This is a genomic window from Shouchella oshimensis, from assembly GCF_002019765.1.
In the GTDB taxonomy this organism is placed as follows: domain Bacteria; phylum Bacillota; class Bacilli; order Bacillales; family Bacillaceae_D; genus Shouchella; species Shouchella oshimensis.
The window spans coordinates 79,849-195,191 of record NZ_KV917380.1 but is presented as its reverse complement, the minus strand read 5'-3'; the positions used below and the strand labels follow the sequence as shown (position 1 = coordinate 195,191).

Annotated in this window: 95 protein-coding genes, 6 tRNA genes, 3 rRNA genes, 1 other RNA gene and 1 pseudogene (1 of these 106 running past the window's edge); 44 read left to right on the top strand and 62 right to left on the bottom strand. The window is 39.7% G+C overall.

Annotation, left to right across the window (positions count from 1 at the left end):
* Both BK583_RS00930 and BK583_RS20570 read right to left on the bottom strand, forming a co-directional pair.
* Positions 1-641, bottom strand: partial view of an SPL family radical SAM protein gene (locus BK583_RS00930; protein WP_371836646.1) — the 5' portion only. Its footprint begins 190 nt before the window's first position; the window shows 641 of its 831 coding nt (coding positions 1-641); it begins with the start codon at positions 639-641; the stop codon falls past the left edge of the window.
* A 43-nt stretch (positions 642-684) separates the two neighbouring features.
* Positions 685-846, bottom strand: a complete 162-nt coding sequence (locus tag BK583_RS20570; RefSeq protein WP_158318562.1) for a hypothetical protein — start codon at positions 844-846, stop codon at positions 685-687.
* 120 nt (positions 847-966) lie between these two features.
* Here BK583_RS20570 and BK583_RS00925 point away from each other — a divergent pair, with 120 nt between their 5' ends.
* Together BK583_RS00925 and BK583_RS00920 are read left to right on the top strand one after the other, a co-directional pair.
* Positions 967-1,302, top strand: coding sequence for an ArsR/SmtB family transcription factor (locus BK583_RS00925; protein WP_371836648.1), 336 nt, complete (start codon positions 967-969; stop codon positions 1,300-1,302).
* 38 nt (positions 1,303-1,340) lie between these two features.
* Positions 1,341-2,225: a cation diffusion facilitator family transporter gene (locus tag BK583_RS00920; protein ID WP_038484579.1), complete on the top strand. Its 885-nt coding sequence runs from the start codon at positions 1,341-1,343 to the stop codon at positions 2,223-2,225.
* Positions 2,226-2,236: 11 nt separating this feature from the next.
* Here BK583_RS00920 and BK583_RS00915 read toward each other — a convergent pair whose 3' ends face one another.
* The 11 genes from BK583_RS00915 to ku all read right to left on the bottom strand — a co-directional run bounded on the left by BK583_RS00915 (position 2,237) and on the right by ku (position 12,063).
* Positions 2,237-2,842, bottom strand: a complete 606-nt coding sequence (locus tag BK583_RS00915) for a hypothetical protein (protein WP_055736110.1) — start codon at positions 2,840-2,842, stop codon at positions 2,237-2,239.
* Positions 2,843-2,972: 130 nt separating this feature from the next.
* On the bottom strand, positions 2,973-3,923 hold the full coding sequence (locus tag BK583_RS00910) for an ABC transporter substrate-binding protein (RefSeq protein WP_055736109.1): 951 nt from the start codon (positions 3,921-3,923) through the stop codon (positions 2,973-2,975).
* 568 nt (positions 3,924-4,491) lie between these two features.
* Positions 4,492-4,980 carry a tetratricopeptide repeat protein gene (locus BK583_RS00905; protein WP_055736108.1) on the bottom strand — a complete coding sequence of 163 codons (489 nt, stop codon included), beginning with the start codon at positions 4,978-4,980 and terminating at the stop codon, positions 4,492-4,494.
* A gap of 193 nt (positions 4,981-5,173) precedes the next feature.
* Positions 5,174-7,810: a glycosyl hydrolase gene (locus BK583_RS00900; RefSeq protein WP_055736107.1), complete on the bottom strand. Its 2,637-nt coding sequence runs from the start codon at positions 7,808-7,810 to the stop codon at positions 5,174-5,176.
* A gap of 377 nt (positions 7,811-8,187) precedes the next feature.
* Complete coding sequence (locus BK583_RS00895; protein ID WP_055736106.1) at positions 8,188-8,532, bottom strand: c-type cytochrome; 345 nt, start codon at positions 8,530-8,532, stop codon at positions 8,188-8,190.
* A 125-nt stretch (positions 8,533-8,657) separates the two neighbouring features.
* Entirely contained in the window at positions 8,658-8,855 is a 198-nt protein-coding gene (locus BK583_RS00890; RefSeq protein WP_078439982.1) for a Fur-regulated basic protein FbpA, read from the bottom strand.
* A gap of 220 nt (positions 8,856-9,075) precedes the next feature.
* Positions 9,076-9,645: a hypothetical protein gene (locus BK583_RS00885; protein WP_055736104.1), complete on the bottom strand. Its 570-nt coding sequence runs from the start codon at positions 9,643-9,645 to the stop codon at positions 9,076-9,078.
* A gap of 30 nt (positions 9,646-9,675) precedes the next feature.
* Positions 9,676-10,191: a hypothetical protein gene (locus BK583_RS00880; RefSeq protein WP_055736103.1), complete on the bottom strand. Its 516-nt coding sequence runs from the start codon at positions 10,189-10,191 to the stop codon at positions 9,676-9,678.
* A 246-nt stretch (positions 10,192-10,437) separates the two neighbouring features.
* On the bottom strand, positions 10,438-10,596 hold the full coding sequence (locus BK583_RS20565) for a hypothetical protein (RefSeq protein ID WP_160319283.1): 159 nt from the start codon (positions 10,594-10,596) through the stop codon (positions 10,438-10,440).
* Between the two features lie 169 nt (positions 10,597-10,765).
* On the bottom strand, positions 10,766-11,059 hold the full coding sequence (locus BK583_RS00875; protein WP_055736102.1) for a hypothetical protein: 294 nt from the start codon (positions 11,057-11,059) through the stop codon (positions 10,766-10,768).
* A gap of 176 nt (positions 11,060-11,235) precedes the next feature.
* Entirely contained in the window at positions 11,236-12,063 is an 828-nt protein-coding gene (gene ku / locus BK583_RS00870; protein WP_055736101.1) for a non-homologous end joining protein Ku, read from the bottom strand.
* Positions 12,064-12,150: 87 nt separating this feature from the next.
* Here ku and BK583_RS00865 point away from each other — a divergent pair, with 87 nt between their 5' ends.
* The gene (locus BK583_RS00865; protein WP_055736100.1) at positions 12,151-13,956 is read left to right on the top strand and encodes a DNA ligase D; all 1,806 of its coding nucleotides are present in this window, start codon (positions 12,151-12,153) and stop codon (positions 13,954-13,956) included.
* A gap of 308 nt (positions 13,957-14,264) precedes the next feature.
* Here the strand turns inward: BK583_RS00865 and rpsN are convergent, their stop codons facing one another.
* Together rpsN and BK583_RS00855 are read right to left on the bottom strand one after the other, a co-directional pair.
* Positions 14,265-14,534, bottom strand: coding sequence for a 30S ribosomal protein S14 (gene rpsN, locus BK583_RS00860; RefSeq protein ID WP_035393467.1), 270 nt, complete (start codon positions 14,532-14,534; stop codon positions 14,265-14,267).
* Between the two features lie 107 nt (positions 14,535-14,641).
* Complete coding sequence (locus tag BK583_RS00855; RefSeq protein ID WP_307188674.1) at positions 14,642-15,223, bottom strand: TetR/AcrR family transcriptional regulator; 582 nt, start codon at positions 15,221-15,223, stop codon at positions 14,642-14,644.
* Positions 15,224-15,412: 189 nt separating this feature from the next.
* Between BK583_RS00855 and BK583_RS00850 the strand changes: the two genes are divergently transcribed.
* Both BK583_RS00850 and BK583_RS00845 read left to right on the top strand, forming a co-directional pair.
* Positions 15,413-17,437, top strand: a complete 2,025-nt coding sequence (locus BK583_RS00850) for an efflux RND transporter permease subunit (protein ID WP_055736371.1) — start codon at positions 15,413-15,415, stop codon at positions 17,435-17,437.
* Positions 17,434-19,233 (top strand): hypothetical protein, encoded by a 1,800-nt coding sequence (locus BK583_RS00845; protein ID WP_055736098.1) that lies wholly within the window; start codon positions 17,434-17,436, stop codon positions 19,231-19,233. The genes BK583_RS00850 and BK583_RS00845 overlap by 4 nt, the downstream gene beginning before the upstream one ends.
* Before the next feature lie 300 nt (positions 19,234-19,533).
* Here the strand turns inward: BK583_RS00845 and mqo are convergent, their stop codons facing one another.
* Positions 19,534-21,051: a malate dehydrogenase (quinone) gene (gene mqo / locus BK583_RS00835; RefSeq protein WP_055736096.1), complete on the bottom strand. Its 1,518-nt coding sequence runs from the start codon at positions 21,049-21,051 to the stop codon at positions 19,534-19,536.
* Between the two features lie 656 nt (positions 21,052-21,707).
* Here mqo and BK583_RS00830 point away from each other — a divergent pair.
* Together BK583_RS00830 and BK583_RS00825 are read left to right on the top strand one after the other, a co-directional pair.
* Positions 21,708-22,262, top strand: a complete 555-nt coding sequence (locus BK583_RS00830; RefSeq protein ID WP_243839556.1) for a methyltransferase family protein — start codon at positions 21,708-21,710, stop codon at positions 22,260-22,262.
* Between the two features lie 20 nt (positions 22,263-22,282).
* The gene (locus BK583_RS00825; RefSeq protein ID WP_055736094.1) at positions 22,283-23,794 is read left to right on the top strand and encodes a phytoene desaturase family protein; all 1,512 of its coding nucleotides are present in this window, start codon (positions 22,283-22,285) and stop codon (positions 23,792-23,794) included.
* 66 nt (positions 23,795-23,860) lie between these two features.
* On the opposite strand, the gene BK583_RS00820 is transcribed toward BK583_RS00825, so the two are convergent.
* The 4 genes from BK583_RS00820 to BK583_RS00805 all read right to left on the bottom strand — a co-directional run bounded on the left by BK583_RS00820 (position 23,861) and on the right by BK583_RS00805 (position 34,501).
* Positions 23,861-24,904, bottom strand: coding sequence for a YdcF family protein (locus BK583_RS00820; RefSeq protein ID WP_038484620.1), 1,044 nt, complete (start codon positions 24,902-24,904; stop codon positions 23,861-23,863).
* Between the two features lie 39 nt (positions 24,905-24,943).
* Positions 24,944-25,882, bottom strand: a complete 939-nt coding sequence (gene mmuM, locus BK583_RS00815) for a homocysteine S-methyltransferase (RefSeq protein WP_055736093.1) — start codon at positions 25,880-25,882, stop codon at positions 24,944-24,946.
* Positions 25,883-26,087: 205 nt separating this feature from the next.
* Positions 26,088-26,672: a class D sortase gene (locus tag BK583_RS00810; protein WP_055736092.1), complete on the bottom strand. Its 585-nt coding sequence runs from the start codon at positions 26,670-26,672 to the stop codon at positions 26,088-26,090.
* Between the two features lie 62 nt (positions 26,673-26,734).
* The gene (locus BK583_RS00805) at positions 26,735-34,501 is read right to left on the bottom strand and encodes a CLIPPER-2 domain-containing protein (RefSeq protein WP_055736091.1); all 7,767 of its coding nucleotides are present in this window, start codon (positions 34,499-34,501) and stop codon (positions 26,735-26,737) included.
* 509 nt (positions 34,502-35,010) lie between these two features.
* Here BK583_RS00805 and BK583_RS00800 point away from each other — a divergent pair.
* On the top strand, positions 35,011-37,122 hold the full coding sequence (locus BK583_RS00800; RefSeq protein ID WP_055736090.1) for an alpha-amylase family glycosyl hydrolase: 2,112 nt from the start codon (positions 35,011-35,013) through the stop codon (positions 37,120-37,122).
* A gap of 623 nt (positions 37,123-37,745) precedes the next feature.
* On the opposite strand, the gene BK583_RS00795 is transcribed toward BK583_RS00800, so the two are convergent.
* Complete coding sequence (locus BK583_RS00795; protein ID WP_055736089.1) at positions 37,746-38,615, bottom strand: LysR family transcriptional regulator; 870 nt, start codon at positions 38,613-38,615, stop codon at positions 37,746-37,748.
* Positions 38,616-38,717: 102 nt separating this feature from the next.
* On the opposite strand from BK583_RS00795, the pseudogene BK583_RS00790 reads away from it, so the two are divergent.
* Positions 38,718-39,873, top strand: a pseudogene (locus BK583_RS00790) (MFS transporter).
* 159 nt (positions 39,874-40,032) lie between these two features.
* A complete protein-coding gene (locus BK583_RS00785; protein WP_055736088.1) occupies positions 40,033-40,332 on the top strand; it encodes a hypothetical protein in 300 nt (99 codons plus the stop codon).
* A gap of 75 nt (positions 40,333-40,407) precedes the next feature.
* Here BK583_RS00785 and rlmH read toward each other — a convergent pair whose 3' ends face one another.
* From rlmH to BK583_RS00665, 24 genes are all read right to left on the bottom strand, one after another.
* Complete coding sequence (gene rlmH / locus BK583_RS00780) at positions 40,408-40,887, bottom strand: 23S rRNA (pseudouridine(1915)-N(3))-methyltransferase RlmH (protein WP_038484662.1); 480 nt, start codon at positions 40,885-40,887, stop codon at positions 40,408-40,410.
* 120 nt (positions 40,888-41,007) lie between these two features.
* Positions 41,008-41,154, bottom strand: a complete 147-nt coding sequence (locus tag BK583_RS00775) for a CxxH/CxxC protein (RefSeq protein WP_078440283.1) — start codon at positions 41,152-41,154, stop codon at positions 41,008-41,010.
* Between the two features lie 115 nt (positions 41,155-41,269).
* Positions 41,270-42,490: a S1C family serine protease gene (locus BK583_RS00770; protein ID WP_038484666.1), complete on the bottom strand. Its 1,221-nt coding sequence runs from the start codon at positions 42,488-42,490 to the stop codon at positions 41,270-41,272.
* A 199-nt stretch (positions 42,491-42,689) separates the two neighbouring features.
* Entirely contained in the window at positions 42,690-43,484 is a 795-nt protein-coding gene (locus BK583_RS00765) for an MBL fold metallo-hydrolase (RefSeq protein WP_038484669.1), read from the bottom strand.
* 41 nt (positions 43,485-43,525) lie between these two features.
* Positions 43,526-44,389 carry a two-component system regulatory protein YycI gene (locus tag BK583_RS00760; protein WP_055736087.1) on the bottom strand — a complete coding sequence of 288 codons (864 nt, stop codon included), beginning with the start codon at positions 44,387-44,389 and terminating at the stop codon, positions 43,526-43,528.
* On the bottom strand, positions 44,386-45,729 hold the full coding sequence (locus BK583_RS00755) for a YycH family regulatory protein (RefSeq protein WP_038484674.1): 1,344 nt from the start codon (positions 45,727-45,729) through the stop codon (positions 44,386-44,388). Before BK583_RS00755 ends, BK583_RS00760 begins: the two co-directional genes overlap by 4 nt.
* Complete coding sequence (gene walK / locus BK583_RS00750) at positions 45,726-47,600, bottom strand: cell wall metabolism sensor histidine kinase WalK (RefSeq protein ID WP_038484677.1); 1,875 nt, start codon at positions 47,598-47,600, stop codon at positions 45,726-45,728. Before walK ends, BK583_RS00755 begins: the two co-directional genes overlap by 4 nt.
* 5 nt (positions 47,601-47,605) lie before the next feature.
* The gene (gene yycF, locus BK583_RS00745) at positions 47,606-48,313 is read right to left on the bottom strand and encodes a response regulator YycF (RefSeq protein ID WP_038484680.1); all 708 of its coding nucleotides are present in this window, start codon (positions 48,311-48,313) and stop codon (positions 47,606-47,608) included.
* A gap of 194 nt (positions 48,314-48,507) precedes the next feature.
* Positions 48,508-48,580, bottom strand: a tRNA-Thr gene (locus BK583_RS00740).
* A 3-nt stretch (positions 48,581-48,583) separates the two neighbouring features.
* Positions 48,584-48,659, bottom strand: a tRNA-Phe gene (locus tag BK583_RS00735).
* A gap of 46 nt (positions 48,660-48,705) precedes the next feature.
* Positions 48,706-48,782, bottom strand: a tRNA-Asp gene (locus tag BK583_RS00730).
* A gap of 25 nt (positions 48,783-48,807) precedes the next feature.
* A tRNA-Glu gene (locus BK583_RS00725) sits at positions 48,808-48,879 on the bottom strand.
* Between the two features lie 10 nt (positions 48,880-48,889).
* Positions 48,890-48,965 (bottom strand) — tRNA-Lys (locus BK583_RS00720).
* A gap of 211 nt (positions 48,966-49,176) precedes the next feature.
* Positions 49,177-50,463, bottom strand: a complete 1,287-nt coding sequence (locus BK583_RS00715; protein ID WP_038484683.1) for an adenylosuccinate synthase — start codon at positions 50,461-50,463, stop codon at positions 49,177-49,179.
* Positions 50,464-50,580: 117 nt separating this feature from the next.
* Complete coding sequence (gene dnaB / locus BK583_RS00710; RefSeq protein WP_038484685.1) at positions 50,581-51,942, bottom strand: replicative DNA helicase; 1,362 nt, start codon at positions 51,940-51,942, stop codon at positions 50,581-50,583.
* A 73-nt stretch (positions 51,943-52,015) separates the two neighbouring features.
* Positions 52,016-52,459 carry a 50S ribosomal protein L9 gene (rplI, locus tag BK583_RS00705; protein WP_038484688.1) on the bottom strand — a complete coding sequence of 148 codons (444 nt, stop codon included), beginning with the start codon at positions 52,457-52,459 and terminating at the stop codon, positions 52,016-52,018.
* On the bottom strand, positions 52,456-54,426 hold the full coding sequence (locus BK583_RS00700) for a DHH family phosphoesterase (RefSeq protein ID WP_038484692.1): 1,971 nt from the start codon (positions 54,424-54,426) through the stop codon (positions 52,456-52,458). Before BK583_RS00700 ends, rplI begins: the two co-directional genes overlap by 4 nt.
* 31 nt (positions 54,427-54,457) lie before the next feature.
* The gene (locus BK583_RS00695) at positions 54,458-55,393 is read right to left on the bottom strand and encodes a DUF2232 domain-containing protein (RefSeq protein ID WP_055736086.1); all 936 of its coding nucleotides are present in this window, start codon (positions 55,391-55,393) and stop codon (positions 54,458-54,460) included.
* A gap of 164 nt (positions 55,394-55,557) precedes the next feature.
* Positions 55,558-55,791 (bottom strand): 30S ribosomal protein S18, encoded by a 234-nt coding sequence (gene rpsR, locus BK583_RS00690; protein ID WP_035396877.1) that lies wholly within the window; start codon positions 55,789-55,791, stop codon positions 55,558-55,560.
* 25 nt (positions 55,792-55,816) lie between these two features.
* Complete coding sequence (ssb, locus tag BK583_RS00685; RefSeq protein ID WP_038484698.1) at positions 55,817-56,302, bottom strand: single-stranded DNA-binding protein; 486 nt, start codon at positions 56,300-56,302, stop codon at positions 55,817-55,819.
* 38 nt (positions 56,303-56,340) lie between these two features.
* Positions 56,341-56,628, bottom strand: coding sequence for a 30S ribosomal protein S6 (gene rpsF, locus BK583_RS00680; protein WP_038484700.1), 288 nt, complete (start codon positions 56,626-56,628; stop codon positions 56,341-56,343).
* 586 nt (positions 56,629-57,214) lie between these two features.
* Entirely contained in the window at positions 57,215-58,315 is a 1,101-nt protein-coding gene (gene ychF / locus BK583_RS00675; protein WP_038484703.1) for a redox-regulated ATPase YchF, read from the bottom strand.
* Positions 58,316-58,363: 48 nt separating this feature from the next.
* Positions 58,364-58,561 (bottom strand): DUF951 domain-containing protein, encoded by a 198-nt coding sequence (locus BK583_RS00670; protein WP_038484706.1) that lies wholly within the window; start codon positions 58,559-58,561, stop codon positions 58,364-58,366.
* Between the two features lie 64 nt (positions 58,562-58,625).
* A complete protein-coding gene (locus BK583_RS00665) occupies positions 58,626-59,654 on the bottom strand; it encodes a YkvI family membrane protein (protein ID WP_055736085.1) in 1,029 nt (342 codons plus the stop codon).
* A gap of 84 nt (positions 59,655-59,738) precedes the next feature.
* On the opposite strand from BK583_RS00665, the gene yyaC reads away from it, so the two are divergent.
* Positions 59,739-60,365: a spore protease YyaC gene (gene yyaC, locus BK583_RS00660; protein ID WP_055736084.1), complete on the top strand. Its 627-nt coding sequence runs from the start codon at positions 59,739-59,741 to the stop codon at positions 60,363-60,365.
* Here yyaC and BK583_RS00655 read toward each other — a convergent pair.
* The 11 genes from BK583_RS00655 to rpmH all read right to left on the bottom strand — a co-directional run bounded on the left by BK583_RS00655 (position 60,362) and on the right by rpmH (position 70,670).
* Positions 60,362-61,507 (bottom strand): aminotransferase class V-fold PLP-dependent enzyme, encoded by a 1,146-nt coding sequence (locus BK583_RS00655; RefSeq protein ID WP_055736083.1) that lies wholly within the window; start codon positions 61,505-61,507, stop codon positions 60,362-60,364. The two genes, yyaC and BK583_RS00655, sit on opposite strands and share 4 nt — an antisense overlap.
* Before the next feature lie 53 nt (positions 61,508-61,560).
* Positions 61,561-62,427 (bottom strand): ParB/RepB/Spo0J family partition protein, encoded by an 867-nt coding sequence (locus BK583_RS00650; protein WP_038484718.1) that lies wholly within the window; start codon positions 62,425-62,427, stop codon positions 61,561-61,563.
* Positions 62,420-63,181 (bottom strand): ParA family protein, encoded by a 762-nt coding sequence (locus tag BK583_RS00645; RefSeq protein WP_038486371.1) that lies wholly within the window; start codon positions 63,179-63,181, stop codon positions 62,420-62,422. Before BK583_RS00645 ends, BK583_RS00650 begins: the two co-directional genes overlap by 8 nt.
* Positions 63,182-63,376: 195 nt before the next feature.
* Positions 63,377-64,234, bottom strand: coding sequence for a nucleoid occlusion protein (gene noc / locus BK583_RS00640; protein ID WP_055736082.1), 858 nt, complete (start codon positions 64,232-64,234; stop codon positions 63,377-63,379).
* Between the two features lie 110 nt (positions 64,235-64,344).
* Positions 64,345-65,058 carry a 16S rRNA (guanine(527)-N(7))-methyltransferase RsmG gene (gene rsmG / locus BK583_RS00635; RefSeq protein WP_055736081.1) on the bottom strand — a complete coding sequence of 238 codons (714 nt, stop codon included), beginning with the start codon at positions 65,056-65,058 and terminating at the stop codon, positions 64,345-64,347.
* Between the two features lie 10 nt (positions 65,059-65,068).
* On the bottom strand, positions 65,069-66,958 hold the full coding sequence (gene mnmG / locus BK583_RS00630; RefSeq protein WP_055736080.1) for a tRNA uridine-5-carboxymethylaminomethyl(34) synthesis enzyme MnmG: 1,890 nt from the start codon (positions 66,956-66,958) through the stop codon (positions 65,069-65,071).
* A gap of 134 nt (positions 66,959-67,092) precedes the next feature.
* Positions 67,093-68,463, bottom strand: coding sequence for a tRNA uridine-5-carboxymethylaminomethyl(34) synthesis GTPase MnmE (gene mnmE, locus BK583_RS00625; RefSeq protein WP_038484730.1), 1,371 nt, complete (start codon positions 68,461-68,463; stop codon positions 67,093-67,095).
* Between the two features lie 128 nt (positions 68,464-68,591).
* Complete coding sequence (jag, locus tag BK583_RS00620; protein WP_055736079.1) at positions 68,592-69,224, bottom strand: RNA-binding cell elongation regulator Jag/EloR; 633 nt, start codon at positions 69,222-69,224, stop codon at positions 68,592-68,594.
* A 14-nt stretch (positions 69,225-69,238) separates the two neighbouring features.
* Complete coding sequence (gene yidC / locus BK583_RS00615; protein ID WP_051667779.1) at positions 69,239-70,054, bottom strand: membrane protein insertase YidC; 816 nt, start codon at positions 70,052-70,054, stop codon at positions 69,239-69,241.
* Positions 70,055-70,067: 13 nt separating this feature from the next.
* On the bottom strand, positions 70,068-70,466 hold the full coding sequence (gene rnpA / locus BK583_RS00610) for a ribonuclease P protein component (protein ID WP_038484736.1): 399 nt from the start codon (positions 70,464-70,466) through the stop codon (positions 70,068-70,070).
* Between the two features lie 66 nt (positions 70,467-70,532).
* Positions 70,533-70,670: a 50S ribosomal protein L34 gene (rpmH, locus tag BK583_RS00605; protein ID WP_035396906.1), complete on the bottom strand. Its 138-nt coding sequence runs from the start codon at positions 70,668-70,670 to the stop codon at positions 70,533-70,535.
* A 537-nt stretch (positions 70,671-71,207) separates the two neighbouring features.
* Between rpmH and dnaA the strand changes: the two genes are divergently transcribed.
* The 7 genes from dnaA (at position 71,208) to gyrA (ending at position 80,173) form a co-directional block, all read left to right on the top strand.
* Positions 71,208-72,557 (top strand): chromosomal replication initiator protein DnaA, encoded by a 1,350-nt coding sequence (gene dnaA, locus BK583_RS00600; protein ID WP_038484739.1) that lies wholly within the window; start codon positions 71,208-71,210, stop codon positions 72,555-72,557.
* A gap of 178 nt (positions 72,558-72,735) precedes the next feature.
* A complete protein-coding gene (gene dnaN / locus BK583_RS00595) occupies positions 72,736-73,878 on the top strand; it encodes a DNA polymerase III subunit beta (RefSeq protein ID WP_055736078.1) in 1,143 nt (380 codons plus the stop codon).
* A 162-nt stretch (positions 73,879-74,040) separates the two neighbouring features.
* Positions 74,041-74,259, top strand: a complete 219-nt coding sequence (yaaA, locus tag BK583_RS00590; RefSeq protein ID WP_038484745.1) for a S4 domain-containing protein YaaA — start codon at positions 74,041-74,043, stop codon at positions 74,257-74,259.
* 2 nt (positions 74,260-74,261) lie between these two features.
* Positions 74,262-75,380: a DNA replication/repair protein RecF gene (gene recF / locus BK583_RS00585; RefSeq protein ID WP_038484748.1), complete on the top strand. Its 1,119-nt coding sequence runs from the start codon at positions 74,262-74,264 to the stop codon at positions 75,378-75,380.
* Positions 75,381-75,383: 3 nt separating this feature from the next.
* Positions 75,384-75,662, top strand: a complete 279-nt coding sequence (remB, locus tag BK583_RS00580; RefSeq protein ID WP_051667704.1) for an extracellular matrix regulator RemB — start codon at positions 75,384-75,386, stop codon at positions 75,660-75,662.
* A gap of 26 nt (positions 75,663-75,688) precedes the next feature.
* The gene (gene gyrB, locus BK583_RS00575; protein ID WP_169789536.1) at positions 75,689-77,611 is read left to right on the top strand and encodes a DNA topoisomerase (ATP-hydrolyzing) subunit B; all 1,923 of its coding nucleotides are present in this window, start codon (positions 75,689-75,691) and stop codon (positions 77,609-77,611) included.
* 45 nt (positions 77,612-77,656) lie between these two features.
* Positions 77,657-80,173: a DNA gyrase subunit A gene (gene gyrA / locus BK583_RS00570; protein WP_038484754.1), complete on the top strand. Its 2,517-nt coding sequence runs from the start codon at positions 77,657-77,659 to the stop codon at positions 80,171-80,173.
* Between the two features lie 33 nt (positions 80,174-80,206).
* Here the strand turns inward: gyrA and BK583_RS20560 are convergent, their stop codons facing one another.
* A complete protein-coding gene (locus BK583_RS20560; protein ID WP_166740383.1) occupies positions 80,207-80,371 on the bottom strand; it encodes a hypothetical protein in 165 nt (54 codons plus the stop codon).
* A gap of 125 nt (positions 80,372-80,496) precedes the next feature.
* Here BK583_RS20560 and BK583_RS00565 point away from each other — a divergent pair, with 125 nt between their 5' ends.
* The 4 genes from BK583_RS00565 (at position 80,497) to rrf (ending at position 87,176) form a co-directional block, all read left to right on the top strand.
* On the top strand, positions 80,497-81,468 hold the full coding sequence (locus BK583_RS00565) for an SDR family oxidoreductase (RefSeq protein ID WP_055736076.1): 972 nt from the start codon (positions 80,497-80,499) through the stop codon (positions 81,466-81,468).
* A gap of 446 nt (positions 81,469-81,914) precedes the next feature.
* Positions 81,915-83,463 (top strand): 16S ribosomal RNA (locus BK583_RS00560).
* Positions 83,464-83,924: 461 nt separating this feature from the next.
* A 23S ribosomal RNA gene (locus BK583_RS00555) occupies positions 83,925-86,861 on the top strand.
* Between the two features lie 199 nt (positions 86,862-87,060).
* Positions 87,061-87,176 (top strand): 5S ribosomal RNA (rrf, locus tag BK583_RS00550).
* The 16S, 23S and 5S rRNA genes sit together here, the layout of an rRNA operon.
* 697 nt (positions 87,177-87,873) lie before the next feature.
* Here rrf and BK583_RS00545 read toward each other — a convergent pair.
* The gene (locus BK583_RS00545) at positions 87,874-88,815 is read right to left on the bottom strand and encodes a YaaC family protein (protein WP_055737765.1); all 942 of its coding nucleotides are present in this window, start codon (positions 88,813-88,815) and stop codon (positions 87,874-87,876) included.
* A 126-nt stretch (positions 88,816-88,941) separates the two neighbouring features.
* Here BK583_RS00545 and guaB point away from each other — a divergent pair, with 126 nt between their 5' ends.
* The 13 genes from guaB (at position 88,942) to yqeK (ending at position 104,207) form a co-directional block, all read left to right on the top strand.
* Complete coding sequence (gene guaB, locus BK583_RS00540) at positions 88,942-90,399, top strand: IMP dehydrogenase (protein ID WP_055737764.1); 1,458 nt, start codon at positions 88,942-88,944, stop codon at positions 90,397-90,399.
* A gap of 103 nt (positions 90,400-90,502) precedes the next feature.
* Positions 90,503-91,840, top strand: coding sequence for a D-alanyl-D-alanine carboxypeptidase family protein (locus BK583_RS00535; protein WP_236702491.1), 1,338 nt, complete (start codon positions 90,503-90,505; stop codon positions 91,838-91,840).
* 82 nt (positions 91,841-91,922) lie between these two features.
* Positions 91,923-92,702, top strand: coding sequence for a carbon-nitrogen family hydrolase (locus tag BK583_RS00530; protein WP_038484765.1), 780 nt, complete (start codon positions 91,923-91,925; stop codon positions 92,700-92,702).
* A gap of 33 nt (positions 92,703-92,735) precedes the next feature.
* Positions 92,736-94,418 carry a PucR family transcriptional regulator gene (locus BK583_RS00525; protein WP_055737763.1) on the top strand — a complete coding sequence of 561 codons (1,683 nt, stop codon included), beginning with the start codon at positions 92,736-92,738 and terminating at the stop codon, positions 94,416-94,418.
* Positions 94,419-94,600: 182 nt separating this feature from the next.
* Positions 94,601-95,791, top strand: a complete 1,191-nt coding sequence (locus BK583_RS00520; RefSeq protein WP_038484771.1) for a M24 family metallopeptidase — start codon at positions 94,601-94,603, stop codon at positions 95,789-95,791.
* A gap of 23 nt (positions 95,792-95,814) precedes the next feature.
* Positions 95,815-97,014, top strand: a complete 1,200-nt coding sequence (locus BK583_RS00515; RefSeq protein WP_236702490.1) for a cystathionine gamma-synthase family protein — start codon at positions 95,815-95,817, stop codon at positions 97,012-97,014.
* A 1-nt stretch (position 97,015) separates the two neighbouring features.
* Positions 97,016-98,215: a M20 metallopeptidase family protein gene (locus BK583_RS00510; protein WP_236702489.1), complete on the top strand. Its 1,200-nt coding sequence runs from the start codon at positions 97,016-97,018 to the stop codon at positions 98,213-98,215.
* A complete protein-coding gene (locus BK583_RS00505; protein ID WP_055737761.1) occupies positions 98,205-99,275 on the top strand; it encodes a homoserine dehydrogenase in 1,071 nt (356 codons plus the stop codon). The genes BK583_RS00510 and BK583_RS00505 overlap by 11 nt, the downstream gene beginning before the upstream one ends.
* A gap of 12 nt (positions 99,276-99,287) precedes the next feature.
* A complete protein-coding gene (locus tag BK583_RS00500; protein ID WP_055737760.1) occupies positions 99,288-100,724 on the top strand; it encodes an aldehyde dehydrogenase family protein in 1,437 nt (478 codons plus the stop codon).
* A 214-nt stretch (positions 100,725-100,938) separates the two neighbouring features.
* Positions 100,939-101,745, top strand: coding sequence for a transporter substrate-binding domain-containing protein (locus BK583_RS00495; protein ID WP_051667707.1), 807 nt, complete (start codon positions 100,939-100,941; stop codon positions 101,743-101,745).
* Positions 101,746-101,807: 62 nt separating this feature from the next.
* A complete protein-coding gene (locus tag BK583_RS00490) occupies positions 101,808-102,449 on the top strand; it encodes an amino acid ABC transporter permease (protein ID WP_038484786.1) in 642 nt (213 codons plus the stop codon).
* Entirely contained in the window at positions 102,449-103,171 is a 723-nt protein-coding gene (locus tag BK583_RS00485; RefSeq protein WP_055737759.1) for an amino acid ABC transporter ATP-binding protein, read from the top strand. Before BK583_RS00490 ends, BK583_RS00485 begins: the two co-directional genes overlap by 1 nt.
* A gap of 394 nt (positions 103,172-103,565) precedes the next feature.
* The gene (gene yqeK, locus BK583_RS00480) at positions 103,566-104,207 is read left to right on the top strand and encodes a bis(5'-nucleosyl)-tetraphosphatase (symmetrical) YqeK (protein ID WP_055737767.1); all 642 of its coding nucleotides are present in this window, start codon (positions 103,566-103,568) and stop codon (positions 104,205-104,207) included.
* Between the two features lie 195 nt (positions 104,208-104,402).
* Here yqeK and BK583_RS00475 read toward each other — a convergent pair whose 3' ends face one another.
* From BK583_RS00475 to BK583_RS00460, 4 genes are read right to left on the bottom strand one after another with little or no spacing between them, the layout of a single operon-like run.
* Positions 104,403-105,422 (bottom strand): ABC transporter ATP-binding protein, encoded by a 1,020-nt coding sequence (locus BK583_RS00475; RefSeq protein WP_038484792.1) that lies wholly within the window; start codon positions 105,420-105,422, stop codon positions 104,403-104,405.
* On the bottom strand, positions 105,388-106,422 hold the full coding sequence (locus BK583_RS00470) for an ABC transporter ATP-binding protein (protein WP_038484795.1): 1,035 nt from the start codon (positions 106,420-106,422) through the stop codon (positions 105,388-105,390). The genes BK583_RS00475 and BK583_RS00470 overlap by 35 nt, the downstream gene beginning before the upstream one ends.
* A gap of 21 nt (positions 106,423-106,443) precedes the next feature.
* Positions 106,444-107,394, bottom strand: a complete 951-nt coding sequence (locus BK583_RS00465) for an ABC transporter permease (protein WP_038484798.1) — start codon at positions 107,392-107,394, stop codon at positions 106,444-106,446.
* 21 nt (positions 107,395-107,415) lie between these two features.
* Complete coding sequence (locus BK583_RS00460) at positions 107,416-108,312, bottom strand: ABC transporter permease (RefSeq protein ID WP_055737758.1); 897 nt, start codon at positions 108,310-108,312, stop codon at positions 107,416-107,418.
* A 440-nt stretch (positions 108,313-108,752) separates the two neighbouring features.
* On the opposite strand from BK583_RS00460, the gene BK583_RS00455 reads away from it, so the two are divergent.
* The 9 genes from BK583_RS00455 (at position 108,753) to BK583_RS00415 (ending at position 114,822) form a co-directional block, all read left to right on the top strand.
* Complete coding sequence (locus BK583_RS00455; RefSeq protein WP_055737757.1) at positions 108,753-110,372, top strand: glutathione ABC transporter substrate-binding protein; 1,620 nt, start codon at positions 108,753-108,755, stop codon at positions 110,370-110,372.
* A gap of 90 nt (positions 110,373-110,462) precedes the next feature.
* Positions 110,463-110,555 (top strand) — tRNA-Ser (locus BK583_RS00450).
* Between the two features lie 75 nt (positions 110,556-110,630).
* Positions 110,631-111,116 (top strand): tRNA adenosine(34) deaminase TadA, encoded by a 486-nt coding sequence (gene tadA, locus BK583_RS00445; RefSeq protein WP_201785156.1) that lies wholly within the window; start codon positions 110,631-110,633, stop codon positions 111,114-111,116.
* Between the two features lie 80 nt (positions 111,117-111,196).
* An RNA gene (gene ffs, locus BK583_RS00440) (signal recognition particle sRNA large type) lies at positions 111,197-111,463 on the top strand.
* A gap of 144 nt (positions 111,464-111,607) precedes the next feature.
* Positions 111,608-113,275 (top strand): DNA polymerase III subunit gamma/tau, encoded by a 1,668-nt coding sequence (gene dnaX, locus BK583_RS00435; protein WP_055737756.1) that lies wholly within the window; start codon positions 111,608-111,610, stop codon positions 113,273-113,275.
* Positions 113,276-113,287: 12 nt separating this feature from the next.
* Positions 113,288-113,599, top strand: coding sequence for a YbaB/EbfC family nucleoid-associated protein (locus BK583_RS00430; protein ID WP_035397842.1), 312 nt, complete (start codon positions 113,288-113,290; stop codon positions 113,597-113,599).
* A 12-nt stretch (positions 113,600-113,611) separates the two neighbouring features.
* Positions 113,612-114,211, top strand: a complete 600-nt coding sequence (gene recR / locus BK583_RS00425; RefSeq protein WP_035397839.1) for a recombination mediator RecR — start codon at positions 113,612-113,614, stop codon at positions 114,209-114,211.
* Between the two features lie 11 nt (positions 114,212-114,222).
* On the top strand, positions 114,223-114,444 hold the full coding sequence (locus BK583_RS00420) for a YaaL family protein (protein ID WP_038484810.1): 222 nt from the start codon (positions 114,223-114,225) through the stop codon (positions 114,442-114,444).
* A gap of 117 nt (positions 114,445-114,561) precedes the next feature.
* The gene (locus BK583_RS00415; protein WP_038484813.1) at positions 114,562-114,822 is read left to right on the top strand and encodes a pro-sigmaK processing inhibitor BofA family protein; all 261 of its coding nucleotides are present in this window, start codon (positions 114,562-114,564) and stop codon (positions 114,820-114,822) included.
* Positions 114,823-115,343: the final 521 nt, after the last annotated feature.

Below are 115,343 nucleotides of genomic sequence, written 5' to 3'. Positions count from 1 at the left end.
ATACAGACACGGTCAACCACATCTGCCAACTGTTCAGGAAACGCTTTTGAACTCGGCAACAGTGGCGCTATTGTTGCTTGGGTTGGAATCCCACCCTCTTTGAGACGTTGTAAAGCTTTTATTCTTCCTTTAATAGGTGGAGCCTGAGGTGCAAACTGCTTTCGAATGTCATCTGAATCAGTTTCAATCGTCATGCTGACACGTACGCGATTCCCTAAACGTTTCAATAAATCCATATCCCTTGTCACAAGGGCACCTCTCGTTTGAATAAATAAGAAGTCTGGTTGTTCCCTTACCATCGCTTCAAGCAATGATCGAGTGACTTGCTCTCGATGTTCAATTGGTTGGTAAGGATCAGTGCTTGAAGACATAAAGATTGTCACCGGCCCATGTTTCTTCGCACGACGTATTTCTTTCTCTAGAAGCTGAGCAATATCCCTTTTTATCGTAACCCAATCGCCCCACTCTTCCTCTTGAAACAGTTGAACTGGCATTTGCCTGACATAGCAATACGAACAAGCAAAGGAGCATCCCACATAAGGGTTTAAAGTGTGAGAATAGCCAGTCAAAAAACCACTCGCTTTTGTTAAAAGTTGCTTTGGATGCGATTCCCTTACAGAAAGGCTCTTCATTGTACTCATCCTCGCTTCCTAGAGAAAACGATTACACATTCGTCTTTCTCTATCACATACGCTTACGATTCCAATCAACCAATAACCCTAGCAAAAGCCCTAAACCAATGTACAGAACGAAAGAATTTGTAAATAAGCCAAACGAAAACCCTACGATCAGACCGATTATAGTTGCGCTACCTAGCCTTAACGGCCTGCGTCTTCTGCCATTCATTCTTTCTTCCCCTTACGTTTTTGTTACATGTAGTCTACCATGGGACGCGTAAACAGAAAAGTAATCCTACTCTTGATTACAGTAGTTGAAAAGCCATTTTCATTATGCTAATATGAGCATATAATCATATATAGAAATGAGGAAAAAGCTATGTCAACATCTTATTATGATCTTGATCAAGAGACACTGTTCATTGTTTCTCAAAGCTTTAAAGCCTTAAGCGATCCAACCCGAATTCGAATTCTTCATTTATTAGCAAACAAAGAATGCTCAGTAGGGGAAATCGTTGAACAACTAGAACTAGGACAGTCTACTGTTTCTCATCAACTTCGATTTCTGAAAAATTTAAGACTTGTTAAATCAAGACGTGCTGGAACCACCATTTATTACTCACCTCAAGATGAACACGTACTCGACATTTTAGAAAAGACCATTGAACACGCCACACACGATTGAACAAAGTGAATCCTATTAAATAATAAGGGGGGTATACAATGGGTCATCACCATGGACATAGTCACCACCATTCAACTGGTCAAGCAAATAAACGAAATCTACTCTTTGCTATGCTCATTATTGGTAGCTGGATGTTTATCCAGTTTATTGGTGGGTTGTGGACAGGAAGCTTAGCCCTTTTAGCTGACGCAGTCCACATGTTTAACGATTTTGCTAACCTGTTTATTAGTTTTCTTGCCATTACACTTGCAGCAAAAGCGGCAACAAAGACACGAACCTTTGGAAACCACCGCTACGAAGTATTATCCTCATTATTAAACAGCGTCATGTTGCTAGTCATTGCCTTTTTTATTGTTCGTGAAGCCATTGGTCGATTCATTGAACCTGAAGCAGTTATGGGTGGTGGCATGATCATACTAGCGTTTATCGGATTGCTTGCTAACCTTGGAGCCATGTATGTACTCATGCGGGGCGATGTAAAAAATAACTTGAATATGCGCGGCGCTTACTTACACGTTTTGAGTGATACATTAGGATCTGTCGCCGCTGTGATTGCAGGGATCATTATTTTAACAACTGGTTGGTATCTAGCCGATCCCATTTTAAGTATCCTGATTGCTTTTATGATTGCTCTATCAGCAATACGCCTTCTTAAAGACACGATTCACGTACTAATGGAAGGTACGCCATCGCATATTGATATTGACGAAGTGAACGCTGAACTACGTTCCATTGATGGCGTTAAACGTGTTCATGATCTCCACATTTGGACCATTACTTCTGGGATGGATCGCTTAAGTGCTCATGTTATCATTGATGCCGACAGAAAAATCGACTCTCAAGACGTACTTATGCATGCAAATGACTATTTCCGAAAAAAGCTTCATATCGAAAACACGACAATTCAAATTGAGCGTGAATAAGAAAGGAACAGCTAAACGCTGTTCCTTTCTTGCTGTACCTTTACATTGAGCAATGGACTTGGTTCGTACCTTGTCGCAAGCGAGTGGATGAAGAATTGAACTTCATTAAACAGCTTCTCTTCAATTTGATTTCGTTTTTTCTTCGCTTCTTCATCAGGCAAGAAGTGATGCGTGTTTGATGCTTTACACCATAATGGCAGTAGCCGAAACAACGTAGCAGCTTCATGATAAAAGTCAGCTTCGTAATGGGTAAATGGGATATCCAAGTGTAATCCGTCTGTACGTTTGACCATCCACTGTCCATTTACAAAAAGCAACTCTTCATTCTCTAGCTCAAAGACGATTTGAATGGCTTTTTGTCCTAAATGCAAGGTCGTTTTCGCCCCCATTAAATTATAAGTCTTTTTTATGTCATCGACTGCTTCGCCTGCTTGCCTTAATTCTTTTTCTACCGCTTTACACATCGCGATTAGTAAATCTTTATATTCATCATTCTCTGTTAGCTTTTTTTCTAATTGTTTAATCTTTCTCATCTTCATCAGTCGGGGATGTATAAATGCATTGTAAACAAGTAAGAGTAGCAACACAATTCCACTAATCCATATAAGCTCCGTCATGTTTAAACAGCTCCTGAACAGCAAAGTCTATTTTCCTATTATAAGGTATTTGACGAAGCCATGAAAAGGGATAGGAGAAAGGGAATGGTTTACATATAAAAGAGTAGGTAATCCACCTACTCTCCCTTCTTTATTCTCCTTCAATAATGGCCTCATAAACAGAATCAATCGTTTGCATGTTTGCTTGAAACCCATTGTATAACCAGCTACTAGTTCCAGAGCGGTTGTAGATATTCCCTTGGGCTACTGCTGGAATATTCATCCACACAGCTTCTGACTCTAACTTCTCAATTGTTTCCGGATCGCTATCAATTAAGAATAAGTAGTCCGCATCAAGCTCAGCTACCGCTTCCAAGGAAACAGGATTCCAGTGAGCTCCCGCATCTTCTGGTAATTCTGCAATTATGTTTGCAGGCGTGAGCTCTAAATCTTCAAAAAGTACAGCTCCACTCGCAACATCAGGTGCTACAACATAATAGTTACCACCAATTACCCATAAAGCTGCAACTTTGCTATCCCCGATTTCTGCTTGTAACTGTGCCTTTACATCCTCTACACGGGCATCATATTCATCCACTGCAGCCTTTGCTTCACTCTCTTTTTGTAATACATTTCCTAAAAGAGTCAAAGTCGCTCGCCAATCATCTTTTGTTTCATTATCAATAACGTAGGTCGGTGCTATCTTATTATATTGATCATAGCTCCCTCCTGCTGCTGAGTCTTCTCCCCAAGCAAAAATTAAATCAGGATCTGCCTCCATAACAGCTTCTAACGGTAGCGTCGAATCAATCGGTTCAACGCCTTCTAAATGCTCTTCTAAATAAACTTGCGTACTGGCTCTACTGGCAACTGACCATTGACGCACTGGTGTTACGCCGAGTGTGACAAGAGGATCTTCTACATACGAACCTATTATTCTTTCCGGATTAGCTGGGATGGTCACGTCATTTCCAACTTTATCGGTGACCGTTCTAGGTTGCTGTTGTTCTTGTGACTCTCCGTCGGTTGAATTATCGGAACCATCCGAACAAGCCACTAAAAAGGCCATTCCTAATGCAGTAAAAAGCAATGATCGATTCATTCGTTTAACTCCTTCATAGATCTACTACTGTTATAGTATTGATAATGATTTTCATTGTCAATACTATTTTTAGTAAAGCATAAAAAAAGCCCTCAAATAAGAGAACATCACCATTTGCTAAAAACGTAATGATTCATGCGCATAACTTATATAAACATAAAAGCGATCAGAAAGGTAACTTTACTAGCTACTAGTCTACTCCTTAGTACTACTTAGAAATAGGGTCTAGTTTAACCCTATTACTTTAGAAAAACAAACTGAGCTTGTTTGGTAAACAGCGTGTTTTTCTATTTTCTTCATTCCTATTGTCCCTTATACTTATCTGTATGACGCCTCTGTAGCTCTAGAAGGGAAGAGCGCCGGAAAACAAATTGTATAAACCGGGTCGCAAGGCAAGGGTTTCAGAAGCACCGAAAAGCAAATTAGCTGAGACAGGTGGAATTCCTGTCGGTGAAATTCCGTAGGGAAGCGTGTTCTCCCCTAGCCTACGCTTACGAAAGGAGTGCGGGTTCGAATCCCGTCAGAGGCTTTCCTATCCACATTTGATGAAATCAAAAAACCATATTTTTTATACCCAAATTCGATTTAACTGTTTTGAATAAAAAGCTAGGGCATTGCGATACTGAAGAATGTTTTGATCATGTGTTGTTTCAATTAAACACGTTAGTAACACTTCCATCGCTTTTTCATGTTCTCGAACGTTATAAAGCGTTAATGAATAGAAGACTTTCAAGGCGTTATTTTCTGGAAATCTAGCTAATCCCAATTCAAATGTTGCTTTAGATTCTTTGTACATTCCCAACGTACGATACGTACTGCCAAGTCCTAAAAAAGCACCTTTTACCTTTTCTTCATCTAAACCAAGTTCAATCGCTTTTTCATAATGAGGATACGCTTTTTTCTCTTCCCCTTTTGAATCATAGGTTGATGCGAGATAGTAGTGAACGTCACCATCATGAGGATTGTCTTTGAGCCAATGATGTAGTTGTTTAAGAGCATCAATATCGTTCCTTTGACGTAAAAACGAGTCAATGGTTTCTATCTGCTGTTGGTTCATAAGAATCTCCTTCACAAATCAATTTTACTCTTGTCTCTACTATAACAGATAAAGCTGATTAATTATCTAAATAAATTGAATTACCACACTTTATGTTGCACGTGAAACACTGGATAAATAAAAAAATAACCCCTTTCCGTAAATCGACTTAATGATTTACGGAAAGGGGTTTACAATCATTCATGTTCTACGATCACGGATACGTAAACCATTCGGATTCGTATTGAGGCCCGTCTTTTTCATACGTGAAACGGAAAGAGAGGGATTTGTTCTCCACATCAGGTATCATTAAAAACCACCTACCATTATCTTGCTGCATGCGCACATTTTCCTGATTCCCATTATTGATTCGATAATGAAGGTCCACATATCGGGCAGGGGTATTCGGCGTAAACGTAATCACTCGGTCTGATTGACTTTGTTCAATCGAAACCGTGAAATCTCCTCGTTCGATGACATTCCCGTCATCTCCTGGCTCTTCCGGCTCCTCTGGTGGATTTGTTGGTGGTGACCCACTCCCTTCTTGACTGACATAATAACTATTTCCATCTACAGTCGCTTCATGTCCGTCCGAGAACAAGACTGTGCGTGCTTCATCGTCATAATTATAGGCAACATAGACACTTTCACCATCTTTATTAAAGACAGCGTAGGTCGGAATGTTTGCTGTGATTTCTGGATTTACTTGTCCGAGAGAAGCTAAGCTTGTAATCCACTGATAGGTCTGTGCTTTTGTACTTCCTCTTTCAATAATCGTTTCATCCCCTGGATCAAACTCTGTGTAGTCATCAATCCTTTGCTCCATTTGTCTCTGGGCATCATTTGGATCGGTTAACGCACGGTAGCTCCAAACCATATTTGACCACCAATTCCAATCCTCTGACCCATTTGTTTGCTTTAACGCTTGATAAGCTCGCTCTACGTATTCAGGGTGATGGCCAAGGTAGAGAGCCCCTCCATGAATGGGTAGCCAGTTAATCGCATACTTTTCTACCGCTCCTGAATTCCACCATGTTGCGTGATCCATTTTTCCGCCCCAATTAATAGTGACAATTTCTGGTCCGTATTCAGGAGGGTGAATTTCATCATACACATCAAAGAAATATTCGTTAATGGCGCTCATTTCAGTTGTATACAAATAAATGGCTCGATCTAACAATTCTTGATCGTTTGTTGCTTCTGCCCATAAAATAAGATTGGTCCAAGCATGCATAGCTTCAGAGGAAGATTCTTGGTTATTACCAGAATCAAACGTCGCTAATCCATCTGCCCACGAATGTCCTGAATAAGGGTCAAACATACGTAAATACGGATACATCGGATCTTCACGATCAGCTGCAAAATCTCTTATGAGTTCGTTAACCATTCCTCCCCATTCGTCATCATGTGCCCAATCTGGGTTTGCCCTAGCTACTTCAGCTGCTGCTTTCACAAAATAACCGTAGTGAAAATGATGATCATTGATTCTTACCGCTGAACCATGCGCTGCATGATAACCTAATAGGGTTCCCCAGTTTTCGTTATAGTAAAAAAGGTTTTCTCCTTTTATCGCATTGTTCTCATCTGTTGATCGTAGCCAATCTTCTAGATGTCCCTGTAATTCTTCTCTAAATTCCTCACCTAACTCCTGCTCACCAAGCTGATCGGCAAGAGGCGCTAAATTTGAAAGCTTTCCTAAATATTTTCCTAGTTCATACGTATCTTGACCAGTCGGATAATCATTTTTTGCTTCATGCAAGTAGCCACTTAACCTGTCTGTATCAATACCTGCATTCGGTAAACTTGGCAACACCCCCGTATACGTAAGGCTTGTTTCAAATTCACTTCCTTCAATTAGCTTCATATCCCCTCGAATGGTAAACAAATTCATTCCGTCTACAAGATCTCCTGAAGATAAATGTCGGTATTGATGTGGATACAAGGCAAACAGCGTTCCGTTCTCTCCTCCTGCTACTGCTTCTGTGTTCGCAGAGTACGTTGTTTTCACTTCATTCGTCTCATGGTTTACAGCATAATCAGCTCGGGTCTCACGAACAACAGAATAGGCATGCTCGGCAAAAAGCGCCAACGTCTCTGCATCTGTATTTGGCAGTTTGGCTACACTAATAAATTCAGACGGATTCTCCCACTGTTGTCCGTTCGTTTCCCAGTTCGATCCCTCTGGTGCAAAGGCCGCATAATGTTTATTATCATGGGTTGAAAAGCCAATAATATGTCCTTGCTGCGCCCAAACTTGGGGATTTTGTGGAAAATCAATGACAGCATGTCCGCCTGTATATTCAGCGTAGATATATGGTATGCCTACACCGTATGTAAAGGCTAGTGATGCATTATCTTTTTCTGCTAATGATCGAACGTGCCAATCACCATAGTCATCTACTTTCGCATCATTAAAGTTACTTTCATTTGAGTGGCCAATCGTAAAATCAGTGGAAATGGCTCCAACGATATGCCATGTTCCTGCACCACTGTTCTCATGAACAACGACATTATGTGGAGCATCGTAAAAGACGTTCAGTCCCTTTTCGTTTTGTCTGACACTAAATGGATGGGGGTAATGATTATTTGCATACGTATCAACCGCAAGTGAACTCCACCATCGGTTAGTCGGCATTGGTCCTTCTACACGATCCGTTCGATAGATTGTTTCGGGAGGCTCCTTTTGTTGATCCGCGTAACCTGGATCACCGATGTTATCAAAATCAATTGGTGGATACTGTAAAGAAAAGCTTCCTTTCCCTACTTCTTTAACCGCTTGATTGGCGAAACTTGATTGAAACGGAAAGAGTACAATAAGTGCTAAAACGAACCAGAACCATCTTTTTTTCATCTAATTACCTCCAATTTGTTTTTTGTTTCATATCTACCTTCACATCTGCATAAAATGAGCATGTCCCCTTAATCACTTCCCCTACTCTACGCAGAAACCATTTCTGAATCCATCGAAAAACGTCGACCTTCTATTGGGAAATAAAAAAAGAATATGTATCAGAAATAGTGACAATAGTGCTTACGATCAAGCAGGATGTGCTACGCTCTCTTACGCTACGACAACAAGCTACAAGAAATGGTTACAAAACACTTATTCTTTCACCAAAGAAGATTGGGAAACAAAAGCTTACTCATTTTATATGTTTTAGAAATTTGTCAAATGTGCTTTAAATACAAAAAAACTACTCATTCGTTGAGTAGTTTCTTTAATAAAAATTATTGATCAGCTAACCACATGGACAAATTATCCACTTCATCTTCCTCTAATTGGGATTGAGCCGGCATGCTTCCTCGCCCATTTACAATGATCTCTCTAATCTCGTTAGAAGATAAGTTGTTGTTAGCAAGAGCAGGACCCGTTCCACCTTCACTTAAACCAGCGTGGCATTGAATACAGCTTTGTTGATACGTCTGTTCAGCTAATGCCTCGTCGTACTCTCCAACTTCACTCGTTTCATCATCAGTTCCATTGTCCGTTTCTGGTGCCTCCGCTTCATCACCATTTCCACCACACGCCGTTAAAAATAACGTTAATCCAGCTAATACCATCCATTTTTTCATACACATTCTCCTTTTATGGTTACGGTTTCACATTTTTAAAAACCTGCTTAAAAAATATAAGCTAGTACCATTATTGTTAACCGATTTTTGAAGAAACTAACCTTCTTTTTTAGGGTCTAATGGAATTATTTTTCTTTTTCCACCATAAACCGAAGATACGCATCCTCAACTTCTGCATACGTTAATTCGTACAAATGGGTATCTTTATATTTATAAATACCTGCCTTGAGCAGTTTATCAATCATTTTTTCTTGTCTTTTCTTAATAAGATCTTCTTCAACCATACAAACATCACCTGTTCTAAACAATTCTATCTCCATCATACCATATCTCCGTTTAAATTAAATTAATTTTACCCGATTAGTAGGATTAATAGATAAATAAAGTGATGTCATCTCCTTCACTTATCCTCAATCTATGTAGATATAAATATAAAATAACAGTATAAATTTATCAATAATTTAATCTACTTTTAAAAAAACACCTCACCTCCTATTAATTGAAGGAATGAGGTGCAGTATACTTATTTAGCAAAGTAAAGAATTAATCCTCATTAGTCTCTTCATCTACAACTGTAGAGTTTGATTCCTCAGGATCAAAGTTATTAAAGCCATTTATATCAATAAATTGCGCAATAATATCTTTATCTTTATCCGCAACAAGTAGATTAAATTCGGAAATATTAACAAAAATAGCATCTATTTCTTCTTTTGATAGTTTCTTCTCTACAACAAATTGAGTTTGGAATTTTGTATTATAATTTTTGGGAGTTTCTGCAGGAACAAATTCACTCTTTGAACCATTCAATAGCTCATGCAAGTCATTAGGGTATTCTAAAGAAAAGTACAGTTCTTGGTAACCATTAGTCAATAGATCGTATAGATCTGTATCTATTTCGTAGCCCATATTAAAAAATAGTTCCACTTCTTCATCAACATAGTCTACGTTAAATGAAGTAATGTTAAATTTTGGAGGCACTATTTTATTTTCTAAAGAAATAGTTTTTATAGTCTCAGAATCTGTATCGTGATCTCCTTCGACTACACCTTCATTATTTTGACAACTGATTAACAGAAATACAGTAACAAGTAATGGAATTGTCTTTAAAAGCATGTGCACACCCTCAATTCATTCAAGTTAAATTTACTGTTTAACTTTATCACTCCAGGTAGCATAAGTGTAATTAGCAGTTACAGTTTTTGAATCAGCGATATTGCAAGGCGGTACCGTTCTATAACGGGTACCTGTAGCTTTAACCCAACTACTACCTGCAGTAAGCTTCCAAGTGCCCTTAGGTACAGACCACGTAGTTGACAATGTCTTTGAACTATTATAACCATACCCTACATTTGCATTAATTTTCGCTCCATTTTGGAGAACTTTAAAAGATACTTCACCACCAACATTAACTGTTGCAGAATGTGAAATTTGAACACTTCTTGTTACAGAATCAGTTGAATTGCTATTATTCGAAGAAATGTGTGTGAATTCAGTCTTTTTAGACGTTGTTTTTGATTTATAACTTGTTGTATAAGTATTTACTTCTGGACATGCTAATGGGGATATTTCGGTCGGATCATTCTCTGAAGCCATTGAAGTTGGTAAAGTCAATGCAGTAACTAATGGTAAAATGACCAAAAAAGATAACCTAATTTTCAATATATAAAACCCCATTTTCATTAGATTTCATTGTACTATATAGTAAAATATTACAAATGTATACTTAAAGTTTTTTACTCACAATGAAATTACTTAATCCAATAAAAAATTTATAAATTCGAAACTCATATACAAAAAAACTTAAACGCTTTCCGCTATGTCGACCTAATATTAGCCTCAAAAATTCATACTCTAATCCAAGCACCGGTCTCAACGAGCAGACTTTGAGATCACCTGTCTGCGAAATCATTGCAGTAACAATTTGAATTTTTTAGGGTCTAATGTATTATTTTCCTTCTCCACCACAATGCGAGGATAGGCACCCTCAACTTCTGCGTAAGCTAATTCGTACAAATGGGTATCTTTATATTTATAAATAACTGCACTCAGCAGTTTATCAATCATTTTTTCTTGTCTTTTCTTAATCAGCTCTTCATATAAACATCACCTGTTTTTTACCGGCTCAGTAGGAATTGTGTATAGACTAGTTTCATCTCTAAATAAACGTAAAGAATCTAACGTTTTTTACCCTCGTAGATTAATCCCCTTACGTGTCATCAACTTGTATAAATCATCAATCTCTATAGAGAGGGACAACCTTTGTATACGTTTGAAAGTTGGCTTTTTCATCTTCGTCTTTAAAAAAAGTAAGAATCTCTAAATACGTTACCCTCGACATTTTCTCTTCTAGAAGAATTGTCATTGCTTTATCATTTACCGCTGAAAGTAACATCATATTTCCATAAAACCATTCAAATGCTTTTGAACGGAATCCCTTCTTTTCATTCCATTCGATATACTGGCAAGCACTTTCACTAAACCTGTATTTTTGCTCTATTAATTGCTGGATGACTTCTGATTGTTCCACGAAAAACGTACCCCTTTGTTCTTGCTAGTATCCTTAGTATAAAGGAGCAGACACTTCTAAGGAAATGGGGATTATAGGGAATCGAGGGTACGGTTTTACTTTCCATTCAATGAAGAAAACAATAAGAAACTCGCTTTGACTTTAAGCGAATTTCTATCGTTACAGTACAGCTAAGCCTATGCATTCTTTTTTGTTTTTGCTGTTTTTTTCTTTGCAGGGGCTTTCTTCTTTTTTGTTTTATCAATGGATGCTTGAAGAGCAGACATAATATCCGTTACATTTGAAGCTTCCTTCGCTTTTTCTGTTGAGGTGACAACTTCCTCACCAGCCTTTTTCTTTTCAATTAAATTCATAAGCGCGTGCCGATACTCATCTTGATAGTTATCAGGATCAAACGATACCGTAAGTTGATCAATGAGCATTAAGGCTGCATCCAATTCTTTTTTTACGATCTTTTGCTCTTGAGGTACATTTGGAACATCTTCCATTTTCCTTACTTCGTCAGGAAAATGAATCGTTTCCATCATTAACCCATTTTCATATACGCGAACAATAGCGAGCTGTTCTTTAGAACGAATGATTATTTTGGCAACTCCAATCTTTCCCGACTGAACAAGCCCTTCACGTAATAACCCATAAGCTTTATTTCCACCAGAATCAGGTGCTAAGAAATAGCTTTTTTCAAAATAAATCGGATCAATCTCTTCTAATTTAACGAAATCAATAATTTCTACCGCTTTATCCTCTTGTTCTTTCTTGAGCTGTTCTAAATCCTCTGCATCGAGCACAACGAATTTATTTTTTGCATACTCGTATGCCTTCACAATATCTTCGTTCTTCACTTCTTCATCGCAATCGGGACAAACTTTTTTATAGTTTATCGGGGTATGACATTTTTTATGAAGTTGTCTTAATTTAATGTCTTTGTTTTCCGTCGCGGTATGGAGCTTAATAGGAATCGTAACGAGGCCAAAACTAATGCTCCCTTTCCAAACTGTATGCATATAGTCACATCCTTTTTACCCTTAATATGGTGGAAAGACTGATAATTTATGTGCCGTTGGAAAAACTAATCTTATGAGGTGAGTTGAATGAAGCCAATGTTAGCTACAGCTGCAGCTACTGTTCCAAAAGGAGACCAATGGTCATATGAGGTAAAATACGATGGATTTCGCTGCTTGCTCCACTGGGACAAGGACGGACCAGCACTATTCAGTCGAAATGAAAAAGAATTATCAAAGGCATTTCCTGAAATAATTCAAGCCTGTCTACAGATCGAAGAGAAAATAAAAAAGCATCTCCCACTTATTATAGATGCAGAGCTTGTATCATTAGCGAACCCTTACCAAAGTACTTTCTCTATTGTGCACCGTCGCGCAAAACTTCGCAGCAACACACAAATTACGAACTATTCCCAACGCTTGCCTGTTTCTCTTATGGTTTTTGATCTATTAATGGAAAAAGGCATTTCTCTAACAGACCTTCCGTTAAAGGAACGTAGACGAAAGTTGAATTTACTTGAAAATCAAACACCAACGTTAGCCATTATTCAAACCTATAAAAACCTTAAAGAGATAGAGACCATTGTGAAGAAATACAACGGAGAAGGCATTGTAGCGAAAAAAAATTCAAGCACCTATACTTCTAAACGATCCTCCCAGTGGGTTAAGATAAAGAATTATCGCTATGTTCATGTCATTTTAACCAAGTACGATAAACAAAATAGTTATTTTCAGGGCGCGGTGTATCAACAAGATACATTAGTTCCTATTGTTCAGTTTTCACATGGATTACATGCTGATAATCGAAAAGCATTAGCCTCTCTTTTTGAGAAGAACGGGGAACGTGTCGGTCAAGAACGGTGGTCTTTACCTCCTTCTATTTGCGTGGAAGTTGGCTGCATTAGTTTTGATGGCGATCAACTTAGAGAGCCGTTTTTTCACTCGTTTTTATTAGAAGAAAGGGTAGAGGATTGCACGTGGCAAAACCTTCTTTCTCAGCTACAGCCCTTGCCTGCTAACGTGGTAGTTACAAGTGATGATAAACCTATTTGGCCAGCTATACAGTATACGAAAATGGATTATTTGCAGTACTTACATGAGGTTGCATCAACTATGCTCCCTTTTTTAACAAATCGGCTGCTAACAACCATTCGTTATCCTCACGGTGCCGAAAGCGAAGCCTTTTATCAAAAAAATTGCCCAGATTATGCACCCGAATTTATCCATACACATAAGCGTGACGGCATAAACTATATTGTTTGTCATTCACTTGAATCGCTACTATGGTTAGGAAATCAGCTCGCACTAGAGTATCATCTTCCTTTTCAGAAAAAAGATCAATCATGCCCCTCAGAAATTGTGTTCGACTTAGATCCGCCTAGTGTGGAACAATTTTCTCTTGCTGTAAGAGCAGCTCTTGCTCTAAAGGAAGTGATTACTTCCTTTGGCTTAATGGTTTACATCAAAACGTCGGGAAATAAAGGCTTACAGCTATACCTGCCTTTACCAGAAGAAACCTTTACTTATCAAGAGACAAGGGTTTTCTGTCAGTTTATTAGTAGGTATGTGGTAGAACAGCATCCAGAACATTTTACACTTGAACGATTGAAGAAAAATCGCGCAAATCGATTATACGTTGATTATTTGCAGCATGACGAGGGGAAAACTCTTATTGCGCCTTATTCACCCCGTGGACATAGTGGTGGTCTAGTTGCCACTCCTCTTTATTGGGAAGAGGTGACCAATCAATTAAGCCCCTCCCTTTTTACACTGACTCATGTTGTAAACCGATTAAAACTGGAGGGAGACCCTTTTCGACCATTTCGAGAAAATGTGCAGGAACAAGGAAAGCGATTTTCAGATGTTCTTTTACATTTACAATCATTACTTTCTTAATCAGAAGACCGAATATAAAAGGAAGCCAACTCTACGTCGGCTTCCCTCCTTTTACTTATTCTTTTGTTGATCCTTTTTTGTTACCTTTTGCGTATTTACCTTGTCTACCGTATTCTTTATTCTCTTCTTTTGAACGTTCATCTCCTCGCTTACCCATAACGATCGCCTCCTTAGTGATTTACATACTGAGTACCCGTCATCAATTGAGCTAAACATCTTATTTGAACGTTTTTTCACAAAGTATAATTGGGCTAGCGAGTGTTTCGATTTATAGTTAGGAATGATTACGATTTACATTACAAAAAAATTTACCAACTTGCTTTTTTCACACCAGGAATTTGACCTTTATGCGCTAGTTCTCGGAAAGCAATTCGTGATAATTCAAAATCCCGGAGTACACCTCTTGGTCTTCCAGTCACGCGACAACGTCTCGTTAACCGTGCGGGAGAAGAATCTCTTGGTAATTTTGCTAGCGCAATATAGTCTCCTTTTTCCTTTAATTCTTTCCGTTTCTGAGCATATTGTTCAACAAGTGCTTGACGTTTCATTTCCTTTGCAACTTTTGATTTCTTAGCCATTTCTTTTACACCTCTCCTTTATAAATCGTAATGATTACGAATTATAGCAGTGTTTTTCTTTTTTGACAACCCTAAAGAGCCAGATACAATGACCTGGCTTATCGTACTTATTTTTTTCGAAACCCTGACAAACCAAAGTTAATAAATTGATGAATTAGCCGCGCCATCTCTTGAGGCGATTCTTTCTTCCCATTCACAAGCCAACTTTCAATTGTATCGACTCCTCCGCTTACAACCAAAAGCGGTATGTATTCGGATAGATCATCACCTAATTGATGTTCTTCCATCCATTTTTTCATAATAAACTCTTGAATAATTCCTATCACTCGTTTTTTAAAGGAGGTATCGCCATTATCACTTAAAAGAATTTGGCATTGCTCACTCCGTTCTGCAACATATTCTAATATTTTGGTCGACATTTGCAAGACTTCATCCTGTTTTTTAAAGTTATATTGATTGAGCGTGGCATACATATCATCAAAAAGCTCTTTTCCAATTTTATCGAGTAGATCATGGGCGTCAATATAGTGGCTATAAAATGTTGAACGGTTAATATTAGCCATTTCACATAATTCTTTTACGGTTACAGATGATATAGGCTTTTCCTTAAGCAGCTTCATTAAAGCCTCTTTTAATACCATTCTCGTAAACTGTTTTCTACGATCAATTTTTTCTGACAACGTGTTCACAACCTTTTCACCAATTTATCCGACATTATGTGTTTATCTGTTGCTCTCCTAACACATTTTATCCAACTGTTTGTTGTATAGACAACACCGTGTAGATATAATGTTAAAAGAATTTACGATATTGTCAATATAGGGTGGGGAAATGGATTGCTTGTTGAAAGAATTATAAAACATAAGAAATCTGTTGTGATGGTTTTTGCTGCGTTAACATTGTTAGCAGTCATTGGGCAATTTTTTGTTTCGACTAACTACAACATGGTTGATTATTTACCTGATGATGCTCCCTCTACAAATGCGCTAGAGGTAATGGAAAATGAATTTACAGCATCAATTCCTAACACAAATGTACTAGTAAAAGACGTCAGTATACAGGAAGCACTGTCCTATAAACATGAATTAGAGAACATGAACGGAGTCGAGGAAGTTCTTTGGCTTGATGACCTTGTTGATTTACAAATTCCACTTGAGATGGTTGACAATGCCATGCTTGAATCGTATTACAAAGACGGAAATGCCTTGTTTTCTTTAACCATTACAACCGGAGAAGAAGTAGAAGCAACAGATGCTATCTACGAACTTATTGGTGAGGATAACGCGATTGCTGGTGAGGCTGTCAATAATGCCACGTCTCAAAACATGGCGGTATCAGAAACCATCTATGCAGCTGCATTACTTGTCCCGGTTATTATCATTATTTTAGTTCTGTCGACTAATTCTTGGGCAGAACCCCTCTTTTTTCTTACTGCCATCGGAGTTTCTGTTTTAATTAACCTAGGTTCTAACATCTTTCTTGGTGAAGTGTCGTTTGTTACACAATCTGTTGCACCGATTTTGCAGCTTGCCGTTTCTCTTGATTATGCCATCTTTTTGCTACATAGCTTTAATGATGAATTAGCCAAAGGGAAGAAGCCTGAACAAGCAATGGCCGCTGCTATGAGAAATTCATTTCCTGTTATTTTCGTAAGTGCGGTTACGACGTTCTTTGGCTTTATGGCTCTAATGTTCATGAACTTTGAGATTGGTGCAGACTTGGGCTTAAACTTAGTTAAAGGAATTGTCTTTAGCTTCATCTCTGTAGTTGTCTTCCTACCTGCTCTTACGTTGTTTTTATACAAGTGGATTGAAAAGACACGTCACAAATCTCTTGTGCCTAGTTTTAAAGGGGTTGGAGCGAAATTACTGAAATTACGTTATCCAGCGCTTATCCTTGTGTTTTTGTTAATTGTTCCAAGCTTCATTGCACAAGGGAGTACCTCCTTTATTTATGGGCTAGGTGATTTACCTGACACAACTCGTGCAGGTGCAGATGCAGCACTGATTGAAGAGACATTTGGTGAATCAACACCACTTGTTGTTCTTGTGCCTAATGATGATATTGCAAAAGAAGCAGAATTGGTAAGTCAGCTTGAAGAGCTTGCTTATGTTGATTCTGTTATGTCTTATACGAACGTTGTCGGTACAGGGATCCCTGCTGAATTTCTTGATGAATCCATTATTAGTGAATTCCAATCAGAACAATTCAGTCGCATAATGGTTTTTACAGATGCAGGCGTTGAAGGCGATATTCCGTTCGGTTTGGTTGAAGATGTGCGTACATTAAGTGAAACGTATTATGGAGATACAGCTTATACACTTGGGGAAAGTGTGACGCTTTATGATATGAAAGAGACTGTCACCGTTGATAACCAAGTCGTTAATACCATTACGGTAGTAACAATTGCCCTTGTATTAATGATTACATTTCGGTCCATCTCCATTCCAATTATTCTGCTTGTTACAATTCAATCAGCTGTTTGGATTAATTTAGCCATCCCTTATATGACAAACGATTCGCTCGTATTTGTAGGCTATTTAGTTGTTAGTACGGTGCAATTAGCTGCAACCATTGATTACGGTATTCTTCTTATGGAAACGTACAAACACCATCGTCAAAAAATGCCAGCATACCCTGCAATGAAAAAAGCCCTTGATGAGAAACTATTTTCTATCATTATCTCAGCGGCGATTCTTTCAAGTGTTGGTCTTATTCTATGGATTACATCTACGAATCCAACGGTTTCTTCTATTGGATTATTGTTAGGTCGAGGTGCCATTTTAGCCTTTATCCTTGTTGTTGTCCTGTTACCGGCACTATTGCTTGTTGGTGATAAACTCGTGAAAAAAACGACGTATCGATCAAACTTTTATGAACAAGAGGAGGAGACGGAACGATGAGAAAAAGATGGACGATTGCCACTGCTGTATGTGTTCTTGTGTTTACACCCTATTCTTACGTTTCAGCAAATACTGAAGTAGATACAGGAACGATTGAAAGCAAAGATGAAGTTGTCTATGCCAATCTATTTGCTAATGGTGGGATCCAGGAACTCTACATCGTAAATGCGCTAACAGTTACTGAAGAAGGTCTTGTTTCTGATTATGGCTCGTACGATACCATTACGAATTTAACGGATTTGTCAGCAATTGAACAAAAGGATGAAGAAATTACATTAAACGCGCCTGTCGGGACCTTTCACTACCAAGGCAATATTCAAAAGGATCCCCAGCTACCTTGGGATATAGAGATTCGCTATCTATTGGATGGCGACCAACTAGACGCTGAGGAGATCGTTGGGGAAAGCGGAACATTTGAGCTTGAAATAGACATTACGCAAAACGATACGATGGATGAAGCATTTTTTGACCATTACCTCCTACAGGTATCGGTTCCTCTCAATGGCGATCTTTTTACAGCGATTGATGCACCAGACGCGACTATTGCCAATGCAGGTAAGAATAAGCAGCTTGCTTTCACCGTCATGCCAGAAGAAGGAGCCGAACTCCGTCTTTCTGCTGAAGCATCTGCTATTGAACTTGAAAGTATTGAGATTTCAGCATTACCTTCTTCATTTGCAATTGATATACCGGATACGGAAGAATTAACAGGTGAATTTGATTCCTTAACTGGAGCGATTGGCGAGCTTGCTAACGGTGTCGGTGGCCTTAAAAACGGCATTCAAGAATTATCCTCCGGTTTAACGGAGCTGGGGAAAGGTTCTTCACAGTTTCAAACTGGTCTTACCGACCTGTCTTCAAGTGGGAGTGACCTCGTTACAGCTTCCAGTCAGCTGCAAGCTGGTTTAAATGAAGTAAATACCGCATTAAACGGAGCAGAGGATGACCTTAGCTTTGATATGGGTACAGAATTAACAAGCGGCATAGATGAACTTGTTGCAGGCTTACGCGAGCTGGCAGGAGGGCTAGATACACTCAGTGCCCATCATCAAGAAGGCTATCAGGCACTTGAAGAAGCCATGAATCAACTTCCAGCAGCTACACTATCAGAAGAAGCAATCGACAAGCTATATGAAACGACAGAAGATCGTGAAACCCTTGATGTTTTAGTTGAATCTTACACAGCTGCGCAAACCATTAAAGGTACGTTTGATGCAGTCAAAGAAGCGTTTACCTCTGTCCAACCGGCGTTACAAGAAATGAGTACTTCCGTCACAGACATGGCTGATGGGTTACATACAATGTCCCAATCCTTGTCTGCAGTCGCCGACTCGTTTGATGCAGATGCTGGCTTAGGTGAATTGACGAACGGCATTTCCCAGCTCGCCAATCAATATAGCCAGTTTCATGAAGGTCTCGCTTCTTATACTGGCGGCGTATCTAAAGTAGCAAATGAATACAACCAAATCCATCAAGGGATTCAAGAGTCTGCTACTGGATCATCACAGTTAGTAGATGGCGGCGCGTCCCTACAGGCAGGAATGAATGAACTGCATGATGCTACTGCAGAAATACCGGAACAAATGCAGCAAGAAATTGATGATATGATCGCCCAATACGATAAATCAGATTTTGAACCTCGATCGTTTGTTCACAAGAACAACAACGACAAAGTCGAGAATGTCCAATTTGTCATTCACACTGAACCTTTAACAAAAGACGAACCATCTCCTGAAGTGGAGGAGAAAGAGGAACTCAGCATCTGGCAACGTTTTTTAAACCTATTCCGCTTTTAAAAGGGACACAAAAAGAAGTGGCTGGGACATAACGAAAAGTAGTATTTGAAAAGACGAATAGTCTAAAATATGCTGAGTAGCACCGCTACAGGAGAATCCTTCGCTTTCCGGGGACACGGCGGCCTCAGCCTCCTCCGTGGAAAACCGCCACTCCGAGTCTTCAGACACGTGCTGATCCCCCAGGAGTCTTCGGATTCTCCTTCCGCTAATGTTCATATAAAACAAACGACGAACGTTCCTATTTTCAGGAATGTTCGTCATTTTGGACTGTCTATCTACTTTTGTCCCAGCCTCTTTCATTTAAGCTAAATGCTCTTGAGACGGTACGTATGACTCTTCTAGCTGTAGATCTCGAGCTGTCGATGCTTGGATTTCTTTGAATAAACTTGGATGGCTCATTAATAATTTTCCATAGGAAGGAACCATCTCTTTAATTTTTGCCTTCCATCCATCTATTTCTGTCGGGAAACATTTCTCTAAAATTTCAAGCATTACATGGACTGCTGTCGATGCACCTGGTGAAGCACCAAGTAATGCGGCAACAGAACCATCATCTGCTGTGACGACTTCCGTTCCGAACTGAAGTGTTCCCCTTCCCCCTGCTTCTGTATCTTTAATAACCTGCACACGCTGACCAGCAACGATGATTTCCCAGTCTTCACTTTTCGCATTCGGAATAAATTCCTTTAATTCTTCCATTCGCTTCTCATTTGATAACATAACTTGTTGAATTAAATAGCGGGTTAACCCTAATTCTTTAAACCCTGCTCCTAGCATGGTAAAGAGATTATTAGGCTTAACAGAACCAATCAAATCAAAGTATGAGCCGGTCTTAAGAAATTTAGGAGAAAATCCAGCAAACGGACCAAACAATAACGATTTCTTATTATCAATATAACGCGTATCTAAATGCGGAACCGACATTGGAGGAGCTCCTACTTTTGCTTTACCATATACTTTCGCATGATGCTGCTCTACTATTTCGGGGTTGTTACAGACTAGAAATAATCCGCTTACAGGAAATCCTCCAATTCGACGTGATTCAGGTATTCCTGTCTTCTGTAGTAACGGTAAACTACCTCCACCAGCACCAATAAAGACGAATTTAGCTGAATGATTATCCGTTTCTCCCGTATTGATATTTTGAACTTTTACTTTCCAAGAACCATCGGCTGCTTTCTTCAAATCTTTTACACTATGCTCATAATGAACAGCGACGTTCTCATTTTCTAAATGGGTAAATAACTTACGTGTTAGTGAGCCAAAATTCACATCTGTACCTGTGTCAATTTTCGTTGCCGCAACAGGTCCATCGCCTTCTTCTCGACCTTCCATTACAAGAGGCATCCATTCTTTTAACACATCAGGATCATCACTAAACGCCATTCCTTCAAAAAGAGGGTTGTCTGATAACGCTTCCATACGCTTTTTTAAAAATAAGCCATTCTTTTCACCTTGAACCATACTAATATGTGGAATTGGCATAATAAATTCTTTAGGATTTTCAATTAGCTTTTTTCTTACAAGATAGGACCAAAATTGTCGTGAGAGTTGAAAATGCTCATTAACCTTTACAGCCTTACTTATATCAAGTGATCCGTCCGGCTTTTCCGACGTATAGTTTAATTCGCACAGTGCTGCATGACCTGTACCAGCGTTATTCCATTCATTCGAGCTTTCTTCCCCTGCACTTTTTAACTTTTCGAAAACCGTCACTTTCCAGTCTGGTGCTAACTCTTTTAATAACGTACCTAGCGTCGCGCTCATCACTCCAGCGCCAATTAAAATAACGTCTGACTTAGTTTCTCTATAGCTCATTTCGCTCATCCTTATGTCCATTAGTCATTAGAAAAACCTCTATTATCTAATAATAAACTATTTCTGACAGATAAAAAAGGTGTGAACTACCCAAAGATTGTTTTTTCTCAGAAAAACCCGAAATAACGGTGATTTCCTCTGTTTTCCTAGTATTCCACAACTGCGTTGAATATACACATCATAGTGCTTTTCACTACCATTTGGCAAGTAAAAGTTACACACTGCCTTTTTTCTGTAAAGACAATACGTTGATGGTTTCCTTCTAGTTTATGTCTCTTTGCTTATCCATATTAAAGTGAATTTAGAAGGACAAAGCTTTGACGAATTTGAAGAAAAAACCATATAATGAAATCATTCCAAATTTGTACATAAAGGATTGGTTGGATGAAAAAATTCTTTTTTTCTTTCTCTGCCGGGTTGCTTACTTCCATTACGGTATTTTCATTAATTCGTTATTTTTTCTGAGATTGCTCAACCCTTACTTTTTAGAGAATGAGAAAGTGAGCGTGACTAAAGGTAGCTTGAAGAAAAAGGACTCCGGCTCGCGTCGGAAGGAAACTTGTGCATTTTTTCTGTACAAGTTTTTTTGTATGTGGTTTTATTTTGTATTGCATTTACATACGTATAACTTAGGACAGGGAGGTGAGGCATTGTCAGTGGTTGACGGTCTTTTCTTTTTTTTGACGGTAATATGGGTGTCTGAATTTCTTTTTTTTCGAGGAAAATCAAAGCAAGAGCCTAGTGATTTGAAGGAAAACAAAAGCTTTCATTCGATCTTGGCGTGCACGGTTCTTAGTATTACGAGCTGTGTTCTTTTACATCAAATCGGTTGGACCCTGTTCGATCTTTCGATTCTTTCAAGCTTAGGCGTCGTTCTATATAGCCTTGGTATCGGCTTGCGGTATTGGTCCATGTTTGTCTTAAGGGATCACTTTTCAAGACATGTTCATGTAAAAGCAACAATGGAATTAGTTAGCCATGGCCCTTACCGTCTTATGCGCCATCCGCTATACACAGGCTTATTTCTTTGCGTTCTAGGCATCTCCATTTATCTTGGGACGATCATTGGGATCCTCCTTTCCGTTGTCATTATGACACATGTACTCAAAAAACGAATGGTAATAGAAGAAAAAATGCTTACAGCAACACTGCCCAAACAGTATGAGGAATGGAAACAAAAACGCTGGATTTTGCTTCCTTGGGTCTATTAATAGAAAAAGGTGTGTGAGATATGACGAAAAAACGAATTGTGATCGTAGGCGGTGGCTTAGGAGGGTTATCGGCGGCAATTAGTTTAGCTTCACAAGGACACGATGTAACAGTGCTTGAACAGAATGAACGTATAGGCGGCAAATGTAATATTCGCAGCGGTGAGGGCTATCAGTTTGACACTGGTCCATCAATCTTAACGATGCCTTGGGTGTTAGAAGCATTATTCAACCGAGCGGGACGTGACGTTCATGACTATATGGAGATTGAACGAGTTGAACCTCAATGGCGTACCTTTTTTGAAGACGGTGTATCGATTGATTTAAAAGGCGACTTACCTGACATGCTTGATGAAATAAAAAAAGTAGCCCCTGACGATGCTGCTCCTTTTATGAATTACTTAAACTACAGTGCACAAATGTATGAACTGTGCATGAAAAGCTTTTACAACAAAAGCATATCGGGTCTAAGTGAACTTCGTAAGCTTCATTCATTACGAGAGCTTATGGCATTTGATCCGATGAAGACACTAAACGAAGGTACAGAACGGTACATTAAAGACCCACATATTAAACAGTTTATTAATTTTCTCGTCATGTACGTTGGTTCGTCTCCTTATCAAGCGCCAGCTGTCTTGTCTCAGCTTGCATATGTTCAGTTCGGTCTTGGTAATTTTTACGTAAAAGGTGGCATGTACAACATTGTACGGGGAATGGAGCAATTGCTAACAGAACTAAACGTAACAATTCGTACAGAAACGCCGGTAAAAGGAATTATTCAAGTCGATTCCGTTGCAAAAGGGGTTCGCTTAGAGTGCGGTGAAGAAGTACATGCCGACATCGTCGTGTCAAATCTCGAAGCGATTCCAACCTATCACCAGTTGTTAAAGGAGCATCCACAGCATAAGACACAGGCAAAGAAGCTAGAAAAGTTCGAACCTAGTGTGTCTGGACTTGTTCTCTTGCTCGGGTTAAAGCGGGAATACCCGCAACTCGCCCATCATAACTTTTTCTTTTCAAAAGATCCAGAAGAAGAATTCAAACAAATTTTTGAAGAAAAACGTCCAGCTGACGATCCAACTGTCTATATTGGCATTTCGTCTAAATCAGATCCTAGTCAAGCGCCAGAAGGGAAAGAGAATCATTTTGTTCTGACTCATGTTCCGCCACTTAAAGAAGGCGAGACTTGGGAAAAATATAAAACGAGCTATCGAGAAACGGTTATTAGCAAATTAGAGCGGAATGGACTAACCACTATAAGAGAGGATATTGAGTTTGAAATGACCTTTACACCAGATGACCTACAGTCTCTGTATGGCGCAAATGGGGGTTCCATTTACGGTGTTGTGGCAAACAAAAAGAAAAATGGTGGCTTTAAGATTCCTAGTAAAAGCGAGCTCATTTCTCAACTCTATTTTGTCGGTGGTTCCACCCATCCAGGCGGCGGTGTTCCAATGGTCACCCTCTCAGGTCAGCTTACAGCAGACTTAATTGCAGAAGAACTAACCATTCAGCAAAAAACAGCTGTTCGATGACAAAATAAAAAAGACTTTGGCAAACAAAAGAGGAACCGGCAACGACGTCGTTCGGTTCCTTTTTTATTAATAATCAATAAACAAATAACTAAAAACAGACAGACATAGAGATAGAAAGAGAATACTAGCAATGACAATCATATGTCGTTTTCGCTGCAATGCTACAATCGCAATGTATTCTCGCACCATCGCATTTGGCCAATAATAAAAAGCCGTTTTACTCCCAATTCCTTGGCTCTTTAAGCCTGCTTTTCTCGCATACAGACCTGCACGAAAGAGATGGAAATTATTTGTCGTAAATATGCTTTCGTAGTCGCCATCAGGACGTAACTGATCCATTCGTACTTTTGAGAACGCCATATTTTGATACGTGTTCAATGATTCGTTTTCTTGAAGCGTGTCCTCGGCAGGAATACCATGTTGTATCGCATATTCTTCCATTGCTTCAGCTTCAGATCGATTCTCATCTGATCCTTGTCCACCTGAAAAAATAATCTTAGGCGGGGTCGTTACCTTCTTCTGTTTATAATAAAAACCAATCGCTCTATTGATTCTACTTGCCAATAGTGGTGGTACACCATCGTTAACTAATCCACTTCCTAATACGATAATAAAATCTTGATTACGTTTTGGTCGATTAAATTGATACAAAACGTAAGCAGTAAAAAAATTCAATAAATGAATAAAAAAGTAGAAAGCAATCACGTACACACTACTAAACAAAGGTTGTAAATGTACAGAGACATATTGAGATAGATCCAGTCTATTTAAAAGAAACAAAAAGATTAATCCAAGACCAGTGAGTAATGTTAATGAGTTGGAAAGTTTTTTCCCTTCTCGCTGTATTAAGAGTTTTGCATTGTATAAGAGACCAGCTACTAAAGCAACACTACCAAAAGGAATCAAAATGACTAGCGCAACGGCCGGAAACAAAATGAGATAATTTGAATACGGATAGTCCGTCCGCAGTACAAGCACAACACAAAACAATAAAAAAGAAAAAATACTCGAATTAAACAAAAAACCATTGATCATTCTTCTAGGATCTCTCTTGTATGAAAACAGAAACAAAAGAAACAATAAGGCAGAAAAAGCGCCTATCCATAGCATATAAACACCTCCTACTCGTTTTATAATGTATGGTAGCGATTAGCTCTGACGCGCCCAATCGGCAATCGCTTCAATATCTTCAGGCTTTGTCCTACAACAACCACCTATTACCCTAGCTCCTGCTTCATACCAGCTTTTTGCACTAGTAGAGAATGATTGACTTGGCATAACTTCGTTCCACTGCTTACTCGATGCATCATAGACTTCACCTGAATTCGGATAAACAATGATCGGTTTGGCCGTTTCATTCTTTATTTCATGTATCAGTGAATGAATAAAAGCCGGGGCGGAACAGTTTATACCAATTGCTGCTACTTGCTCCTCTTTTGCTAACCATTGTGCACAATCTGCTATTCTTTCTCCACTACTAATATGAACTCCGTCTTGTGCACTAAAACTAACCCACGCATAAATGTGTGGAAATTCCTTTAATACCCTTATGAGAGCCTTCGCTTCTTTCAGACATGGAATCGTCTCACAAGCTAAAATTTCAGCACCAGCTTCAATGAACATACGAATCCGCTCTCTGTGAAACGAAACTAATTGATCTTCGCTTACTTGATAATCACCTCGATATTCAGAGCCATCTGCTAAATACGCACCGTAAGGACCTACTGATGCAGCCACTATAGGTTTAGGTCTTCCATACCGATTATCTTCATCGCTCCAAAAGTCATCACGGGCTTTAACCGCAATGTGAACAGATTCTTTAAGTAAACGAATTGCCTCAACTTCACTTAAGCCCCTATCCTTATACCCCTCTACTGTAGCTTGATAGCTAGCGGTAATGGCACAATCTGCACCCGCAGCAAAGTAATTTGTATGTACTTGCTTAATTAAAGTAGGCTCCTCCATTAACACTTTTGCGGACCATAATGGATCGTTTAAATGACACCCGTGGGTTTCAAGTTCCGTCGCCAAAGCACCATCTAAAATCATCATTGGAAAGTCAGTTAGAATTTTCTCGATTGGATTCATGTGATATCCTTCCTTTCTCATTAGATTGTTCTTGAAACTGGTTGTTGAACTATCTTAGTCCGAGTGTAAAATCCTTGTATTGTTCAAGAAGTGGTCTTCTGAAACGCCTTTCCTGTTTGATTATCTGAAGTAGAGATGACGTTATTAATATTCCTATTACTAATAGAGGTTTGTTTGTTACCCTCATGCTCTTTTAAAATGATGCTCATAGTGGATCAGCATAAACAAAATATCGTTCTTCAGGTCTTGTGAGTGAAAAAAACGGGTAACAAGTCATCAACACAAGCGTTTCTTTATCTTTATCTCCTACACGCCAGGTCTCCGATTCATGACCAATTTCAGCATAGTCAACTTTATAATCATATTGACCATATGGAGTACTAACCGTAATGACATCACCTTTTAAAACATTACCAACATTTAAAAAAGCAGAGTCATTATGACCCGCCAAAAAAACCTGTTCTCCGTCTCCAGGAAATCCTGTTGTAGGATCATGCCCTACTCCATGACGAAGGTGTTCTAGTTCCGAACCATGTACAATTGGCATCGATAAATCAATAGATGGAATTTCAATTTTGCCATATGTTTGCCCTAATTCAGTTGAAAAATCAGTTCTTTTCATTAATAACTTTTCATTTAATGTTGAACTATAACCAAATTTAGCTAGGTAATCTTCGGTAGCCTCTATTTGATAATTACTTCCATAATAAAAATCCAGTAACAAATATCCGACATAGAGAAGGCAGCTTAATCCTAAAATTAAAAACCCATTTCCAATCCAGCGAATCATACAAAACACTCCTAAAAAGAGTATGAAAGAATGCCACTTAGATAGTCTAAGTGGCATGTACATTATACCGTATTCCTTTTTCTCTTTCTATTTATCTGATGAATAGCAATACCAATTGCAAGTAATACAAGACCTGCTAGCGCAATAACATATAGATTATTCGCTGTTTGTACTAACGTATCATTTCCATCTGGCTTGTCGCTCCCCGTTTCTTGAGAAGGTGTAGGCCCTTTCGGGTACTCACTATCTTTAATTCCTTCCTCTGGGGTTTTTGGGTTGTTTGTTTCACCATTAATCGGGTCAGTTGGACTTGGTTTTTCATCCACTTGAATTGAATCTACATCGTCGTCTTTTACTATCTTTCCGTCTGGAGTGTGCCCCACTACATAGGCAATATTGTCTAGAGTTCTATGATTTAAGTCAGCTTCTGTTACCACATAAATGACAGACCCAGTCGTTGTCTCTCCTGGTGCAAGCGTTGTTTTTTCAAGCTCAATCTCCCCACCAAGCATTGGATCATTCACATTTACATCTGTTAATGTCACATTTCCTGTGTTTTCAACAGTGAATGTATAAGTAACTTCGTCACCAGCTTGACTAATCGTTTCTTTATCACTCGTTTTTGTTAATACGATGCTTCCATTTGGATCTTCATAAATCGTGACCTCGTCTTTGTCTGTTACACGTTCGCCAAGGTTTGACTCACCCACAATCGTTGCTTCATTGTACACTTCACCACGATCGATATCCTCTTGGGTAATCGTGTAAATGGCTTCAGCAACTAGAACGCTTCCTGGTTCAAGGGTTATGGAATCTGCATTCTCGATTACTTCTCCATTGATAGTCAAGTATTGAATAGTGCTCAGGTTTTTCAGCTCATCCGTTAGCAACACATCAAACAACGTCACATTCCCTACGTTTTGTGCAGTGAATGTGTAAACGATGTCTTCACCTACCACTAAATTATCACGATCTGCCGCTTTGATTAAGCCAATCGCTGGCGTTTGTTTCGTCGGAACAGTGTCTTCGCCTTCATTTTCGACTGGAGATCCATCCGGACCATTTCCTTTCACTGTTGCGATGTTTACGATGCTTTCATTATTCAAGTCTTCTTGCTTGACTGTATAGCTAGCGATTCCATTTGTTTTTTCACCCGGTGCTAAAGTTGTTGCTTCAAGCTCGATCGCTCCACCAAGCATTGGATCGTCCACGCTTACATTCGCTATCGTCACATTTCCCGTGTTCTCCACTTCAAATGTGTACATAACAACGTCACCAACTGCTTGTACGATTTCGAGATCACTTGTTTTAGTAAGTAAGAGATCTGGCGCCAACGCTTGTTCAATGGCTACGTCATCTTCGTCACTTACTTCTTCATTTGAAGGTGATAAGCCGATAACGGTAGCTTCATTGTACACTTCCCCACGATCAACATCGGCTTGGGTAATGGTGTAGGTGGCCGTTGCGAGTAGAACATCTCCTGGCGCAAGTGTTAAGAATTCTGCATGTTCAAGTACTTCTCCATTAAAGGAAACGTACTTAATATCACTCAGATTTTTTAATTCATCTGTCAAAATGACATTAGTCAAGGTTACATTTCCTGTATTTTCAACAGTAAATGTATAATTGATGTCTTCTCCAACCACTAAATTATCACGATTTGCTTCTTTTGATAGAGTAATGGAAGGGTTTTGTTCAACAGGAACAACGTCTTCGTCTTCATCTTCTACAGTATTCCCTCCAGGTGTTGTACCAATGGTGGTAGCATTATTTACTACCTCACCATGATTTACATCAGTTTGGGTAACCTTATATACTGCGGTACCAAGTGTCTTCTCTCCTGGCGCAAGCTTCGTATTTTCAAGCTCAATTACCCCACCTAGCATTGGATCCGTTACTTGTACATCTTCTAACGTTACATTACCAGTATTTTCAACTTCAAATGTATACGTCATTTCAGTACCAGCTTCATTCACAAAATCAAGGTCACTTGATTTTATTAATTTAATTTCTGGTTCTGGATCCTGAGCAACAGTCACTTCATCTTCATCTGTCACTTCTTCATTCAAAGAGGATTTCCCTACCGCTTTTGCAGTATTTAGTAATTCCCCACGATCAACATCGGCTTGAGTAATTGTGTAAGTAGCTAATGCTTCTAGTACGTCACCTGGTTGAAGCGTTATAGGAGCGTTTCCAATAATGATCGTGCCATTAATCAATGTATAGCGAATGTTACTTATGTTTTCAAGCTCATCTATAATTGACAGATCACTCAATGTCACATTCCCAACATTTTCCACCTTGAAAGAATAGACAATTCTTTCTCCTGCTACAAGATTATCGCGATCCGCTGTTTTTGTAAGCTCGATTGCTGGCGATTGTTCTGTTAGAACAGTGTCCCCGTCTTCATTTTCTAATGGAGTTCCATCTGGACTTTCTCCTGTCACTGTTGCGATGTTTACAATGCTTCCCCTATTTAAGTCTTCTTGTGTCACTATATAGCTAGCCATTCCAATTGTTTTTTCTCCTGGCGCTAGCGTTGTTGATTCAAGTTTAACCGGTTCACCAAGCATTGGATCATCAACGCTTACATTCGTTAACGTCACATTTCCTTCATTCTGCACTTCAAATGTGTACGTAATGACTTGACCAACCGCTTTTACTATGTCAAGATCACTTGTCTTTGTAAGTGAGAGACCTGGGGCTAATGCTTCTTCAACAGTTACGTCGTCTTTATCACTAACTTCTTCATTTGAAGGAGATAGGCCTATAACGATTGCTTCGTTGTGTACTTCACCACGATCGACATCTGCTTGAGTAATCGTATAGATTGCCGTCGCCATAAGAACATCTCCTGGCGTAAGCGAAAGAGACTCTAGGTTTTCAAATGCTTCTCCATTAATGGATACATACTTAATATCACTAAGGTTTTCTAGTTCATCCGTTAAAACAACATCAGTCAACGTTACATTTCCTGTATTTTCAACAATGAATGTATACTCGATATCTTCTCCAACCACTAAATTGTCTCGATTGGCTTCTTTTAATAAATGGATGGCTGGGTTCTGTTCAACTGGAGTAACATTATCATCAGTATCTTTTACAATAGCTCCATCAGGTGTTTCCCCTGTTGCAGCTGCTACATTTGTTAAAATCCCATTATCTATATTGGCTTGAGTTACCACATAAACGGCCTTACCTGTCGTTACTTCTCCTGGAGCTAGCACAGTCGTCTCAAGTTCAATCACTCCACCAAGCATTGGATCGTCCACGCTCACATCTGTTAGCGTCACATTCCCTGTGTTTTCAACAGTAAAGGTATAAATAACTTCGTCAGCAGCCTGGCTAATGGTTTCCTTATCACTTGCCTTAGTTAATGTAATGCTTCCATTTGGATCTTCATAAATCGTAACCTCATCCGTGTCTATTACACGCTCACCAAGGTTTGACTCACCCTTAACTGTTGCTTCATTGTACACTTCACCACGATCGACGTCCGCTTGCGTAATCGTGTAAGTCGCTTCTGCAACCAATACGCTTCCTGGTTCAAGGGTAATAGAATCTGTATCCTCAATCACTTCTCCATTAATGGTTAAATATTGGATCTCACTCAGGTTTTTCAGCTCATCCGTAAAGGACACATCAAACAGCGTCACATTCCCTGTGTTTTGTGCAGTAAAGGTATAAACGACCTCTTCGCCTGCGACTAAATCATTACGATCTGAAGCTTTAATTAAGCCAATCGACGGCGATTGTTCTGTTGAAACAATATCTTCGTCTTCATTTTCAATTGGAGATCCATCTGGACTTTCTCCTGTCACTGTTGCAATGTTTACGACGCTCTCATTGTTTAAATCTTCTTGCGTCACAATATAGCTAGACGTTCCAATTGTTTTTTCTCCTGGTGCTAGCGTTGTAGATTCAAGTTCAATGGCTCCACCAAGCATTGGATCATCCACACTAACATCCGTTATCGTCACATTTCCCGTATTTTCCACTTCGAATGAGTAAATAATTTCGTCACCGACTTGGTTCACAGATTCGACGTCACTTGTTTTTATAAGGGTTAATAACGGATTCATTCGTTCATTTTCTTTCTCTATTTTCGTAATAGTTGTTTGTTCTTCTTCTATTGAAAAGTATAGAGGTTCATCGTCTAATATATATGACGTAGGTGCCTCTATTTCAACAAACCGATAATTACCTTCCTCCAGATCCTCAATCAATAAAGTCCCTGCATCATTCGTAACAAACCCACTACCTACTTCTATCCACTGTCCGTCAACATCACGCTCCAATTTAAAGGTAGCGCCGCCTAATAAATTTTTCGTATCCGTATCAAGTTTCGTCAGTTCAACATGACGTGTAATCTTTTCATTCGCTATTGTCACGGTATTCATTCCGTTAATGTGTACGGGTTGAGTATCTGTAATTCCTACAACATAACCGTCTGGAGCGTTATCTTCACGAAGCTCATAATTACCATATAACAAGCGATTGAATGTCACTTCTCCATCATTATTAGTTTGTTGAGTACTAATAACTATCCCAGAATCGGCATCCCTCAATGAAAACGTTGCACCCTCAAGCGTTTCATTGGTATGAGCGTCTACTTTAATGACAGTTAGAGCGCCCAACTCACCTGAACCTTCTCCAACACCTTGGGTTCGTGCTACTCTAACTGATCTAGTAGAACTCCATTGATTCTCTTCAATCATTTCACCATTAAATGAAACGTCGTTTGATATCGTCTCTCCCACCATTGCTTGTATAAATGACCGGTACTCTAGTACATAAGGGCGATCAATTTCATCGTTGAATGTTAGCTCAAATCCTTTTTCTTTGAATTCAAGATTATAATCTTCACCTAGCACCAAAGGATCGCCTTTAGTAATGTGGCCATTAGCTTCTACCGTTGTTTCATAGAGAACAAACGAATCTTCTAATAACAATTGGTTCTCTGTTAACTGATCAACGACTCGCGCATTTTCCACCTTTGCTTGAGCGTAGTTAACCCCAATTTGCCAATTGATAAATCGACCACTTTGTTGGCCATGTTTGTTTGTATAACTTCCTCCGTTCGGAACAGAAACAGATGCTTTTAGTTCAAACGCATCTTCCCCGCTATCAGAGAAAACCGCCTCATTAACATAATTTGCTTGAATAAAGCTTAATCCATTTAAGCTTGTTTTGTAAGTCACTAAATATGCTGTATCAATTGGGTCATTAAATGTGATTGTAAATTGATTTGACTCAACATCTTCATTTGAAACAAGCTCAATCTTATACTTATCCGAATCAACAAGCGATCCTTTTTCAAACGCATTTTCTCCACTATTAAGAGTCATTTCATAGATTTGAATTGTATCACTAAGTAACTGTTGATTTCCTAGAATTGTATCTTCAATAATTAGTTGGTTAATAGGTTTAAGGTTGTAGTTAACCCCAATATTCCACGTAATTTCTTTATCGATCGCGTTGTAAGAACCACCTTTAAATCCATTTGCTCTCGTATAAGAGCCAGGTGTAAATTGGTCGGTGACTACTTGCTCCTGTTGGTTATCAGAGTCACCTGGAACCGTCCATAACAACTGCGCTTCATTTTCGAAATACGTCAGTTTTTTGTTTTCCCGCTGTTCATAATCAAATTCAGTCTTATACGTAATCAGCACTTCTTCTTCAATGGTACGCAAAAATTCTATATTAAATTGTTCTTGGTTCTCAAAATCATTTGGTTCATTTGTGTTAAAGCGATAATCTTCATCCACTTTCCATGTTTGACCACCTGATGTTATTAATAGTGATTCAAAATCCAGTTTTAATCCACTATTAGTAAACACATCGTTTAAACTAACATTTTCCATCTCAAATCCGTCAGTATTAAAGCGGACCTGCCAGTCGACTGTTTTTTCTTTATAATTGACATTACCGTGTGATTTTGAAAGCACGTATTGGCCAATTTCTTGCCTATCCCCAGCACTTCGATCAACTGTTGTTACCGTATTAGAAATCGTTTGTTCCTTATGGACACGATCTTTCGCCTCTGTCTTATATGTTATTTTATAAGCGGCGTCAATGTCCTGTAAAAACTCTAATCGAAATCCGCTTTCATCTGATGATGGTTTCAAATCAAAATCATCAACCTCATCTTCTCCTATTTCATTACCGTTTTCATCAATTGTGATGCGCTTCACTACTACTGATTCAGTAATAATGCGATGAGTGTCTGTAAATGAATCTTCAATAAACGCATATTCTTGCGCAATACTTCGTTCGTCGTAATTGTATTGAACTTCCCATTCAATTGTTTGACTTGGTCCATCGTACTGAACAACACGTTTATCAAGTGGCGTCCCGCGACCAACACCAACAGATGCTGACGCGTGTCCAACCTCTGTTCCACTCGACAATAACAGTGCTTTATTTTCAAACGTCGCTTTTTCATCGTCAGTTAACGTTGTCGTGAAGACGAGACGATAAGCTCTATTAATCTCTTCATTAAACTCAATTGAAAAATTTGGATCGCCAGAAATGGTGTACTCACTAGACGGTACTTCTTTCCCTAAAGAAGATGTTCCATTAAATTGCATATCTAGATAGTACAACTTGATAGATCCATCCACAAAGCTTTGGCCTTCTTGAATTGGATCGCTCAAAACTGCTTGTGCGACAGTGTCTAACGATTTATTAAAATCGACTGTCCAATCAATTGTTTCCGCATTATAAACTCTATTTGGTTCCCCTCGTTTTTCAATTGATTGTCCAGATGGCCTAAAATCTATTGGAATGGTCATTGAGTCTTTCCCCTCAATTGGTGTGACCGTAATGGTTTTTCCTTCCTCTATAATGAGGTCCTCACGAAATTCAGTCCATAAACCAACCGTTCCGTTGATGTTTGAATACTCTTCAATGAAAGAAGTAAATTCAATCGTTGCTTCTCCTGCTTTGTTAACAGAAAAGTAACCAATGATATCTCCCTCGAAACGCATTTCTAATCGATCAACTTCATCGTACACATGAAACTGTTCAGGGATCATAAACTCAAACATTGCGCCTTCTGTATAGCCATGACCATTTGGCAATGCCCACGTATAGTTAATACGAATATCTGCGTTTAATCCAGGGGTATCTATTTTATTACCGCCTTCGTCTTCGAACCAAATATCATAACCAGTAAGAATGTTTTCATTAATGGTTGTATTAACTAATGTCATAACTTGTGTCTCTTCTGTTGCCTCATCTTCGACATTATTTTCCACTTCTGTTTCTTCTTCTACAATCTCTGTTTCTTCTTTTGCTTTTTCTTTTACATTATCTTCTTCTTCTATTTCTTCTTCTACAATAGCTGTTTCTTCTTCTAAATCTTCAAAAACAATTCTAAAGTCCTGTGAACCGTTAGTATGTGTAAACACTAGATTAATAGAATTAGTATCTGTAAGCACTTCTTGGTTCCATCTTGCAGGGACACTAATGGCACCATTCAATTCTTTCGAACCTTCAGTAAGCAGTATCTTAAGTTGACTGTCACTAATTTCATATGTTCCGATTTCTTCTTGATTCTCATTCAGAAGAATTTCATTTAAATGATCAGTTCCAATTTCTTTGGGAATTGAAATATTAATTTCATCAACTCCACTATATTTGAACCCAATGTTCAAATAAAAATTATCTTCTTTACTGACTATCCCCTCACCATACGTTTTTCCATTTTCATCTTGTAAGAAGACACCAATTTGATTTTCATCGCCTTCAATTGCCATCGCGACATTTGTTCCAATTGGTTGGAAAATAAAAACAAAAACAAGCAGCCACACAAGAATTTTTTTCAATTTTTTTCCTCCTTTTATACGATAATTGAATCGTCATTATTCAAATTATGTAAAAAAATAGAGAATGATGACGCATTCACTTTTATCATATATTAGAAAGAAAAAAAGAGCTATTTTTAACTACAGGTAAAATAACTTATTTATATTCATAGATAACTTTTAATATTTAGTCTGTGTTTCTATGAACAGAGAGTATTAAAAGCTCGTCATGTTGCTCTTCGGGCTTTTTGGTTCATTCCACATCATTTTTCTTACAACAATAAGCAACTGTCGCGGCTTCAGTGATTGATCAACCAGTGCTACATAAATTGTATTAAACGTATTTTTAGTCCTAACGACCTATTTACGAACACAGTGTCCATAAGATATTAATAAATGAACAGCATATTTTCACCAATTTAAGGGCAATGCTTTTGGTTTTTTACAAACAACCCCGTCTTTTATTTTAAAAGGCGGGGTTGTTTTGTTTTATATACGTTTTATCACAATTTGTTGAAGGAGGAATAGAGTTGAACGATTTAAATGATTTTTTGAAAACGATTTCATTAAGCTTTATCTTTTTCTTGCTTCTTTCTTTACCTACTGTTGCGGAGGCTGACGTAACAAACAAAGTCAATTACTCAAAAGATGTGATTTACCAGGTTGTTACCGATCGATTCTCTGACGGGAATCCTGGCAACAATCCTTCAGGCGCTATCTTTAGTCAAAACTGTATAGATCTCCATAAGTATTGTGGTGGGGACTGGCAAGGGATTATAGACAAAATCAATGACGGTTACTTAACTGATTTAGGCATTACGGCACTATGGATTTCTCAGCCAGTCGAAAACGTTTATGCCCTACACCCAAGCGGCTATACCTCCTACCATGGATATTGGGCTCGAGATTACAAAAAGACAAACCCTTACTATGGGAATTTTGATGACTTTGATCGTTTAATGAGTACCGCACATAGCAATGGGATAAAGGTAATCATGGATTTCACGCCAAATCATTCATCACCGGCACTTGAAACGAACCCTAACTATGTTGAAAATGGGGCGATATATGATAATGGCACATTATTAGGTAACTATTCAAATGATCAACAAAACCTCTTTCACCACAATGGCGGAACAGATTTCTCTTCATATGAAGATAGCATTTACAGAAACTTATATGATCTGGCAGACTATGATTTAAACAACACAGTCATGGATCAATATTTAAAAGAGTCGATTAAGTTCTGGTTAGATAAAGGGATTGATGGCATTCGCGTAGATGCCGTTAAGCATATGTCAGAAGGGTGGCAAACCTCTTTAATGAGCGATATCTATTCGCATAAACCTGTTTTCACATTTGGAGAATGGTTTTTAGGATCAGGAGAAGTTGATCCCCAAAACCATCACTTCGCTAATGAAAGTGGTATGAGTTTATTAGATTTCCAATTCGGTCAAACCATTCGTAACGTCTTAAAAGATCGCACAAGCAACTGGTATGATTTTAATGAAATGATTACCAGTACAGAAAAAGAATATAACGAGGTCATTGATCAAGTAACCTTTATTGATAATCACGACATGAGTCGTTTTTCGGTAGGATCATCTTCAAACCGTCAGACAGATATGGCCCTAGCTGTCTTGCTTACTTCTCGTGGTGTACCAACAATTTACTACGGGACAGAGCAGTATATAACAGGTGGCAACGACCCTGAAAATCGCAAACCATTGAAAACATTTGATCGGTCTACCAACTCCTATCAAATCATCAGTAAACTTGCTTCACTACGCCAAACAAATTCCGCCTTAGGCTATGGCACTACAACTGAACGTTGGCTGAACGAAGACATTTATATTTATGAAAGAACGTTTGGCAATAGTATTGTATTAACTGCTGTAAATAGCAGTAATAGTAACCAGACGATCACTAATTTAAACACCTCTTTACCTCAAGGGAACTATACAGATGAACTACAGCAACGTTTAGATGGAAACACGATTACTGTTAACGCCAATGGCGCCGTAAATTCCTTTCAATTACGAGCAAATAGCGTAGCGGTTTGGCAAGTAAGCAACCCCTCTACGTCTCCTCTAATCGGCCAAGTAGGTCCTATGATGGGTAAGGCCGGGAATACCATAACAGTAAGCGGTGAAGGATTTGGTGATGAGAGAGGAAGCGTTCTCTTTGATTCAACCTCTTCTGAAATTATTTCTTGGTCAAATACAGAAATAAGCGCAAAGGTGCCTAATGTAGCAGGCGGTTATTATGATCTATCCGTCGTAACTGCAGCAAACATAAAAAGCCCTACTTACAAAGAGTTTGAAATATTGTCAGGCAATCAAGTCAGTGTCCGCTTTGGTGTTAACAATGCCACAACGAGCCCAGGAACCAATTTATATATCGTTGGGAATGTGAGCGAGCTGGGGAATTGGGATGCTGATAAAGCAATTGGACCTATGTTTAACCAAGTGATGTACCAATACCCAACGTGGTACTATGATATTAGCGTTCCTGCCGGAAAAAACCTTGAATACAAATACATTAAAAAAGATCAGAACGGTAACGTTGTCTGGCAAAGTGGCAATAATCGAACCTATACGTCACCTACTACCGGAACAGATACGGTTATGATTAATTGGTAACGAAAGAGTAGATACAACCCCATTTTCAATTGTAGAAAATGGGGTTGATTGATAGAGAAAATCCTATAATACGTTCCTTTCTAATCAAACCATTTTATTGAGTTGCGTAGATGTTGATAAAAAGTTCATTTTGCCAAAACCAATTGAAGGAAAATAATAGTACGTTACAATAATAAGTAGCAATTAGAGACTCTCATAAAAGAGGCTGGGACATAACGAAAAGTAGTACTTGAAAAGACGAATAGTCTAAACTATGCTGAGTAGCACCGCTACAGGAGAATCCTTCGCTTTCCGGGGACACGGCCTCAGCCTCCTCCGTGGAAAACCGCCACTTCAGAGTCTTCAGACACGTGCTGATCCCCCAGGAGTCTTGGATTCTCCTTCCGTTAATGTTCATATAAAATAAACGACGAACGTTCCTATTTTCAGGAATGTTCGTCATTTTGGTCTGTCTATCTATTTTTGTCCCAGCCTCTTTTAAAGATTGTTATTAACTAATAATGGTTCAATTATGCAATAAAGATCGCACGTTCATTCTTACTAGATTTTATAAATAGTTAATGATTAAATGCAAATTATATAGTTAGCCGAATCAGATTGCTAATACTTCAAGGTATAGTTACTTAGTTAAAAACACCTTTTGCTACCTGAAGAAATTCTTTTACAGCAGGAGAAGCATTCACTATAGATTGACAAGCAAGTGCTACTTCACGACAGTTTTCTATGTTCAACTTACTTATTTTTATGTTTTGCTGCGTCTTCAAAAATAACTCTGGACCAATAGTCACTCCGAGTCCTTCTTGCACCATGTTGGCAATCATTGTACAATCGTGCACTTCAAAACGAATAGAAGGCCTCAAATCCGCTTCATGGAATAACTCATTCACATGTGATTGATACATTCCAGTAGGCATAATAAACGGTTCATCAATTAAATCTTCCATACTAACTATTTCTTTAGAATGAAATCTGTGCTTTGTATGATATGCCACTACCATATTATCCTTTATCAAAGGAATTAAATCAAAATTGGACTCTACTTTTCTTTTCACAACAAAACCGATATCAACAATCCCCGACTTTAGCCACTCTGTAATTTCTTCATAACTTCCTTCAAAAAATTTAAATTCTATTTTGGGGTGTTTCTTTTGAAATGTTGCTAGCAATTTGGGTAACAGACAAGAAGAGGCACTTGCAAATGTACCGATACGAATGACTCCAACTTCTAAATTAGTCGCTAACGTAATTTCTTGATTGATGCTTTCCATTCTTTTAAGTACTTCTCTAATGTGTGGTAAAACTTTTTGACCTATTTCTGTAAGTGATATTCCTTTTTTACGATCTCGAATCAGTATAGAAACTCCTAATTCAGCTTCTAAACTAGCGACAGCATGACTTACTGCCGATTGGGTCATATTTAATTTTTCAGCTGTTGCGGTAAAGCTTCCTAACTCCACTACATTTGTAATTATTTCAAAACGAACAATACTCATGAGTGATTACTCATCTCCATTATTAAAAACATCAATTTTACTTATGTTAACACAGCTCTTAAAATAAAAACAATGTTTGAAATTTGAAGGAGACAAAGAAAAATGAACACTAAATTAAGTCAGCTTACTATTATTTTCTTGGCTTTAGGAGCTTTTGTAACAGGTACATCAGAGTTTGTTGTTTCTGGAATATTAGAATTAATCTCCCTTGAAATGGGTGTTTCAGTTTCTATTGCCGGTCAGCTAATTACAATTTATTCTCTATCCTATGCTTTTGGTGCATTATTTTTGGTCATGTTAACTTCTACATTTGATCGTAAGAAAATACTTTTATATGCCATCTTTACTTTTATAGTTGGGAATTTTATCGCGTTTTTAAGCCATAATTTTATCATGCTACTGTTATCTAGGATTATTATGGGCATGAGTGGAGGACTTTATATTGTTGTCGCAACAAATTATGCTGCACAATTGGCATCCCCTAAAAGAAAGGGTAGCGCTATAGCAACAGTTATTACAGGCTTCACTGTTTCATTAGTTCTTGGAGTACCAATCGGAACATTTTTAGCCGGCTATTTTGATTGGCATTATATCTTTTTTATTATTGCATTTGGTACAATTCTCTTATTAATGGGGCTGTATAAACTATTACCATCAATAAAAGGAAATCAAGCTTTATCATTAAAACAACAAGTAAAGATTATTAAAGATAGGCGAGTCCTAACTGGTTTAATGACAACTATAACGTGGATTTTAGGCTATACACTAGTATTTGCATATGTTGCTCCTTTGTTAAGTAGCACTGCCAATCTTTCAATAGAAATGACAAGTATTGCATTATTTGTATTAGGCACATTTGCAATTATTGGCTCGCGCTTTGGAGGATACGCAGTGGATAGATGGGGGCCAAATCACACAATAACGGTTAGTCTAATTGTTCATATCATTGCTTTATTTATATTGACATGTACGCAGCACTCTACCATAGGCGTATTTATTACATTTGCAGTTTGGGGGATAGCAACCTGGACAACAACACCAGCAAAACAATATTATTTAGTGTCACTAAAACCACAGTCCTCTGAGACAGTTTTGAGTTTTAATACAGCATTAATGAATATCGGAATGATGATGGGCCCTGCACTTGGTGGCGTTATTATTACGTATTGCAGGGCTATTTGTTTTTACTTCCCTTATTTTTATTAAGTACTCATTCTATCTAGATAAAAACATAACAAATAAACCCACAACTAGTTAAAGGGAATCTTTTGTTATGAATACAAATGGTTCTCATTCGTATTCACCTGAAACCTTGTAGTTAGTATAGAATAAGGAGGATTCAGTTTTAATTTAAACACCTAATCATCCTGACGTTTCAAAAGGGGAGACAGAATGATAATAACTGAAGTGATAAAAATTGATTGAATGGAAAATCTGTCTTGTTTGTGGCTATAAAGGACTTGAAGAACCACCTTATGATGCGCTAGGAAATAGTAGCTTTGAAATTTGTAGTTGTTGTGGGTTTCAGTTCGGTCTAGATGATGAAGATAGGGATTATAGCAAAGAGGAACTATATAAAAGTTATCGTGAGGACTGGATTAAAGATGGATCTAAACCTTTTTCCGAATCCTTCCCAAACCATTTAATTGATTTAAATGGTTCTTTAAAAACCCCTGTCCTCCATGAACAACTTAAAAACCTCGAAATGATCCCATGAAATTAAGCGTTCAATTCCGTTAAAGCACAACAGAATACATTTTTGTTGTGCTCTTTACCTTTCCTACAACCTCATTTACTTATGGTACGGTTCTCCTCTATTAATCCGAAAACTCCTATAAACCTGCTCCAGCAAAACGAGCTTCATCAACTGATGAGGGAACGTCATTTTAGAAAAAGAAAGCAACTCATCCGCTCGCGCATAGACATCATCAGAAAGTCCGAGTGACCCGCCAATCACAAAAGCGATTTTACTTTTGCCGTATGTGCCAAGCTGCTCAATGCTTTTAGCAAGCTGCTCGCTTGTCTTCATTTTTCCTTCGATTGCTAGTGCGATGACGTACGTATCTGCATCCATTTTTCCAAGGATCCGTTCTCCTTCTTTCTTCTTGACGATACGCATGTCTTCTTCGCTTAAATGTTCTGGTGCTTTTTCATCTGCTACTTCAATCTCATGGATTTTAGCGTAGGCGCTAAGTCTTTTTTTGTATTCGTCGATCCCTGAACGTAAATATTTTTCCTTCAGCTTCCCAACAGTAATGACACTGATATTCACTTGTGTATAACTTCCTTTCCTATTTCCTTTCTCCTGTTATCCTCTGTGTATAACACAAAAACGAAGAGGGTAACACTTATCCACATGATTTATCCACATATCAACAATGTGGGTATCTGATTATTTTGTTAGTGTATAGACTGCTTTTTCTTCGCAAAATTGGCATGTTCGTGGTTCTTTTGCTTGTTCGACAATGGGTGCCGTTTCCCATTCATCCACAGCGACATCCAACGCTAGTTCAATATGCTCTTCACATGCTGCTATCATCGTGCACGTCCTTCCATTTTTCGTTCTTTCAGTATAGCATTTTGTTATCCACAGTCCAAAGCGTTCTTGCAAAAAAAAGAACCCCTTTCGTTATGAAAGAGGTTCACTTACCGTCTTATACATCTGGTTGCTCCGTTAGTGTCACATCAACGGTTTCTTCTGTACCGCCACGATAAAGGGTAACAGAGATCGTATCACCAATAGTATTTTCACGATAGAGCATATGTCTTAAATCTTGTGCATTTTCAATGGTTTCACCATCAATACCAACAATGACATCTTGCTCTTGGATACCTGCGTTTGCAGCCGGGCTACCAGGGGAAACGTTCACTACCACAATTCCTTCGGTTACATCTTCAGGTAAGCCAAGGGATTCCTGCAGTGCAGCTGTTGGAAATTCATTTAAATTACGTAAGGTAATGCCTAGAGACGGTCGTCTTACCTCTCCTGTTGTCTCTAATTCTTCAATAACAGGCTGGACAATCGCAGATGGAATGGCAAAGCCTAATCCTTCCGCAACACCGGAAATTTTCATTGAATTAATGCCAATCACTTCACCATTTATATTAATTAATGCACCACCACTGTTACCAGGGTTTATGGCTGCATCTGTTTGCAGTACTTCGGCATTCCAATCAGCTTGACCGTTTCCAGTCGTATCAATTGGAATACTTCTTTCTGTTGCGCTAATAATCCCTTGGGTAACGCTACCAGCAAATTCTAGGCCCAGTGGGTTTCCAATTGCAATCGCTGGCTCACCAACGCTTAATGAATCGGAGTCACCGAATGAAGCGACTGTATCAACATCATCTGAACTAATTCGTAGTACAGCTAAATCTGTCAATTCGTCTTCACCAATCACTTCTGCTTCTACTCTCGTGCCATCGGTTAAGGCTACTTCTACTTCCGTAGCACCATCAATGACGTGTTGGTTTGTTACGATGTATGCGTATTCCCCTTCTGCTTTATAAATCACACCTGATCCAGTACCACTCTCGCTTGCATCACCTTCACCGAATAAATCGGATTGCTGAAGATTAATGACACCAACAACCGCATCGGAAACTTCATTAACAATATCCGTTACAGCGGAATTGACATCTAAATTAATGACATTTGAATCGACTTGTTCCGTTTGAGGTTCAGCAATGGTATCTGTATTTTCTTCAACATTGTCATCGAATGGAGCTAGGTTTGACAATAATGGTGAAGCAATCAATACAAGCGCTGCACCGATAATTGCCCCGCCAAAAGCAGAAAATCCTGCAACTTTACCATTACTCGTTCCTTGCTTCGGTTCCTTATAGCGAGAATCATTTCCATCGTAATAACCCATTGCCCTTTACCCCTTCCATTTCAGCTCTCTAACCATTTTCCTACATTATACCCATTTAACCTAATTCTTCTAGATTAAAACCGGGAATTAAATGATTTTTGTAGTTCTTTTAACATTTGTTTAGAAAGAGAGGCTAATCATGAGAAATAAACAAATTTTGTATGGTCTATTACGTAACTATTTACGTTTTTCGTTGCTTTTAAACCACGCATAATGCGGTTGGGCTATATGGGTCGGTATCATGAAGATGAATGGATTTCCCTACTTGATGACCTTCTTGTTCAAGCACTTGTTTAACGGTCATTCGTGCTAAGTCTTTCATATTGTTATCTAAACTTAAATGAGCAAGATACACATGAATCGGCGTATGATCGGCAATATCATGTAATGCAAGAGCTGCATCTTCATTTGACACATGCCCCATATCGCTTAAAATGCGACGTTTTACATTCCAAGGATATCTTCCGACTCGTAACATATTTAAATCGTGGTTCGATTCAAATACGTATGAGTTTGCACCCGCAATGGTTTTTTTTATCCGTTCGCTTACATAGCCCATGTCTGTTGCAATCACTAGTTTCCGTCCTTCATGACGGAAACAGTAAAACATCGGGTCAGCAGCATCGTGGGACACACCAAATGATTCTACTTCAAGGTCACCGAATTGTTTAACTGTTTCCTGGTTAAAATGGAATTTTTGATCGGTGGTTAACTGACCGATTTGTTTTTCCATCGCTTTCCACGTTTTTTCGTTTGCGTAGATTGGCAAGTTGTGTTTGCGGGCAAATATGCCTGCACCTTTTATATGGTCACTATGTTCGTGGGTCACAAGTAAGGCATCTAGTTGTTTTGGATCGCGATCAATCTTTTTAAAGAGCTCATCCATCTTCTTTCCAGTTAACCCTGCATCCACTAAAATTTTTTGCGATGCAGTCTCCACATACATCGCATTTCCGGTACTTCCACTTGCAAGCACACTGAAACGCATAGCCATCTTACGTCCTCCTTGGTTCTATTACTCTCTCAAAAAGAGGATCACTCACTTAACTCATCTTCAATTTCTTCATTTGTTTGTGATTCGTCTGGATACCACTGGTGCTGTTCTGAGAGGATGGCATTCACTAGGTAAATTCTCATATCCTTTTCTTCTGCGTCAGCACCCGACCGATCGACCGTTACTGCCCACATAGGGGAGAAAAAGCGCGGCGTCTGATCAGATAAGCTATAATAGCCAAATTCGATACGTTCTATTGTATTATTCATGGATAAGTAGTGGTTATCTAATAGTACTCGTATCGCTGTCATATACGGGGTCATATCCCGTTCGTCTCGATTCTCACTGAAGCTATAGCGTTGTTGTTCATAGCCAATTACTTCATCATCGTCATTTAGTTCTACCGTTAATGCTTCATCATTATCGATGTACGTTTCTACTTGATTATAGAGTTGATTAAAATGAAGAAAATGGCCTTCTCGTCTAGAAAAGACGTATTCTTCACCATAAAGAACATGCTCTGCTAATAAGGGTGCAAATGCTTCTTCTGTATTCGCATTTAAAAGTTGGCTAATGTTCATCGGCTCTTCTAACTCAACCCGAATCACATTTGAAGACTGACCAATCGTTTCCACTGAATGGCCGTTATTTTCTAGCTGTTCAATTTCCTCATTTGTAAAGCTTACTCTCGAACCCTCAAGCACGACCCCTCTTGCATCAGATGTATTTACATCTTCATCTGGGAGGGTAATGTTGTTATCGTCAAGACGCTCGACAATTTCAGGCGCTTGTTCAATACTTTGCAATTGACCTTCCAACACACGATCGACAAACTGCCAGCCTAAGAAGATATTTAACAGCAAGAATACTACAATAAAAATAGATTTTGTTCGATTCCAATTCATTCTGTTAACTCCTCATCAGATCTAACAACAGCTTCCCATTCACCGTCCAATTGATAAAACCACGTTGGGGTTAAATCGGCACGCTTACTACTTGTCATCGTGGCTTTATAGCCTAAGCGAATATCGGTTACATCTTCCCATAAGATGGTTGAGCTTTTTTTTATCTGATTCACAGCATCTAAACCAGACGAAACTTCTCTCTCTTGCTCTGTATACCGATCTTCAAGCTGGAACAGAGGTCGCCCCATGCTCACAACCTGTGTACCTGCACGGGTGACGTACATCTTCATACGATCTTGGTCACTACTCGTTGTGGTTAAACGGTGCTCAAATACTGGTAGATGATTCACGTATAAACGAAATTCAGCTTGGTCCGTTGCATCTTTTTTATTCACTTGATCAATGGCATATTGATCTGTCCATCCACCTGTTACATTAATAAACTCTTGTGCAACTTCCACTATGTGACGATTGCTTTCTTCTTGACTATCGGTTGAATACGGGTACGAATAATTTAAGTAAGAAATGGTACTATCATGGGTCACGGTTCGACTGCCATCTGTAAACAAATATTCCCCGTTTAATTGATTCGCCCTAGGCACATCCGTATCGTTAAACAATCGCTGATTAATCAGCATAGGCATCTCTTCATCGTTTCTTAATCTGTAATCATAAATTCGCACAACTTGCTTTTCAGTCGGCACGTAAATGTCATTGCGTAGCAATAGATAAGTTGAATCATTTTCTTTCACAACCTCTGTTGCTAGTTCAGACTCAGTATCCGTCGCATAAATTAAATTCTTCAAATCACTTGCTGGCATTGTTGTACGTAATGACATAAATTCTTCTTTTTCAGAAGAGGCAAAGGTGAAATTAACAGTGTCCTCTTCTGTCACATAAACAAGTAATCGATTGACTTCCCGACTCGTATTCATTTGATCGTAATTGCCGTCAAAGTAAGCCAAGAGTGACTGTAACGGTAGCTCATCAGGAAACCGTAATTCAATTCCCTCTGCACTTGTTGTCACTGGGTCTGCTGATATCGCATGTTCAAACTGATATTGACGCAATGTCGTAAGCGTTTGATCATACCGATTGTTTAATGGATTCATTAGCGCATACCCTTCCAAGTCTTTGTGCAAAATCATTGAGCTAGGCTGAATAAGATCCGTTATTAATCGCTCTTCCCCTATCATGGAATCCGCATAATTCCCGCTTTCACCTGATTCACTCTCTAACGCTTGAAGATTTGGCTGATACGTCCATAGCTGGTAGGTAAAAAACAAACTTAAGCCAATTAACGCGACTAAAGTGGCTGTTTTAAACTGTTCGTATTTCACACTTTACCTCCTTTAAACGTAGAGTAAGGCAATGTTATATAGATGGTTGTTCCTTCGTTGTATTCACTATTCACCCAGATTTCTCCTTCGTGCGCCACAACATATTCCCGGGCAATCGCTAAGCCAAGACCTGTCCCACCTACATTTCTCGCTCTTGCTTTATCCACACGGTAGAAACGTTCAAAGATCTTGTCCTGAGACTCGGTCGGGATTCCCATTCCTTCATCTGATATACTGATTCTTGCTTTGTTTCCTTGATGAAGTAATGTAATGCTGACGTTTCCGCCTTCTGGTGAATACTTAATGGCATTCGATATAATGTTATCCAGCACTTGCGTTAATTTATCTTCATCAATTTTTGCAAATGTTGGCTGCTTGACGATGTGACGATGAAAAACAATATCCTTGTCCTTTACAATCATCTCAAAACGCTCGATAATTTGATGCAGGAATGAACCTAATTCAACCCAGCGTAAATCCATCTCGTAATCATTGGAATCAATACGAGAAAGCTGGAGAAGATCATTCACTAATCGAATCATACGGTCTGTTTCTTTTTGTGTAACGTTAAGAAAGTGCGGCGCAATTTCCTTGTCCTCTACGGCACCATCTGCAAGTGCTTCTAGGTAACTCTTCATCGTTGTTAGCGGTGTCCTCAGTTCATGAGAAACATTTGCCACAAACTCACGGCGTTCACTTTCTATTTTTTCTTTTTCCGTTACATCGTGAAGAACCGTAATTAACCCATTCATCGGTCCGTCATCTTCTTGGATAGCAGAGAAGTTTGCCTCTAATAAAACCAGTTCCTCACCATGACTAAAATCAAGTAAAACCGATTCATTTTTCTCGTACAAATCATAAATGCTTTGCGTTTCATCCATATTCAATACGTCCATAATTGGTTTTCTTAATACATGCTTTAAGGAAATACCTAATAATTCTTCTGCACGTCGGTTCATTAGAATAATTAAACCGCTTTGATCAGTAGCTACAACCCCGTCGGTCATATGAGCCAATACTGAACGAAGACGCTTCTGTTCCCGGTCTCTCATAAGCGTTGTATCATGGAGCTTATTCGTTAGCTCGTTAAATGACATTGCTAGCTGTCCAAGCTCATCTGAGCCGTATACCTTTACTTGTCTTGAAAAATCCCCATGTCCCATCCGTAAAGCTTGCCTACGCATGTCCAAAATTGGCGCTGTAATGGTTCGAGCCACTAATATAATCACAAAAAATGTAATCAATAATGCAATGGTTGAGGCAACTATAAAGATCTGGTTGATCGACTGGGCTTGATCTGTCACTTCTTCAATCGAAGCTTCTACGTAGACAGCACCTTGAAGTTCAGATGCTTCTGTATTACCTCCATCAAGAGAAGCGTTAGCAAAGTCTTCATTTGGTCGAATGGGCTGTGCTTTCACAAAATAACGTTCTTGGTTCTGCTCATTAATGCGCTGATCGCTCAATGAAGATCCACCTGTAATCGCTCTTCTAACAATTGTTTGCTCTGTTAGCTGACCAATACGTGTCTGATCATTTGGATCAGAACTTGCAAGCAATACAAAATCTTTCCCGATAATTTGCGCTTTCCCGAACCGAATGTTTTCGTCTGTTTGTGGGAACGTTTCATTTAAAAGCGTGTTTAAATTTTCCTGCGTATCTGAATCCTCGTCAATTAATTCACGTGCGGCACTGACTGTAAGCAAGTTAACCCGATCGCTAATGACAGTTTCGTAGTTATCCATTAAACTTCGCTCAAGTGAATTTGAGAAATAAAAACCAATAATCTGCATGGCAAGAACAATAAGCAACATGTAGATAATAATGAGCTTAAAGCGTATGGACTTAAAAAAGCCTACGTTTTGATCCATTTACCTTACTCCTGATTATCCTGTGGTGCTAAGAAATAGCCAACACCTCTACGCGTCATAATCCAAGTAGGGTAGCTTGGGTTATCTTCAACTTTTTCACGTAAGCGTCGCACGGTAACATCCACGGTACGCACATCACCAAAATAATCGTAGCCCCATACGGCTTGCAAAAGGTGTTCTCGTGTCATCACTTGTCCAATATGCTTTCCGAGATAATGAATTAACTCAAACTCCCGATGTGTTAAATCAACCGCTTCACCACGTTTTCTTACTTGATACGCATCAGGATGAATAGACAACTCACCAATATGCATTTCTTTTGATGAAGAACCTGTTTCTTCGACTGCAACTTGCTGACGTCTTAGATTCGCCTTTACCCGTGCTAACAACTCCCGTGTACTAAATGGTTTCGTCACATAGTCATCAGCACCTAATTCTAAACCTAATACTTTATCAATCTCTGAATCTTTAGCCGTTAGCATAATGATTGGTAAATCAGATTGTTTACGTACTTCTCGACAGACTTCCATTCCGTCCTTATAGGGAAGCATAATATCGAGTAACATAAGATCCGGCTTACGCTCACTCACTTTTTCTAGTGCCTCGTTTCCATCATAAGCACACTCTACGCTAAACCCTTCTTTTTCTAAATTAAATTTCAATATATCTGCAATTGGCTTTTCATCATCAACAACTAAAATATATTTATCCATTCTTTTTACCTCCTGGATCAGTAGTATCTATTTATTTATTCCATTAAAATTTATGTCACTTAAACAAAACACCAGCCACTGCTGATGTTTTCACTACAAAAAATTGCCCGGGGAATAACGACATCCCTCGTACTAGTTTAACATATCTACCAAAAACAAAAAGAACTTTATGCATTCACATAAAGTTCTTTCGATGCCGGCCAGAGGACTTGAACCCCCAACCTACTGATTACAAGTCAGTTGCTCTACCAATTGAGCTAGACCGGCAAGTGGTGGCTCGGGACGGAATCGAACCGCCGACACACGGATTTTCAGTCCGTTGCTCTACCAACTGAGCTACCGAGCCTTACTTATTATACATCAAGATTATTTCAACAATGACGAAGAAAAAATGGCGGTCCGGACGGGACTCGAACCCGCGACCTCCTGCGTGACAGGCAGGCATTCTAACCAACTGAACTACCGGACCATTTGTGTATGTATTTATATAAAAGTGACCCGTACGGGATTCGAACCCGTGTTACCGCCGTGAAAGGGCGGTGTCTTAACCGCTTGACCAACGGGCCACTGTAAAAATGGTGAGCCATGAAGGATTCGAACCTTCGACCCTCTGATTAAAAGTCAGATGCTCTACCAACTGAGCTAATGGCTCAAATACCAAACTGAGCAGACGGTGCAATAAGCAAGCCGTGTTTCGTCATATCCTCTCGACGACAAGATTTATAATATCACATATAAATCATCTGCGCAATACTTTTTTTAAAACTTTTTTCTATAACGTGCTTGGCTCATAAATTCAGTCTTAAGCATACTGAAAAAAAAGGGAAAACGCAAGCTTTTCCTTACGCTTTCCACATAATTCATTATGCAAAGACACCACGAACAAGATTTGTTTGATTCCGATCCGGACCAACAGAGAATACGGTTAAAGGAATACCTGTTAATTGCGTAACTCGTTCTAAGTAATGACGCGCATTCTCAGGCAAGTCTTCCAATGTTTTGGCTCCTGTAATATCTTCTTCCCAACCTGGTAACTCTTCATAAACAGGCTCACACTCTGCTAGTACATTTAGACTTGCAGGAAATTCATCCATGATTTCGCCTTTATAACGATAGCTTGTACAAATTTTTAGTGTTTTAATCCCTGTTAAAACATCAATCGAGTTAAGAGATAAATCTGTAATCCCACTTACACGGCGAGCATGACGAACAACAACACTATCAAACCAACCAACACGTCTTGGTCGTCCTGTTGTCGTACCATACTCACGGCCAATCTCACGGATTTGATCACCCGTTTCATCATGTAACTCAGTTGGGAAAGGACCATCACCCACTCTTGTCGTATAGGCTTTAGATACACCAACAACATGATGAATTTTAGAAGGTCCTACTCCAGATCCAATTGTCACTCCCCCAGCAATTGGGTTAGATGATGTAACGAATGGGTATGTTCCTTGATCAATATCAAGCATAACCCCTTGTGCACCTTCAAAAAGCACACGTTTTCCATCATCTAATGCATCATTTAACACAACAGATGTATCCACAACGTATTTTGCAATTTGCTGACCATACTCAAAGTATTCTTCAACAATCTCATCTACAGAGAATCCTTCTGTTTCATAATACTTTTCAAAAAGACGATTCTTTTCTTTCAGTACAGAAGCTACTTTTTCTGCAAACGTATCTTTTTCAAGTAAATCAGCAATTCGAATGCCAATACGAGCTGCTTTGTCCATATATGCAGGACCAATCCCTTTTTTCGTAGTCCCGATTTTATTCGCGCCTTTGCGCTCTTCTTCTACAACATCTAATTTTATATGATAAGGTAAAATAACATGCGCTCGATTGGAAATTCGTAAGTTACTTGTATCAACATCTCTCTCATGTAAGTAAGCAAGCTCTTCTACGAGTGCTTTTGGATCAATAACCATACCGTTCCCAATTACACACGTTTTATCTTTATAGAATATTCCTGAAGGAATCAAGTGAAGTTTATATTTTTTGCCGCCAAAAACAATTGTATGGCCAGCATTGTTCCCACCTTGATAACGAGCCACAACCTCTGCCTTTTCAGATAAATAATCTGTAATTTTGCCTTTACCTTCGTCGCCCCATTGTGTTCCTACAACAACTACTGAAGACATACTGACACCTCCACGCTCATTTAAAACCATTGTAAGTATAGCAGGTCAATTCCAGAGCGTCAATGAAATCCGAACATTGATCTCACTATTGACCTTTTCATTCGTTTAAAATCTAATTTACATTGGTGGCATGTCGTTTTCATCATGCCTACGGTCCAAATTAACGAATTTATTGTATTCTTTTACAAATGCTAGTTCAACTGTACCAACAGGGCCATTACGTTGCTTAGCAATAATAATTTCAATCGTGTTTTTGTTTTCTGTTTCCTTATCATAGTAATCATCACGATAAAGGAAAGCAACAATATCTGCATCTTGCTCAATACTTCCTGACTCACGAATGTCAGACATCATTGGTCGTTTGTCTTGTCTTGATTCTACTCCACGAGAAAGCTGAGATAACGCAATGACTGGCACCTCAAGCTCACGGGCGATTGCTTTTAACGTTCTTGAGATTTCAGATACTTCCTGTTGACGATTTTCGCCGCTTCGGCCATTTCCTTGGATCAGCTGTAAATAGTCAATCAGTATCATCCCTAATCCACTTTCTTGCTTCAATCGCCGACATTTCGCTCGTATCTCACCAACTTTTACACCTGGTGTATCGTCAATATAAATTCCTGCTTTTGATAAAGACCCCATTGCCATAGATAGCTTATGCCAATCTTCCTCGTCCAAAGCTCCTGTACGCATACGCTGCGCATCGATGTTTCCTTCTGCACAAAGCATTCGTTGTACAAGCTGACTTGCACCCATCTCTAAAGAAAAGATTGCTACGTTTTCATCGGTTTTCGTTGCGACATTTTGAGCAATATTTAATGCAAACGCCGTCTTCCCTACAGAAGGTCGTGCCGCAACGATAATAAGGTCGTTTCGTTGGAAGCCTGCGGTCATTGTATCTAGTTCAGAGAAGCCTGTCGCAATCCCTGTAATATCACCACGAGATTGTTGGAGCACTTCAATTTGATCATACGTTTCTAGTAAAACATCTTTAATCTGAACGAAATTGGATGAATTTTTTTGTTGCGCTACTTCTAGAATTGTCTTTTCTGCATGATCGAGGATGGCACCTACCTCATCCTCGCTTGCATAACCGTCTTTAACGATATCTGATGCGGCACGAATTAAGCGTCTTAATAAAGATTTCTCTTCTACAATACGACTATAGTAATCTACATTCGTTGCTGTTGGAACGGTTTCAGCGATATCTGTTAAATAAGCGACACCACCAATATCGTCAAGCCACTGCCTACCTTGAAGATCTGCCGTCAACGTGACTAAATCGACAGGCTCACCTTTTTCACTAATATCAAGCATCGCTTCATATATTCGTTGGTGACTAGCACGGTAAAAGTCTTGCGGAAGAAGTCGTTCACTTGCTGTTGTGAGCGCCTGTTCTTCAAGTAAAATGGAGCCAAGGACAGCTTGTTCTGCTTCAATATTTTGTGGGGGCGTCCGGTCATTTAGAAGATCACTCATAAGGTTTACTCCTTTTGTAATAGTTAACGGAAATGAAGCTGACTCGTTTTGAGTCAGCTTCTCTTCTACATCCTTATACTTCCTTCACATGAACATTTAATACAGCTGTTACCTCTGGATGAATCTTGATCGGAACTTTTGTATAACCAAGTGAACGGATTGGTTCATCTAATTGAATTTTGCGCTTGTCAATTTTCTTGACTTCTTTTTGTAGGGCTTCTGCAATTTGCTTGGTTGATACAGCTCCGAATAATCGGCCACCCTCGCCTGCTTTTGCAGGAATGGTAATCGTTAATTCTTCTAATTTCTGTTTAAATGCTTGCGCGTCTTCAAGCTCTGCTTGTGCTTTTTTATCTTGGCTCTTTTTTTGTGCTTCAAGATCTTTAATGTTTCCGGAAGTAGCTTCCTTCGCTAATTGGTTTGGAAGCAAGTAGTTTCTTGCATACCCTTCCGCAACGTTTTTCGTTTCCCCTTTTTTACCTTTACCTTTTACATCTTTCAAAAAAATAACTTTCATCGTTCCGAACCTCCTTCAAATCCATCGTCTATCGCTTGTTCTAATCGATCTTTTACTTCTTCTCTCTCAGCATCTTCTAGTTGTGTTGCTGCGTTTGACAGATGTCCTCCACCGCCAAGACGTTCCATAATGACTTGCACATTGATATCACCAAGGGATCGAGCACTAACTCCGACTCGACCATCGCCTCTTTTACAAATAACAAATGAGGCACGAACGCCACTCATTGTTAAAAGCGTATCTGCTGCTTGCGCAATAATAATCTGATCATATGGCTCATCATCATTCGCCATTGCAATTGCATAACCGTCTCGGTAGACATACGCATTTTCCATCAGCTTAGAGCGGCGAACATAACTCGCTAAGTCTTCTTTTAAAAGCTTTTGTACAAGGGCTGTATCTGCACCATTTGCTCTTAGGAACGACGCAGCATCAAAAGTACGCGCACCCGTACGAACCGCAAAGCTTTTCGTATCAACGGTGATACCTGCAAGCAATGCTGTCGCTTCTAATCGATCCATTTTAAATTGCATCGGTTGATACTCTAATAATTCTGTAACAAGCTCTGCTGTTGAGGAAGCATACGGTTCCATATAAACAAGCACTGGGTCATGTACAAAGTCTTCACTTCTGCGATGGTGGTCGAGTACAATAATGCGGTCAACCATCTGCAATAGTTTAGGTTCAATGACCATAGATGGCTTATGCGTATCTACAATAACAAGCAACGTTTCTTTATCAGCAATCTGTACAGCTTCTTCAGGCGTAACAAATTGATTCCATAAATGTTCCTGCTGCTTGACTTCATCTAACAATCGTTGAACATCAGCATTTGTATCTTCTTCATCAAGTACAATAAAGCCTTCGCGATCATTTAAGTCTGCCAGTTTCAAGACACCAAGGGAAGCACCAATTGCATCCATATCTGGTCTATTATGACCCATGACAATCACTTTTTCGCTCTCTTTAACGAAATCACGCAAAGCATGGGAAATTACTCGCGCTCGGACTCGAGTTCGCTTTTCTACAGCGTTTGTTTTTCCTCCGTAAAATCGAACGCGTCCATTTTTCTTCTTAATGGCTACTTGGTCTCCACCTCGTCCTAAGGCTAAATCAAGACTGGATTGAGCTAATACACCAAGTTGTTTTAAAGAAGCTTCTTCTGTACCTACACCAATACTAAGGGTAATGGGTGCTTTTTCCTTCGCAGTAATCTCACGTATTTCATCAAGAAGTTCAAAACGATTCTCTTCTAACAGTAACAATGTCTTATGATTCATAACTGCTAAAAACCGATCTGACGATGTTCTGCGTAAGTAAATGTCATAATCATTTGCCCAGTTATTTAGTGCCGTAGTGACTTGGGCTAGCAAGCGACTACGAATTTGGTCGTCCATGCTTTGGGTTACTTCATCGTAATTGTCTAAATAAATATGCGCAATTAACGGTAGCATATGATCATACCGCTTCTGCGTTGTTTCTTTTTCTGTAACATCTACCACGTAAATCAGTCGTTCGTTTTGTTCAAACGTAAAATGATAATAGCCAGATTCAAACTGTATGGTTTCTTCTGCGGTATCATCTTGGATATACTGCTGTAAATCTTTATGGATAACAGTTACATCCATTCCATTTAACCCTGTTCCAAAACGCTCTTGTATAAATGGATTTGTCCATTGTATGGTTCCACTTTCATTATAAAGAACAATCCCTACAGGAAGCTTTGTTATAGCTACATCACTTGCTTTATTCACTCGGTACGAAAGCGTTGAAATATACGTATCAAGATAATGATCGTCCTTTTTCTTTGCTCTAAAGTAAAAAAACACCCAGATCAGTAAAAGCGCTGTTACAGCAACACCCGCTTCCCACTGATTAAACGTAAGCCAAGCCGTTAAAGCTAAAACGAGGGTAAATAGAGTGATGACATACGTATGCTGCCACCACGGCTTGTTCCAATTAGGCATGAATGTCATCTCCTACTCATTACGGCCAAATTTATTCCTTTAATCGATCCCTTAAGCGTAACATCAAATCCATCAATCCGATAATCTTTATGAATAGTATCGTTAACTGCATAACCAACATCAACAGCACCAGTCCAAACGTGACAATCACGATTACTGTTTTCGATGCCTTTTTATCATACATATAGGTTTGGATAAAAGATAGACCTTGTATCAGAAGAAAAATACTAAAGATGTTAAACCCTGTTAACGAAAGGCTCGCCATAAGAGAACCCTGCTCAAACGAAATGAACCCTAGAAGCATAAACAAAAAATAGAAAGCAATAATAGATCTCGGAAACTGCCAGTTGCGAAAGGCAGGAAGTTTATCATATTGTATTCCTACTCGTTTATACACAAGCGTAGACAGTCCATAAAGGATAAACCCATACATTGTACCGAATACGAGGAGTAAAAAAGGCATCATATCTTGTAGCATCTGCATATATTCTCGGATAAACGCGTCATCATATACATCAACAGCAAACGACTCAGCTAGCCTTTGGGTTTCTACTAATGTTTCTCGCACCGCACCTAAAATCGACACATCATATAATCCTTCAATGATCACATAGATCATAGCTAAAGATAAAAACGGCGCAATAATGAATACAACGATTCGTTCGACCGCCGACTTCCTCATATATTGATAATAACCAACGAGAACACCGATTACGGCGAAACAAATGGGGACAAATATCATACTTGAAAAAACAAGCGATAACCCAACTGTCGCCACTGTCGCCACGCTAGCGACCATCGTTCCTGTTTTTAATCCATACACTGCGGTTATATAAAGAAGCGGTAAGGGAAGTGTGATAAATGCAAGTGTGTTGATTAAGGGAATACCAGTAACAAGCAGAGTGTACAATAGAACAAACAGTAACCCGTTTATTATCCCTCTTGTTACAACGTTCTTGTCTTCCAATTCGTCACCTCTTTTAAGCGTGCAAGCTGTTTCTTTCCACAGCCTTTTTCTATTTTATCGCAATTACTGTGAAAGTAAAAGCGAGTTCAATTGAAATTAAAAAAAGAGAGCAATCAAACTGGCTTTTCGAAAGCCGGCTTAATCCACCCTCTTTTATCGCAACATTAATTTACTTCGTTTACGTAAGGAAGTAAAGCAATTTGACGGCTGCGCTTAATTGCAACAGTCAGTTTACGTTGATATTTTGCAGATGTTCCAGTTACGCGACGTGGAAGAATTTTACCACGCTCAGAGATGAAACGTTTAAGCAAATCAACATCTTTATAATCAATGTGCGTAATTTTGTTTGCTGTAAAGAAACAAACTTTTCTACGCTTTGGACGACCGCGACGTGCCATAAGACATTCTCCTTTCTATTTGTTATTAGAATGGTAAGTCATCATCAGAAATATCAATTGAACCATCGTTCGAGAACGGATCGTTGTCATAACCGTTTGAACGATTACCACCACTTGAACCTGTGTTTCCTGAACCTGATCCATAATTTCCTTGAGAACCACCGAAGTTTTGGTTTTGATTGTTTTGGCTATTACGAGGTTCAAGGAATTGAACACTCTCAGCCACGACTTCAGTTATAAAGACTCGTTTTCCTTCATTATTATCATAACTGCGCGTTTGAACTCGTCCATCAACGCCTGCTAAACTTCCTTTTTTCAAGAAATTCGCTACGTTTTCCGCTGGCTTTCTCCAAACAACACAATTAATGAAATCCGCTTCTCTTTCCCCTTGTTGATTAGAGAATGGACGGTTGACTGCTAACGTAAAGTTCGCAACAGCAACACCATTCGGGGTAAAACGAAGCTCAGGGTCACGGGTTAATCGGCCAACAAGAACAACACGGTTTAACAATGCGATCCCTCCAGCCTAGCTCGTTTATTTTATCGTTATTATTGTTCGTCTTTTGTAACAAGGACACGGATCACATTATCATTGATTTTAATCAGACGATTAAATTCATTGATTGCTTCAGTGTTCGCTTGTACGCTAATAAGAACGTAGTAGCCGTCTTTGAAATCATTGATTTCATAAGCTAAACGTTTTTTACCGATCTCGTCTACCTTTAAGATTTCAGCACCATTATCAGTGAGCACATTGCTGTAACGCTCAACGATTTCTTTGTTTGCTGCCTCTTCTAGGTTTGGAGCGATAATGTACATAATTTCGTACTTACGCATTCCATTCACCTCCTCTTGGTCTAAACGGCTCTGTTTGTAAAGCAGAGCAAGGAGCAAAAACTAATTCACTCACATTCAATGATTATATCATTTTAGAAGTTAATGAGCAAGCTACAAATTAACATCACCTGCCTTTATATAAAAAAGTAGTTAACGAATTGGGAAAAATACATGAGGGTGAGGTTTTGCGAAGAGTTCTTGAAGCTTACATACCTATTACGCTTTCTTTTGCTTAATTCCTTCTAACATCACAGCGATATTTTTCGACATCACCTTTTTGAATCAATAAAAAAGAGACTGGGACAAAAGTAGATAGACAGACCAAAACGACGAACATTCCTGAAAATAGGAACGTTCGTCGTTTGTTTTATATGAACATTAGCAGAAGGAGAATCCGAAGACTCCTGGGGGATCAGCACGTGTCTGAAGACTCTGGAGTGGCGGTTTTCCACGGAGGAGGCTGAGGCCGTGTCCCCGGAAAGCGAAGAATTCTCCTGTAGCGGTGCTACTCAGCATAGTTTAGACTATTCGTCTTTTCAAATACTACTTTTCGTTATGTCCCAGCCTCTTCTACTCGCATAACTCTTTATACATTAAAACGGAAATGGATAACATCGCCATCTTTAACGACATAATCTTTCCCCTCGAGGCGAACTTTACCTCGTTCTTTGGCAACTGCCATCGTTCCTGCATCAACTAAATCATGGTAGGAAACGGTTTCTGCACGAATAAAGCCACGTTCAAAGTCTGTGTGAATGATTCCTGCAGCTTGAGGTGCCTTTGTTCCATTACGGAATGTCCATGCTCTCACTTCTTGTTCACCAGCTGTAAAATACGTTTCTAGTCCAAGTAAAGAATAGGCAGCACGAATTAACTGGTCAAGACCGGATTCTTCAATCCCTAATTCTTCCAAGAACATTTCTTTTTCTTCACCTTCAAGTTCAGCAATCTCAGATTCAATCTTTGCACATACTACGATGACATTGCTATTCTCTTGATTCGCAAATTCTTTCACTTGCTTCACATAGTCATTATCTTCTTCAGCAACAAGATCGTCTTCAGAAACGTTTGCAACATATAAAACTGGCTTACTGGTTAATAAATGAAGCTGTTTTACAATTTTAAGCTGGTCGTCATCGAAATCGATGCTACGTGCAGGCTTTTCGTTTTCGAATGCATCCTTTAGAAGCTCAAGTACAGCAAGCTCCGCAACAGCTTCTTTGTCTTTTGTCTTAGCTAGCTTTGCTACTCTCGTTAACCGTTTATCAACCGATTCTAAATCAGCCAAAATCAACTCTAAATTAATGACTTCAATATCTCTTAACGGATTTACGCCACCAGACACATGGGTTATATTATCGTCTGCGAAGCAACGAACAACATGGGAAATCGCATCTACTTGACGGATATGAGATAAGAATTTATTTCCTAACCCTTCCCCTTTACTCGCGCCTTCCACAATCCCAGCAATATCTGTAAATTCAAAAGCTGTTGGTACCGTTTTTTTTGGTTTTACAAGTTCTGTTAGTTTATTTAAACGAGAATCTGGTACTTCAACAATCCCTACATTCGGGTCAATCGTACAAAAGGGATAGTTTGCAGATTCAGCACCAGCTTGTGTGATTGCATTAAATAAGGTTGATTTCCCAACGTTTGGTAAACCAACAATTCCTGTCGTTAAAGCCACTTCCGTCACGTCCTTTTATTTATCGATTCTCAAATCCGAACAGTGTTTTTACTGGTTCTCAGACTCGATTACTTTTTTTAGCTTCTTTGAGAAATCCCGACGTGGCAGCATGACACTATGTTGACAACCTAAGCATTTTATACGTACATCCATTCCCATGCGGATAATCTTCCAGCGATTTTCCCCACAAGGGTGCGGCTTTTTCATTTCTACGACATCATGTAGCGCAAATTCCTTGTTTGCCAATGTTCTTTCCTCCTTCGGGTATTTCTGCTTGTATTATACACGAAGGAGTGCTGCCTTTGTAGTGTCAGTGCTTCTTTTTTGTGGCAGGGTGCCTTAAAATTGGGTATAACAGTAGCGCAGCAAGGATATATAAATTTAAAATTCCGTATAGAGGATACAAAATCGAAATTAACGTAGAGAACCCAAACAGTGTCAATGGTGCCATCAATGCAACGAGGAGCAATGCAATTACCCACGGTTCACCGGTAACTTTCACTTGAATACGAGATAATAACCCTAATACACCTGAAGCAGCAGTTGTATAAATTGCTAGCCAGAGGACCAGTGAGATCGCTACTACCATTACTGAAGGGTAATGTTTTAGTATAACGAATAATGGTATCTCATAGAAAATGATTTCTTGAGCAACTGTAAGCAAAGATTCATTATAAATATACGAAACCGTACCTAAAATAACACCACTTCCGATACTTGCAATGTAGATTTCACCTCGATGATGAATTTGGTTTCCGACAGCGCCTAATACAGCAATGATTGGTAGAATATTTAATGATGTAAACGTTAATGACGCCGGCCAATTTTTTTGCTCTTGCAAATTAAATGAAAATGTAAAACCAATTGACTGTTGATAGACAAGTAAAACCGCCAATAAGCAAACAATAAGAATAGGAATAAGGAGCGCATTGATTTTTGTCATACCGCTTGTACCTTTTATAAAAATAAGAACAACAAGAAATCCGTTGACGATAATGCCAAGCCAAGTTGGAATATGGTAGACCTCGAGAGTGGCTCCAGCCCCTGCAAGCATAATCACTGTTACTGAAAATAAATAGAGAATAATCATAACATCATAGGCTTTAGCTAATCGCTTTCCTAATACTTTTTCTAGCACTGGGAGATAATGAGTCGTTTGTTCTTTCTTAGACACCGTTAAAATAACAGCACAGCTAATAGAAAAAAGAATAGCAAACAGTACGATGGCTAGTCCGCTTTCAGCTCCAAAAAATTCCCATAGCTCCCTCCCTGAAGCATAACCTGCTCCAATAATTGTTCCTACTATTAAAAACATCCACTTTAACCCATTTCCCCACAAAATCCTCACCCTCGCTGATTCAGCATGTATAGATTTTCTAGAAATCTACTATACTGTTACTACTATGGTGAAGGAGTTAATAATATGAGTACAAACCTTTGGCCTTTCAGAAAAAAAGTGTTTTCAAAACGTATGCATATGGATGATGTTGGATTTACACAAGAGCTAGGGAAGTCCCTTCTTTCATTTTGTCGACAACACGCTTCAAAGGAATTTATCGTTGCTTGTATAGGGACTGACCGTTCTACAGGCGATGCCCTTGGGCCACTTCTTGGAACGATGCTTCAGAAGTGCCATCTCACTCAATTTACCGTTTATGGAACATTAGAAGAACCTCTTCATGCAGTGAATTTAGAAAATCGATTAAAAGAGATTCACGAGCTTCATCCTAATGCTTTTCTTATTGCCGTTGATGCTTGTTTAGGGCGACAAGCGCACGTTGGATCGATCACACTTTCAAATCAATCATTGAAGCCAGGAGCAGCTATGGGAAAGTCTTTGCCTGAAGTTGGTGATTGTTCTCTTACTGGAGTGGTGAATGCTGCTGGCTTAATGGATTTCCACATACTTCAAAGCACTCGTCTTCATGAGGTCATGACAATGGCTGAAAAACTTCAAACTGTTTTCACTTATGTAGATATGCAATTGAAACAAAGCATAAAAAAACACCCTTCTCTTTTTCAAAAGAAAGGCATTTTTACCGAGCTTTAAAACGACGCTCCGATTTCCTTTATTGCTTGGATAAGGACTCGAACATCATTCATTGTCGTATAAGGTCCAAAGCTCACACGTACTAATCCTTTGTCAATCGAGCCAAACCACTCATGCAATTTGGGAGCGCAATGCAAGCCAGCTCTGACAGCAATTTGATAGTGTTGATCAAGAATAATGGCACACTCTTGACTGCTTAATTCAGCAAAGGCGAATGAAACAACGGCTAAGCGACCTTCACTTGTTTCCGAGCCAACAAGTGATACGTTTACATTAGCAATCTCTCGTAAAAAATAATCAACTAACTGTACTTCATGCTGATAGATTGCCTCCGTTCCTCCTAAATACTCAAGCTCATCTATTCCAGCCCCTAGTCCTGCAATAGCAGGTGTATTTAGCGTGCCTGCTTCATATCGCTCAGGCCACATAATTGGCTGATCTTTACTTTCAGAACTATGGCCAGTACCGCCATACGTCATTGGTTTTAAGTGATAATCATGTTTTGATAGTAAGATACCTGTACCTTGAGGACCTAACAACCCTTTGTGACCCGGGCAAGCAAGCAGATCAATCCCATCTCTCTCCATATTAATGGAAATCGTTCCTGCTGTTTGTGATGCATCAACACAAAGGATTGCTCCTACAGACTTCGCTTTTTCAGAAATCGACGTTAATGGTACGATTTCCCCTGTAACGTTTGAAGCATGATTAATAACGACAAATTTCGTTTTATCATTAATCGCTTCTACTACACTAGCAGCCGTTTCCTCGCCTGTTTTTCCACCGGCAAATCGAATGATGATACCCGCTTGCTTTTCCATTGCATATAAGGGTCGAAGGACTGAATTATGTTCAAAATGCGTTGTAACAACTTCATCTCCATTTGAAAACGGAAAACCAATAATAGCTTGATTTAACGCAAACGTTGCATTTGGATAAAACCATACGTGTTCTTCCGATGGCGCGTGAAAGAATGCAGCGATCTTTTGCCTTGTTTGCAAAACCAATTCAGAGGCTTGTCTAGATAAAGAATGTCCTCCTCTTCCAGGGTTTGCGCCATGCATTTCCATCGTAGTGACAACCGAGTCAATCACCCGTTTCGGCTTAGGAAATGAGGTTGCCGCGTGATCAAAGTAATACATTGATTTCTCTCCTTCCAAAAAAGAAGCCGCCTCTTTAAGGAGGACATGCTTCTTTATTCTTTCGTTTGTATTAAAATATCTAAAATTCTCTCTAAATCATCTTCAGAGAAATAATCAATTTCTATTTTCCCTTTTTTCTTCCCTGGTTTAATCATGACTGATGTCCCAAGGGAGTCCCTTAAACGTTCTTGATGGTTTTTAAGAAAAGGTGATAATTTCACTTTCACCTCTCTTGTTTCACGTGGAACATGTTCATTAATCTCTTGAACGAGCTTTTCGACTTCGCGAACACTGAGCTTCTCTTGAAGAACATTCTCGAGTACTTGCGATAGTTTATCTTTATTTTGTAATCCAAGTAAAGCTCTCCCATGACCCATACTAAGCTTACCAACAGATATAAACTCTTGCACCACTTTAGGGAGCTGTAACAATCGCATATGGTTCGCAATATGCGGTCTACTCTTCCCTAATCGCTTTGCCAGTTGTTCTTGTGTGCTATTTGAGTAGCTCATCAATTTTTCATAGGCAATCGCTTCTTCAATTGGATTCAAGTCTTCCCGCTGTAAGTTTTCAATTAATGCAATTTCCATCATTTTCTTTTCATCTAATTCTTGAATGATAACAGGGATCTGATCTAATCCAGCTTGTTTGGCTGCTCTAACACGACGTTCTCCCATAACAATTTCATAATCTTTAATTGATTTCCTTACAGTAATTGGCTGTAAGATGCCATGTTCTTTAATCGAATCACTTAATTCTTTTAAAGATTCTTCTGAAAATGTTTTTCTAGGTTGATACGGGTTTGGCCTTACTTCTGACACAGAAATATATGTGACTTGCTCCTGACTTTGTTCACTTTCGTTCGGAAAAAAAGCTTCTAATCCTTTACCTAAACCTTTCTTTCCAATCGATTTAACCATTTGCAACCACTTCCTTTGCTAAGTCTATGTACACTTCTGCTCCACGTGACTTCGCATCGTATTCAATGATTGGTTTTCCATAACTTGGCGCTTCTCCAAGACGGATTGTTCTAGGGATTATCGTATCAAACACTTTATCTCTAAAGTACTTTTTCACTTCTTCGATTACTTGAATACCAAGATTTGTTCGTGCATCCAACATTGTAAGCAGCACGCCTTCAATCGCTAATGATGTGTTTAAATGCTTTTGTACCAATCGAACGGTATTTAAAAGCTGGCTTAAACCTTCTAAAGCGTAATATTCACATTGAACTGGAATAATAACGGAATCTGACGCTGTTAGCGCATTTATTGTTAGCAGGCCTAATGACGGTGGACAATCAATAAAGATATAATCATACGTTTCTTTTAATGGTGTTAAGGCTTTCTTTAAACGAACTTCTCGAGAAATTGTTGGTACGAGTTCAATTTCCGCACCAGATAATTGAATTGTCGCAGGAATAACATCTAAATTACGAACACTCGTTGGAAAAATAACTTTGCTAGCCGGTACATCATCAATTAGGACATCATAGATGCATTCATCGACATCCCCTTTTTCAACACCTACTCCACTCGTTGCGTTCCCTTGCGGATCTATATCAACTAGAAGTACCTTTTTCCCTAAATGAGCTAAACATGCTGCTAAATTCACTGAAGAAGTTGTCTTCCCAACGCCGCCTTTTTGGTTTGCGACAGCGATAATTTTTGACACTTGGACACCTACTTTCCTTCGTTGCAGAAACATTCCCTCTTTATTTCCTTGCATTAATCGCAATCCCCTAAAAAAGTCATTCATTGAGCATATAACGCTCGCTTTAACCTTCATTTGGAATAGATTACTTTTATTTTAGCATAAATTGACGATAAACCTATTAAAAAAAAGACCTATCTTTTTGTAATAGATAGATCACTTTTTAGGTATTCGGATGGTAAATTGGTAAAATTCATCATTATCTTCTTCATCGGTATCGACTTTCAGCCCTGTTTTCATCACCATATCCACAGATTGACGAATCGTATTCATTGCAATTCGCATATCCTTTGGATACGATTTACGCGTTGCTTTTTTCTTTTTTGGCTCATCCTTTTCTTCAAGATTAGGATAAAGGAACTGTTGCACGCGTTCTTCTGTTTGTTTTACGTTTAACTGTTCTGAAATAATTTGTTCCAAAATAAGTTCATGCGCCTCGTTATTACCTTTTAACCCAATAAGTGCTCTAGCATGACGTTCTGAAATTAAGCGATTTAAAATAGCATCTTGCACTTTTTTCGGCAAGTTTAATAGTCTTAGTTTGTTTGCTATCGTTGATTGTCCTTTTCCAAGACGTTGCGCAAGGCTTTCCTGTGTTAATTGATGAATTTCAATTAACTTCGCATAAGCTGTGGCTTCTTCAATAGCCGTCAAACCTTCACGCTGTAAGTTTTCAATTAATGCAATTGAAGCTGTCTGTGAATCATTAAACTCTTTTATAATAGCAGGGATCGTTTCCCAACCTAAAGACGAAACAGCTCTAAATCGCCGCTCACCTGCAATAATTTCATACTTCTCTTCTCTAATACGCACTACAATTGGCTGTATAATTCCATGTGTACGAATGGTTTGTGCTAATTCAGTAATCCGCTCTTCATCAAAAACCGTTCTTGGCTGAAAGCGATTTGGCACAATGTCTTCAACTGGAATTTGCTTCACTTCTTCGTTTTCGATTAAATCACCATCGTCATGTTTATCATTTAAGCCAAATAGGCGTGAAAACGATTGCTTCATCGCCTCAGACACCACCTTTTATTAAATAACCATCATGTATAGTTCGACACCTATAAAAGTCATTCCTTTGTTTAAATGAATTTGTTCCACGTGAAACCTTTACGTAACGTTTAAACAATCGGTTGTTTGTTCGGCATTCCAGGTTTTCTAGGATACTTTTTTGGTGTTGTTTTTATTTTTTTAATCGTAACAATATGACGGTCACTCTGTTCAACTGGTAAAGAAAAGAAATGATTGCTTTCTATTTGTCCACCCATCGTTGTTATAGCTTTTTCTCCATCATTTAGCTCTTGATTAGCACCTGCTGCTTTTAACGCAATAAAAGATCCATCTACTTTAACAAATGGAAGACAGAGTTCTGCTAAAACAGACATGCGTGCAACCGCTCTTGCTGTCACAATATCATAATTTTCTCTATGCATTGCATTTTTACCTGCTAATTCAGCACGATCATGGTAAAAAGATACATTTGTAAGACCTAATTCATCTGCTAGAAACGTCAGAAAACCAATTCTTTTGTTTAATGAATCAATAATTGATACGTGTAAATCAGGATAAAGAATTTTCAAAGGTAAACTCGGAAATCCCGCTCCTGCTCCAATGTCCAATACAGATTGATTAGTGAATGGAAAATAAAAACTAGGGGTAAGTGAGTCATAAAAGTGCTTTAAATACACGTCATCTTTAGCAACAATTGCTGTTAAGTTAATTTTTTCATTCCACTCAACAAGCAGTTCAAAATAACGGTTGAACTGCTCTTCTTGAGTAGATGAAAGTACGATATTTTTTTCAGCAAGTAATTCTGGAAACTTCTCGTAACTCATATAAACAACCTCACGATGATGTTTTGGCAAGACGTCCTTGTTCCAAATAAACAAGTAAAATCGATACGTCTGCAGGATTAACGCCAGATACACGGGAAGCTTGCCCTACAGATAAAGGTCTAACCATTTTTAATTTTTGTCGCGCTTCCGTTGCAAGCCCTTGTATAGCATCATAGTCAAGGTCTTCAGGGATTTGCTTACGCTCCATTTTCTTTAAACGTTCAACTTGCTGCCACTGTTTTTCGATATACCCTTCATACTTCACTTGAATTTCAACTTGTTCGCACACGTCCTCATCAAGTTGTTGATCAGGGTGCGGCACAATGTTCATCAAATCGTTATACGTTAATTCTGGTCGCTTCAATAGCGCTTCTGCTTTAATTGCCTCACTCATAGCGTTTGAGCCTAACTGGATAAGAACTTCATTCACTTGAGATGATGGCTTCACGATTAATCCTTTAATACGCTTAATCTCTTGTTCGACTGCTTCTTTTTTGTGTTTAAACTGAGCATAGCGCTCTTCAGAAATTAATCCTAAATTATAACCTTTTTCTGTTAAGCGTAGGTCTGCATTATCATGGCGTAAAATTAAGCGGAATTCAGCTCTAGACGTAAGTAAGCGATAAGGCTCATTTGTACCCTTTGTAACTAAATCATCAATCATAACGCCAATATAAGCGTCTGAACGATCTAAAATTAGCGGCTCTTGTCCTGCTACTTTTCTTGCTGCATTAATTCCTGCAACGACCCCTTGTCCAGCAGCTTCCTCATAGCCCGATGTACCATTAATTTGTCCAGCTGTAAAAAGCCCCGGTACTGCCTTTGTTTCTAAAGTCGGCCACAATTGTGTAGGAACGATGGCATCATATTCAATTGCATATCCAGGGCGCATCATTTTCACATGTTCAAGACCAGGAATGGATTTAAGCATAGATAGCTGAACATCCTCTGGTAAACTTGTTGATAAACCTTGCACATATACTTCTGTTGTGTTTCGACCTTCCGGCTCTAGAAAAATTTGGTGTCGTGGCTTATCATTAAAGCGGACAATCTTATCTTCTATAGACGGACAATACCTTGGTCCTGTTCCTTCTATCATACCTGAATACATTGGTGAACGTCCAAGATTTTCATTAATAATTTCATGTGTGTCCGATCCGGTATAGGTTAACCAACATGGAAGCTGATCGGTAATATACTTTGTGGTTTCATAAGAAAAAGCACGAGGCTTATCGTCCCCTGGCTGGATTTCTGTTTTTGTATAATCAATTGTGTTCCCATTTACTCGTGGGGGCGTTCCTGTTTTGAAACGAACAATGTTAAATCCAAGTTCCTTGAGGTGATCAGACAGCTTGATGGATGGCTGCATATTATTTGGACCAGATTCATAAGATAGCTCACCTAAAATAATTTTACCTTTTAAATAAGTACCTGTTGTAATAACAACAGCTTTCGCACGATATTCAGCACCTGTATTGGTAATAACACCGTGACACTCGCCATCCTCAATGATTAATCGATCAACCATTCCTTGTCGTACTAATAAATTGTCTTGTTCCTCTAGTGTTTTTTTCATTTCATGTTGATACTGAAATTTATCGGCTTGCGCACGTAAGGCACGAACCGCCGGACCTTTACCCGTATTTAACATTCTCATTTGAATATGGGTTTTATCAATATTTCGCCCCATTTCGCCGCCTAAAGCGTCTACTTCACGAACGACAATCCCTTTTGCAGGACCGCCTACAGATGGGTTACACGGCATATATGCAATGGCATCTAAATTTAACGTAAGCATAAGCGTGTTCGAACCCATCCTCGCAGCAGCAAGACCTGCTTCCACTCCTGCATGACCTGCTCCGATGACAATCACATCAAACGAATCAGCTTGATAATTCATATATGCTCGACTAGATCGTTGCTCTAGTCTCCCTTCCTTTCAATCGAAATTTTTTACTATTCGAAGTACATCAGTTCGCTTCTAACGATCTCATTACTCAACGAACTCGACATGCACAATTCTTCTTAGAACATTTATTTACCTAAACAAAACTGTGAAAACAACTGATCAATTAAACTATCCTGCACATCTTCCCCTATAATCTCTCCTAAGAGCTCCCAGGTACGTGTCACATCAATCTGGATAAGGTCGACTGGTACATCCATCTCTGTGGCCTGTAGGGCGTCCTCAGCACGTCTTTTCGCCTCATTTAACAGTCCTATATGTCTAGCATTCGATACGTAGGTCAGATCTTGACCTTCAATATCACCAGCAAAAAACAATTGTTTAATCGCTTCTTCTAATTGGTCAACACCCTCATCATGAATCAACGACGTAGTCACAACTGGTCGCCCGTTTGCAAACTGATGCACCTTTTTAATGTCAATTGCTTGTTTCTGATCGGTTTTATTAACAATAATAACAACATCCATATCTTCAACGGCTTTAAAAAGCGCTTCGTCTTCCATCGTTAACGGTTCACTGTTATTTAATACGAGTAAGATTAACTCGGCTTCTTTTAAGGCCTTACGTGAACGCTCAACGCCAATTTTTTCGACAATATCTTCTGTTTCGCGAATACCTGCTGTATCAATTAATCGAAGGGGTACACCTCTTACATTAACGTACTCTTCTAATGTATCTCGTGTTGTCCCTGGAATGTCTGTAACAATCGCTTTTGATTCATGTACAAGACTATTCATTAAGGACGACTTCCCTACATTTGGGCGCCCGATAATAGCCGTTGCCAATCCTTCACGCAGTACTTTTCCTTGCTTCGCCGTAACGAGAAGATGATCGATTTCCACTAAAACTGGCATCATCTTTTCGCGAATAATTTGCTGTGTCATCGTTTCTGCATCATACTCAGGGTAATCAATATTGACTTCTACCGCAGCAACAGTCTCTAAAAGTTGTTGTCTAAGATGTTGAATCTTTCCTGACAATCTTCCCTCCACTTGCCTCATCGCTACGTTCATTGCCTGATCCGATTTGGAACGAATTAAATCCATTACACCTTCTGCTTGAGAAAGGTCTATTCTCCCATTTAGAAACGCACGCTTTGTAAATTCTCCCGGCTCAGCCAACCGAGCACCATGTGACAATGCTGCCTGTAATACGCGATTAACAGAAACTAACCCTCCATGACAGTTAATCTCAACAATGTTCTCACGCGTATACGTTTTTGGTCCATGCATAACAGTGACCATAGCCTCTTCAATGACCTCATTACCTTCGACTAGATGCCCATAAGTAATGGTGTGCGTCTTGACTTCACTCAATTTCGTTGTTCCTTTAAAGAGCTTGTCACTAATATCAATTGCTTGATCTCCACTGAGCCGGACAATTCCAATAGCTCCTTCTCCAAGTGCCGTAGATATTGCTGCGATTGTATCCACATTCATCACCTCCGTAAAATACAGCTTCAACTAATAAGAATAGCATACGCATAGTTGAAAAGCCATTGCTTCAATGTGAACTTTCTCTTCCAGTTTTTATTGCTCCAAAAAAATAAGAAGTGCTTTTGCACTTCTTATTTAACCGGTTCAACCACAACATGTCGTTTTGAACCGTTTCCTTTTGATTCAGTTGTGACAATCTGACTATCAGCTAGTGTTGTATGGATCACCTTACGCTCACGAGCAGACATTGGCTCAAGTACCACTTTTTCCTTTGTTGTATGTGCCTTCTGACTAATTCGAAGGGCTAGCTGACGTAAAGTCTCTTCTCGCTTCTCCCTATAGCCGCCAGCATTTAAGCGAATACGAGAAGTATCGCTTGTATCCTGATTGGCAACAACTAAGTTTGTTAAATGCTCTAAAGAATCAAGTGTTTGACCTTTTTTTCCGATCAACTTTCCTTGATCAGCATTTTCAGATGTAACAAGGTTCAACGCAACATATTTTCCATCGCGTTGTTGCTCGATTGTAACGGAAAGTCCCATTAATTCGGCGGTTTTTAAAAGAAAGGATCCTGCAACGTCTTCGGTTTTAGGTTTTACACGAACTTCAATTACTGCAGGTTTTCCACCAAATAATCCTAAGAAACCTTTTTGTGGTTCTTCAATTACGTTATACATTAATTGATCCTTTTTTACATTAAGTTCGTCTAATGCTTTTTGTACAGCTTCATCAACAGTCCGACCTTTTACCGTCTTCGTTGCCATAGGATACCCCTTTCTTATTTCCGTTTTTTCTTATTTTTCTTCTTCTTACTTGAACTTTTATTTTTTGCGTTTGATGAATACGTACCCCTTGTCGAGCTTTGATTAACACCAACAGTGGATTCTAATCCTCTTTTTCCTGTGTTTGGTCCAGTAATAAAGTAGGTTTGTGCAATCATGAAGATGTTTCCTACTACCCAATAGAGAATAACCGCAGCGGGTAAGAAAATCCCGATTACTAAAATCATAAACGGCATAAGATATAATAATATTTTTGCCTGTGGATTATTTTGCACCATCATCATTTTTTGCTGCACGAATGTTAACACAAACGCCAATATCGGTAAGATGAAAAATGGGTCCGGATCACTTAATTGGAACCAAGCAAAGGACTCACCTTGAAAATTTTCTGTACGCATAATCGCATGATAAATAGCAAGAAAAATCGGCATTTGAATCAAAATCGGTAAACAACCTGCAAAAGGGTTTACTTTATGTGTTGCGAATAATTTCTGCATTTCTTCATTTAATTTTAAGCGTGTATTTTGATCTTTTGCGCTATGAGTCTCGCGTAATTTTTGCATTTCTGGCTGCAACTGCTGCATCGCCTTCATACTTTTTGTTTGCTTCACCATTAATGGTAATAAAATGAATCGAAATAAAATCGTTACAATAATAATGGCAAATCCATAGCTATTTACCCAGTTTGCAATGAAAATAATTAATTGTGATAACGGATACACAAAGAAGGAATTCCAAAAACCTGAGCTCTCTGATGTAATAGGCTCGTTAATATTAAAACAGCCAGATAAAAAAAAGAGCATCCCCGTCATGACTACGAGCCAGCTAATTCGTTTCACTTTCTTTTCTTCCTCCTAGCTGTCGATTTTCTTTATTTTGTTGAACACGAACAATCATTTTTGATTTTCTAAGTACATGCTCCAAGCTACTTTTTATTTCGTGGTATGTCATGTCTTTAACAGGATTGCGGGCTATGACAACATAATCGTAATGCTGCTTTAAATCACCCTGAATTTGAGTAAATACTTCACGCACATAACGTTTAATCCGATTTCGACAAACGGCATTTCCCACTCTTTTTGAGACAGATAATCCGAGGCGCAGTGAATCTTGTCCTTCTTTTGGCAAGATATAAAGAACAAATTGACGGTTGGCCATTGATGATCCTCTATTAAAGACAGCCGAAAATTCTTCATTTTTTTTAATACGTTGCTCTTTTTTCATTCGTCTCACGACCCTCTTGACTCAAATAATGTATAAAACCTGAAAAAGACCACTGATGTCAGTGGTCTATGCAGACAATACTTTTCTTCCTTTTTGACGACGGCGAGAAAGAACTTTACGTCCATTTTTCGTAGCCATTCTTGCACGGAAGCCGTGATTCTTTTTACGTTTACGGTTATTTGGTTGGAACGTTGGTTTACCCATGTATTCCACCTCCTTCGAGGATTTAGATCTTAAGGCACTCCCAAAAATTATATAGATGTATGACCGTATGTGTCAAGTCTTTATTCTAAACTTCTTTTAAACCTCTTTTTTCACTTCTTCACATCGCTATGCTCTACCTTTGTGGACATATTTTTTATTCACATATGGTTATCTACACGTTATCGACAAGGATTTACACATATCTTGTATTGTGGACAACACCAAAACACTACATCCTGTATTTTGTGGATAAGTTCATCCTTCCATTGCTACTAAAGCTTTTTTTTGCTATGATATAAGAGATTTCTTTCGTGGACAATGTATGTACCAAAGAACCTGTCCACAGCCTGTGGGTAAGGTTGTGGACAGGTTCTTTCCATCTGTTTATTTTGTTATCCACAGTTTGTTGAAGTCGTTGCTTTTCTACGTAACATCCTATAATATGAATGTTTCGTCGTATATATTCGTCCGTATATTTATACCGCTACTTATACAAAAGTTGTACAGTGTGAGAATGTCGCAGAAGGAGGGGCTTTTTTGGAAAATATTCATGACCTATGGAATAAAGTACTTGAAGAAATGAAACAGAGAGTCAGTAAGCCTAGTTATGAAACTTGGCTAAAATCAACGACAGCAACGGCTTTGCAAAATGACGTTATCACAATAACAGCTCCAAATGAATTTGCTCGCGATTGGCTTGAAGATCATTATTCTAGCTTAGCAGCAGATATTATCGAGCATTTAACTGGGGCAAGACTAAACCCGAAATTTGTCATTCCACAGCACGAACAAGAAGAAGTCATTCAAGAACAACCAACTCCTGCCGCGACAGAAGTAAATTTAGCTACCCAAAATGACACAAATCGTTCGATGTTAAATGATAAATACACTTTTAATACCTTTGTTATTGGTTCTGGTAACCGATTCGCTCATGCTGCATCACTTGCCGTTGCAGAAGCGCCAGCCAGAGCATACAATCCACTCTTTATTTATGGTGGCGTTGGATTAGGAAAAACACATTTAATGCATGCCATTGGTCATTATGTAATGGAACATAATCCGAATGCAAAGGTTGTTTACCTCTCTTCAGAAAAGTTTACTAATGAATTTATTAATGCCATTCGTGACAACAAAGCGGTTCATTTCCGCAACAAATATCGCAATGTCGATGTCTTATTAATAGATGATATTCAATTCATTGCTGGGAAAATTCAAACTCAAGAAGAGTTTTTTCATACATTTAACGCTCTGCACGAAGAGTCAAAGCAAATCGTGATTTCAAGTGATCGTCCTCCTAAGGAGATTCCAACATTAGAAGATCGTCTTCGTTCAAGATTTGAATGGGGCTTAATAACGGATATAACACCACCTGATCTTGAGACGCGTATAGCTATTTTAAGAAAAAAAGCAAAAGCAGAAAACCTTGATATTCCAAACGAAGTGATGCTTTACATTGCGAATCAAATTGACACGAATATCCGTGAGCTGGAAGGTGCTTTAATTCGTGTTGTTGCGTATTCATCACTGATTAACCAAGACATGAATGCAGATTTAGCTGCTGAAGCTTTAAAAGATATTATTCCAAATGCACTACCAAAAACCCTCAGCATTTCAGATATTCAAAAACTTGTCGGTGACCATTATCAAGTTAAATTAGAAGATTTCAAAGCAAAGAAACGAACAAAATCTGTTGCCTTTCCTAGACAAATTGCCATGTATCTTTCAAGAGAAATGACTGATGCTTCCTTACCTAAGATCGGTAGTGAATTTGGTGGCCGTGACCATACAACCGTCATTCATGCCCACGAGAAAATTTCCAAATTACTCGTAACTGATCAAGATTTACAACAAAAAATTCAAATGATTACCGAGCAGCTTCGCCAATAGGCTGTGAATGATGTGTATAATTGGAACAAGCCTATCCACAATTTACCCACATGTGAATAGGCTATCTCTTTACGCATTTTTTTAGTTATCCACAAACTCACAAGCCCTATTACTATTACTACGACTTTTAATTAATAAAAAGAATACTATATATGTTTATGAAAAGGAGTATCAAAGTATGCATGTCATAATTGATCGCAACCGAATGGTTCATGATGTTCAACACGTATCGAAAGCTGTTTCTCCAAGAACCACGATCCCTATTCTTACTGGAATAAAAATTGTTGCTACAAAAAAAGGCTTAACGTTAACAGGAAGTGATTCTGACTTATCGATTGAAGCGTTTATTCCAACTGTAGAAAATGAGAAAGAACTTGTTGAAGTCGAGCAAGAAGGAAGTATTGTATTACAGTCAAAATACTTTTCTGAAATAGTGAAAAAATTACCTGGCGATACAATTGATATTACGGTCCATGATCAATTTGCTGCTACGATTCGCTCTGGATCTTCTGTTTTCACATTAAATGGATTAGACCCTGATGAATATCCACGACTTCCGCAGTTAAAAGAGGACTTGATTTTTTCTATGCCTCAAGACATGCTCCGCAATGTCATTCGCCAAACTGTCTTTGCGGTGTCCACTCAGGAAACACGCCCGGTGTTGACAGGTGTAAACATCGAGACAGAAGAAGATGGATTAATCTGTACTGCAACAGATAGTCATCGCTTGGCAATGCGACGCACAAAGATCGATGTAGAGAATGAAGACCTTCATTTTCAAAATGTGGTTATTCCAGGGAAAAGCTTACAAGAGTTGAGCAAAATTGTAGAAGATACATCTGATGCTGTAGACATCGTTGTAACGGAAAACCAAATTTTATTTAAACTTGGTCACGTATTGTTTTTCTCCAGATTGTTGGAAGGGAAGTATCCAGTTACATCAAGCATGATTCCAAATCAATCAAGAACGAGCTTTGTGTTGAAAACGAAGCCGTTGCTTCAGACATTAGAACGAGCGCTTCTTTTATCAAGAGAAGCCAAAAACAATGTCATAAACATGAAAACATTGGGAGAAGGCGAAATTGAAATTTCATCTACTTCACAAGAGGTAGGGAAAGTGACCGAACAAATGGAAGTGGAACGATACGAAGGCGAAGAACTAAGAATCTCTTTTAACGGTAAGAATATTATCGATGCTCTAAAAGTGATTGATAGTGAAGAGATTCATTTGATGTTTACAGGGGCGATGAGCCCGTTTGTGATCCGTCCAATTGATTCTGATCGTTACCTACACCTCTTTTCACCAGTACGGACTTATTAAAAGCTTGTATGAAAAAAGGTTGGCTAGAGACGATTCGTTTAGTACAATAGAGAAAGAGATTTTTTTAGAGCGAACAATACGATACAGCTAACAAATTAGAGACAGCATTCATTTGACGTATGCTGTCTTCCCTTCGTCTAGCAGATGGTGAGGTGTACGATCTTGGAACAAATAGAGATTGAATCAGAATACATTACACTTGGTCAATTACTAAAAGAAGCTGGAGTAATTGATACTGGTGGAATGGCAAAGTGGTATTTAGGTGAATATATCGTCTACGTAAATGGGGAAGAAGAAAATCGCCGAGGTAAGAAATTACGTCCTGATGATCAAATTGATTTAGTAGATGGACGAACCTTTGTAATCGTTACGAAGGTGTAAGGATGCTAATAAGAAAAATTGAATTAACGTCCTATCGTAATTATGAGAGAGCTTCCCTGTCGTTTGGTGATAAAGTGAATGTGTTTATTGGAGAAAACGCACAAGGTAAAACCAATCTACTAGAAGCGATTTATGTAATCTCTCTTGCGAAATCCCATCGATCGAATAAAGACAAAGAATTAATACGATTCGATGACGAATTTTCTCGAATTCATATCGAAGGTGAAAATCGGACTGGTCAAGTCGAGCTTGATTTGATTATCTCGCAGAAAGGAAAGCGCGGTAAGATAAATGGGCTAGAACAAAAACGTTTAAGTGATTATGTCGGAACGATTAACGTCGTCATGTTTGCACCGGAAGATTTAGAGCTGGTTAAGGGAAGCCCGCAGACAAGAAGACGTTTTATTGATATGGAGTTAGGGCAGATTAGTCCGGTTTATCTCTATGAGTTGTCTCATTACGGCAAAATAATGAAACAACGCAATGTTTTACTGAAAACGATGCAGCAAAAGCGTTCGACAGATTTTACAATGCTTGATATTTTAACAGAACAAATGATTGAGCGAGCGGCTTTTATTATGAAAAAGCGTGGAGAGTTTACGAAACAGCTAGAGAAATGGGCTGTTCCGATTCACGATTCGATTAGCAGAGGTAAAGAAGTGTTAAGACTTCAATATATCCCTTCTTTAGAGGTATCAGAAGAGGGGAATCTGTCGAAAATAAAAATAGCGATGCAAAAAAAGTATGAAGTGAAAAAAGAAGAAGAAGTAAGAAGAGGAACAACCTTGTTTGGGCCGCATCGAGATGATTTAGCTTTTACCATTAATGACTTAGATGTTCAAAAGTTCGGTTCTCAAGGGCAACAGCGAACGACAGCATTATCTCTTAAATTAGCAGAAATTGATTTAATTCATGATGAAGTCGGCGAATATCCTGTTCTTTTACTAGATGACGTACTATCAGAACTAGATGATTATAGACAATCTCATTTACTAGAAACGATTCAAAATCGCGTACAAACGTTTGTAACAACGACATCCATTAGCGGACTACATGAAAGTGTTCGGCAAGAAGCGTGCATTTTTACTGTAACCCAAGGTGAAATCAAACGAATGGAGTAAACGATGTATATTCATGTAGGTGGAGATATTATTTTACCAATTAACCGGATTGTTGGTATTTTTCCATATGTTGAAGAAGCGTTACCGAAAGACACACTCGCTTTTCTTGAAAATCAAACGATACAAAAAACGTGTATCGGCAATGTAACGGACGCGATTAAAAGCGTCATTGTAACAAATCATCATGTGTACTACTCTCCGGTTTCCACACAAACACTCTATAAACGCTCAACAGAGAATGTGCTAGATCGTTTATTTGAGGAAGAAGAAACCAATGGATAGGACCCCTAACGAGAAGGTGAAAAATGTTGGAAAATGATCAAAATCAAACGTATGATGAAAGCCAAATACAAGTACTTGAAGGATTAGAAGCAGTAAGAAAACGACCTGGCATGTATATCGGTTCGACAAGCCAAAAAGGCTTACACCATTTAGTCTGGGAAATTGTCGACAATAGTATTGATGAGGCAATGGCTGGTTATTGTGACACCATTACATTAACGATTGAAAAAGACAATTCTATTACGGTGGAAGATAATGGTCGTGGTATACCTGTTGGAATTCAAGAAAAAATGGGTCGACCGGCAGTTGAAGTTATTATGACTGTTCTTCACGCAGGTGGAAAATTCGGCGGAGGCGGCTATAAAGTCTCAGGTGGCTTACATGGTGTAGGGGCATCTGTTGTAAATGCGTTATCAACTTACTTAGAAGTAAACGTTCATTTAGACGGGAAAATCCATAAGCAATCTTATTCAAGAGGTGTGCCTCAAGAGGATTTAAACATCATTGGTGAGACTGAAAAAACAGGGACCGTTATTACGTTTAAGCCCGATGGTGACATTTTTAAAGAGACGTTAGAATTTGATTACGATACATTAGCAAGTCGTGTAAGAGAGCTTGCCTTTTTAAATAAAGGGCTTACGATTCACATTGCTGATAAAAGAACAGAAGATGGAAAAGCAGCTACGTATTATTACGAAGGTGGTATTTCTTCTTTCGTTATGCATTTAAATCGTACAAAAGAAGCGCTTCATGCTGAACCTATCCATGTTGAAGGTGAAAAAGAAGGATTAACCGTCGAAGTGGCAGTTCAATATAACGATGGCTATACAAGCAGCATTTATTCATTTGCGAATAACATCAATACCCACGAAGGTGGTACACATGAATCAGGCTTTAAAACGGGTTTAACACGTGTTATTAACGATTATGCAAGAAAGAATAGCTTATTTAAAGAGAATGATCCGAATCTTAGCGGTGAAGATGTTCGAGAAGGATTAACGGCTATTATTTCTGTTAAAATTCCAGAACCTCAATTCGAAGGACAAACGAAAACAAAGCTAGGGAACAGTGAAGCAAGAACCATTACGGACTCTCTCTTCTCTGAAAGCTTTTCACGTTTTATGGCAGAGAACCCTACGGTTGCACGAAAAATCGTAGATAAAGGCTTAATGGCGTCAAGAGCTAGAGAGGCTGCAAAGAAAGCACGTGAATTAACACGCCGCAAAAGTGCGTTAGAAGTCAGTTCACTACCTGGTAAGTTAACAGACTGTTCTTCTAAAGATGCAACCATTAGCGAATTATTTATTGTAGAGGGTGACTCGGCCGGTGGGTCTGCTAAAGGTGGACGAGATCCTCATATCCAAGCGATTTTGCCTCTAAGAGGAAAAATTTTGAACGTAGAAAAAGCCCGTTTGGATAAAATTCTAGCAAATAATGAAATCCGGATGATCATTACAGCAATTGGCACGGGTATTGGCGAAGAGTTCGATATAGAAAAAGCGCGCTACCACAAAATTGTGATTATGACTGATGCAGACGTAGATGGTGCCCATATTCGGACGCTCATTCTTACATTCTTCTATCGCTATATGCGTGAATTAATTGAAAGTGGTTTTGTGTATATTGCTCAACCGCCATTATATAAAGTGGAACAAGGAAAAAATAATGTAACGTATGTTTATTCAGATCGAGAATTAGATGCACATCTCTCAACCATTGAAGATCGAACGAGGGTTGGAATTCAGCGTTATAAAGGACTAGGGGAAATGGACGCTACTCAATTGTGGGAAACCACAATGGATCCAGACACAAGAAATATGCTTCAAGTAACTCTAGCAGATGCGATAAAAGCAGACGAAATTTTTGAAGTGTTAATGGGTGATCGAGTAGAGCCACGACGCGATTTCATTCAAGAGAACGCACAGTATGTTAAGAACTTGGATATTTAAGAGGAGGACTAAGGATGTAACTTAGTCTGTTGCGGAGGTTTTTGTATGGCTGAAGAAGATGTGTCGAGACTTAGAGAACGATTAATTGATGAAGAGATGAAAGAATCATTCATGGATTATGCCATGAGTGTTATTGTTAGCCGAGCACTTCCTGATGCACGAGATGGAATGAAGCCGGTTCACCGCCGTATTCTATATGCAATGTTTGAATTAGGAATGACTCCTGACAAACCCTTTAAAAAATCGGCAAGAATTGTTGGAGAAGTTTTAGGAAAGTATCACCCACACGGAGATTCTTCTGTATACGATACGATGGTTCGTATGGCGCAAGATTTTAGCTATCGTTATATGCTCGTTAACGGACATGGAAACTTTGGATCTATTGATGGAGATTCAGCGGCAGCGATGCGTTACACAGAATCAAAGATGTCAAAAATCTCAATGGAACTTGTGCGTGATTTAAACAAGGACACAGTTGACTTTGACGATAACTATGATGGGACGGAGCGCGAGCCTAAAGTATTGCCAGCAAGATTTCCAAACCTTTTAGTGAACGGTACTTCTGGTATTGCCGTTGGAATGGCGACGAACATTCCTCCTCACCAGCTAGGGGAAGTAATTGATGGTGTGCTTGCATTATCGAAAGACCCAGAGATAACCATTCCAGACTTAATGGAGCACATTCCTGGTCCTGATTTTCCAACTGGTGGAGAAATTTTAGGACGTTCTGGAATTCGTAAAGCGTACACGACTGGTCGCGGATCCATTATGGTACGAGCAAAAACAGAAATCGAAGAAAATAAAGGCAAGCAGTCTATTATTGTGACTGAACTTCCTTACCAAGTAAATAAAGCGCGGTTAATTGAAAAAATTGCCGAACTCGTTCGTGATAAAAAAATAGAAGGTATTACGGAGCTGAGAGATTCATCTGACCGTAATGGGATGCGCATTGTGATTGATGTCCGTCGTGACGCAAACCCGAACGTCATTTTAAATAATTTGTACAAGCAAACGGCTTTGCAGACAAGTTTCGGGATTAATATGTTAGCACTCGTTAACGGCAAACCTGAAGTATTGAATATCAAGCAGGCGTTAGAACATTATTTAGCACACCAAGTAGAAGTCATTCGTAGACGGACCCAATTTGATTTAAATAAAGCAGAGGCTCGTGCACACATATTAGAAGGGCTGCGTATAGCCTTAGATCATATTGATGAGATTATCGCGCTAATTCGTGCATCAGCAACAGCTGAAATTGCACGTAATGGATTGATTGAACGCTTTGAACTTAGCTATGATCAGGCGCAAGCCATTTTAGATATGAGATTACAAAGACTAACTGGTCTTGAACGAGATAAGTTAGAACAAGAGTATCAAGAAGTAATGGCCCGTATTGCAGAGCTAAGAGCCATTTTAGCCAGCGAAGAACGTGTGTTAGAAGTCATTCGCGAGGAATTAGAATTGGTCAAGCAGAAATTTAATGATGAACGCAGAACGGTTATCTCAATGAGTGAAGAACATCTTGAAGATGAAGATTTGATTCCTCGTCAAAATATCGTCATTACCATTACGCATAACGGATATGTGAAGCGTCTACCAGTTTCCACGTATCGAGCGCAAAGACGTGGTGGTAAAGGAATACAAGGAATGGGAACAAATGATGATGATTTTGTTCAACATTTGTTTATAACAAATACGCACCATACTATCTTATTCTTTACGAACAAAGGAAAAGTATATCGCTTAAAAGGGTATGAAATTCCTGAATTGGGACGAACGGCAAAAGGAATCCCAGCCATTAATCTCCTGCAAATTGAACCAGGTGAAACGATTAGTACAGTGATTCCAATTGAAGAATTTGACGACAACTCATATTTATTCTTCTTAACGGAACATGGTATTGCGAAGCGAACAACGTTATCCGCATTTGCAAATATCCGTAAAGGTGGTCTGTTTGCTATTAACTTGCGTGAAGGCGACTCATTGCATGGTGTCCGTTTAACCGACGGGGATCGAGAGATGATGATTGGCACAAGGCAGGGTATGGCTATTCGTTTTCATGAGACGGATGTTCGTGACATGGGACGAACTGCTGGTGGTGTAAAAGGGATCACTCTTTCAAATGATGATGGTGTAGTTGGAATGGATGTTATTAACGAAGACCAAAAGGTGCTTGTTGTAACAGAAAAAGGGTATGGAAAACGAACAGAGCTGGATGAATACCGTGTTCAGAGCCGAGGCGGTAAAGGCATTAAGACATGTAACGTAACCGACAAAAACGGTCCGCTTATCTCATTGAAAATGGTAGGCGAAGACGATGACATTATGATTGTAACGGCGAATGGAATTATTATTCGTACCACTGTCGAGGGTATTTCAACAACCGGAAGAAATACACAAGGGGTTACGCTCATTCGTGTTCAGGAAGGCGAAGAGGTAGCAACAGTTGCCCGCGTTAACATTCAGGATGAAGATGTAGAGGATCTTGAGGATAGCGAAGAATTAGAAACGACAGATGCTACAAATGCTATAGAAGAAACAACTGAATCGAATGAAGAATAAAGAAACTGTCCTTTTGGACAGTTTCTTTTCGTCTTAAAGGATTGGGTAAGCTGGTTCAAGTCGAGGATGAGCATAATAGGGAGGTCTAGGTCCTATTTTTGGAACTAGCCAGGATTCCCCTAAATAGTGCATACGCTCGTGTTCTGATGGATCGTTCGTTGTAAGCAGGGTGACTTCGGGATAAAAGGTAAACTTCATGAGACTTCTCCTCCTTTTTCACTTACTATATGCAAAGTCGATACGAGAGAAGTATGTCTCTCAATAAAAAAGACGTGCACGTAGGTAATCGCCTATTCATAGTGTAAGACTATTGAGGTGATAAGATGACCAATGAATCTGACAAAAAGCGTGAGATGGAAGAACTTCAACAATGGTTTAAATCAAACATGAAAGAAGGAACATACCCCCTATATCCTAGTTTTGGGAAGATTACACGCTATGAGGAACTAAATTTAACAGGACCTGAACAAAGACAATTGGAACAGCCGGGAATTGAGTCACTAATGGTACCACTTCCTATTATAGAAAATGAGCAATACAAAGGTTCTGGCAAGCTAGAGGATAAAGTCGCCATTATTACAGGTGGTGATAGTGGCATTGGGGCCGCAGCGGCGATTGCGTTTGCAAAGGAAGGTGCTGACTGTGTCATTAGTTATTTACATGAACATGAGGATGCCTACCGAACGAAGAATAGGATCGAGGAATTAGGACGCCGTTGTCTACTTATTTCTGGTGATGTAAGTTTAAAAGAAAAAAATGAAGAAATTGTGCGACGTGCGATTGAGGCATTTAAAAAGATTGATATTGTTGTTAACAACGTTGGTATCCAGTTTCCCCAGCAATCAATTACCGATATAACGGACGAACAATTTGATTACACGTTTAAAGTGAATGTGTACTCGCATTTCTACTTAACGAGAGCTGCTATGCCCTATTTAAAATCTGGAAGCTCTATTATTATGACATCCTCCGTCGTAACGTATGTAGGGGAACCACAGCTTGTTGATTATACGGCGACAAAGGGAGCGAACGTAGGATGGACGAGAGCTCTAGCGAAACAAGTCGGAAAGAACGGGATACGTGTAAATGCAGTAGCACCAGGTAAGATTTGGACGCCGCTTATTCCATCTAGCTTTACAGCAGATGATAATGCCTTACCAGTAGATAATGTAGTAGGAAGAGTTGGTCAACCTTTTGAGTTAGCACCCACGTATGTGTATTTAGCATCAGATGATTCTCGGTTTGTGACTGGCCAGGTTTTACATGTTGATGCAGGACAATCAACAAATAGTTAATGTAAATAGATTTAATCGAATACAAAGGCTCTCTAATTAGACAGAGAACAGCATGCTAGCAGATGCTGTTCTTTTTAGTTGAAAAGGAACTATGGTGTATCAACAAATCTAGTTTACGTAAAAGGACAGCGTGGTTGCTCGAAACTTAATGGGTAGAAAAAATAAATTAAATAAATTCATAAATACAGTTGACGGTTTATTAATAGAATGATATATTATTACTTGTCCTCTTAAGAGAGGCGCAAACAACTTACCATTTCTTTTAAAAAAGTTGTTGACTTTATACGAGAGAAAATGGTATATTAATTGAGTCGCCAAGAGAGATCGAGGCGCAAACGAGTTCTTTGAAAACTGAACAAAAGCCAAGCGTAAAAAGAGATACAAGGTATCTCGTCAATGAAGTTAGACACAGCTTTAAATTGTGCAAATGAGCAAGTCAAACACTTTTAACGGAGAGTTTGATCCTGGCTCAGGACGAACGCTGGCGGCGTGCCTAATACATGCAAGTCGAGCGGACAGAAGGGAGCTTGCTCCCGGACGTTAGCGGCGGACGGGTGAGTAACACGTAGGTAACCTGCCCCTTAGACTGGGATAACTCCGGGAAACCGGAGCTAATACGGGATAATAAAGAGAATCACCTGATTCTCTTTTGAAAGACGGCGTCTAGCTGTCACTAAGGGATGGGCCTGCGGCGCATTAGCTAGTTGGTAAGGTAACGGCTTACCAAGGCGACGATGCGTAGCCGACCTGAGAGGGTGATCGGCCACACTGGGACTGAGACACGGCCCAGACTCCTACGGGAGGCAGCAGTAGGGAATCTTCCGCAATGGACGAAAGTCTGACGGAGCAACGCCGCGTGAGTGAGGAAGGCCTTCGGGTCGTAAAGCTCTGTTGTGAGGGAAGAACAAGTACCGGGGTAACTACCGGTACCTTGACGGTACCTCACCAGAAAGCCACGGCTAACTACGTGCCAGCAGCCGCGGTAATACGTAGGTGGCAAGCGTTGTCCGGAATTATTGGGCGTAAAGCGCGCGCAGGCGGCTTCTTAAGTCTGATGTGAAATCTCGGGGCTCAACCCCGAGCGGCCATTGGAAACTGGGAAGCTTGAGTGCAGAAGAGGAGAGTGGAATTCCACGTGTAGCGGTGAAATGCGTAGATATGTGGAGGAACACCAGTGGCGAAGGCGACTCTCTGGTCTGTAACTGACGCTGAGGCGCGAAAGCGTGGGGAGCAAACAGGATTAGATACCCTGGTAGTCCACGCCGTAAACGATGAGTGCTAGGTGTTAGGGGTTTCGATGCCCGTAGTGCCGAAGTAAACACATTAAGCACTCCGCCTGGGGAGTACGGCCGCAAGGCTGAAACTCAAAGGAATTGACGGGGACCCGCACAAGCAGTGGAGCATGTGGTTTAATTCGAAGCAACGCGAAGAACCTTACCAGGTCTTGACATCCTTTGACCACTCTGGAGACAGAGCTTCCCCTTCGGGGGCAAAGTGACAGGTGGTGCATGGTTGTCGTCAGCTCGTGTCGTGAGATGTTGGGTTAAGTCCCGCAACGAGCGCAACCCTTGATCTTAGTTGCCAGCATTTAGTTGGGCACTCTAAGGTGACTGCCGGTGACAAACCGGAGGAAGGTGGGGACGACGTCAAATCATCATGCCCCTTATGACCTGGGCTACACACGTGCTACAATGGATGGTACAAAGGGCAGCGAAACCGCGAGGTGGAGCCAATCCCATAAAGCCATTCTCAGTTCGGATTGTAGGCTGCAACTCGCCTACATGAAGCCGGAATTGCTAGTAATCGCGGATCAGCATGCCGCGGTGAATACGTTCCCGGGTCTTGTACACACCGCCCGTCACACCACGAGAGTTTGTAACACCCGAAGTCGGTGAGGTAACCTTTTGGAGCCAGCCGCCTAAGGTGGGACAAATGATTGGGGTGAAGTCGTAACAAGGTAGCCGTATCGGAAGGTGCGGCTGGATCACCTCCTTTCTATGGAGTTTTTACTCTAGTCGATGTATGACCTCGGGTCATATAGCGCTTTGGATCTTTTGTTCAGTTTTGAATGAACTCTGTTTCATTCTTATAGTGTTTTGACAAAGAGAAACAAGAAAATCGAGGATGGTAGTGTTCGATTGAGAGAGCGTAGTTGTCTACGTGATTGAATGAGAAGCACGTGCCAGACGAAGAGATTCGCCGTTTATCGGACGTCAAACTTGGTTCTTTGAAAACTAAATCATAATCAATCAACTCAAATTAGTTTTGTTCATCGGTGTTACAACTGTTTGAACGAGACGTCAAGAATTCATAAACCTTTTAGGTTAACTGTTTGACAAAGAGAAACAAGAAGATCGAGGATGGAAGTGTTCGATTGAAGGAGCGTAGTTGTCTACGTGACTGAATGAGAAGCGCGTACCAGACGATGAGATTCAACGTTTATCGGACGTCAAAATGGATAAGTTAGAAAGGGCGCACGGTGAATGCCTTGGCACTAGGAGCCGATGAAGGACGCGACGAACAGCGATATGCTTCGGGGAGCTGTAAGTAAGCTTTGATCCGGAGATTTCCGAATGGGGGAACCCACCATCCGTAATGGGATGGTACTCCTGCCTGAACACATAGGGCAGGGTGAGGCAGACCCGGGGAACTGAAACATCTAAGTACCCGGAGGAAGAGAAAGCAAATGCGATTTCCTGAGTAGCGGCGAGCGAAACGGAATCAGCCCAAACCAAGAGGCTTGCCTCTTGGGGTTGTAGGACACTCTATACGGAGTTACAAAGAAACGGAGTAGGTGAATTGTCTGGAAAGACAAGCCGAAGAAGGTAACAGCCCTGTAGCTGAAACTTCGTTTCCTCCAGAGTGGATCCTGAGTACGGCGGGACACGTGAAACCCCGTCGGAATCCGGGAGGACCATCTCCCAAGGCTAAATACTCCCTAGTGACCGATAGTGAACCAGTACCGTGAGGGAAAGGTGAAAAGCACCCCGGAAGGGGAGTGAAAGAGATCCTGAAACCGTGTGCCTACAACTAGTCAGAGCCCGTTAACGGGTGATGGCGTGCCTTTTGTAGAATGAACCGGCGAGTTACGATAACGTGCAAGGTTAAGCTGATGAGGCGGAGCCGTAGCGAAAGCGAGTCTGAATAGGGCGAGTAAGTACGTTGTCGTAGACCCGAAACCGGGTGATCTACCCATGTCCAGGGTGAAGGTCGGGTAACACCGACTGGAGGCCCGAACCCACGCATGTTGAAAAATGCGGGGATGAGGTGTGGGTAGGGGTGAAATGCCAATCGAACTCGGAAATAGCTGGTTCTCCCCGAAATAGCTTTAGGGCTAGCCTCGAGTGATGAGTTTTGGAGGTAGAGCACTGATTGGACGAGGGGTCCCCACAGGATTACCGAATTCAGTCAAACTCCGAATGCCAAAAACTTTAACTCGGGAGTCAGACTGCGAGTGCTAAGATCCGTAGTCAAGAGGGAAACAGCCCAGACCATCAGCTAAGGTCCCCAAGTATACGTTAAGTGGAAAAGGATGTGGAGTTGCTTAGACAACCAGGATGTTGGCTTAGAAGCAGCCATCATTGAAAGAGTGCGTAATAGCTCACTGGTCGAGTGACTCTGCGCCGAAAATGTACCGGGGCTAAACGTATCACCGAAGCTATGGCAATCCCAGTAGGGATTGGGTAGGGGAGCGTTCCAAGGACTGTGAAGCTAGATCGTGAGGACTAGTGGAGTGCTTGGAAGTGAGAATGCCGGTATGAGTAGCGAAAAGAGGGGTGAGAATCCCCTCCGTCGAAAGCCCAAGGTTTCCTGAGGAAGGCTCGTCCGCTCAGGGTTAGTCGGGACCTAAGCCGAGGCCGAAAGGCGTAGGCGATGGACAACAGGTTGATATTCCTGTACCACCTCGTATTTGTTTGAACGATGGGGGGACGCAGAAAGGTAGGGTGAGCGCGCCGCTGGCTGTGCGCGTCGAAGCATGCAAGGCTGGAACATAGGCAAATCCGTGTTCCGTGAAGGCTGAGCTGTGACCGTGAAGGACCCAAGGGTCCGAAATCCCTGATCCTCCGCTGCCGAGAAAAGCCTCTAGTTAGAATACAGGTGCCCGTACCGCAAACCGACACAGGTAGGCGAGAAGAGAATTCTAAGACGCTCGGGAGAACTCTCGTTAAGGAACTCGGCAAAATGACCCCGTAACTTCGGGAGAAGGGGTGCTCTATTAGGGTGTTAAAGCCCGAGAGAGCCGCAGTGAATAGATCCAAGCGACTGTTTAGCAAAAACACAGGTCTCTGCGAAGCCGTAAGGCGAAGTATAGGGGCTGACACCTGCCCGGTGCTGGAAGGTTAAGAGGAGGGGTTATCCCGTAAGGGAGAAGCTCTGAATTGAAGCCCCAGTAAACGGCGGCCGTAACTATAACGGTCCTAAGGTAGCGAAATTCCTTGTCGGGTAAGTTCCGACCCGCACGAATGGTGCAACGACTTGGATACTGTCTCAACGAGAGACCCGGTGAAATTATAGTACCTGTGAAGATGCAGGTTACCCGCGACAGGACGGAAAGACCCCATGGAGCTTTACTGTAGCTTGATAGTGAGTGTTGGTACCATTTGTACAGGATAGGTAGGAGCCTTGGAAGCCGGAGCGCTAGCTTCGGTGGAGGCGTCGGTGGGATACTACCCTGATGGTGCTGACATTCTAACCTCGACCCGTGATCCGGGTCAGGGACATTGTCAGGTGGGCAGTTTGACTGGGGCGGTCGCCTCCTAAACAGTAACGGAGGCGCCCAAAGGTTCCCTCAGAATGGTTGGAAATCATTCGTAGAGTGCAAAGGCATAAGGGAGCTTGACTGCGAGACCTACAAGTCGAGCAGGGACGAAAGTCGGGCTTAGTGATCCGGCGGTGCCGTATGGAAGGGCCGTCGCTCAACGGATAAAAGCTACCCTGGGGATAACAGGCTTATCTCCCCCAAGAGTCCACATCGACGGGGAGGTTTGGCACCTCGATGTCGGCTCGTCGCATCCTGGGGCTGAAGTAGGTCCCAAGGGTTGGGCTGTTCGCCCATTAAAGCGGCACGCGAGCTGGGTTCAGAACGTCGTGAGACAGTTCGGTCCCTATCCGTCGCGGGCGTAGGAAATTTGAGAGGAGCTGTCCTTAGTACGAGAGGACCGGGATGGACATACCGCTGGTGTACCAGTTGTTCCGCCAGGAGCATCGCTGGGTAGCTACGTATGGACGGGATAAGTGCTGAAAGCATCTAAGCATGAAGCCCCCCTCAAGATGAGATTTCCCATGGCGTAAGCCAGTAAGACCCCTTAGAGATGATGAGGTTGATAGGTCAGAAGTGGAAGTGTGGCGACACATGGAGCGGACTGATACTAATCGGTCGAGGGCTTATCCTAAATTTCTTGAGTTTGAGTATGATGATTTGATTTAGTTTTGAAAGAATCACCGATTCTTTTTAACAAATGAGTTTTACAAAGAGAAGCAAGGGATTTGCGGAAGTGACGATGGACTTGAAGGAGCGTACTCACGTACGTGACTGAAAAGGAAAGAGGAAACTGACAAAAAAGCCCGACGCTTATCTGAAGTAAACCAAAGTCTGGTGGCAATAGCAAAGAGGTCACACCCGTTCCCATGCCGAACACGGTCGTTAAGCTCTTTTGCGCCGATGGTAGTTGGGGGCTTCCCCCTGTGAGAGTAGGACGTTGCCAGGCATATGAGAAAGACACCTGAAAAGGTGTCTTTTTTGCGTAGAAAGAAAAGCGCAAAAGAGCTACGCTTCGGCAGAAGCGAGCCAAATAAAAAAGTAATCATATGAAACACGAAAGGGTTGTTTTCGTAAAAGCTTCATGGGAAGCATCGGGGATCTATCAACGAGAGGAACGTCCTCAAAGAAAACCACCGTGGAGCTAAGGGACGTTGCCAGGCAATCAGAAAGACACCTGAAAAGGTGTCTTTTTTGCGTAGAAAAAAAGCGCAAAAGAGCTGCGCTTCGGCAGAAGCGAGCCAAATAAAAAAGTAATCATATGAAAGCAGCGTGCTTCCCCAGTGAGACGAAAGGGTTGTTTTCGTGAAGCCTCATGGGAAGCATAGGGAACCCATCAACAAGAGGAACGTCCTCGAAGAAAATCACCGTGGAGCGGTAGGACGTTGCCTGGCAATGAGAAAGACACCTGAAAAGGTGTCTTTTTTTTCGTAGAATGAAAGGCGCAAAAGAGCTGGAATCTTTAGAGAGATGAGACACTAATTACAAGTGTGGTCTTAAAGGAACCCACATAAGCAGTAGAGAGCTTATTAAAGAATAAAGCTAATCATAGGGGATTAATACTAGACATCACCCGTTTCATGGCATAAGAGGCTTGTAAACGACTTTTAAATGAATCAGGCTATCGACCTCGATAATAAATTAGGTTAGCGTTGAAGTAATTTAGTGAGAACAACATGTTGACTATCTTTTTCTACAAGGTCTAAGAAATTCTTAATGAACGGCATTTCGTCGCAATCCAATGTATGCAGTCTTTCTCCCCACCATTCTGTTTCATATCGACAAATCATGCTGAGATTGTAGAGAACAAGATAGTAGACCATTAAAGTGGGAAGCTTCATGTAGTCTGTTTTGGCTGAATGGAGAGCATATGTGTTTTCATTTACAAATAAAAGAGGACTAATGTTTCGTTCTTTTAGTACATCAATAGGGTGTAAGACAATAGTTTCCCTCTGTTCACTAACGTTTAACGAATGGTTGTACCCATAGCTAATTAAATAATCTTTAAAACGTTCAGCTGTCATATGGTAAGCATCAAGCACACTAGAAGGAAATGTGAGTGTTTGATTTTCGTGAAGCGTTCCGTAGTAATAAGGTTGTTCAGAAAGCAGATGAACAAAAGCATCTTGCATCGGTGGTAGTTGTTTAAATAAGAGAGCCATGGAGTATTTATCAGAATATTGATTTGGTTTCATGTGAAACATTTTTTGCATTAGATGTGGAAACAAACCATCTTGTTGTACTTTTACTTCATCGGCTAAAAACGAATAGCCTTGCTTTTTTCTTTTTCGTGTTGAGACACCGTGAGACAATACAGATGATTTTGCTGGGTAGTCTGGGTCGTATTTAAGAATGCAGGCTTTTAGAAGCTGAGAGACTCCGTAAAATAAAAGCATCGGCTTTATCGCTACAGGAGCTTGTTTAGCCTGAGTGTAGTAAAGCTGACCATGTTGAATATGATACATAAATCGGTAAGAATTCATGTAGCTCTTTGAAGAGGCAACATCTTCTTTTTCAATAAGCTGATACTGTTCTTTTAGAAAATCTTGTGTAAAGCTGGCCGATTCGAAAAAGGTAAAATCATTCATAGAGGGATCCATCCTTATGTATAGTGAATTCAGAAAAGTGCTACTTAAACCCTTGTCTTGACAGTAGTTTGCCCAGTTGATAAGCTACTAATAATATTTTCTGGCTTTTTTAAGGGGGCAAATACGATGTGGGACGATAAATTTAAAAAAGAAGGCTTAACATTTGATGATGTTTTGCTTTTACCGGCTAAATCTGAAATTCTTCCAAGAGATGTTTCAGTCGCAACAAAGTTAAGTGATAATGTAAAGTTAAATATTCCAATTTTAAGCGCTGGGATGGATACGGTAACGGAATCGGAAATGGCTATTGCGATTGCTCGTGAAGGTGGTATGGGGATTATTCACAAGAATATGTCCATTGAAGAGCAAGCGGAACAAATTGACAAAGTCAAACGTTCAGAAAGTGGTGTTATTACAGATCCATTTTTCTTAACGCCGGATCGACAAGTATTTGATGCTGAGCACTTAATGGGTAAATATCGTATCTCAGGTGTACCTATCGTAAACGAATCTCAACACTTAGTAGGGATTCTTACAAATCGCGACTTACGCTTTATTGAAGACTATTCCATTAAAATTGATGATGTTATGACGAAGGAAGGTCTTGTTACAGCGCCGGTTGGAACGACTTTAGAAGAAGCAGAGAAAATTTTACAAAAATATAAGATTGAAAAATTACCACTTGTTGATGATGAAGGTGTGTTAAAAGGGTTAATTACCATTAAAGATATTGAAAAAGTAATTGAATTCCCTAACTCAGCTAAAGACAAGCAAGGTCGTCTTCTTGTAGGTGCAGCCATTGGTGTGTCTGCAGATGCTGATGTTCGTATTGAAGCGGTTGTAAAAGCAGGTGCCGATGCAATTGTCATTGATACTGCACACGGTCATTCACAGGGTGTGTTAAATAAAGTAGCTGCTGTAAGAGCTAATTATCCTGACCTAACCATTATTGCAGGGAATGTTGCTACTGCTGAAGGCACAAAGGCATTGATTGAAGCTGGAGTTAGTGTAGTGAAAGTAGGAATTGGTCCAGGGTCTATTTGTACAACACGTATTGTTGCTGGAATTGGTGTTCCGCAAATTACCGCAGTGTATGATTGTGCGACCGAAGCAAGAAAACATGGTGTACCAATTATTGCTGATGGTGGGATTAAGTACTCTGGAGATATTACTAAAGCATTAGCTGCTGGTGGACATGCTGTAATGCTTGGTAGCTTGCTGGCAGGTGTTTCTGAGAGCCCTGGTGAGACTGAAATCTATCAAGGTCGTCAATACAAAGTTTATCGAGGCATGGGTTCCCTGGGAGCAATGGAAAAGGGAAGTAAAGATCGTTATTTCCAGGAAAATAATCAAAAGCTCGTTCCAGAAGGTATTGAAGGACGTACATCTTATAAAGGACCGTTAGCAGATACGGTTCACCAGTTAGTTGGTGGTGTTCGTGCTGGTATGGGTTACTGTGGAACGGCTACATTAACAAATTTAAGAGAAGAAGGCCAATTTGTCCGGATCACTGGTGCAGGCTTAAAAGAGAGCCACCCACATGATGTACAAATAACAAAAGAAGCGCCAAATTATTCGTTATAATCGACAAACTTTTGACCAATAGATAGGGACTTCCCTATCTATTTTTTTGTATGTTAGCATGATACAATAAGAAACATGTGTAGAAATAGTGGAGGTGTCATTTTTGAAAAGAAATAACCGAGCGAAGTGGGCAAGAATGTCTTTGTTGTTCACGTTGATTTTAGCTCTAGTAACAGTACCTTATCAAAATGCAGATGCAAATACAATTAATGTTGATGCGTCGGCTGCAATTATGATAAATGGAGATACAGGTCAAATCCTTTATGAAGATAATATAGATGAGCAGTTAGCTATCGCAAGTATGACAAAAATGATGACTGAGTATTTATTATTTGAAGCGATTGAAGAAGGCCAAGTTTCTTGGGATGATACTGTTCAAATTGAAGATCATTTATATCCTTTATCTCATCAAGGCGGTCTTTCAAATGTAATGCTACGCTCAGATTATGATTATACGGTGAAGGACCTTTATGAATCAATGGCTATCTATTCTGCAAATGCGTCAACAATGGCACTTGCTTCTCATATTGCTGGATCAGAATCGGCATTTGTTCAGCAAATGAATGAAAAAGCAGCAGAATTAGGTCTTGATCATTATGACTTTGTCAACTCAAGTGGATTACCGAATTCTAGTTTAGATGGTCATCATCCAGACGGGACCCCAGCAGATGCGGAAACAACTATGTCTGCTCGTTCTGTTGCACAACTTGCTTTTCATCTTTTAAATGACTACCCGGAAGTATTAGAAACAGCAAGTATTCCTTTTGCTGAATTTCAAGCGGGACCAGATGAAACCGTGAATATGCCAAACTGGAATCAAATGTTACCAGGTATGAGTCATGAATACGAAGGCGCAGATGGATTAAAAACGGGTACAACCGATGCTGCTGGGAACAGTTTTACAGGAACAGCCTTACGAGATGGTACACGACTGATCACCGTTGTAATGAATGCTGGAGATCCACAAATTAGAACTGAACGTTTTGATGAAACAGCAAAATTGTTTGATTATGGATTTGATCAGTTCGAAGACATTACTGTTGTGGAAGAAGGACAAGAGCCCGAAGACAATACGTTTACTGTTAGTGGCGGTAAAGAAACAGAGGTGTCAGTCGTCACTTCTGAAAACTTGAATGTATCAACCCAAAAAAATGCAAATCAAGACTACACGCTTGAAGTCGTCCTTGATGAAGAGCTCTTGAATGAAAACGGAGAACTTGTCGCACCAATAAGCGAAGGCGAGCGTATTGGTACGTTAAAAGTGAACTTTGATGATCCAACGGAATACATTCAAGGAACACAGTTAAGTGGAGTTGCATTAGTTGCAACAGAAGATATCGAAGAAGCTGGTTGGTTTACAATGTCTATGAGAGGTATAGGTTCATTCTTCTCAAGCATGTGGACGAGTCTTACTGATACTGTATCTGGCTGGTTTAATTAAGAAAATGAAAGAAGCAGTTCTATTGTGGCTGCTTCTTTTTTCACTATTCGGGTACATAAATGAAAGAGGGAGTTGATTAAAAATGAAAGTGGCACTGTATCAAGGGGACATCGAACTTGGTGATGTGAAGAAAAATAGTGAGCGTGTTGCAGCGTGGATGAAACAGCTTTGTAAAGAGAAAAGTGTGAATTGTGTTATTTTACCTGAATTATGGTCTTCAGGTTATGCGTATGATCAATTAGAGCAGATAGCGTCTCAAGAAGAAGAAACAAAAGCCTTTATGGTTGAACTTGCTAACACGCATAAGGTGCATATAATTGGAGGATCAATCGTTACAAAAAGAGAAAATAAGTTTTACAATACAGCTCTTGTTTATAACAAAGAAGGGGCATTGATTAATCAATATGATAAAGTGCATTTAGTGCCAATGCTAAACGAACCCGACTTTTTTGCAGCTGGCCAAGAACCGCCTCATTTGTTTACTTTAGATGGGTTAACGATAGGCACAATGATTTGCTATGACCTACGTTTTCCTGAATTAGCAAGAAAACTAACGTTAGCAGGTGCAGATGTGTTAGTCATTCCAGCTGAGTGGCCAAGAGCAAGAACCGCTGTATGGCGTACGTTGCTTCAAGCACGAGCGATTGAGAACCAAGTATACGTTATTGGCGTTAACCGAATAGGTTCTGATACCCAAACTGCCTATGGTGGTCATTCAGTGGTCATTCGTCCAAGTGGTGATGTAATAGAAGAAGCAACTGAAGATGAAGGAACAATTCTTGCAACGTTAAAGAAAAAGGAAGTTGAACAGATTAGAGAAGATATTCCATTATTAAAAGATCGCAAACCTTCTCTTTATTGAGAGAGATAGCTGCAAAATAGGGAGGGCAAATCCGTGTTAACGTTAAATGAAATCATGAAATTAGATATCATGAAGCCTGCTACCATTAAAACAGCTGTTAATCATGTAGGCAATAAACAAGTGGAGTGGGTCTCTATAACCGAGGCACCAGTAGAGAACTTTATACGTAAACACGAACTTGTTCTAACAACAGGTATTGGTTACGGTCATGATCCAAAACAATTTTATGAGTTTGTATCTGATGTGATTAAATCTGAAGCTGCTGCGTTAGCGGTAGCAACAGGTCGTTATATATTTGAATTATATGAAGATGCGAAAGCATTAGCAGAAGAACATGAATTACCCATTCTATTTTTGCCATGGGAAATACGATTTGCTGACCTAACACAAGCGGTTACTGCTCGCTTGTTAGATCAGAAGCAAGAGCACCTTCAATTTACGCAACATATTCAACAAGAATTACTCTCCCTTACTCTTGCAGGCAATCGTTTGTCAACTATTGCTGACCATGTTTCAAACTGTATGGCAGTACCCATTGTGATAACAGATCATGCCGGTACATTGAAGGGAAAAAGTCATCTCGTTTCCCATTCATTTGAAAAGAAAGTACGACATGCAGTAAACGATGTGAGAGCATTTGATTTTTCAAGCGAACACCATCCTCTTGAAAGCAAAATTCAAGAAATTGTTGTGGAAAAGGATACGTTATACGTATTACCAATTATCCAAACAAATCATGATATTCAAGGCTATATGTTCACAACGCCATTAAGTGAATCAGACAAGGTGGATGAACAAAGCTTTTTCATCATTTTAGAGCATACAGTAACGGCCGCGGCTTTCTGGTTCTTACAGGAAAACGCTGTTCAAGAGGCGGAGGCACGAATTCGAGACAATTTTGTTGCCGATTTAGCTAATGGCATTCACTCAAAACCTTTATATGCAAAAGCACGTGCATTTGGCTACAATTTGCATTTATCTTATCTTGCAATCGTTGGCTTTCCCCATAATTTCGAGACGTTATTTTCGAAAATTGGTCAAACGGCTACTTATGAAGAATGGTTATCGAGTATGATTCATTACATTGAGGAAGAAATTTATTTTGCAGGTTCAACGATTGAACGAGGGTGTATGTCAACTTTTTTAGATAGTCAATTAATCATCTTCCTAGAAGTTTCTGCTGAAGATTATAAAGCAACGGTCAATAGTTTTTTGGACTTATTATACCGAAGATTGGATCATTTATTACCTGATGTTGAACTTACTTGGGCAATAGGAGATGCAGCCATTGAGCCCAATAGATTTGCAGCTCGTTTTGCAGAAGCCAAGCAAGCCCTGCAATTAGGTTTGGGTCGACTTGGTAAAGGAAGTCGAATTTATTTCAGCGATACGAAAATTGATCGAGTCATGCATAAAATTGGAACAGTTGATGAAATTCAAGAATTAATCAAAGGATACGTTCAACCGCTTATTGATTATTCGATAATGAGAGAAATTGATCTACTTGAAACCTTTATAGTATACCAGCGAAATCAAAATAAAGTGTCACAAACAGCCCGTGTTTTACACCTTCACCGTCAATCTTTATTATATCGACTTAGAAAAATTGAAACCATTACAGGTTTATCTCTTGCAAATCCTGATAACCTTTTTTTGTTGGATTTATGTATCCGTACGTATCAAATAAAGAAGAATATGGAGACACCTCAGATGTAGGTGTTTTTTTATGGAATAAGATCTGACGCTCAGAATCCTTGCGACTAAAGGAAAAAAGGGAATGGAAAGAAAAATGTATAATGAATATACCTAATTTTCATACATTTTTTCCATTACGTTCAATAGAGGGTCTCTATATACTGTAAGTAGAGATTAGCTTGCATCTTTAAGGAGGCCAGAAAATGTTCCCGTTCACGTTAGAGGAGTTTCAAGCACGAATTGCGAATACAAAAAAGAAGATGGAAAAAAGGGGTATTGATGTCTTACTTATAACGGATCCAGCTAATATGAATTACCTCTCTGGTTTTAACGGCTGGTCCTTTTATGTTCATCAAATGTTAGTCCTACTCATTGATGAAGAACAGCCCATATGGCTTGGTAGAGGAATGGATGCAAATGTTGCGAAGCAGACAACATGGCTTATGCATGAACGGATCATCTCTTATCCCGACTATTTTGTCCAGTCTCGAGAAGAGCACCCAATGGATTTTATCGGCAAGGTTCTTTCCGATATTGGTCAATCGAATCGATCCATTGGTGTTGAGATGGATACGTATTACTATACTGCTCAAGCTCATCATCGCTTAAAAGAAGCTTTACCAAATGCAACTTTTGTCGATGCTACCAACCTCGTAAACTGGGTCAGAATCATAAAATCAGAGCAAGAGATCCATTATATGAAGCAAGCGGGAAAGATTGCTGCTAAAGCTATGTATGCAGGTATGAATGCCATTCAAGCCGGTGCAAGAGAATGTGATGTTGTTGCTGATATTTACCATGCACAACTCTCAGGAACGGATGAAGGTGGTGGGGATTACCCAGCTATTGTTCCGTTGTTACCTGCTGGAATAAAAACAGGTGCTCCACATATTACATGGACGGATCAACGTTATCCTAGTGAAGAAACGGTTATCATTGAACTAGCAGGTTGTCATCAGCGCTACCATGCTCCTTTAGCCCGAACGATTACAATTGGAAAACCACAGCAGCGTGTTTCAGATGTAGCAGACATTGTTGTAGAAGGGTTGAACGAAGTGATGGCATTTATTAAACCTGGCGTAACGTGTGAACAAGTAGAAGCAGTCTGGCAAAAAACTATTAATCGATATGGACTAAAGAAGGAGTCTCGCTTAGGATATTCAACAGGTTTGAATTATCCACCGGATTGGGGTGAGCATACTGCAAGCTTACGAAAAGGGGATCAGACAGAGTTAAAAGAGAATATGGCGTTTCATGTGATTCCTGGTATGTGGTACGAAGATTTTGGCGTCGAGATTAGTGAATCGATTCGGATCACAAAGGATAGTTGTGAGCTTCTTGCAGATTTTCCTAGACAGTTATTATCGAATACGTCGATTGACTCTGCATCGTAATCAAAAATAAGGGGATGAGAGATTTGACAGAACAACACAAACCATCATTAGCAACCCAAGCCGTTTGGGCAGGAGAAAAAGAGTATCTTGTACATGGAGCAACTCAAGTGCCTGTTATACCTAGCGTTGCATTTGGTTATGACGATATGGATGAGTGGTATGAAGTTGCAATTGGACGCAAAAAAGGTCATATATATGGACGAAATACAAATCCAACTGTGCAAGCATTTGAAGATAAAGTTAAAGTATTAGAAGGTGCTAACGCGGCGACGAGTTTTTCTACGGGAATGGCCGCCATTTCTAACACGTTATATACCTTTCTTCGCCCTGGTGATCGTGTTGTGACAATTAAAGATACGTATGGGGGAACGAATAAAATTTTTACAGAATTTTTGCCAAACATAGGTGTGGATGTGCAGTTTTGTGAAACTGGCAATCATGAACAACTAATAGAAGAAACCGCAAAAGGGTGTAAAATTTTATATTTAGAAACACCGACAAATCCAACTGTGAAAATTACGGATATAAAGAAATGTGCCCAAGCAGGCCATCAAGCAGGAGCATTAGTGGTTGTCGATAATACATTCGCTACCCCAATTAATCAAAATCCGTTGCAACTTGGAGCCGATCTTGTTCTGCATAGCGCTACGAAATTTTTAGGTGGTCATGCAGACGCATTAGGCGGTGTCGTCGTAGGCTATGATCATGCCCTGATCGAAGCCATCTATCATTACCGTGAAATTAACGGTGCAACGATGGATCCATGGGCCGCTTACCTTCTATTGCGTGGTATGAAAACGTTAGATCTGCGAGTAAAGAGACAGGCAGAAACAGCAATGAAGCTCGCAACGTATTTAAAGACAGTTGAAGGGGTAGAACAAGTCTTTTATCCAGGTCTTGAAGACCATCCAAATCATGCAATTGCAAAAGAACAAATGTCAGGCTTTGGTGGTATGTTGAGTTTTGCTGTTACTGGAGGAGTGGATACAGTTCGTCATTTATTGCCGAAATTACAGTATGCTAACCGAGCGGCTAATTTAGGTGCTGTAGAGACGACAGTAGGTCCTGCAAGAACAACAAGTCACGTGGAATGTACACCAGAAGAGCGTGCAGCCATGGGCATACCAGAAGGGCTCATACGTGTATCATGTGGGATTGAAGATGCAGATGATATTATTCAAGATTTTAAACAAGCATTTAAGGCAGTGGAAGTAGGCGTTTAAGGTGGAAGTGTTAAAAGCATATGCCCTAAAAATGGAAGAAAAGCTTATTGAGTGGCGACGTCATTTGCATCGATACCCCGAATGTAGTTTTCAAGAAAAAGAAACCTCTGCTTTCGTCAAAAAGCAGCTAGAAAACATACCGGGAATGACCGTTTTTCAGTCAAACGTTGGCTATGGGGTAGTAGGGACACTATCGAATGGGGTTGGACCAACCATTGCTTTACGTGCAGATATGGACGCATTACCCATTCATGAGGAGGCAGATGTCTCCTTTTCTAGTGAACATCCAGGGATAATGCATGCGTGTGGTCATGATGCTCACACGGCTATTTTACTAGGTGCTGCAACGTTGCTTGCAGAACAAATCAATCATACATCAGTAACAGGTACAATCAAATTTGTGTTCCAGCCAGCAGAAGAATCGACGGACGAAACGAATACATCAGGTGGATTGTATTTAGTAAAAGAAGGTGTGTACGACGATGTTGATATGGCATTCGCTCTCCACATGTGCCCGTGGCTCACACCCGATGCCATTCAAGTCTACAAAGGACCAGCGATGGGCAGCTTCGATGTGTTTAAAGGAACGATAAAAGGGACTGGTGGACATGGCGCATATCCTCACTTAGGAACAGATCCAGTCTGGCTTCTATCTCAAGTTTTGCCTGCATTATATAGTTTACAAAATAGACTCGTTTCGCCGTTAGAAGCGGCTATATTAAGTATAGGCATTGTTCAAGGTGGAAGGGCTAACAATGTGATTCCGTCAGAGGTATACGTGGAAGGAACCATCCGTTGTTACTCGGCAGCTACACGAACCTACTTAATAAATGAAATTAGAAAAGCGTTTACACTAGCTAATGTATTTGGGGGAGAAGGAACTTGCCTAATAGAGTCTGGTGAGCCTGCTCTTGTAAATAACGGTGAGGCTATTGATGTCATTGTCGACACTGCTAAAACGCTTTACCCAAATGATCGTATCGTGGATGCTCCCTATGGTTTGGGGAGTGAGGATTTTGCCTATACAGCAGAAAAGGCGCGAGCAGCTATGTTCTTTTTAGGATGTAAACCAGAACATGGTCAATATGATTTACACACGCCGCTTTTTCAAATTGATGAAGCTTGTCTGAAGAAAGGGGCGACATTGCTAGCTTCAACAGCGTTGGCTGCATTACAAGGAGGAATTGACAATGAAGCTTAAATTAGCATTACTCGGGTTTGGAGTGGTCGGGCAAGGCCTCGTGGAGCACCTAATTCAACATGGTGAGAAGGCGAAAGAAGAGGTTGGTTTTCATCCAGTGGTTGTTGCCATCTCTGATTTTAAGAAGGGATCTCTCTATGATCCGGAGGGTCTTGATTTAGAGCTACTACTTCATACATTAGAAACCACAGGTTCCCTTGAAGATTATCCTCAGTCAAAAGGTTTAATTCGTGATCTTGATGCCATTGCAACCATTATTGAAAGCAACGCAGATGTCGTTGTTGAAGCTACTTATACAAATGTAAAAACAGGAGAGCCAGCTATCACTCATTGTAAGACTGCATTTCAACATAAAAAGAGCGTTGTGATGACGAATAAAGGCCCTATCGCTCTTGCATTAAAAGAGCTTGAGAGTCTAGCAAAAGAAAACAACGTGTTTCTTGGCTATGAGGGGACTGTTATGAGCGGAACGCCGTCATTACGACTTCCAAAGACAACATTAATTGGAAATAAAATTACGAAGATTAGTGGAATTTTAAACGGCACAACCAATTATATGATTACACAAATGGAAAAAGGCTTTTCGTATGAAAGTGCCTTAAAGGAAGCACAAGAAAAAGGATATGCAGAGGCAGATCCAACGAGTGATGTAGAAGGTTACGATGCCATGTACAAAGTCGTTATCCTAGCAAATGCTGTCATGGGTAAGGATATTACTGTAGAACAAGTGGAGCGAGAAGGGTTAAATACTTTAACTCGAGAGGCTATCTTAGCGTCAAAGGAAAAGCAATCATGTTGGAAGATGCTCGGTACGGTGGAAGAACGAGAAAACGGTGTTGTACACGCATCTGTGAAGCCCGTTGAAATTCCTCTTACTCATCCTTTAGCAAGCATTGGCGGTGCAACAAATGCCATTACGTATTCATGCAATATGTCTGGTGATATTACGTTAACAGGAGCTGGGGCAGGGAAAAGAGAAACCGGGTATGCTCTTTTTATTGACTTAATTTACTGTCATCTGCACGTGCAAAGTCAATCAAATACGACGATGATAAATTAGGAGGTTATTCCTATGAAGGTAGATTTGAAGCGTCAGAAAATGTTTGTAGCAGGTGACTGGGTTGAACGGGAACGTGTACTGGAAGTACGCAACCCAGAAGATGATGATTTAATTGCAGTTGTTCCGCGTGCCTCCCGAAAAGATATGGAAGAAGCAGTAGAGTTAGCAAAGAAAGGTGCTCAAGTATCTGCACATTTACCTGTATATAAGCGAATGAATATTTTAAACAAAGCAGCTGATTATGTAGAGACACACAAAGAAACGTATGCTAAAACAATCGCTCTAGAGGGCAGTAAGACGATTACAGAAGCAAGAAAAGAAGCTGGCCGATGTGTGGAGACGTTGCGGTTGTCAGCAGAGGAAGCGCGAAGAGTAACAGGTGAAACCATACCGTTTGACCAATCTGAGGGGGGAGTTGGACGATTCGGGTATTATGAACGAGTCCCGTTAGGCATTATCGGTGCCATTACACCATTCAACGATCCGTTAAACTTAGTTGCTCATAAGATTGGTCCAGCAATTGCTTCTGGAAATGCGATTGTTGTAAAACCAGCAACAGCAACGCCTCTTAGTGCTCTCTTTCTAGCAGAAGCATTTGATTATGCAGAGCTACCAAAAGGGATTCTCTCTGTTATTACTGGTATAGGATCTGAGGTTGGTCAAGTATTAATGACTCATCCAGATGTACGGATGATTTCATTTACAGGTGGGATGGAAGCTGGATTAAAGATTGCCAATCAAGCAGGATTAAAAAAGAAAAGCATGGAACTTGGTTCAAATTCTCCTGTTATCGTACTTGAAGATGCTTCACTCGAAGAAGCTATACCTTCATGTGTAAGTGGTGCTTTTTGGGCTGCAGGGCAGAACTGCATCGGTGTGCAGCGGATTTATATTGATCAATCCATTTATAAAGAGTTTAAAGATCAATTTGTGAAAGAGACAAAGCAGTATCGTCTTGGTCCAAAGCTTGATGAATCAACGAGTATGGGACCGTTGATTCATGAAAAAGAAGCAAAGCGTGTGGCCTTTATGGTGGAAGATGCAGAGCGGACAGGTGCAACCATTCTTACAGGTGGCAAACGAGATGGGGCTTTTTATGAACCTACTGTGCTTGAAAATGTTCCAGAAGATTGTCATTTAGGAAGAGAAGAAGTATTTGGCCCTGTTGTTTTGCTCTATTCTTTCCAAACCCTTACAGAGGCCATAGAAAAAGCGAATCAAACAGACTACGGTTTACAAGCTGGTCTTTTTACGAAAGATTTACATCGCGCTTTTACCCTTATTAAGCAACTTCACGTTGGTGGTGTGATGATTAACGATAGTACAGACTTTCGCATTGATGGGATGCCATTTGGCGGTACAAAACAATCAGGTGTGGGGCGGGAAGGTGTGAAATTTTCTATACACGAAATGACTGAAGAGAAAGTGATTTGCTTTAAGCTTGCTTAGAAGACAGTAAAAGGATTGAAGGGAATAGCCTTCAATCCTTTTTTGTATAAAGGTGGAAATGGTGCTTAACGTGTGGATGAGAAAGCCTGTTTCTTTAAAACCTGTTATAGGCGTTATCATGAGAAAATATGGTCTGGTTTGGTTTTTGTCATTATGAACAGAACATGTTAAACTAATGAGAATTAACAGAAAAGATCAAAAAAGGAGAACATCTATGAAGAAATTAGTCGGAACGATAACGGTTGCAGGAGCAGTACTTGTATTAGCAGCCTGTGGAAATGATGAAACATCAGGCGGAGAAACAAATTCAACAACGAATGATGGAAATACGGAAATCGTTACATACGATATTGCGACAGATAACAATTTTGTTCCATTTGAATTTATTGATTTAGAAACAAACGAGTTAACCGGTTTTGACATTGAATTGATGGAAGCGATTGCAGAGGAATCGGGATTCGAAGTGAATTTTCATCAAATGGATTTTAGTGGCGCTCTGTCAGGAATTGAACAAGGATCCTATGATGCAGCCATAAACGGCATGAGCATCACAGAAGAACGCAAGCAGAATATTGATTTTTCTGATCCATATTACGAGTCAGGTCTAGTGTTAGCCGTTGCACAGGACGATGATACAATTCAGTCCATTGATGATCTCACTAGTGATCATAAAGTTTCTACTAGACTATCTTCCACAAGTCAAACGTATCTTGACGAACAGACAGATGCAGAGGTTGATGCGTATCCGGAAATTACAGAGGCCTATCAAGCATTAATTGCTGGTCACGTCGATGCGGCACTTTATGATATGCCGAATGTACAATATTTCATTCAGCAGCAAGGAGAAGGCTCAATGAAGATTGTAGGTGATTTGTTAACAGGTGAAGATTACGGTATTGCTTTTCCAAAAGGGTCTGATTTGGTTGACGATGTCAATGAAGCATTAGCGACGTTGATGGAAAATGGCACATACGGAGATATTTACGAAACCTATTTTGGAGAAAGACCTGAAGGAATGTAATTGAAATCGAGTTGCTCATACAACAAGGTGAGCAACTTTCTTAATTGAAAGGAAGAGGTAGAATGGATTTTGATTTTGGTGCCTTTCCATTTTTAGTAGAAGGGTTAAAGTTAACAATTATTATTACGCTAGTTGGTGTGTTTTTTGGAAGCATCATTGGTTCCTTAGTAGGTCTTATGAAACTTTCTCGCTTCAAGCTGATAAAAGCTGTTGCAGTAGTTTTTGTAGAAATTATTCGAGGTACCCCGCTATTAGCACAAATCTTCTTTATTCACTTTGGGATTCCTGGTATTTTTGGTGTCCGGTTCGATCCACTATATACAGGAATTTTTGTTATTGCGATTAATTCAGGCGCATATATTGCCGAAATTGTCCGTGGGGCGATACAATCAATTGATAAGGGACAAATGGAAGCAGGGCGTTCTTTAGGCTTAACAGGAACACAGACGATGCGGCATATTGTATGGCCACAGGCAGTAAAAGTAATGATTCCTCCTTTTGGGAATCAATTTGTCATTAGTTTAAAAGATACATCGCTCTTATCAACGATTGCTGTTGCAGATCTGATGTATCAAAGTAGAACCTATACCGGAATTTCCGCATCTTATTTTGATACATACTTACTCGTTTGTTTATTTTACTTAGCTATAACGATACCAGCTTCTATTTTATTACGTTATATAGAACGGAGACTTGACCACTAATGATTACTGTAAAAAATTTACATAAAAGCTTCGGAAAAAATGAAGTGTTAAAAGGGATTTCAACAACCATTCACGAAAAGGAAGTTGTGTGTGTGATTGGCCCATCGGGATCAGGAAAGAGTACTTTTTTGCGCTGTTTAAACCGGCTTGAAGAAATCACCTCTGGGGAAGTGTATATCGAACAGGAGAACATCGCTGATCCACGTACAGATTTAAATCGAATTCGTCAAGAAGTAGGGATGGTCTTCCAGCATTTCAACTTATTCCCTCATAAGACCGTTTTAGAAAATATTACACTTGCTCCACTCAAAGTGAAAAAGGCAAAAAAGGAAGAAGCGATTGATGTGGCATTGGCATTGCTTGAAAAAGTGGGTTTAAGTGACAAAGCCGATGATTATCCTGCAAGCCTGTCTGGCGGTCAAAAGCAACGAGTAGCGATTGCACGTGCGCTCTCCATGAATCCAAAAGTGATGTTATTTGATGAGCCCACATCAGCACTTGATCCAGAGCTTGTTGGCGATGTTCTCGGTGTCATGAAGGAGCTCGCTTTAGAAGGAATGACCATGGTCGTTGTGACGCATGAGATGGGTTTTGCACGAGAAGTAGGAGATCGAGTATTCTTTATGGATGACGGGAAGATTGTAGAAGAAGGCACGCCCCAACAACTATTTGATGAAACACAGCACGAACGGACAAAGACCTTTTTGAGTAAAGTGCTATAGAAAAAGAGACTGTGCGAAGGTAACATCGGGTAGTGGAACGGCATTAGTCAATCAGACCCTTTTTAAGGGTCTACTATTTTTATTCAGTTAGCGTGATGTGTTGGATATCAAATCTTTGAGAGAACAATTATATGTTAGAAGTCAAAAAACCGTTGCAATAAGATCGAACAATTATTAAAATGACTGAATTATTATACATTTTAAGTTGATTGCGAAAAATTGCTTACAATGAATTGCATCTGTGACAATTCATTGTTAAAGGATGTACAAAAAGTGTTTAAACGGCTTGAGGAAGTACAAAGTCTTTAAGTACTAAGTGATTATTCTACTTAAAGATAAATAAGTCACATATTTTTTAATTAGAAAGGTAGCGTCTATGATATATGAAGACTTAATGAATAAATTAAATCAGCACGTTTCAAGAAACAAAAATTTACAAGAAACTATGAAGGAAATATTCAAAGATTATAATTGTGATCATATTTACACTCATAGTTTCAATGTAGCAAAATTAGCTAAAGAATTAGCTGAAATAAATAATTTCGATATTGAGGCTGCTTTTACTGCTGGATTGCTCCATGATATTAGCGGAATTATTCCAAATAACAAGCGGATTTCAATAGCAGAAGATATGAACATTCCTATTCTTGCAGAAGAAAGGAAGTTTCCATTGATAATTCATCAAAAAATTTCTGAAGTAATTGCAAATAAGATTTTTAACGTAAATAATAAGCAAGTTTTAAGTGCTATTGGATGTCATACTACTTTAAAGGGCAAATCAAGTAAATTTGATAATATTCTATTTGTTGCTGATAAAATAGAATGGGATCAAGCAGGTACCCCACCATATTTGGGGGAAATTTTAGAATCAATTGATATCTCAATTTACCATGGGTCATATGCTTATATAAACTTCTTGATGAATCAAAAAGACCAACTAAAAGTAGTTCACCCTTGGCTTTTAGAAGCATATGGTGATCTAACTTATAAAATCGGTAAAGACACGAACGAAAACAATCTTAAGACCCTTATGTAGTCTCCAATAAAGAATGAAGAGATACAAAGCTTTATTGATAAACCAGTTAATGGGTCACCTTTTCTCCACGTCTTCCGAATAAATAAGCGCTATATCAAAAATGCTCCCTCCAACGGTTTCACTTTTCAGTGTTTACTTTGAAGGGAGCAAATTATAATTGTGTTCACGACACATCTTTTTACGATTTATGCTTATTTAAGAATATGCGGGCTCCATAGTGCCAGCTGTAATCTCTTCCATGTAGTGACATGCGCCTTTGTGGCCTTCCTTCATATCTTCAGTTGTACGAAGTTCAGGGTTTTCCGTACGACACTTGTCAGTAGCAAATGGACAACGTGTGTGGAAACGGCAGCCACTTGGTGGATCAATTGGTGAAGGAACGTCACCTTTTAAAATAATACGATCTTTTTTCGTATTAGGGTCCGTACTAGGAATGGCTGATAGCAATGCCTTTGTATATGGGTGTTGTGGATTATCAAACACAGACTTTTTATCGCCCATTTCAACGATTTTTCCAAGATACATAACGATCACTCGATCAGAAATGTGACGAACAACCCCAAGGTCATGTGAAATAAATAAATACGTTAATTTGCGTTCTCTTTGTAGCTTTTTCAGCAAGTTAATAACTTGTGCTTGGATCGATACATCAAGTGCAGATACAGCTTCATCACAAATTATTAACTTAGGATTAACTGCTAACGCACGAGCAATTCCAACCCGTTGACGTTGGCCACCACTAAATTCATGAGGGAAGCGATCAATTTGGTGTTCACCTAAACCTACTGTTTTCATCAGTTCGCGAATAATACCATCATGCTCTCTAGCAGGTGCAATGTTTTGGATTGTTAACGCTTCTGATAGAACCTGTCTGACTGTCTGACGCGGATTAATGGATGCGTATGGATCTTGAAAGATAATTTGCATATCATCGCGCTTTTTCCGCATCTTTCCACGATTTAAAGAAAGAATATCTTCACCTTCAAATTCAACCATACCTTCAGTTGGTTCGTCTAAGCGAAGGATAGCACGGCCGGTTGTAGATTTCCCACAACCAGACTCCCCTACAATCGAAACTGTTTCACCTTCATTTAATTCGAATGAAATATCATCAACCGCTTTAACATGGTTGATTGTACGACCAAGGAAGCCGCCTTTTATCGGAAAATATTGTTTTAAATTAGCTACTTTTAGTAACGTATTCGGCACGAACATTCACCTCCGGACCTTCCCATTTGTCTGTATAAATCCAGCAACGTACTTGACGCCCATCTTCTTCTGTTTGCAATTCAGGAAGTTCTTTACAGATGTCACTTGCAAACGGACAACGTGGTGCAAAACGACATCCTTTTGGCATGTCAGCTGGTGCTGGTACAGAACCTTTAATAATGGTTAAATCTCCTTCAACATCTTCATCATGTTTCGGTAAGGAGTTCATGAGACCTACCGTATACGGATGTCTAGGGTTTTTAAATAAATCATTAATTGGTGCATATTCGACAACTTGTCCACCATACATAACGGCAACATTGTCACACGTTTCAGCGACGACACCAAGGTCATGGGTAATCATAATAACGGACATGCCTAATGTATGCTGTAGTTCTTTAATCAGTTCTAAGATCTGAGCTTGAATGGTAACGTCTAAAGCCGTTGTAGGCTCATCAGCAATAAGTAGCTCTGGTTTACATGCAAGGGCAATAGCAATCATAACCCGTTGACGCATACCACCTGAAAGTTCAAATGGATATTGATCAATACGCTTCTCAGGAGAAGGAATGCCTACGAGCTTAAGCATTTCAATTGAACGTTTACGCGCTTCTTTTTTTGATAAATTTTCATGAATTTGAAAGGACTCACTAATTTGACGGCCAACTGTAAACGTAGGGTTTAAAGAAGTCATTGGCTCTTGGAAAATCATTGAGATTTCATTTCCACGGATTTTTCTCATTTGTGCTGGTGATTTCTCGGATAAGTCTTCTCCTTTAAAAAGAATCTCTCCTCCAACAATTTTTCCTGGATGAGATAGCAAGTTTAAAATCGATAGAGAAGTGATACTTTTACCAGAACCAGATTCACCAACAATCCCGATTGTTTTCCCTTTTTCAACATCAAACGTAACGCCATCAACAGCTTTTACTTCAAGCTGTTTAGTGAAAAAAGATGTACGCAAATCACGGACTTGTAGGATTGCATCTTTACTCAATCGTCTCACACCTTTCTACGATAAATTCTATTATTCTGTTTCAACTCTTTTATTTACAAGACGATAAGCAATGTCTACTAAGAACATAACAAGAACAAACAATAGGGAAGCAACTAGAATACCACCTTGCATAACAGGAAAATCACGGTTACTAATGGCATCAACAATCATTCTTCCCATGCCGTTAATCGCAAAAACACTTTCTGCTAGTACGGCTCCACCAAGTAAGCTACCGAAGCTCAAGCCTGTAACAGTAATAACAGGGATTAACGCATTTTTTAGAGCGTGCTGATAAATAACAACTTGTTCTTTTACCCCTTTTGCGCGAGCTGTACGAATATAATCTTGATGAATGACTTCAAGCATACTTGAACGGGTCATTCTGGCAATGATTGCCGCACCAGAGATCCCTAGCATAAAGACAGGTAAAACGATCTGACTAAAGCTACCCCAGCCAGTAGGACTAAACCATTCAAAATTAATCCAGTTACCAAGAACCGGGACATTACCTAAAACAAACCATTGAATTAACACGAGACCAAGCCAGAAGTTCGGCATTGACATCCCGAATAGGGCAACAACCATAATCGCTGAGTCACGGAATGAACCGTGTTTAGTCGCTGCTAACACACCAGCAATAATGCCTAGGAAAATACTTAAAATAGTACTATAAAAAGCAAGTTCAACGGTTACCCAGATGCGGTCACCAATCATTTCTGATACAGGTAACCCACTACGTAAAGAATTACCTAAATCAAGCTGAACTAAATTAGTCATGTATCGAAAGTATTGAACAGGGTAAGGATCATTTAAGCCTAAACGTTCATTAACCGCTTCAATTTGTTGCGGTGTAGCTGATTCACCAGCAAGAACTTGGGCTGGGTCACCAGGAATAAAATGCATTAATGAGAAAACGAGTAATGTAACGCCAATAATGACGGGTATTAATTGAATAAGTCGACGTACGATAAATTTAAGCATTCTTACACCTCTCTTCTTAGCTTATTTTGTCGATTTCGGATCAAGTGCGTCTCGCAATCCATCACCAAATACATTGAAGGCAAGTACAAAGACAACAATGGCTAAACCAGGAGCATACGTTAAATGTGGAGCTTGGAACATGTACTCACGTCCTGTATTTAACATTGCACCCCATTCAGGAGATGGTGGAGCAGATCCTAAACCTAAGAAGGATAAGCCTGCAGCTGATAAAACGCCTGTAGCGATAGATAATGTAGTTTGAACAATTAATGGTGACATTGTATTTGGTAAAATATGTTTAAAGATAATTCGTGAATCTGACGCTCCAAGCGCACGAACGGCGTCAATATATTCTAATTTCTTTACTGCTAACGTTGACCCTCGAGCAATTTTTGCGAAGACCGGAAATGAGCTAACGGCAATGGCAAGAATGATATTATTCAAACCAGGTCCTAATGTAGCCACAATTGCTAATGCAAGAACAATACTAGGGAAAGCAATTAAAACATCCATAATACGCATAATAATAGTATCAATGAAGCCACCGTAATAAGCTGATACAATTCCTACTATGGTACCAACGGTTCCAGCAATTGCAACAGAGACAAAACCAATTTGAAAGGTAATGCTCATTCCGTGAAGAATTCTAGAAAATACGTCCCGACCATGATGATCGGTTCCAAACCAGTAATCTGCTGATGGACCTTGTAGACGGACTGCATAATCTTTGTCATCAATACCGTATGGAGCGAGCAGCGGTCCAATAAGTGCAATGATACCTAAGATGATAATAAGAGATCCACCGAAAACTGCAGATTTATTTGACAATAATCGGCCTAAAAAAGCTTTCCAGTTTCTAATCCAAGGCTTTTGAGGTTTTACTGGAATCTGCGCTTGGCTATTCGTTTCCTGAGACATGTCCAACTTCCTTTCTTTCTAAGCGTTATTCGCATCGTCTGATTATACACTAGCCTAATTTAGAAAAACAATCAGATTTTATAATCTTAATATAGTATTTTATAGGAAGAGTCCCATTACTTCAAAGGGAATTTTTAGATTTTCTCTAATAGTAGAGATTGTTTATTCACAATTCTATATAGAATCAATGAAACAAGACTAAAGTCATTTAATTTGTTTATTTCTGATAAATTAATTGAGAAACATTATCGAAGTTTCTTATTTAATAGGATGAAAGTGGAAATAAATACGATATAAGGATATAAGTATGTACTAGGAACAATAGGTTGTATAATTGTTTAAAAATTTTGTTGATATTCTTGAATAATAGTGTAATATATTATGTAGTTTAGCTTGTTTTACAGAAAACTCACACTAGTAACAAAGGGAGGATACATCTTATGAAAAGAAACAAAGCACCTTTTTATGCAGTACTTGCTCTTACAGCTACTTTAGGCCTTGCTGCCTGCGCCGATGATGGACAAGGGGACGGCGGTAGCTCTAACGGAGATAATGGTGAAGATGCAACAGGAGAAGCAGTTGAAGGCGGAGATTTAGTTCTTGCTGAACAATCCGATATTGTTGGTCTTGATCCACACCAAGTAAACGATGTTCCATCTGGTCACGTTCAGTACCAGGTTTATGAAGGATTATTAACATTTGATGAAAACATGGACCTTCAAAACAGACTAGCTGAAGATTACAGCTGGAATGATGAAGGAACTGTACTTACGTTTCAACTTAGAGAAGGCGTGACGTTCCACGATGGCGCAGAATTTAACGCAGATGCTGTAAAAGCAAATATTGAGCGTATTACAGATGAAGCAGTTGGTTCTCAGCGTGCGTTCTTATTTGAAGGAATTGAAGAAATTAACGTTCTAGGCGATTATGAAATCGAGTTTGTTCTTGAAGAGCCAGACGTAGCATTCTTATTCAGCTTTGCACATAGTGGCGGGTTCATGATCAGCCCTGACGTCATTGAAGAAGATTACGCTGCAATGGAAGATGGTCAACAGCCTTATACTGCTGTTAACGCTAATCCTGCAGGTACTGGTTACTTTAAATATGAAAGTGGTACAGTGGGAAGTTCAGATCTAGTATTTACGCGTAACGACGATCACTGGAGTGGCGAGCCTGCTATTTTAGACTCTGTTACATTCAAAACAGTTCCTGATACATCAGCTCGTTTAGCGGAGCTTACAACTGGAGATTCTCATTTTATTACTCTAGATGCTGCTGGTTTAGCACAGCTTGAAGGTATTGGCGATGCTGATCTTAAAGTAACAGATAGTATTTCTGGTTCTTATTTCGGATTTAATACAGAAGTTGAGCCATTTGATGATGTACGTGTACGTCAAGCGATCGCAATGGCTGTTGATAAAGAAGTTGTTATTGACAACTTATTAGAAGGTTATGGCTTCCCAGCTAATTCTCCAGTAGCACCTGGTGTTATTGGTCACGACGAAAATGCAGAAGCATTACCATTTGATGTTGATGCGGCGAAAGAATTATTAGCTGAAGCTGGCTATGAAGATGGTTTCTCAACAAGCATTATGACAAACGATTCACCAGCACGTATTCAGTTAGCTGAGTACATGCAGTCAGCGCTTGCTGAGCTAAACATTGAACTTGAAGTACAACAAGTTGAGTGGGCTACTTACTTAGAAGATACTGCGAAAGGTGATCACGAAATGTTCATCCTAGGCTGGAGTTCAGCAACTGGTGATGCGGACTATGCACTTGCTCCTCTTTACCATACTGATAACTTTGGTTCTTCAGGTAACCGTGCGTTCTATTCAAACGCTGAGCTTGATGAGATTCTTAACGAAGCAGTAGCTGAAGTAGACGAAAATGCACGTATGGATCTTTATGCGCAAGCACAAGAAATTGCAAATGAAGAAGTACCACTAGTCTTTACTCACTACACACAATACCTACACGGTGTTCGTGACCAAGTTCAAGGCATCATTGTTACACCTACAGATAACTGGGTATTAAACGAAGCTCACTTTGTTGAGTAAGTGTACCTTTGAAAAAACTGTCGATTAATCGACAGTTTTTTCTTGCTTTCCTAATTAAAAGGGTGTATGATTGTCTTTGTCAGTTGATACGGAGGAATACCCAAGTCCGGCTGAAGGGATCGGTCTTGAAAACCGACAGGGGTGTCAAAGCCCGCGGGGGTTCGAATCCCTCTTCCTCCGCCATTTTTTTATAACATGCACACGACCCCAGATGAGCGGTCGTTTTTTTGTATCGATAGAGGGGCTGAAAACGTGGTCATTCAAGGTGATGAAGAGTGGATGGAATATGCGCTAATCGAAGCAAAGCAAGCACTTGTATATGAGGAAGTCCCGATTGGTGCTGTTATTGTAAAAGAAAATAAAGTGATTGCATCAGCATTTAATTTAAGGGAAACGGACCAGCTTGCAACGGCTCATGCAGAGATTTTGGCTATTCAAAAAGCATGTAATGTTCTAGACACGTGGCGCTTAGAGGAATGCACTTTGTATGTAACGCTAGAACCGTGTCCTATGTGTGCAGGAGCTATTGTTCAGGCACGGATTCCTAAAGTGGTATTTGGCGCATCTGATTATAAGGCTGGCTGTGCTGGTACATTAATGAATTTATTAGAAGAGCCGCGCTTTAATCATCGCTGTGACGTGATAAGTGGTGTGTTAGCAGAAGAAAGTGGGCAACTGTTATCTTCTTTTTTTAAAGGAATTCGCATGAAAAAGAAACAAGCAAAAAAAGAATTTGAACAGTAAAACATTGCGTTTTCAACATAAATCACGTATACTTAGAGTTGCGCTATTTTACTAGTGCAATTAACGATGTTTACACTTTGCCGTGCTAGACGGGGAGGTAGCGGTGCCCTGTAACTCGCAATCCGCTGTAGCGAGGTTGAATTCCTTTTTGAGGTTTCGGCTTTGTAAGGACTGCCCTAAGTAAGTGGTGTTGACGTTTGGGTTCTGCGCAACGGAAACCCATGAACCCTGTCAGGTCCGGAAGGAAGCAGCAGTAAGTGGATCCTTTCGTGTGCCGCAGAGGTGCCTGGATCGAGCTAACTGCTTAGGTAACGCTTATGAAGTTGTTATCGAAAAAAGGTGCACGGTATTTAATTATAGAATAACCAAAAGCTCGCTAGAAATGGCGGGCTTTTTTTCTACTGTTTTTATTTAAATAGATAACCAGCGCTTTATTCGTTTGACAGGAAACGATATAATAAAGGCATGACTCTGAAAGGTTGGATGAGTACATGAGCTATCAAGCCCTTTATCGTGTATGGAGGCCTCAGTTGTTAGAAGATGTAGTAGGTCAGGTTCATATTACGAAGACATTGCAAAATGCGTTACTTCAACAAAAAATGGCTCATGCTTACCTGTTTTCCGGTCCAAGAGGGACGGGGAAAACAAGTGCGGCAAAAATTATTGCAAAAGCAATTAATTGCGAGCATGCACCAGTTGCTGAGCCATGCAATGAGTGTAGTCGTTGTATAGGAATTACAAATGGTTCTATTATTGATGTAATGGAAATTGATGCTGCATCAAATAACGGTGTTGATGAAATTCGTGATATTCGAGAAAAAGTAAAATATGCACCAACAGAAACCGATTACAAAGTCTACATTATAGATGAAGTTCATATGCTTTCCACAGGTGCTTTTAACGCCCTTTTAAAAACCCTAGAAGAACCACCTGCTCATGTTATCTTTATTTTGGCGACTACAGAACCTCATAAAATTCCACTCACGATCCTATCGCGATGTCAGAGGTTTGATTTTAAGCCAATTACGAATGAAGAATTAGTGTCTCGCATGAAGCGTATCCTTGATCATAATGGTCAAGCTTATGATGAGGATGCAATTGATTTGATTGCACAAGCAGCTGACGGTGGGATGAGGGATGCGTTAAGTTTGCTGGATCAAGCGATCTCTTTTTCAGGAGACCGTGTAGCTGTGAAAGATGTGCTTGTTATCACAGGCTCTGTTTCGAGAGAGGCATTAAATAATTTAGTAGGCGCTTTAGCACAAGATAACGCCAGGCTCGCACTCGAAACAATTGATGAGACTTTAAGGAATGGGAAAGATCCGAAACGTTTGCTAGAGGATTTGATTTTATATTTTAGAGACTTACTTCTATATAAGACAGCCCCTGAAGCGCATCATTTATTAGAAAGAGCGAAAGTGGAAGAATCGTTTATCGCTGTAGCGAAGCAGTATGAGGTGTCGAAACTGCATAAGGTTATTCAAAAGTTAACGAGTAGCCAGCAAGAAATAAAGTGGGCACTGAAACCGAAAATTATTTTGGAGATGGCGATCATTAATGTGATGGAAATAGAGGATGCTCCTTTAGTTCCCCAACAAAACCAAGATGTAGAAGAGTTAAGACAGCAAATAGAGAAGCTGCAAGCACAGCTGAAACAAGGGCCACCTATTGCAATTGAAGAACAACAATCAACACAACGTAAACCACAAACTCGTCCAAGATCTAGTGGTGGTAAAGGTAAGTCGCCGATTACGGCTCAAGTGAAAGAGATTGTTGCCACAGCCGATAAGAATGAGCTACAAGAAACCATTAGCAAATGGGCGAATGTAAAAGAACAACTAAAAGGGATTAGTGTTCCGGCTCATGCGTGGTTAAACGATTGTAAGCCCGTAGCAGCGTCTTCCTCAAAGATCCTCTTGGCGTTTCAAAATGAAATGCATCGTGATATGATGGATACAAAGTTTCGTGATGTTCTGAACCAAGTGCTTCAACAAGTATATGGTGGACGATCGAATTTTTCCACATTGCTACAATCACAGTGGGAACAAGTAAAAACAGATTATATGAAAGACAAAGAGAATGAACAACCACAAGATCCCTTTATGGAGGAAGCTGTAAAGCTTGTTGGTGAAGATTTAATAGAAGTGATTGATTCTTAAGGAGCTGATTTTATGAAGAACATGGGTAATATGATGAAGCAAATGCAAAAAATGCAAAAGCAAATGGCAAAAGCACAAGAAGATTTAAAAGAAAAAACAGTTGAAGCGACAGTAGGTGGAGGAATGGTGACTGTTGTCGCATCTGGTGACAAACGAATCTTAGAAGTGAAGATCTCTGAAGATGTTGTTGACCCTGATGATATTGAAATGCTACAGGATTTAGTAGTTGCTGCAACCAACGAAGCGTTGAAGCAAGTTGATGAATTGGTTGAGCAAGACATGGGGAAATTCACTAAAGGGTTAAATATTCCGGGAATGTTCTAGGAGGCAAGCGGATTGCAATATCCAAAACCAATAGCTAAATTAATCGAGGGGTTTTCGCGCTTGCCGGGTATTGGACCAAAAACAGCAAGTCGTTTAGCCTTCTATGTTTTAGATATGAAGGAAGACGATGTGTTAGATTTTGCAAAAGCACTTGTTCATGCCAAGCGAGATTTAACGTATTGTTCTGTATGTCATAGCATAACGGATTCGGATCCGTGTCAAATTTGTGATGATGCCCATCGAGATCAAACAACTATTTGTGTTGTTCAAGAATCGAGGGATCTGATTGCAATGGAGAAAATGAGGGAATACACTGGCTTGTATCATGTTCTTCACGGATCGATTTCACCAATGGATGGAATTGGACCGGAAGATATTAAAGTCGCTGAGCTTATTAAAAGGTTACAGGAAAATGGTCAAGTGGAAGAAGTGATCATTGCAACGAACCCTACAATTGAGGGTGAGGCTACGGCAATGTACATTTCCCGTTTAATAAAGCCTACGGGAATAAAGGTAACTAGATTAGCACATGGCTTACCTGTTGGTGGAGACTTAGAATACGCGGATGAAGTCACATTATCAAAAGCAATAGAAGGTCGACGCGAGTTGTAGGTGGTCAGAATATGATTGGAAGACGAAAAAAAGGCGCTCTTCGAAAAGAAGAGGATCAACGTTTATACTATTATGTCGATGCGATGAAAGAGCAATTGGACTACAAAAGAGGATTGCTGGAACATAGTTTAGATGCATCAGAAGACATGCACTTTGATGTACAGCGTGCAGAAATGTTGTACTCATTCTTGCTTAGAGAAGCAAGAGTGCGCCATGAACGGAAACGAAAATAGAAAGAAAGAAGCTCCTGTTTGTGCAGGAGTTTTTTTATTGAGAAAAAATAAAGTTCTATTTGGTGACTCTATACATATAGTAAAGCAAGACGAGCTATCGGTTAGGAGGGATTGTGTTTGGGCGATTGGGTGTTGTTATTGCTGGGAGCGCTGGTTATTTTATTACTATTGGTAGGAGCCTCGATTAAGCCATTTCGATTTGTCGGACGTTTAGGGGTGAAATTTATTATTGCGGCTTTGTTTCTTTTTCTATTTAATTCATTAACAACGATGACAGGTCTTTTTGTGCCGATTAATTTAACAACTACAGCGGTTGTTGCTTTGCTAGGATTGCCAGGTATGTTGCTGCTAGTCGCGGTTCAGCAACTTATTTTATAAGACATAGCCAACGGAATTAAAAAATCTTTTAAACAACTAAAATTTTAGTTGTTTATTTTGTGTCGCTATGATATATTATTACTTGTCCTCTTAAGAGAGGTGCAAACAACTTACCATTTCTTTTAAAAAAAGTTGTTGACTTTATACGAGAGAAAATGGTATATTAATTGAGTCGCCAAGAGAGATCGAGGCGCAAACGAGTTCTTTGAAAACTGAACAAAAGCCAAGCGTAAAAAGAGATACAAGGTATCTCGTCAATGAAGTTAGACACAGCTTTAAATTGTGCAAATGAGCAAGTCAAACACTTTTAACGGAGAGTTTGATCCTGGCTCAGGACGAACGCTGGCGGCGTGCCTAATACATGCAAGTCGAGCGGACAGAAGGGAGCTTGCTCCCGGACGTTAGCGGCGGACGGGTGAGTAACACGTAGGTAACCTGCCCCTTAGACTGGGATAACTCCGGGAAACCGGAGCTAATACGGGATAATAAAGAGAATCACCTGATTCTCTTTTGAAAGACGG

Excerpts from the sequence above, each read along its gene's own strand:
- BK583_RS20570 (WP_158318562.1), bottom strand. The coding sequence starts at position 846 with ATGAATGGCAGAAGACGCAGGCCGTTAAGGCTAGGTAGCGCAACTATA.
- BK583_RS00920 (WP_038484579.1), top strand. The coding sequence starts at position 1,341 with ATGGGTCATCACCATGGACATAGTCACCACCATTCAACTGGTCAAGCA.
- BK583_RS00915 (WP_055736110.1), bottom strand. The coding sequence starts at position 2,842 with ATGACGGAGCTTATATGGATTAGTGGAATTGTGTTGCTACTCTTACTT.
- BK583_RS00910 (WP_055736109.1), bottom strand. The coding sequence starts at position 3,923 with ATGAATCGATCATTGCTTTTTACTGCATTAGGAATGGCCTTTTTAGTG.
- BK583_RS00905 (WP_055736108.1), bottom strand. The coding sequence starts at position 4,980 with ATGAACCAACAGCAGATAGAAACCATTGACTCGTTTTTACGTCAAAGG.
- BK583_RS00900 (WP_055736107.1), bottom strand. The coding sequence starts at position 7,810 with ATGAAAAAAAGATGGTTCTGGTTCGTTTTAGCACTTATTGTACTCTTT.
- BK583_RS00895 (WP_055736106.1), bottom strand. The coding sequence starts at position 8,532 with ATGAAAAAATGGATGGTATTAGCTGGATTAACGTTATTTTTAACGGCG.
- BK583_RS00890 (WP_078439982.1), bottom strand. The coding sequence starts at position 8,855 with ATGATGGAGATAGAATTGTTTAGAACAGGTGATGTTTGTATGGTTGAA.
- BK583_RS00885 (WP_055736104.1), bottom strand. The coding sequence starts at position 9,645 with ATGCTTTTAAAGACAATTCCATTACTTGTTACTGTATTTCTGTTAATC.
- BK583_RS20565 (WP_160319283.1), bottom strand. The coding sequence starts at position 10,596 with ATGATTGATAAACTGCTGAGTGCAGTTATTTATAAATATAAAGATACC.
- ku (WP_055736101.1), bottom strand. The coding sequence starts at position 12,063 with ATGCATACAGTTTGGAAAGGGAGCATTAGTTTTGGCCTCGTTACGATT.
- BK583_RS00865 (WP_055736100.1), top strand. The coding sequence starts at position 12,151 with ATGAAGCCAATGTTAGCTACAGCTGCAGCTACTGTTCCAAAAGGAGAC.
- rpsN (WP_035393467.1), bottom strand. The coding sequence starts at position 14,534 with ATGGCTAAGAAATCAAAAGTTGCAAAGGAAATGAAACGTCAAGCACTT.
- BK583_RS00850 (WP_055736371.1), top strand. The coding sequence starts at position 15,413 with ATGGTTTTTGCTGCGTTAACATTGTTAGCAGTCATTGGGCAATTTTTT.
- BK583_RS00845 (WP_055736098.1), top strand. The coding sequence starts at position 17,434 with ATGAGAAAAAGATGGACGATTGCCACTGCTGTATGTGTTCTTGTGTTT.
- mqo (WP_055736096.1), bottom strand. The coding sequence starts at position 21,051 with ATGAGCTATAGAGAAACTAAGTCAGACGTTATTTTAATTGGCGCTGGA.
- BK583_RS00825 (WP_055736094.1), top strand. The coding sequence starts at position 22,283 with ATGACGAAAAAACGAATTGTGATCGTAGGCGGTGGCTTAGGAGGGTTA.
- BK583_RS00820 (WP_038484620.1), bottom strand. The coding sequence starts at position 24,904 with ATGCTATGGATAGGCGCTTTTTCTGCCTTATTGTTTCTTTTGTTTCTG.
- mmuM (WP_055736093.1), bottom strand. The coding sequence starts at position 25,882 with ATGAATCCAATCGAGAAAATTCTAACTGACTTTCCAATGATGATTTTA.
- BK583_RS00810 (WP_055736092.1), bottom strand. The coding sequence starts at position 26,672 with ATGATTCGCTGGATTGGAAATGGGTTTTTAATTTTAGGATTAAGCTGC.
- BK583_RS00795 (WP_055736089.1), bottom strand. The coding sequence starts at position 38,615 with ATGAGTATTGTTCGTTTTGAAATAATTACAAATGTAGTGGAGTTAGGA.
- BK583_RS00775 (WP_078440283.1), bottom strand. The coding sequence starts at position 41,154 with ATGATAGCAGCATGTGAAGAGCATATTGAACTAGCGTTGGATGTCGCT.
- BK583_RS00770 (WP_038484666.1), bottom strand. The coding sequence starts at position 42,490 with ATGGGTTATTACGATGGAAATGATTCTCGCTATAAGGAACCGAAGCAA.
- BK583_RS00765 (WP_038484669.1), bottom strand. The coding sequence starts at position 43,484 with ATGGCTATGCGTTTCAGTGTGCTTGCAAGTGGAAGTACCGGAAATGCG.
- BK583_RS00760 (WP_055736087.1), bottom strand. The coding sequence starts at position 44,389 with ATGAATTGGAATCGAACAAAATCTATTTTTATTGTAGTATTCTTGCTG.
- walK (WP_038484677.1), bottom strand. The coding sequence starts at position 47,600 with ATGGATCAAAACGTAGGCTTTTTTAAGTCCATACGCTTTAAGCTCATT.
- yycF (WP_038484680.1), bottom strand. The coding sequence starts at position 48,313 with ATGGATAAATATATTTTAGTTGTTGATGATGAAAAGCCAATTGCAGAT.
- BK583_RS00715 (WP_038484683.1), bottom strand. The coding sequence starts at position 50,463 with ATGTCTTCAGTAGTTGTTGTAGGAACACAATGGGGCGACGAAGGTAAA.
- dnaB (WP_038484685.1), bottom strand. The coding sequence starts at position 51,942 with ATGAGTGATCTTCTAAATGACCGGACGCCCCCACAAAATATTGAAGCA.
- rplI (WP_038484688.1), bottom strand. The coding sequence starts at position 52,459 with ATGAAAGTTATTTTTTTGAAAGATGTAAAAGGTAAAGGTAAAAAAGGG.
- BK583_RS00700 (WP_038484692.1), bottom strand. The coding sequence starts at position 54,426 with ATGCCTAATTGGAACAAGCCGTGGTGGCAGCATACGTATGTCATCACT.
- rpsR (WP_035396877.1), bottom strand. The coding sequence starts at position 55,791 with ATGGCACGTCGCGGTCGTCCAAAGCGTAGAAAAGTTTGTTTCTTTACA.
- rpsF (WP_038484700.1), bottom strand. The coding sequence starts at position 56,628 with ATGCGTAAGTACGAAATTATGTACATTATCGCTCCAAACCTAGAAGAG.
- yyaC (WP_055736084.1), top strand. The coding sequence starts at position 59,739 with ATGAGTACAAACCTTTGGCCTTTCAGAAAAAAAGTGTTTTCAAAACGT.
- BK583_RS00655 (WP_055736083.1), bottom strand. The coding sequence starts at position 61,507 with ATGTATTACTTTGATCACGCGGCAACCTCATTTCCTAAGCCGAAACGG.
- BK583_RS00650 (WP_038484718.1), bottom strand. The coding sequence starts at position 62,427 with ATGGTTAAATCGATTGGAAAGAAAGGTTTAGGTAAAGGATTAGAAGCT.
- noc (WP_055736082.1), bottom strand. The coding sequence starts at position 64,234 with ATGAAGCAATCGTTTTCACGCCTATTTGGCTTAAATGATAAACATGAC.
- rsmG (WP_055736081.1), bottom strand. The coding sequence starts at position 65,058 with ATGAGTTACGAGAAGTTTCCAGAATTACTTGCTGAAAAAAATATCGTA.
- mnmG (WP_055736080.1), bottom strand. The coding sequence starts at position 66,958 with ATGAATTATCAAGCTGATTCGTTTGATGTGATTGTCATCGGAGCAGGT.
- mnmE (WP_038484730.1), bottom strand. The coding sequence starts at position 68,463 with ATGAATGTGGATACAATCGCAGCAATATCTACGGCACTTGGAGAAGGA.
- jag (WP_055736079.1), bottom strand. The coding sequence starts at position 69,224 with ATGGCAACGAAGACGGTAAAAGGTCGGACTGTTGATGAAGCTGTACAA.
- yidC (WP_051667779.1), bottom strand. The coding sequence starts at position 70,054 with ATGACGGGGATGCTCTTTTTTTTATCTGGCTGTTTTAATATTAACGAG.
- rnpA (WP_038484736.1), bottom strand. The coding sequence starts at position 70,466 with ATGAAAAAAGAGCAACGTATTAAAAAAAATGAAGAATTTTCGGCTGTC.
- rpmH (WP_035396906.1), bottom strand. The coding sequence starts at position 70,670 with ATGGGTAAACCAACGTTCCAACCAAATAACCGTAAACGTAAAAAGAAT.
- dnaN (WP_055736078.1), top strand. The coding sequence starts at position 72,736 with ATGCATGTCATAATTGATCGCAACCGAATGGTTCATGATGTTCAACAC.
- recF (WP_038484748.1), top strand. The coding sequence starts at position 74,262 with ATGCTAATAAGAAAAATTGAATTAACGTCCTATCGTAATTATGAGAGA.
- remB (WP_051667704.1), top strand. The coding sequence starts at position 75,384 with ATGTATATTCATGTAGGTGGAGATATTATTTTACCAATTAACCGGATT.
- gyrA (WP_038484754.1), top strand. The coding sequence starts at position 77,657 with ATGGCTGAAGAAGATGTGTCGAGACTTAGAGAACGATTAATTGATGAA.
- BK583_RS20560 (WP_166740383.1), bottom strand. The coding sequence starts at position 80,371 with ATGAAGTTTACCTTTTATCCCGAAGTCACCCTGCTTACAACGAACGAT.
- BK583_RS00565 (WP_055736076.1), top strand. The coding sequence starts at position 80,497 with ATGACCAATGAATCTGACAAAAAGCGTGAGATGGAAGAACTTCAACAA.
- BK583_RS00545 (WP_055737765.1), bottom strand. The coding sequence starts at position 88,815 with ATGAATGATTTTACCTTTTTCGAATCGGCCAGCTTTACACAAGATTTT.
- guaB (WP_055737764.1), top strand. The coding sequence starts at position 88,942 with ATGTGGGACGATAAATTTAAAAAAGAAGGCTTAACATTTGATGATGTT.
- BK583_RS00530 (WP_038484765.1), top strand. The coding sequence starts at position 91,923 with ATGAAAGTGGCACTGTATCAAGGGGACATCGAACTTGGTGATGTGAAG.
- BK583_RS00520 (WP_038484771.1), top strand. The coding sequence starts at position 94,601 with ATGTTCCCGTTCACGTTAGAGGAGTTTCAAGCACGAATTGCGAATACA.
- BK583_RS00505 (WP_055737761.1), top strand. The coding sequence starts at position 98,205 with ATGAAGCTTAAATTAGCATTACTCGGGTTTGGAGTGGTCGGGCAAGGC.
- BK583_RS00500 (WP_055737760.1), top strand. The coding sequence starts at position 99,288 with ATGAAGGTAGATTTGAAGCGTCAGAAAATGTTTGTAGCAGGTGACTGG.
- BK583_RS00495 (WP_051667707.1), top strand. The coding sequence starts at position 100,939 with ATGAAGAAATTAGTCGGAACGATAACGGTTGCAGGAGCAGTACTTGTA.
- BK583_RS00490 (WP_038484786.1), top strand. The coding sequence starts at position 101,808 with ATGGATTTTGATTTTGGTGCCTTTCCATTTTTAGTAGAAGGGTTAAAG.
- BK583_RS00485 (WP_055737759.1), top strand. The coding sequence starts at position 102,449 with ATGATTACTGTAAAAAATTTACATAAAAGCTTCGGAAAAAATGAAGTG.
- yqeK (WP_055737767.1), top strand. The coding sequence starts at position 103,566 with ATGAATAAATTAAATCAGCACGTTTCAAGAAACAAAAATTTACAAGAA.
- BK583_RS00475 (WP_038484792.1), bottom strand. The coding sequence starts at position 105,422 with ATGTTCGTGCCGAATACGTTACTAAAAGTAGCTAATTTAAAACAATAT.
- BK583_RS00465 (WP_038484798.1), bottom strand. The coding sequence starts at position 107,394 with ATGCTTAAATTTATCGTACGTCGACTTATTCAATTAATACCCGTCATT.
- BK583_RS00460 (WP_055737758.1), bottom strand. The coding sequence starts at position 108,312 with ATGTCTCAGGAAACGAATAGCCAAGCGCAGATTCCAGTAAAACCTCAA.
- BK583_RS00455 (WP_055737757.1), top strand. The coding sequence starts at position 108,753 with ATGAAAAGAAACAAAGCACCTTTTTATGCAGTACTTGCTCTTACAGCT.
- dnaX (WP_055737756.1), top strand. The coding sequence starts at position 111,608 with ATGAGCTATCAAGCCCTTTATCGTGTATGGAGGCCTCAGTTGTTAGAA.
- BK583_RS00430 (WP_035397842.1), top strand. The coding sequence starts at position 113,288 with ATGAAGAACATGGGTAATATGATGAAGCAAATGCAAAAAATGCAAAAG.
- BK583_RS00420 (WP_038484810.1), top strand. The coding sequence starts at position 114,223 with ATGATTGGAAGACGAAAAAAAGGCGCTCTTCGAAAAGAAGAGGATCAA.